Annotated in this window: 113 protein-coding genes and 2 pseudogenes (2 of these 115 cut by a window edge); 36 read left to right on the top strand and 79 right to left on the bottom strand. The window is 54.9% G+C overall.

The genetic code is table 11. The annotated features are described in order from the left end of the window. The 3 genes in view from rimM to ffh are tightly spaced (at most 34 nt apart) and all read right to left on the bottom strand, a layout consistent with a single transcriptional unit that may run on beyond the window. Positions 1 to 407: the 5' portion of a 16S rRNA processing protein RimM gene (gene rimM / locus IPM58_18135; GenBank protein MBK9308960.1), read on the bottom strand. Its footprint begins 112 nt before the window's first position; 407 of the gene's 519 nt are visible here — the first part of the coding sequence; the start codon lies at positions 405 to 407; its stop codon lies beyond the left edge, outside the window. A gap of 9 nt (positions 408 to 416) precedes the next feature. Further along, the gene (rpsP, locus tag IPM58_18140; GenBank protein MBK9308961.1) at positions 417 to 710 is read right to left on the bottom strand and encodes a 30S ribosomal protein S16; all 294 of its coding nucleotides are present in this window, start codon (positions 708 to 710) and stop codon (positions 417 to 419) included. A 34-nt stretch (positions 711 to 744) separates the two neighbouring features. Continuing rightward, positions 745 to 2,091 carry a signal recognition particle protein gene (ffh, locus tag IPM58_18145; GenBank protein MBK9308962.1) on the bottom strand — a complete coding sequence of 449 codons (1,347 nt, stop codon included), beginning with the start codon at positions 2,089 to 2,091 and terminating at the stop codon, positions 745 to 747. A gap of 228 nt (positions 2,092 to 2,319) precedes the next feature. Here ffh and IPM58_18150 point away from each other — a divergent pair, with 228 nt between their 5' ends. Further along, positions 2,320 to 2,580, top strand: a complete 261-nt coding sequence (locus IPM58_18150) for a DUF4321 domain-containing protein (GenBank protein ID MBK9308963.1) — start codon at positions 2,320 to 2,322, stop codon at positions 2,578 to 2,580. Here IPM58_18150 and uvrB read toward each other — a convergent pair. From uvrB to IPM58_18165, 3 genes are all read right to left on the bottom strand, one after another. Beyond that, positions 2,577 to 4,574: an excinuclease ABC subunit UvrB gene (uvrB, locus tag IPM58_18155; GenBank protein ID MBK9308964.1), complete on the bottom strand. Its 1,998-nt coding sequence runs from the start codon at positions 4,572 to 4,574 to the stop codon at positions 2,577 to 2,579. The two genes, IPM58_18150 and uvrB, sit on opposite strands and share 4 nt — an antisense overlap. 31 nt (positions 4,575 to 4,605) lie before the next feature. Then, the gene (locus tag IPM58_18160) at positions 4,606 to 4,917 is read right to left on the bottom strand and encodes a hypothetical protein (protein MBK9308965.1); all 312 of its coding nucleotides are present in this window, start codon (positions 4,915 to 4,917) and stop codon (positions 4,606 to 4,608) included. Positions 4,918 to 5,112: 195 nt separating this feature from the next. Next, on the bottom strand, positions 5,113 to 6,126 hold the full coding sequence (locus IPM58_18165) for a hypothetical protein (GenBank protein MBK9308966.1): 1,014 nt from the start codon (positions 6,124 to 6,126) through the stop codon (positions 5,113 to 5,115). 362 nt (positions 6,127 to 6,488) lie between these two features. On the opposite strand from IPM58_18165, the gene IPM58_18170 reads away from it, so the two are divergent. Continuing rightward, positions 6,489 to 6,707 (top strand): DUF433 domain-containing protein, encoded by a 219-nt coding sequence (locus IPM58_18170; protein ID MBK9308967.1) that lies wholly within the window; start codon positions 6,489 to 6,491, stop codon positions 6,705 to 6,707. A 188-nt stretch (positions 6,708 to 6,895) separates the two neighbouring features. On the opposite strand, the gene IPM58_18175 is transcribed toward IPM58_18170, so the two are convergent. Continuing rightward, positions 6,896 to 7,192 carry an RNA-binding protein gene (locus IPM58_18175; GenBank protein ID MBK9308968.1) on the bottom strand — a complete coding sequence of 99 codons (297 nt, stop codon included), beginning with the start codon at positions 7,190 to 7,192 and terminating at the stop codon, positions 6,896 to 6,898. 59 nt (positions 7,193 to 7,251) lie between these two features. Between IPM58_18175 and IPM58_18180 the strand changes: the two genes are divergently transcribed. Continuing rightward, positions 7,252 to 7,425, top strand: a complete 174-nt coding sequence (locus tag IPM58_18180) for a hypothetical protein (GenBank protein ID MBK9308969.1) — start codon at positions 7,252 to 7,254, stop codon at positions 7,423 to 7,425. Between the two features lie 18 nt (positions 7,426 to 7,443). On the opposite strand, the gene IPM58_18185 is transcribed toward IPM58_18180, so the two are convergent. Both IPM58_18185 and IPM58_18190 read right to left on the bottom strand, forming a co-directional pair. Beyond that, on the bottom strand, positions 7,444 to 8,199 hold the full coding sequence (locus IPM58_18185) for a hypothetical protein (protein MBK9308970.1): 756 nt from the start codon (positions 8,197 to 8,199) through the stop codon (positions 7,444 to 7,446). A gap of 38 nt (positions 8,200 to 8,237) precedes the next feature. Beyond that, on the bottom strand, positions 8,238 to 8,492 hold the full coding sequence (locus tag IPM58_18190; protein ID MBK9308971.1) for a hypothetical protein: 255 nt from the start codon (positions 8,490 to 8,492) through the stop codon (positions 8,238 to 8,240). 55 nt (positions 8,493 to 8,547) lie between these two features. Here IPM58_18190 and IPM58_18195 point away from each other — a divergent pair, with 55 nt between their 5' ends. Beyond that, positions 8,548 to 10,185 (top strand): M28 family peptidase, encoded by a 1,638-nt coding sequence (locus IPM58_18195; protein MBK9308972.1) that lies wholly within the window; start codon positions 8,548 to 8,550, stop codon positions 10,183 to 10,185. Between the two features lie 48 nt (positions 10,186 to 10,233). On the opposite strand, the gene IPM58_18200 is transcribed toward IPM58_18195, so the two are convergent. Next, a complete protein-coding gene (locus IPM58_18200) occupies positions 10,234 to 10,689 on the bottom strand; it encodes a hypothetical protein (GenBank protein ID MBK9308973.1) in 456 nt (151 codons plus the stop codon). Positions 10,690 to 10,753: 64 nt separating this feature from the next. Between IPM58_18200 and IPM58_18205 the strand changes: the two genes are divergently transcribed. From IPM58_18205 to IPM58_18215, 3 genes are read left to right on the top strand one after another with little or no spacing between them, the layout of a single operon-like run. Continuing rightward, positions 10,754 to 12,313, top strand: a complete 1,560-nt coding sequence (locus IPM58_18205; protein MBK9308974.1) for a TolC family protein — start codon at positions 10,754 to 10,756, stop codon at positions 12,311 to 12,313. A gap of 7 nt (positions 12,314 to 12,320) precedes the next feature. After that, on the top strand, positions 12,321 to 13,028 hold the full coding sequence (locus IPM58_18210) for a hypothetical protein (GenBank protein MBK9308975.1): 708 nt from the start codon (positions 12,321 to 12,323) through the stop codon (positions 13,026 to 13,028). Positions 13,029 to 13,044: 16 nt separating this feature from the next. Further along, positions 13,045 to 13,383 (top strand): DUF3147 domain-containing protein, encoded by a 339-nt coding sequence (locus IPM58_18215; GenBank protein ID MBK9308976.1) that lies wholly within the window; start codon positions 13,045 to 13,047, stop codon positions 13,381 to 13,383. Between the two features lie 6 nt (positions 13,384 to 13,389). Here IPM58_18215 and IPM58_18220 read toward each other — a convergent pair whose 3' ends face one another. The 3 genes from IPM58_18220 to IPM58_18230 form a co-directional block, all read right to left on the bottom strand. Next, positions 13,390 to 13,965: a hypothetical protein gene (locus IPM58_18220; GenBank protein MBK9308977.1), complete on the bottom strand. Its 576-nt coding sequence runs from the start codon at positions 13,963 to 13,965 to the stop codon at positions 13,390 to 13,392. Positions 13,966 to 13,974: 9 nt separating this feature from the next. Beyond that, positions 13,975 to 14,295, bottom strand: a complete 321-nt coding sequence (locus IPM58_18225) for a heavy metal-binding domain-containing protein (GenBank protein ID MBK9308978.1) — start codon at positions 14,293 to 14,295, stop codon at positions 13,975 to 13,977. Between the two features lie 89 nt (positions 14,296 to 14,384). Then, positions 14,385 to 15,476 carry a DUF4325 domain-containing protein gene (locus tag IPM58_18230; protein ID MBK9308979.1) on the bottom strand — a complete coding sequence of 364 codons (1,092 nt, stop codon included), beginning with the start codon at positions 15,474 to 15,476 and terminating at the stop codon, positions 14,385 to 14,387. 307 nt (positions 15,477 to 15,783) lie between these two features. On the opposite strand from IPM58_18230, the gene IPM58_18235 reads away from it, so the two are divergent. Further along, on the top strand, positions 15,784 to 16,071 hold the full coding sequence (locus IPM58_18235) for a DUF4258 domain-containing protein (GenBank protein MBK9308980.1): 288 nt from the start codon (positions 15,784 to 15,786) through the stop codon (positions 16,069 to 16,071). Continuing rightward, positions 16,068 to 16,349, top strand: a complete 282-nt coding sequence (locus IPM58_18240) for an antitoxin (GenBank protein MBK9308981.1) — start codon at positions 16,068 to 16,070, stop codon at positions 16,347 to 16,349. Before IPM58_18235 ends, IPM58_18240 begins: the two co-directional genes overlap by 4 nt. Before the next feature lie 154 nt (positions 16,350 to 16,503). Here the strand turns inward: IPM58_18240 and IPM58_18245 are convergent, their stop codons facing one another. The 4 genes from IPM58_18245 to IPM58_18260 are packed head-to-tail and all read right to left on the bottom strand — an operon-like array spanning position 16,504 to position 20,981. Then, positions 16,504 to 16,755, bottom strand: coding sequence for a hypothetical protein (locus IPM58_18245; protein MBK9308982.1), 252 nt, complete (start codon positions 16,753 to 16,755; stop codon positions 16,504 to 16,506). Further along, on the bottom strand, positions 16,752 to 17,834 hold the full coding sequence (locus tag IPM58_18250; protein MBK9308983.1) for a group II intron reverse transcriptase domain-containing protein: 1,083 nt from the start codon (positions 17,832 to 17,834) through the stop codon (positions 16,752 to 16,754). The genes IPM58_18245 and IPM58_18250 overlap by 4 nt, the downstream gene beginning before the upstream one ends. Then, complete coding sequence (gene avd, locus IPM58_18255) at positions 17,831 to 18,190, bottom strand: diversity-generating retroelement protein Avd (protein ID MBK9308984.1); 360 nt, start codon at positions 18,188 to 18,190, stop codon at positions 17,831 to 17,833. The genes IPM58_18250 and avd overlap by 4 nt, the downstream gene beginning before the upstream one ends. Continuing rightward, positions 18,114 to 20,981, bottom strand: a complete 2,868-nt coding sequence (locus IPM58_18260) for an SUMF1/EgtB/PvdO family nonheme iron enzyme (protein ID MBK9308985.1) — start codon at positions 20,979 to 20,981, stop codon at positions 18,114 to 18,116. The genes avd and IPM58_18260 overlap by 77 nt, the downstream gene beginning before the upstream one ends. 259 nt (positions 20,982 to 21,240) lie before the next feature. On the opposite strand from IPM58_18260, the gene uvrA reads away from it, so the two are divergent. The 4 genes from uvrA (at position 21,241) to IPM58_18280 (ending at position 24,976) form a co-directional block, all read left to right on the top strand. After that, on the top strand, positions 21,241 to 24,012 hold the full coding sequence (gene uvrA / locus IPM58_18265; protein MBK9308986.1) for an excinuclease ABC subunit UvrA: 2,772 nt from the start codon (positions 21,241 to 21,243) through the stop codon (positions 24,010 to 24,012). A gap of 103 nt (positions 24,013 to 24,115) precedes the next feature. Continuing rightward, complete coding sequence (locus IPM58_18270; protein ID MBK9308987.1) at positions 24,116 to 24,319, top strand: type II toxin-antitoxin system VapB family antitoxin; 204 nt, start codon at positions 24,116 to 24,118, stop codon at positions 24,317 to 24,319. Continuing rightward, positions 24,304 to 24,738 carry a PIN domain-containing protein gene (locus IPM58_18275; GenBank protein MBK9308988.1) on the top strand — a complete coding sequence of 145 codons (435 nt, stop codon included), beginning with the start codon at positions 24,304 to 24,306 and terminating at the stop codon, positions 24,736 to 24,738. Before IPM58_18270 ends, IPM58_18275 begins: the two co-directional genes overlap by 16 nt. Further along, entirely contained in the window at positions 24,728 to 24,976 is a 249-nt protein-coding gene (locus tag IPM58_18280; protein ID MBK9308989.1) for a hypothetical protein, read from the top strand. The genes IPM58_18275 and IPM58_18280 overlap by 11 nt, the downstream gene beginning before the upstream one ends. A gap of 399 nt (positions 24,977 to 25,375) precedes the next feature. Here the strand turns inward: IPM58_18280 and IPM58_18285 are convergent, their stop codons facing one another. The 8 genes from IPM58_18285 to IPM58_18320 form a co-directional block, all read right to left on the bottom strand. Then, a complete protein-coding gene (locus IPM58_18285; protein ID MBK9308990.1) occupies positions 25,376 to 25,570 on the bottom strand; it encodes a hypothetical protein in 195 nt (64 codons plus the stop codon). A 75-nt stretch (positions 25,571 to 25,645) separates the two neighbouring features. After that, entirely contained in the window at positions 25,646 to 26,974 is a 1,329-nt protein-coding gene (locus IPM58_18290) for a DUF3422 family protein (GenBank protein MBK9308991.1), read from the bottom strand. Positions 26,975 to 27,122: 148 nt separating this feature from the next. Beyond that, a complete protein-coding gene (locus tag IPM58_18295) occupies positions 27,123 to 27,683 on the bottom strand; it encodes a YqgE/AlgH family protein (protein ID MBK9308992.1) in 561 nt (186 codons plus the stop codon). A 74-nt stretch (positions 27,684 to 27,757) separates the two neighbouring features. Beyond that, positions 27,758 to 28,549 (bottom strand): acyltransferase, encoded by a 792-nt coding sequence (locus tag IPM58_18300; GenBank protein ID MBK9308993.1) that lies wholly within the window; start codon positions 28,547 to 28,549, stop codon positions 27,758 to 27,760. Positions 28,550 to 28,645: 96 nt separating this feature from the next. After that, positions 28,646 to 28,993: a metal-binding protein SmbP gene (locus IPM58_18305; GenBank protein ID MBK9308994.1), complete on the bottom strand. Its 348-nt coding sequence runs from the start codon at positions 28,991 to 28,993 to the stop codon at positions 28,646 to 28,648. Positions 28,994 to 29,077: 84 nt separating this feature from the next. Then, complete coding sequence (locus IPM58_18310; protein ID MBK9308995.1) at positions 29,078 to 29,956, bottom strand: sulfurtransferase; 879 nt, start codon at positions 29,954 to 29,956, stop codon at positions 29,078 to 29,080. 43 nt (positions 29,957 to 29,999) lie between these two features. Beyond that, on the bottom strand, positions 30,000 to 31,283 hold the full coding sequence (locus tag IPM58_18315; GenBank protein MBK9308996.1) for a hypothetical protein: 1,284 nt from the start codon (positions 31,281 to 31,283) through the stop codon (positions 30,000 to 30,002). Continuing rightward, positions 31,280 to 32,224 (bottom strand): histone deacetylase, encoded by a 945-nt coding sequence (locus IPM58_18320; GenBank protein ID MBK9308997.1) that lies wholly within the window; start codon positions 32,222 to 32,224, stop codon positions 31,280 to 31,282. The genes IPM58_18315 and IPM58_18320 overlap by 4 nt, the downstream gene beginning before the upstream one ends. A gap of 226 nt (positions 32,225 to 32,450) precedes the next feature. Here IPM58_18320 and IPM58_18325 point away from each other — a divergent pair, with 226 nt between their 5' ends. Both IPM58_18325 and IPM58_18330 read left to right on the top strand, forming a co-directional pair. Then, positions 32,451 to 32,768: a tetratricopeptide repeat protein gene (locus tag IPM58_18325; GenBank protein MBK9308998.1), complete on the top strand. Its 318-nt coding sequence runs from the start codon at positions 32,451 to 32,453 to the stop codon at positions 32,766 to 32,768. A 170-nt stretch (positions 32,769 to 32,938) separates the two neighbouring features. Continuing rightward, positions 32,939 to 34,040 (top strand): annotated as a pseudogene (locus IPM58_18330) (IS30 family transposase). Here the strand turns inward: IPM58_18330 and IPM58_18335 are convergent. From IPM58_18335 to IPM58_18355, 5 genes are all read right to left on the bottom strand, one after another. Next, positions 33,988 to 34,314 carry a DDE-type integrase/transposase/recombinase gene (locus IPM58_18335; protein MBK9308999.1) on the bottom strand — a complete coding sequence of 109 codons (327 nt, stop codon included), beginning with the start codon at positions 34,312 to 34,314 and terminating at the stop codon, positions 33,988 to 33,990. The pseudogene IPM58_18330 and the gene IPM58_18335 sit on opposite strands and share 53 nt — an antisense overlap. A 63-nt stretch (positions 34,315 to 34,377) precedes the next feature. Then, the gene (locus IPM58_18340; protein MBK9309000.1) at positions 34,378 to 34,635 is read right to left on the bottom strand and encodes a transposase; all 258 of its coding nucleotides are present in this window, start codon (positions 34,633 to 34,635) and stop codon (positions 34,378 to 34,380) included. 55 nt (positions 34,636 to 34,690) lie between these two features. Beyond that, positions 34,691 to 34,945: a transposase gene (locus IPM58_18345; protein MBK9309001.1), complete on the bottom strand. Its 255-nt coding sequence runs from the start codon at positions 34,943 to 34,945 to the stop codon at positions 34,691 to 34,693. Between the two features lie 54 nt (positions 34,946 to 34,999). Then, positions 35,000 to 35,845 carry a hypothetical protein gene (locus IPM58_18350; protein MBK9309002.1) on the bottom strand — a complete coding sequence of 282 codons (846 nt, stop codon included), beginning with the start codon at positions 35,843 to 35,845 and terminating at the stop codon, positions 35,000 to 35,002. A gap of 3 nt (positions 35,846 to 35,848) precedes the next feature. Next, complete coding sequence (locus IPM58_18355; GenBank protein MBK9309003.1) at positions 35,849 to 36,202, bottom strand: hypothetical protein; 354 nt, start codon at positions 36,200 to 36,202, stop codon at positions 35,849 to 35,851. Positions 36,203 to 36,336: 134 nt separating this feature from the next. Here IPM58_18355 and IPM58_18360 point away from each other — a divergent pair, with 134 nt between their 5' ends. Continuing rightward, the gene (locus IPM58_18360; protein ID MBK9309004.1) at positions 36,337 to 38,145 is read left to right on the top strand and encodes a M3 family oligoendopeptidase; all 1,809 of its coding nucleotides are present in this window, start codon (positions 36,337 to 36,339) and stop codon (positions 38,143 to 38,145) included. 128 nt (positions 38,146 to 38,273) lie between these two features. Further along, on the top strand, positions 38,274 to 38,471 hold the full coding sequence (locus IPM58_18365) for a (2Fe-2S)-binding protein (protein MBK9309005.1): 198 nt from the start codon (positions 38,274 to 38,276) through the stop codon (positions 38,469 to 38,471). Between the two features lie 77 nt (positions 38,472 to 38,548). Here the strand turns inward: IPM58_18365 and IPM58_18370 are convergent, their stop codons facing one another. Then, on the bottom strand, positions 38,549 to 39,202 hold the full coding sequence (locus tag IPM58_18370; protein MBK9309006.1) for an NAD(P)H-dependent oxidoreductase: 654 nt from the start codon (positions 39,200 to 39,202) through the stop codon (positions 38,549 to 38,551). A gap of 24 nt (positions 39,203 to 39,226) precedes the next feature. After that, positions 39,227 to 39,412, bottom strand: a complete 186-nt coding sequence (locus IPM58_18375; GenBank protein MBK9309007.1) for a hypothetical protein — start codon at positions 39,410 to 39,412, stop codon at positions 39,227 to 39,229. Positions 39,413 to 39,556: 144 nt separating this feature from the next. Here IPM58_18375 and IPM58_18380 point away from each other — a divergent pair, with 144 nt between their 5' ends. Further along, positions 39,557 to 40,033 carry a DUF192 domain-containing protein gene (locus IPM58_18380; GenBank protein ID MBK9309008.1) on the top strand — a complete coding sequence of 159 codons (477 nt, stop codon included), beginning with the start codon at positions 39,557 to 39,559 and terminating at the stop codon, positions 40,031 to 40,033. 24 nt (positions 40,034 to 40,057) lie between these two features. Here IPM58_18380 and IPM58_18385 read toward each other — a convergent pair whose 3' ends face one another. From IPM58_18385 to IPM58_18400, 4 genes are all read right to left on the bottom strand, one after another. Next, positions 40,058 to 42,238 carry a bifunctional (p)ppGpp synthetase/guanosine-3',5'-bis(diphosphate) 3'-pyrophosphohydrolase gene (locus tag IPM58_18385; GenBank protein MBK9309009.1) on the bottom strand — a complete coding sequence of 727 codons (2,181 nt, stop codon included), beginning with the start codon at positions 42,236 to 42,238 and terminating at the stop codon, positions 40,058 to 40,060. 3 nt (positions 42,239 to 42,241) lie between these two features. Then, on the bottom strand, positions 42,242 to 43,939 hold the full coding sequence (recJ, locus tag IPM58_18390) for a single-stranded-DNA-specific exonuclease RecJ (protein MBK9309010.1): 1,698 nt from the start codon (positions 43,937 to 43,939) through the stop codon (positions 42,242 to 42,244). A gap of 156 nt (positions 43,940 to 44,095) precedes the next feature. Next, a complete protein-coding gene (locus IPM58_18395; protein ID MBK9309011.1) occupies positions 44,096 to 44,293 on the bottom strand; it encodes a ubiquitin-like protein Pup in 198 nt (65 codons plus the stop codon). A 167-nt stretch (positions 44,294 to 44,460) separates the two neighbouring features. Continuing rightward, on the bottom strand, positions 44,461 to 46,515 hold the full coding sequence (locus tag IPM58_18400; protein MBK9309012.1) for a sodium-translocating pyrophosphatase: 2,055 nt from the start codon (positions 46,513 to 46,515) through the stop codon (positions 44,461 to 44,463). A gap of 363 nt (positions 46,516 to 46,878) precedes the next feature. On the opposite strand from IPM58_18400, the gene IPM58_18405 reads away from it, so the two are divergent. The 3 genes from IPM58_18405 (at position 46,879) to IPM58_18415 (ending at position 49,084) form a co-directional block, all read left to right on the top strand. After that, positions 46,879 to 48,036 (top strand): PQQ-dependent sugar dehydrogenase, encoded by a 1,158-nt coding sequence (locus IPM58_18405; protein MBK9309013.1) that lies wholly within the window; start codon positions 46,879 to 46,881, stop codon positions 48,034 to 48,036. A 95-nt stretch (positions 48,037 to 48,131) separates the two neighbouring features. Beyond that, positions 48,132 to 48,386, top strand: a complete 255-nt coding sequence (locus tag IPM58_18410) for a hypothetical protein (GenBank protein ID MBK9309014.1) — start codon at positions 48,132 to 48,134, stop codon at positions 48,384 to 48,386. An 11-nt stretch (positions 48,387 to 48,397) separates the two neighbouring features. Then, on the top strand, positions 48,398 to 49,084 hold the full coding sequence (locus IPM58_18415) for a hypothetical protein (GenBank protein ID MBK9309015.1): 687 nt from the start codon (positions 48,398 to 48,400) through the stop codon (positions 49,082 to 49,084). Positions 49,085 to 49,375: 291 nt separating this feature from the next. On the opposite strand, the gene IPM58_18420 is transcribed toward IPM58_18415, so the two are convergent. From IPM58_18420 to IPM58_18495, 16 genes and pseudogenes are all read right to left on the bottom strand, one after another. Further along, the gene (locus IPM58_18420; protein MBK9309016.1) at positions 49,376 to 49,726 is read right to left on the bottom strand and encodes a hypothetical protein; all 351 of its coding nucleotides are present in this window, start codon (positions 49,724 to 49,726) and stop codon (positions 49,376 to 49,378) included. A gap of 397 nt (positions 49,727 to 50,123) precedes the next feature. Next, positions 50,124 to 50,876, bottom strand: coding sequence for a trypsin-like serine protease (locus tag IPM58_18425; protein MBK9309017.1), 753 nt, complete (start codon positions 50,874 to 50,876; stop codon positions 50,124 to 50,126). A gap of 621 nt (positions 50,877 to 51,497) precedes the next feature. Beyond that, a complete protein-coding gene (locus tag IPM58_18430) occupies positions 51,498 to 51,902 on the bottom strand; it encodes a hypothetical protein (GenBank protein ID MBK9309018.1) in 405 nt (134 codons plus the stop codon). A 1,262-nt stretch (positions 51,903 to 53,164) separates the two neighbouring features. Continuing rightward, positions 53,165 to 54,457: a hypothetical protein gene (locus tag IPM58_18435; protein MBK9309019.1), complete on the bottom strand. Its 1,293-nt coding sequence runs from the start codon at positions 54,455 to 54,457 to the stop codon at positions 53,165 to 53,167. Between the two features lie 135 nt (positions 54,458 to 54,592). Further along, entirely contained in the window at positions 54,593 to 55,906 is a 1,314-nt protein-coding gene (locus IPM58_18440; protein MBK9309020.1) for a hypothetical protein, read from the bottom strand. Positions 55,907 to 55,925: 19 nt separating this feature from the next. Next, positions 55,926 to 56,360, bottom strand: coding sequence for a PDZ domain-containing protein (locus IPM58_18445; GenBank protein ID MBK9309021.1), 435 nt, complete (start codon positions 56,358 to 56,360; stop codon positions 55,926 to 55,928). Positions 56,361 to 56,427: 67 nt separating this feature from the next. Continuing rightward, positions 56,428 to 57,246 (bottom strand): hypothetical protein, encoded by an 819-nt coding sequence (locus IPM58_18450; protein MBK9309022.1) that lies wholly within the window; start codon positions 57,244 to 57,246, stop codon positions 56,428 to 56,430. A gap of 87 nt (positions 57,247 to 57,333) precedes the next feature. Next, a complete protein-coding gene (locus IPM58_18455; protein ID MBK9309023.1) occupies positions 57,334 to 58,587 on the bottom strand; it encodes a hypothetical protein in 1,254 nt (417 codons plus the stop codon). A 125-nt stretch (positions 58,588 to 58,712) separates the two neighbouring features. Beyond that, positions 58,713 to 58,865: pseudogene (gene tatA / locus IPM58_18460) on the bottom strand (twin-arginine translocase TatA/TatE family subunit). A gap of 24 nt (positions 58,866 to 58,889) precedes the next feature. Then, positions 58,890 to 59,678 (bottom strand): tetratricopeptide repeat protein, encoded by a 789-nt coding sequence (locus tag IPM58_18465; protein MBK9309024.1) that lies wholly within the window; start codon positions 59,676 to 59,678, stop codon positions 58,890 to 58,892. 38 nt (positions 59,679 to 59,716) lie between these two features. Beyond that, positions 59,717 to 60,838, bottom strand: coding sequence for a hypothetical protein (locus tag IPM58_18470; protein ID MBK9309025.1), 1,122 nt, complete (start codon positions 60,836 to 60,838; stop codon positions 59,717 to 59,719). Positions 60,839 to 60,888: 50 nt separating this feature from the next. Next, entirely contained in the window at positions 60,889 to 62,667 is a 1,779-nt protein-coding gene (locus IPM58_18475) for a radical SAM protein (protein MBK9309026.1), read from the bottom strand. A gap of 227 nt (positions 62,668 to 62,894) precedes the next feature. Continuing rightward, on the bottom strand, positions 62,895 to 63,845 hold the full coding sequence (locus tag IPM58_18480) for a nitrite oxidoreductase, gamma subunit (GenBank protein MBK9309027.1): 951 nt from the start codon (positions 63,843 to 63,845) through the stop codon (positions 62,895 to 62,897). 67 nt (positions 63,846 to 63,912) lie between these two features. Next, positions 63,913 to 64,896: a molecular chaperone TorD family protein gene (locus IPM58_18485; protein MBK9309028.1), complete on the bottom strand. Its 984-nt coding sequence runs from the start codon at positions 64,894 to 64,896 to the stop codon at positions 63,913 to 63,915. 161 nt (positions 64,897 to 65,057) lie between these two features. Next, on the bottom strand, positions 65,058 to 65,660 hold the full coding sequence (locus IPM58_18490) for a 4Fe-4S dicluster domain-containing protein (protein MBK9309029.1): 603 nt from the start codon (positions 65,658 to 65,660) through the stop codon (positions 65,058 to 65,060). Positions 65,661 to 65,756: 96 nt separating this feature from the next. Then, a complete protein-coding gene (locus IPM58_18495) occupies positions 65,757 to 66,755 on the bottom strand; it encodes a hypothetical protein (protein MBK9309030.1) in 999 nt (332 codons plus the stop codon). 284 nt (positions 66,756 to 67,039) lie between these two features. Here IPM58_18495 and IPM58_18500 point away from each other — a divergent pair, with 284 nt between their 5' ends. Next, on the top strand, positions 67,040 to 68,122 hold the full coding sequence (locus IPM58_18500) for a WD40 repeat domain-containing protein (protein MBK9309031.1): 1,083 nt from the start codon (positions 67,040 to 67,042) through the stop codon (positions 68,120 to 68,122). A 19-nt stretch (positions 68,123 to 68,141) separates the two neighbouring features. Here the strand turns inward: IPM58_18500 and IPM58_18505 are convergent, their stop codons facing one another. Further along, positions 68,142 to 68,864: an SIMPL domain-containing protein gene (locus IPM58_18505; protein ID MBK9309032.1), complete on the bottom strand. Its 723-nt coding sequence runs from the start codon at positions 68,862 to 68,864 to the stop codon at positions 68,142 to 68,144. Positions 68,865 to 69,031: 167 nt separating this feature from the next. Between IPM58_18505 and IPM58_18510 the strand changes: the two genes are divergently transcribed. The 5 genes from IPM58_18510 (at position 69,032) to IPM58_18530 (ending at position 74,651) form a co-directional block, all read left to right on the top strand. Beyond that, positions 69,032 to 69,607 carry a thioredoxin family protein gene (locus IPM58_18510; protein ID MBK9309033.1) on the top strand — a complete coding sequence of 192 codons (576 nt, stop codon included), beginning with the start codon at positions 69,032 to 69,034 and terminating at the stop codon, positions 69,605 to 69,607. A 677-nt stretch (positions 69,608 to 70,284) separates the two neighbouring features. Further along, positions 70,285 to 70,470, top strand: coding sequence for a hypothetical protein (locus IPM58_18515; protein MBK9309034.1), 186 nt, complete (start codon positions 70,285 to 70,287; stop codon positions 70,468 to 70,470). A gap of 167 nt (positions 70,471 to 70,637) precedes the next feature. Beyond that, on the top strand, positions 70,638 to 71,042 hold the full coding sequence (locus IPM58_18520) for a hypothetical protein (GenBank protein MBK9309035.1): 405 nt from the start codon (positions 70,638 to 70,640) through the stop codon (positions 71,040 to 71,042). 576 nt (positions 71,043 to 71,618) lie between these two features. Then, positions 71,619 to 71,855, top strand: a complete 237-nt coding sequence (locus tag IPM58_18525; GenBank protein ID MBK9309036.1) for a thioredoxin family protein — start codon at positions 71,619 to 71,621, stop codon at positions 71,853 to 71,855. A 1,131-nt stretch (positions 71,856 to 72,986) separates the two neighbouring features. After that, positions 72,987 to 74,651: a vanadium-dependent haloperoxidase gene (locus IPM58_18530; protein ID MBK9309037.1), complete on the top strand. Its 1,665-nt coding sequence runs from the start codon at positions 72,987 to 72,989 to the stop codon at positions 74,649 to 74,651. Positions 74,652 to 74,976: 325 nt separating this feature from the next. Here IPM58_18530 and IPM58_18535 read toward each other — a convergent pair whose 3' ends face one another. Then, the gene (locus IPM58_18535; protein ID MBK9309038.1) at positions 74,977 to 75,648 is read right to left on the bottom strand and encodes a hypothetical protein; all 672 of its coding nucleotides are present in this window, start codon (positions 75,646 to 75,648) and stop codon (positions 74,977 to 74,979) included. Between the two features lie 805 nt (positions 75,649 to 76,453). On the opposite strand from IPM58_18535, the gene IPM58_18540 reads away from it, so the two are divergent. Then, on the top strand, positions 76,454 to 77,557 hold the full coding sequence (locus IPM58_18540; protein MBK9309039.1) for an agmatine deiminase family protein: 1,104 nt from the start codon (positions 76,454 to 76,456) through the stop codon (positions 77,555 to 77,557). Positions 77,558 to 77,707: 150 nt separating this feature from the next. On the opposite strand, the gene IPM58_18545 is transcribed toward IPM58_18540, so the two are convergent. Next, a complete protein-coding gene (locus IPM58_18545; protein MBK9309040.1) occupies positions 77,708 to 78,709 on the bottom strand; it encodes a hypothetical protein in 1,002 nt (333 codons plus the stop codon). A gap of 167 nt (positions 78,710 to 78,876) precedes the next feature. Next, a complete protein-coding gene (locus IPM58_18550) occupies positions 78,877 to 79,059 on the bottom strand; it encodes a hypothetical protein (GenBank protein MBK9309041.1) in 183 nt (60 codons plus the stop codon). Positions 79,060 to 79,105: 46 nt separating this feature from the next. On the opposite strand from IPM58_18550, the gene IPM58_18555 reads away from it, so the two are divergent. Next, entirely contained in the window at positions 79,106 to 79,258 is a 153-nt protein-coding gene (locus IPM58_18555) for a BrnT family toxin (GenBank protein MBK9309042.1), read from the top strand. Next, positions 79,233 to 79,481: a hypothetical protein gene (locus tag IPM58_18560; GenBank protein ID MBK9309043.1), complete on the top strand. Its 249-nt coding sequence runs from the start codon at positions 79,233 to 79,235 to the stop codon at positions 79,479 to 79,481. The genes IPM58_18555 and IPM58_18560 overlap by 26 nt, the downstream gene beginning before the upstream one ends. A 748-nt stretch (positions 79,482 to 80,229) precedes the next feature. Here IPM58_18560 and IPM58_18565 read toward each other — a convergent pair. After that, entirely contained in the window at positions 80,230 to 80,679 is a 450-nt protein-coding gene (locus IPM58_18565; protein MBK9309044.1) for a cupin domain-containing protein, read from the bottom strand. 1,437 nt (positions 80,680 to 82,116) lie between these two features. Between IPM58_18565 and IPM58_18570 the strand changes: the two genes are divergently transcribed. The 6 genes from IPM58_18570 to IPM58_18595 all read left to right on the top strand — a co-directional run bounded on the left by IPM58_18570 (position 82,117) and on the right by IPM58_18595 (position 87,441). Further along, entirely contained in the window at positions 82,117 to 82,848 is a 732-nt protein-coding gene (locus tag IPM58_18570) for a hypothetical protein (GenBank protein ID MBK9309045.1), read from the top strand. A 365-nt stretch (positions 82,849 to 83,213) separates the two neighbouring features. Next, entirely contained in the window at positions 83,214 to 83,684 is a 471-nt protein-coding gene (locus IPM58_18575) for a hypothetical protein (protein ID MBK9309046.1), read from the top strand. 647 nt (positions 83,685 to 84,331) lie between these two features. Next, the gene (gene erpA / locus IPM58_18580; GenBank protein ID MBK9309047.1) at positions 84,332 to 84,652 is read left to right on the top strand and encodes an iron-sulfur cluster insertion protein ErpA; all 321 of its coding nucleotides are present in this window, start codon (positions 84,332 to 84,334) and stop codon (positions 84,650 to 84,652) included. Positions 84,653 to 84,710: 58 nt separating this feature from the next. Then, complete coding sequence (locus tag IPM58_18585) at positions 84,711 to 85,919, top strand: ferredoxin oxidoreductase (GenBank protein ID MBK9309048.1); 1,209 nt, start codon at positions 84,711 to 84,713, stop codon at positions 85,917 to 85,919. A 96-nt stretch (positions 85,920 to 86,015) separates the two neighbouring features. Beyond that, a complete protein-coding gene (locus IPM58_18590) occupies positions 86,016 to 86,906 on the top strand; it encodes a ferredoxin oxidoreductase (protein ID MBK9309049.1) in 891 nt (296 codons plus the stop codon). Between the two features lie 115 nt (positions 86,907 to 87,021). Beyond that, on the top strand, positions 87,022 to 87,441 hold the full coding sequence (locus tag IPM58_18595; protein ID MBK9309050.1) for a hypothetical protein: 420 nt from the start codon (positions 87,022 to 87,024) through the stop codon (positions 87,439 to 87,441). A 798-nt stretch (positions 87,442 to 88,239) separates the two neighbouring features. Here IPM58_18595 and IPM58_18600 read toward each other — a convergent pair. The 22 genes from IPM58_18600 to IPM58_18705 all read right to left on the bottom strand — a co-directional run. Then, positions 88,240 to 89,211: an aldo/keto reductase gene (locus tag IPM58_18600; GenBank protein ID MBK9309051.1), complete on the bottom strand. Its 972-nt coding sequence runs from the start codon at positions 89,209 to 89,211 to the stop codon at positions 88,240 to 88,242. A 158-nt stretch (positions 89,212 to 89,369) separates the two neighbouring features. Continuing rightward, the gene (locus tag IPM58_18605) at positions 89,370 to 89,780 is read right to left on the bottom strand and encodes a hypothetical protein (protein MBK9309052.1); all 411 of its coding nucleotides are present in this window, start codon (positions 89,778 to 89,780) and stop codon (positions 89,370 to 89,372) included. 74 nt (positions 89,781 to 89,854) lie between these two features. Beyond that, a complete protein-coding gene (locus IPM58_18610; protein MBK9309053.1) occupies positions 89,855 to 91,300 on the bottom strand; it encodes a sigma-54-dependent Fis family transcriptional regulator in 1,446 nt (481 codons plus the stop codon). Further along, positions 91,297 to 94,476 (bottom strand): PAS domain S-box protein, encoded by a 3,180-nt coding sequence (locus tag IPM58_18615; protein ID MBK9309054.1) that lies wholly within the window; start codon positions 94,474 to 94,476, stop codon positions 91,297 to 91,299. Before IPM58_18615 ends, IPM58_18610 begins: the two co-directional genes overlap by 4 nt. Positions 94,477 to 94,635: 159 nt before the next feature. Next, the gene (secF, locus tag IPM58_18620; protein MBK9309055.1) at positions 94,636 to 95,553 is read right to left on the bottom strand and encodes a protein translocase subunit SecF; all 918 of its coding nucleotides are present in this window, start codon (positions 95,551 to 95,553) and stop codon (positions 94,636 to 94,638) included. 62 nt (positions 95,554 to 95,615) lie between these two features. Next, a complete protein-coding gene (secD, locus tag IPM58_18625; protein MBK9309056.1) occupies positions 95,616 to 97,253 on the bottom strand; it encodes a protein translocase subunit SecD in 1,638 nt (545 codons plus the stop codon). A 39-nt stretch (positions 97,254 to 97,292) separates the two neighbouring features. Continuing rightward, complete coding sequence (yajC, locus tag IPM58_18630; GenBank protein MBK9309057.1) at positions 97,293 to 97,628, bottom strand: preprotein translocase subunit YajC; 336 nt, start codon at positions 97,626 to 97,628, stop codon at positions 97,293 to 97,295. A 21-nt stretch (positions 97,629 to 97,649) separates the two neighbouring features. After that, positions 97,650 to 98,828 (bottom strand): tRNA guanosine(34) transglycosylase Tgt, encoded by a 1,179-nt coding sequence (gene tgt, locus IPM58_18635; GenBank protein MBK9309058.1) that lies wholly within the window; start codon positions 98,826 to 98,828, stop codon positions 97,650 to 97,652. Between the two features lie 20 nt (positions 98,829 to 98,848). Beyond that, on the bottom strand, positions 98,849 to 100,573 hold the full coding sequence (locus tag IPM58_18640) for an arginine--tRNA ligase (protein ID MBK9309059.1): 1,725 nt from the start codon (positions 100,571 to 100,573) through the stop codon (positions 98,849 to 98,851). A 110-nt stretch (positions 100,574 to 100,683) separates the two neighbouring features. Next, positions 100,684 to 101,670, bottom strand: coding sequence for a glycosyltransferase family 9 protein (locus IPM58_18645; GenBank protein MBK9309060.1), 987 nt, complete (start codon positions 101,668 to 101,670; stop codon positions 100,684 to 100,686). Positions 101,671 to 101,694: 24 nt separating this feature from the next. Then, the gene (locus IPM58_18650) at positions 101,695 to 102,309 is read right to left on the bottom strand and encodes a molybdenum cofactor guanylyltransferase (protein MBK9309061.1); all 615 of its coding nucleotides are present in this window, start codon (positions 102,307 to 102,309) and stop codon (positions 101,695 to 101,697) included. Between the two features lie 88 nt (positions 102,310 to 102,397). Beyond that, complete coding sequence (locus IPM58_18655; GenBank protein ID MBK9309062.1) at positions 102,398 to 104,170, bottom strand: c-type cytochrome; 1,773 nt, start codon at positions 104,168 to 104,170, stop codon at positions 102,398 to 102,400. Between the two features lie 59 nt (positions 104,171 to 104,229). Further along, positions 104,230 to 105,267: a cytochrome c gene (locus IPM58_18660; GenBank protein ID MBK9309063.1), complete on the bottom strand. Its 1,038-nt coding sequence runs from the start codon at positions 105,265 to 105,267 to the stop codon at positions 104,230 to 104,232. Between the two features lie 45 nt (positions 105,268 to 105,312). Beyond that, the gene (locus IPM58_18665; GenBank protein ID MBK9309064.1) at positions 105,313 to 106,614 is read right to left on the bottom strand and encodes a c-type cytochrome; all 1,302 of its coding nucleotides are present in this window, start codon (positions 106,612 to 106,614) and stop codon (positions 105,313 to 105,315) included. Positions 106,615 to 106,693: 79 nt separating this feature from the next. Continuing rightward, positions 106,694 to 108,613 (bottom strand): cytochrome ubiquinol oxidase subunit I, encoded by a 1,920-nt coding sequence (locus tag IPM58_18670; protein ID MBK9309065.1) that lies wholly within the window; start codon positions 108,611 to 108,613, stop codon positions 106,694 to 106,696. A 647-nt stretch (positions 108,614 to 109,260) separates the two neighbouring features. Continuing rightward, positions 109,261 to 110,172 (bottom strand): SUMF1/EgtB/PvdO family nonheme iron enzyme, encoded by a 912-nt coding sequence (locus IPM58_18675; GenBank protein ID MBK9309066.1) that lies wholly within the window; start codon positions 110,170 to 110,172, stop codon positions 109,261 to 109,263. A gap of 29 nt (positions 110,173 to 110,201) precedes the next feature. Then, positions 110,202 to 111,095, bottom strand: coding sequence for an SUMF1/EgtB/PvdO family nonheme iron enzyme (locus tag IPM58_18680; GenBank protein ID MBK9309067.1), 894 nt, complete (start codon positions 111,093 to 111,095; stop codon positions 110,202 to 110,204). 29 nt (positions 111,096 to 111,124) lie between these two features. Beyond that, positions 111,125 to 111,487 carry a hypothetical protein gene (locus IPM58_18685; protein ID MBK9309068.1) on the bottom strand — a complete coding sequence of 121 codons (363 nt, stop codon included), beginning with the start codon at positions 111,485 to 111,487 and terminating at the stop codon, positions 111,125 to 111,127. Positions 111,488 to 111,523: 36 nt separating this feature from the next. Further along, positions 111,524 to 112,177 carry a DUF3047 domain-containing protein gene (locus IPM58_18690; protein MBK9309069.1) on the bottom strand — a complete coding sequence of 218 codons (654 nt, stop codon included), beginning with the start codon at positions 112,175 to 112,177 and terminating at the stop codon, positions 111,524 to 111,526. 17 nt (positions 112,178 to 112,194) lie between these two features. After that, positions 112,195 to 114,048, bottom strand: a complete 1,854-nt coding sequence (locus IPM58_18695; protein ID MBK9309070.1) for a cytochrome ubiquinol oxidase subunit I — start codon at positions 114,046 to 114,048, stop codon at positions 112,195 to 112,197. Between the two features lie 26 nt (positions 114,049 to 114,074). Then, a complete protein-coding gene (locus IPM58_18700; protein ID MBK9309071.1) occupies positions 114,075 to 115,133 on the bottom strand; it encodes a hypothetical protein in 1,059 nt (352 codons plus the stop codon). Between the two features lie 102 nt (positions 115,134 to 115,235). Beyond that, positions 115,236 to 115,343 carry the 3' portion of a PCP reductase family protein gene (locus IPM58_18705; protein ID MBK9309072.1) on the bottom strand. 366 nt of this gene lie beyond the right edge of the window, so only the last 108 of its 474 coding nucleotides appear in the window; its start codon lies off the right edge, out of view; its stop codon occupies positions 115,236 to 115,238.

Raw genomic sequence — 115,343 nt, forward strand, 5'->3', positions numbered from 1 at the left:
ACAACAAATACCGGATTTCCCGGAAAATTCCAAACTTCTTCCAATCTTCCGATTGTCCGCCCTTCTTCGGTATCAACGGTCAACCCGACCAAATCACATTCGTAGTACTGCCCATCCGGAAGATCAGGGACTACCCCGCGAATCGTCTGGATATACCCTCCACGCCAGAGCGATGCTTCCTCCGGTGTCGTGAGGCCGGTCAGTCCAAGGATAAACCGGTCACCAGCCCGTCTCACACGCGTGACGTTGGTCTCAAGAGTCCGGCCATCCCTTCCCATCAGGCTCACTTGTTTCAAGCCTTCAAATCGGCCAGGCACATCGGAGAGCGATCGAACCTTGACTTCCCCGCGCACGCCAAACGGGCGCTCGATCTGTCCTACCGTGACGGTCTCGAGCTCTTCCGCCATACAACGACGCTACGATTTGGCCGGCGCCTTTTTCTGCGCGGCCTTTTCAGCTTCGAATTGCTTCCAGACTCCAGCCCTACGCAGCAATGTCCGGACCGTCACTGTGGGCTGAGCACCATGGTGCAACCATCGGAGCACACGCTCCTGCTTCAGTTCCGGCAAACCGGCCTCTTTTAGGGGGTCGAAGATCCCCAGGATCTCGAGGAAACGCCCGTCGCGGGCCTTCCGCGAATCCGCCGCTACCACTCGATACATCGGTCGTTTATGTCTTCCCGTTCGAGCCAGCCTCAAATGTACAGCCACAACTGTCCTCCTTCTCCCGCCATGTGAAGACCGCCTACCGAGACCGTAGGAGCTGGGCGAGTTGCCGACGCCCCCCCGAACCGGTCATCGCTTTCGCCAACTTCTTTGCGGACAAGAATTGCTTGATCAGGCGATTCACGTCCTGCACCGTCGTCCCGCTCCCGCGGGCAATTCGTTTTTTTCGGCTCCCATTGATGATCGTATGGTCGCGCCGTTCCCGGGCAGTCATCGAATCGATCACGGCCACAACCCGACCGATCTCCCTTTCCGGCTTATCGCCTTCTATCGCTTGCTTTAACTTCTGGCCGCCTGGGAGCATACCTAAAATCTGCTCTAAGGACCCCATTCGATTCACTTGTCCCAACTGAGTCCGAAAATCTTCGAGCGTAAAGGTGTTGCTGCTGAGCCGCTTCTGCGCTTCATCCGCCTGTTCCCGCGTAATCGTTTCTTGCGCTTTTTCAATGAGCGACAGGACGTCGCCCATTCCCAATATGCGGGAGGCCATCCGATCAGGATGAAACGGTTCAAGAGCATCCAGTTTTTCGCCGACCCCCAGAAACTTGATCGGCTTCCCTGTGGCAGCTCGAATGGAGAGCACCGCTCCACCACGCGCGTCACCTTCGACCTTTGTCAGGATCACGCCGGTGAGCCCGACTTTCTGATCGAACTGGCTGGCCATCGTGACGGCATCTTGACCGGTCATCGCATCAGCGACCAGCAGCACTTCATGCGGAGACACCGCGGATTTGACCGCAATCAGCTCACCCATCAACTCATCATCGATATGCAACCGACCGCCTGTATCCAAAATAATGAGGTCGAAGCCCTGCTCTTGTCCTCGCTCCACCCCTGCTCGACAGATACGCACGACATCGGCTTGGGAAGCCTGGGCATGGTCGGTCCGATGCACCTCCACCCCAAGGTCCCGTCCAAGAGCCGACAATTGCTCGCCGGCTGCAGGTCGGCGAGGATCGGCCGCAACGAGGAGCACTCGCTTGCCTTGATTTTTGAATAGACGAGCAAGCTTGCCGCTTGCCGTCGTCTTTCCGGCACCTTGTAGACCGACCATCATTAGGATCGTCGGTGGTCTGGAGCTCAGGGCAAGGCCTGCCCGTTCATGCCCCATCATCGCACGCAGTTCATCCCACACGACCTTGACCACCTGGTGCCCAGGGGTCAAACTCTGGAGGACTTCCTGCCCGATCGCTTTTTCACGGACCCGATCGATAAACTCTTTGACAATCTTAAAGTTGACGTCCGCTTCGAGCAGTGCAAATCGCACCTCTTTCAGCGCATCGGTGATATTTTGCTCCGTGAGCACACCCTGCCCCCGAAGCTTCCGCAGGACCCTCTCAAATTTCTCACTCAGGGCATCAAGCATAACGTCCGACCGCCACACAGAACGAGGCCATCGAGGCCTTGAACCAGGCCTTCGATCGCCTCGAAAATCCTAGAAAAAGAGCATCGGGGAGTCTATAGGACCGGTCACGACAAGTCAAGGTCACCACAATTCAGTAGTTTTATTGACATGCCGTAAGCCTTCGGATATGGTGCATTTCAAGCACAACGAATCTCATGTGACAACCCTGTAAGGAGAACGAGCGAGCTCGTGCGAAAATCGCCCTGGGTGCTTTTCATGTTTGTGCTGATCGGTGGCCTGCTTGGCGGAATCCTCGGAGAGATTCTCCACGTCATGGCACCCCAAGGAACCATCCAGAGCATCTTCGCGACTCATTTTACACCGGGTATTGACCCACCCCTCACGATTGACCTCGTGTTGCTCAAGCTCGTACTCGGGTTCAGCGTAAAGGTGAACATTCTGAGCATGCTCGGGATGTTTATCGGTATCTACCTCTACAAACACGTCTAAGAGTTCGCATTCAACGCCTGAAGCCGCAACGCCCGGATCTGATTCCTTAATTCAGCGGCCCGTTCAAAAGCCAGCTCCTTGGCTGCGGCTTTCATCTCCGTCTCCAATCGTTCGATCCGTTGATCGATTGATTCAACAACTCCATACGGAACCGTCGATTCCGCCGCAAGCTCCAGTTGGACTTCATCCATGTCACCGACGGCATACTCGAGGGGAGGAATGCTCTTCTTAATTCCAACAGGGGTAATGCCATGCACTCGGTTATACTCCGCCTGGATGCCCCGGCGTCGGCTCGTTTCCTCAATCGCCTGCTTCATCGAAGCCGTCACAAAATCGCCGTAAAAAATCACTCGTCCGTCGAGGTTGCGTGCCGCCCGACCTGCTGTTTGGATCAAGGCACGATAGGAACGGAGATACCCTTCCTTGTCCGCATCTAGAATGGCAACCAGACTGACCTCGGGGATATCGAGCCCTTCCCGCAGCAAATTGATCCCAACCAGGACATCGAAGATCCCACACCGAAGATCGCGGACGATCTCGGCCCGTTCGAGCGTCTTGATATCCGAATGCAAATAGCGGACTTTGACTCTGAGATCGTGAAAGTACTCCGTCAAATCTTCGGCCATCCGTTTCGTGAGCGTCGTGACCAGCACCCTGCCACCCTTGGCAACTTCCAACCGAACCTGACCAAGCAAATGATCGACTTGTCCCTTGGCCGGCACCACCTCGATCGGCGGATCCATGAGACCCGTCGGCCGTACGATCTGTTCGATCACATCAGGACCGGCATGCTTGAGTTCAAACGTGCCTGGAGTGGCGGACACATACACCACCTGATTGAGACACTGTTCGAATTCGGCAAACTTCAGGGGACGGTTGTCCACCGCCGACGGCAACCTGAATCCATACTCCACCAACGTCCGCTTTCTGGAATAATCGCCTTCATACATGCCCCCGACCTGGGGAACGGTCGCGTGCGACTCGTCGACGATCAATAGAAAGCCCTTTGGGAAATAGTCGAGCAACGTAGGCGGCGGCTCACCCGGCATGCGGCCACTGAGATGGCGTGAGTAGTTTTCGATGCCATGGCAATAGCCCATCGCCCGAATCATTTCGAGATCGAACTTCGTGCGCTGCTGGATTCGTTGGGCCTCCACCAGTCGTCCGGCTTTCTGGAGTTCCATCACACGCGCATCGAGTTCCTCCTCGATGCCGGTAATCGCCCGCTCATACCGGTCGGGCGCAATGAGGTAGTGGGTATTCGGATAGATAGCCACCTTTGGTAACTTGCCCAACGATTTCCCCGTGAGCGGATCGATTTCATGGATGGCATCGACGACATCGCCGAACAACTCGATGCGCACCGACTTCGCGTCGGACGACGCAGGGAAAATCTCGATCACATCGCCGCGCGCTCGGAACGTACCGCGATGAAAGTCCACATCGTTCCGCTCGTACTGGATCTCCACTAACTTCGACAAGATCTTTTCCCGCCTCGTCTCCGTCCCCTCCTCCAGATAAATGAGCATGTCGTGGTAGACCTCCGGAGACCCAAGGCCGTAAATGCAGGACACGGAGGACACAATCAGAACATCGTTCCGCTGCAATAGTTCGGTCGTGGCGGAATGGCGCATCTGATCGATGGCATCATTGATCGACGCATCTTTGGCAATATAGGTATCGCTCTGAGGAATGTACGCTTCCGGCTGATAGTAATCGTAATAACTAACGAAATATTCGACCGCGTTATGCGGGAAGAACTGCTTGAATTCTTGGTAGAGCTGCCCGGCGAGCGTCTTATTGTGCACGAGCACCAGCGTCGGTTTTTGGACGCGTTCGATCAGATTCGCCATCGTGAAGGTCTTGCCTGATCCGGTCACGCCCAGCAAGACCTGATGCTTTTTCCCAGCCAAGACTCCGGTCGAGAGTGTCTCGATGGCAGCAGGCTGATCCCCGCAGGGTTTGAACGGAGCTTCAAGCTTAAACGGCGGCACGACAACCTCCAGCCGCCCATCTTAACAGATCTCACGAAACCAGTGTGCTGAGCACCATCGAATGGCCGACAGCGTCCGCCACAGTGCCCATAGGCCCACCTTTCGCCAGTGACGCGCCGGTCAGATTTGTGCCGTTCAGCCTTATAGTGTCGGGGGCACCCGCGTCGCCGGTATTCGGCATTAACGTCGTTGGGGGATTGGGCGCTGCAACGTCAAGCAATGACCCTGTATTCGGCCACGTTCGGAAAATGTTCCGTGAGAGAATCGGGGGTAGAACCGATTGCCCACACCAGGTAAGTCGTGGCAGTTTGACCAGAGAGGGCGTAAGAAGAACGGGTGACATCGATGCCCCTCATGAGGATAGCCTCAATCGTGCAGTCTCGTGGCACAGGTGACGGGAAGAGGGTTACTGCCGATCAATCGCCGGAATAGGACACACGGGAGCTGCTTGCGGCTTCACTTTTCGCCAGAGCCTTCGAGATGGGCGATCCCTTTCAAAAAACCCCTTAAATTCCTTTCGATCCTAACTTCCTTGAACTCACTTGTGGTTCATCACATTCGTTCTAATCTCATCAACGACGAATACCGGCTCGAGACTATCAGGATCGTTCTCATGTTGAAGAGTGACCGTAGCCGTCGTCCGAAACCACACGCTCAGAACACCACCTTGTGGAGTCGTTTCTCGATGTTCTTCCACAGTCCAGTTCTCTAATTTAAAGACTTCGAATCCCTCGTGCTCAGCCAGTACCACACATTGCCTGAGTACCTGAAGAGGAAAAGTCGAGCTAGAATTATCATCCCAAATTGCAATCTCGAATCCACCGGTTGGTTTCTTTGTCACATTTGTTTCTGGCCGAAACGGAGACAGAATAGGTAAAGCAGGATCGAATATTTGGTTGTACTTTTCGCGATGATCGAGAACAGGCCTGAAGCCGTACCCGCCCACCGAGCGCCAACGAGTCAGTACCTTCCCTGTCTTTTCCATTGACTCAACTTGAGCAGGTTTTTTCTGATGGTCAGCTAGCCCGATATTCCGTTCTTGTAGATCCTGCAGAAGCTGTTCCGCATCATAAACACGATCGTCGTGTGGCTGAATTGAGACGGGAGCACCACGCAATATTCGCATTATGATTCCGGCACCAGGGTGAAAGAATGAACCTCGTGCACTCTTTCCAGGAGCAAGTCTAGTGACTAGATTCCAATCGTCCTTGTGCAGAATCACGAAATAGAGAGCCCCTTTGGATTTTGCCAACTCTCCAGCACGATACAGCACATACTCGTGAGCGCCTTGCACCCATTTTTCATCCCCTGGATCAAAAACCGGTCCATACCAAGACTCACGATAGTAGTTTCTATAGAGAATGAAATACGTCCGTTCGTCAATTTGAATATCTTGGTATCCCTGCCACGGAGCGGATAATATGCTGCTCTCAGAAATCGGCTGATACCGGGGTTGAACAGGAAACGAACACGCACTCAGCGTGAAAAGTAGCGAACACAATGCGACGCCATAAATTTTGATTGCCTGGAATCGAACCGTGTACTTTCTCATATATGACACAGCCCTCCCTATCCTGCCTGCCTGAGCATAAATAGGGTCATTGCTTGACTTTACATCTTTCAGAATTCCATGCCCAAGTTTGAGGATCAGGTTTTGTCATCACGCACCCTTCGACCTGCCTGGGTCCAGACCATCTCAACGCCGCTTGTTTCGATTGTAGGAGATGAAAACAAGAAGGCAAGCAAGGACCGCCTGTTAGCACTGATCCTTCGCGCATCCCACAGGGTCTATGCTTATATTATTCATCCCTGAAGCAGGCGGCTACAGGTCCGATATCGACATCAAGATACGACCTCAATTCCGGTCCGCACAATTGAATTGAATCGATTCCATGCTCGGTCTACAATTATCGCATGATTGATTGGTCTGCTTGCCCAGCCGTGGAGCGTGATCCCGAGCGTGTGAGTGGCGCGTGGGTGTTTCGCGGCACTCGTGTTCCTGTGACTGCTCTCTTCCTAAATCTCGAGGATGGGGCACACGTCTCAGACTTTATTGACTGGTTTCCTGGCGTGACCCTCGCGCAAGTCCGCGCCGTGCTTGAGCACGCCGCCCGCTCTCTCGAAGCGGCGTAAGTGCGTGTTCTTTTCGACCAGGGTACTCCTGTCCCACTTCACAAGTACCTTCCAGCCTCGTGCCACAGATGGGGATGCAGGATGTCCGGGCATTACGCCACTGGCTGACCCTGATACCGCTGTAGCCCAACGAAAAAGGGCTGCCGGAAATTCCGACAGCCCTTCTCTCACACAAGGTCGATTCCAGGTTAGCGACCGCCGCCGAATCCTCCCCGCCCTCCCCCGCCGGAACGGGGCTCCTGAGGACGAGCTTCATTCACCGTCAACGTCCGCCCGCCGAACTGCGTGCCGTTCAACGCCGTAATCGCAGCCTCGGCTTCATTGTCTGCCGACATTTCAACAAAGCCAAACCCCCGGGACTGTCCGGTAAACTTGTCCGTGATGATCCGCGCCGAGGCCACAGTCCCGTGCGCCGCGAACAAGTCGCTCAGCTCTTGCTCGGTCGTGGAATAGGGTAATCCGCCAACATAGATCTTCGCACCCATCAGGTTCCTCCTTTGACACAATGATGTTGTCTTGGACGCGAGAAAGCAACGAGGAAGGGATGGGCCGAAGACGTCAACACAACGGCGACTTAGCTCTGTCTTCCGATCAGATTCCCGGGCGAGCCAAAAACAACATTCGTCCAGGCCTTGTCACTCTCGACGCCGGTCTTGCCAGGCCTTTCGCAAACCGGCAGTGGGATGCTACTCCAGACCGCAAGAAAAGGCAAGCGTAGCACGAAGCACGCGTGAATTTAGTAGGCCGGTGGAGAAGAGAGCGGGCGATGAGAAAAGAGTGGAACCGCATGGAAGCTATCAAAAAGCATTGAGGATGTCCCGACTACGACCAATCCAACCCGGCCTAATCCCAGCGTTTGGTCCTCAACCGAGAGCACGAGCGCCCCATCGACATAGACTTCGAGAAAATCCTTACTGATGATGGTATTGCGTTGCACTCTGAGGGAGTGCCACTCAACCGGTTTGAGGTGGACAGGCGCGTCAGCGAGGGACACCCTGCGGCCATTGGAGATGCGCAGCAGGTGGGCTTTCCGTTGGACCGAATCGACCACTGCGGCGTAGAAATTCTTGCCGTCGTGTGCGCCCAAGACCACCCCCCCAGCTCCCACGCCATCCGGCACATGAAAGCGAACCGTGAGGTCCGGATATTCATACTCCAGCTCCTTGGCCAGCAACACCTGGAAACACTGCGCTCCACAACCGGAAGAGGCGGCCACAACATTCGGCAGGGACGGGGCCGTTGTGCTCGCCTGTACAACCCACGTGGCCGGAGGTTCATTGGCAATATCTTGCTCAAACCCCTCAGGTAGGTGATCGATCTGATCGTGATCGAACGTCCATCTCTGAAACAGCCCACCGGTCGCTTGCTGTTTGAGATTGGCGGCTTTTTCTTCATGCGTTTCTAGCTGAACGCCATAGCTCGAACCGCTCCCTACCAGCCAACCAAGGCTGACGAAGAAAAGAGCAGAGCACATGATTGTGAGTTGTCTCATGAAAGACTGCTGAGTGTTATCCAACAACCACACACTGTTTACTTTGGGTTGGGGGGGTGCTTGATCTGGAGAATTTCGCGTTGTAACCGGTCACGTTCCTCGAGAAGTTTCTTTCTCCGCTCCCACCGATCCCACGTCCACCACCGTAGCTTCTGCTTGAACGTCACCGTCGGCGGCCTAGCGCTGCCCCCCGGAGCCTCCTGGAATGAATAGCCTTCGTGACTATCACGCTGTTCAAAAAAACGCCGGTACAGATGGTCGTATAGTCCTTTACCTAAGTCTTCGCCTGCCATACACACTCCATTACCATCGCACTATTCATGCTCTCAGCTTGGGAACCAAAACCACATGTCACTGAATACTACCTGGGCACAATGTGGCTCTGCAACCTGCCTAACCGGCTATGCTATGATCTGCACGGTGAAAGGGGTTCCCGCTATTCACCATGAATTCCAACGGACCAATATGAGCGCATGGATCCCCCGAATATTCGTCTTTCTCGTAGTAGCGCTCCTAACGAACTCGCCATTCATTCGAGCCCAATCGTCTGAATCGACCCTTCAATCCGCCATCGCATCGCTTTCTCCAGACCGGATGCTTGCCGATATCCGAACGCTCAGTGGGCCTACCTTTAATGGCCGCCAAACCGGCACGAACGACGACCTGAAATCCGCGAAGTGGGTGGCACAGGAGTTTCTGTCGGCTGGGTTACAGCTCCCACACATTCCTCCTGGCTCGCTCAACCTCCCTCTTCCAAGAGGAAAGGGCAGTGTCTCACTAGGTGCAATGGCGACCTACGTACCCACGGCCACGATGGGGCCGAACCCGACGCTCAGGATCGGAAAGGTAAACGGACTCACGGCCAAACAAGCCGGCACCGATTACCTTCCGATCTTCGACTCTCCATCCGCCGACATCCAAGGCCGGATCGTCTTCGTCGGATACGGCATCGTCGACAGAGATCGAGGCATCGACGACTACGCGGGCGTGGAGATGAACAACTGCATGGTGCTGTTTCTGCGCGGCAAGCCGGAGCACTACCCCCACCACGTCAGCCACGCCGACAAGGTGCGCATTGCGCGGGAACGCGGCGCCGTCGGCTACCTCACGGCAACCGGTCCGATCCTCCAGCCCTACGAAATCCGACGAGGCGTGACTGGAAGTCCCAGCGCCTTCTACGGGCAGCTACCCCTTGATCTGGCTATTCCAGGAGCCTGGATCAGCACAGCGCTCGCCCAAGAAATTCTCACAGAGCCGAAGGGGGACGTACTGGATCGCCTTCGCACCCTTCAAGAACGATTGAACCAATCACCCACCTCACAAGTCGTTGTGACCGATCAATTTGCCTCGCTTCAATGGAAGACGACCGAGGAGGAAGGGCTCTTGGTGAATGTGATTGGGATGATTCCCGGCACGGGAACGGACACCGTGATCATCGGCGCGCACCGTGACCACTTCGGTCGCCCGGGAGGAATACTCTTTCCTGGTGCGGATGACAATGCGTCAGGAACAGCCGTCCTCCTGGAAATCGCGCGGGCATTGGCAAAGATCGACCGGCGGCCGTCACGAACAATTCTGTTTATCTCGTTCAGTGGCGAAGAGCGCGACCTCCTCGGTTCGCGACTCTATGTATCCCGACCGATCGTCCCGTTGAACGCCACGAAGTCTCTGATCAACGTCGACCATGCCGGCGTTGGGAATGGACGCCTCACCGTCGGTGTCACAGGGTTAGAGAAAGACGTGCTGCTGGAGGCAGGGAAAACCGTCGGCGTTGACGACAACGTCGATCTCTATGGATTCTTCCCTGGTGGCGACCATGTGCCGTTCAAGGAAGCCGGTGTGCCGACAGTCACCGTGGTGAGCGGAGGGGTGCATCCACACTTTCATCAGCCGACGGATACCGCTGAGACCATCAACTCAGACATCCTCCACACAGTGGCTCGTTATGTGCTGGCGGTCGTCTGGCAGCAAGCCTATCAACCGTAACCTGTCACCTCTCGTTCTGGAAGCGGGAGTGTACGCCGAGTGCTTTCCTTACGGAAGCTCGTCAACGAGCGTAGATTCAATCGGGGGCAGCGGCGAGGTTTGACGTGGCGGACCGGGAAGAATCGTCGAAGTTCCGACTTGGTTCGCGCCTTGGATAAGTCCGATGGAAAGTTGCGGCCCCATGGTCATGACGGCGCCGCTCCAGGCTTGCCCCGTCGACGGATTTCTGAAGTTGTAGGATTCAAAATTCTGCCCAGGCGTGTAGAGGAAACCCTGAGTGCCCTGATTGTCGATGTAGAGCGTGCCTCCCACAAATTTGAACTGCGGCGACACTCCGCCCGCCAGCGACTGACCGCTTGAGGCCCCGGACAAGCCCTGCGCCAATGCACCGATGTCGGGAAGCAACACTCCTCCCGCCAGCACACACAAGAAACCGCCGATGGCACCAACGTGACGCAGAAAGATGTTCGGATCTCTCCGGCACACACGCATAGAAATCTTCATGACACATTCCATCGAACACATTATAGTATGAGCTTGGTTGGACTGTCGATCATACGGAGGCACCATGACTGTCAGCTCCTCAACTCCCCAATATCTGGCAATGATACTTGCTGTCTTGTGGAGCAGTGCATCTCCATCCAAGGGGTGGAGCTTGGACATCACGGAACCTCCACCAACGGAACGGCGGGAAACCGTCTCCCTGGCCGATGCCGCGGTACGTGCGCTGCAGCACAACCTAGACATCACGGTGAGCCGATATACCAAAGAAAGCCGCCTGTTCGACATTACGGTTGAACAAGCCAAGTTCGATCCGACCCTGAGCGTGAACGGTCAATATAACAGGACCGTGAACCCCCTCAATCGACCGGTCTTCGGTGGAACGTTGGGCGTCTTAAATGAGATCACGACGTTCGATCAGCGCAGCAACTCGTTCACCGTTGACGCCTCCACCAATCTCATGACCGGCGGTAATTTCGACATCAATTACAGCCCGGCTCGAAGCAGCATCAATCAAAATGTCGCCAGGGGATTTCTATTCAACCCATCGTGGACTGGTGGCCTGGCCTTCACGTTCACCCAACCCCTCCTTCGCAACGCGGGAATCGCGATCAACAAGACTTTTATCAAGGTCGCGCAAAATAATGCCGAGGTCGAGCAGCACGTGTTCCGAGACCGTGTGATGACGGTCGTCGCCACGGTGGAACAAACGTACTGGGAACTGGTCTTCGCGAACGAAAATTTAAAAGTCGCACAGGCCGCCATGAAGGCCGCGGAAGAACTGTTGGCGACGAATCGCGCGAAGGCCAAGGCCGGCATCATGTCGATCGTCGATGTACTCCAAGCTGAAGCCGCGGTGGCATCGCGGGTCGAGCAGGTCCTGGTGGCTGAGAAAGCCATTCATGATCAAGAGGATCAGCTGCGACGCCTCTTGAACCCGGGAGAGGAGGAACTGCGGCAAGATTTGCGGCTGACGCCGGCTGATTCTCCTGTGACGGTCCTTGAGCCCATCAGCCTTCAGGAGGCCATCGATACGGCGATCGACCAACGCCCGGAAATCGCACAGGCCAAAAAAAACATCGAATCCGGCGAGCTGAACAAGCAGTTCGCTAGGAACCAAATGCTCCCGACCCTGTCGTTCCAAGGCACCATGGGTCTCGCCGGGCTGGGTGCCGACTACGGAGACTCATTCACCAAAAATTTCAGCGGGGATTTCTACAATTACGGAGCCGGGCTCGTCTTCAGCTATCCGCTCGGCAACCGATCCGCCATCAGCACCTACAACAAAAGGAAACTCGAGGCTCAGAACGCCGAGGTCGCGCTGACCAATGTACGGCAGCAGGTCATCGTCGGTATCCGTGAAGCGGTGCGGCGTGTCCAGACCGACTTCAAGCGCATCGAGACCACCAAATCAGCGCGCATCATGGCCGAGAAACAGTTGCAAGCCGAGCAGGAACGATTAAAAGTCGGGCTCAGCACGACGCGTTTCGTACTCGATTTCCAACGGGATCTCGCCACGGCTCAGGGCAACGAGCTACGGGCCATTGTCGATTACAACAAATCCTTGTCGAACCTCGCGCGCCACAAAGCAACGACATTGGACCGTTATCAGCTCGAGCTCTCGTAGCACTCCAATGGCGTCAGAGCCGGACCAGCTGGCTCCACATCACGTTCCTACTGTGGGGACAGCACTCGTGCTGCTTCCCATCGGAGCCACGTTCGGTTACTACGGCCTTCCACTATCCCTCCAAGAACAGCTCCCGGTCCAATTGGCCCCGCAACTCCTTGCTTACATGGGGCTTGGTTTCTGGATGATGGGTGCCTCGCACGTTCTGGCTCAACTCGGCCTAGAGAGAGAACAGCTATGGAAGGGATTCCGTTGGGGAGTCGCGACAGGGCTCTTGCTGGGGGCGCTGAACACCGTCATCATTCTCGTGCTCTACCCCTCGTTCGGCTATGACATCACGTTCCTCAAGCAGACACCCCACGGTCGGCTTCCCATCTTCCTTATGATGCCCTGGATGATCTGCGGGATCGCGCTGTTCGTTGAACTGAACTTCCGGGGCTTTCTCTTAGGGCGTTTAGCTGAACTGGAATCGCACTGGCGCGGTGCGGCTTCACGCCGACGCTTCGCACCGCTGGCTCTTGTAGTCAGTGCCGTCACCTTTGCATTCGATCCTTTCTTGGTGAATACATTTCAACATCTTCACTGGATCGCCCTGTGGGACGGGCTCATCTGGGGAAGCATCTGGCTACGCACTCGCAACCTCTCCATCACCGTCGTTGCGCATGCGAGTGAAGTCATGGTGATGTACGGTGCCGTGAGAATCGCGATCGGATAACACAGGAGGACACATCGTGAATGGCTTCGCGAAATATGCGCTCTACTTTTTGCTGGGCGGCTCCATCGTGAGTTTTTCCACCTATCTCGGCTCACAGGGTAAATCGTTCCTGGCTGCCCTGGTCAGCACCTTTCCCGCGATTACCGGCGTGACCTTTATCCTGCTCTATGCCAACGGCGGTGGCGCCACGACAGTGGACTATGCCAAGAATTTACTCTGGTTCGTTCCGCCCTGGATGGTCTACGTCGTCGTCATGATTCTAGGCATTCCTCGCCTTGGCTTCTGGCCGGCCATGGCTGGATCGCTCATTCTGTATATGGGATGTATCGGATTGCTGAAGATGATGGTGCGATAGGGCTGCCTATGCAGCCTCGCCAAACTCCAGCCGATTCATCTCGCCTAGTGCGAGTACTATCTGATCAAGTGCTGCGGTAACAGATTGGCTTGCGAGATGAGATGGGCCGTTGCTCCCGGCCCAGATATCTGGTGGATCGGTCGTCTCCTGCACGTTCCGGCAAAACCGGCCGATCGTCTGCTTCCAGTGAACCGGTCCTGACTTTTCCTCAAGCAGCTGCACACGGTCTTGCGAAAACGGCCCATCGAATTGCCCTGCCCGCAGTCGCCACATCTCCTCCATCGCCTGTTGCCGTTCCTGGCCGAGATCCAATCCGCTGGCCCGCTCGTTGAGCGCCGCAAAGAGCCCCCCGACAATGTGGTCAATGTGCGGTTCAGGAAACACACCCACACAAGCCTGCATCAACAGATATTTGTGGAAGAGAAAGACTTCAGCGCCGATACGAGCATCGTCCGCGGATGGATCATAGGCTCGGGCAAGTTCGCGAAGCGCCTCAGCCGAGGGCCCAGCCAATGCGGTGCCAAGTAAGGGCACGATGCGGCGGCCTAGATCGAGGTAGTCGGCATTTGTGAGGAGTGCCATGCAAATTGGTTATTCCAACACAACCGCTGTTCCGTTCGCACTGACCATGAGCATGCTACTGTTGGCGCCGATCGTTTCATAGTCGATATCGATGCCGAGAATCGCATTGGCACCCAGATGCTTGGCCTGCTCTCGCATTTCTCCGAGGGCGATATCCTTGGCCTTGCGGAGCTCCTTTTCATACCCTGCTGATCGTCCGCCGACAATGTCCCGCACCGACGCAAAAAAGTCTCGAAAGATATTCGCACCGAGAATCGCGTCCCCGGACACCAATCCCAAATACTTCACTACCTTTTTCCCTTCAATAGTGTTCGTCGTCGACAGAATCATGTGTCCTCCTAGTTCAGTGCCCACATCCTCTCATTCAGTTGATGAATCGACAAGCCTTTCCTACGAGCAGGCGCTCATGAGTTGTGTATTCACATGACTCTTTGCTTATCCATTTCTCTTCGAAAATATTCATGCAACGGATCATCTGGGTTTTCTGCAATGCTCCGTTGGATCATACCCTGGACCTCGGGAACCACGTTGACAGGGGAGATATTCACGCTCGGGTGCTCACGCCGATAGATGCGGAACACTTCATCGGCAAAGGCTTGCCCGATAGAGGTGATGCCTTTGAAATCCAGAATCACTTCTCGAAATTGATCGACTCGAGTCATCAACCGCTTAGCTTGGGAACGTGAAATGAGCTGCTCTCCCTCGTATCTGAGCAGCACAAGGGGAATGTGGGTCTTGGAAAAACCAAATTGATCAAATTCTGCGCGGTACTGATCAAAGATCTCCTTCGCCGTGTGACTGGCGTTCGTAGCTATTTTCATCAGGACTTCTGTGCCATCCTTTGGTACTTCGTCCGATTCAAGCAGCCAATCATCCGTTCCGCGAAATCTCAGAAAGACAAGAGTGCCCGAAGAAATTACGAACTTATCAAACATCCTAGAAGTAAAGAAAATGCCTTCGCCAGTATGCTTCGTGGCATCAGTCGTCAACTTACCTTTAGCCAGCTCCAGAATGGCATGTTGCGGGTCGCTGAGGTTGAGAGCTTGCTGAATCTTGCGGAAGATCCCGACTCCGTAATCGCGGATCCTGATGGTAATATTTGCGGCATCACGAGACACAAGAATCTCAGCTGTCTTTGACGCAGCGTGGTCAATGACGTTGTTGAACATTTCCGTCACCCCATGGGCACAGATATCCATCACATTATTGCGTACACCAAGCAAGTACGGCTTCACTTCGCGTAACCAGATCTGGTCCTCCGTAAGCTCAGGACCGAGCTGGATAACCTTCTTATTGCCAGTCAACACCTTGAGGGTATAGCGTCTGGCCTTGGTCTTTCCTTCTGCTACCAGGAGGCCCGCTTTTATGAGGGCTACTAGACGATTGACGATTGCCACCCGAGACAGGCCAAATTTTTCAGTTGTTAGCCGGCCGATGTCGGTTGGATGGTCCTCGACATGGCGGATGATAAATTCTTGAATTTCTTGAGATGTTTTATTATCGACAGACACAGGACATGCTCCACCTATTCATTTATAACAACATGCTAGTTTATTGTAAACATGAACATGGTTATTGTTAACTTAAGCTCATATTCGAGAAGCGTCGGAGAAAAACCAGGACGAATCGCGAGCTAATAAGGGGAAAATATTCAGCTCGTGGCATAATTGGACCACCTGGGGCACAGGCAACAACCAGAGTCCTAGATCGATCACCCTCGACAGGCAGCGCCCCTGGCCCTCTATCCGGCACCGTCACGCATGCTGTGAGAAGACCTTCCTGTTGACAGGAGGCACACATCGTCATACCATTCCCAATGTGGAGAAATGGGCCTATGCGTTCGATCCAGACAAGAACACCCGGCTCATCCGGGAGCGCGGAATCAGCTTCGAACAGATCATCGCGCTGATTGAAAGCGGCTATCTCGTTCAGGTACTGGAACATCACGACCGCGAGCGCTATCCCAACCAGCTTCTCTACGAAGTCGATGTAGATGGATATATTTACGTCGTCCCAGTCGTCAGAGACCACCAGATACTGTTTTTAAAGACGATCTATCCCAGCCGGAAGGCCACGAGAAGCCGCGCGAAAGGACGTCCATCATGAAGAAGAAGCTCGTGTTGGATCAAGACGAAGAACAGCTAATCGCTGAATACGAACGCGGTGCCTTCAGGCCGGTGAAGAATCAGGCGATGGCCAGAAAGACCGCCATGGAAACCGCCCATCGCTACATGCGTAAGGACGCCCGAATCAATATCCGATTATCGACTGCCGACCTTGAGCTCCTCAAGCAGCGCGCCGCCGAAGAAGGCCTGCCCTATCAAAGCCTGATCGCCAGCATCCTGCATAAATACGTCAGCCGCTCTGCACCACAGACCAACTAATCGGGAAACCTATTGAACTGGTGAATCAGCCCCAGCAGCAGCTCATGCCACGATTGCACGGCTTGGGGCACAGGCAACAACCAGATTCCTCAATCGATCATCCTCGACAGAGCAGCGGCGGGGCCGTCGGCTTCGCCGACAGCCCTAATCCGCCTCACCCCAGGCCCTCTATTCGGCATTCCCGCCTGCGCGGGAAACCGGGAAACAGGCGCATGGACACCCGCTGCCACGCCCGACCTATCCATGAACAGATCGGCTCTGAGCCGGCACCATAAATAGGCACCGTGCGGGCGGACTGAACGAGACGGAAGCCCAGGTTGTTGTTCCGGTTGTCGGTGGTGTTCCTGTTCCGGTTGGATGCACGCAGGTTCTCCGGTGTGTTGTTCCAGGAGCCACCACGGATCACGCGCTGGCCGTCTCTTGGCCCATTCCCCTGGTAAACCCAGCCTGGGAGAAGATCGCTCGTCGCAGACCCTCTGTGTCAGCATGTTGCGCATGGCCGATCCAGCTTTGAGTCGAAGCCACCACAGCGGCCCATTCCAGACGCCACTCCCGATAAGCCTTCGCCATATGACGAAACTTTCGCGCGAACCGGTACCCATTATCACTCCGCAACCGGCGCCGCGTGGGAGAGACAACATATCCAAGCAGGTTCAGCCCATCGGCTACTGGTGAAATATGGGCCTTGCGTGGATGCATGCGAAGCCGATCAACCGCAAGCCGCTCACAGACCGCTGCACGAATCTCGGCCAGTCGATGTTTGTCATGATCCAGCACCACCATGTCGTCCACGTAGCGCAAGTACGGCCGGACCTTCAATCCTTGTTTGACGTACTGATCACAGTCGTCCAGATAGAGATTGGCGAAAAACTGACTCGTGAGATTGCCGATGGGAATACCGGTCCGCCGGTCGAGCGGCGTCAAGAGATCATCACCTGGGAAGTAATGAGGCTCGGCAGTGTTTAGCGGCGAACTCTCAATAATGCGGTCGAGTAAGTCCAAGACTCGCACATCCTTCATGCGTCGCCGGAGTTTGTCCTTCAGCAACTCATGATCAACGGAGGGAAAATACTGTTGGATATCCATCTTCAGCACATACCGATAGGTCTGTGCCCACGCTTGATAGCGATCGACCGCCGCATGCACCCCTTTGCCCGTTCGGCAGGCATAGCTGTCGAACATGAACGTGCGATCCAGTTGTGGCTCGATCACCTGCATTACCGCATGGTGCACGACTCGATCACGAAACGGGGCCGCCGCGATGATGCGAGGCTTGCGTTCGTAAATCGTGAACAGGCGGTACTCGCCCGGCTGATACGTTCCGTCCTGAAGCGAGCGTTGCAGCGGCAGCAACTCATGTTCCAGATTGAGTCCAAACTCCGCAACGCCCCGTTTGCTGCGCTTCCCACGCCGGGCCTTGCGATACGCGGACAGCAGATTCTCAAAGCTTGTCACAGCGTTCCAGATCCCGTCGAGCCGCTTCATGAATGTGGCTCACTCGGCGGTTGACTGCGGAGCCAGCCGCCGATTTGTCGACCGACGTCATCAATAAGCCTGGCCCCATGCTCGTACTGGCGCGTGGCCATAACTTTCAGCTCATGTGCCAGCCGCCAGAGGTGGCGCACGACTTCGAGTTTCAGATTGGCACGCCGCAACGAGGCGTCCTTGTTCCGGGTATAGGCCGCTTCCACTAACAATTCCAGAACCTCAAGCAATCCGTCTTCGATCCTCTCTCCTAACGTGAAGCGACGTGAGCGCGGAAACTTATCGAGCTGGGGAATGAGCCAGAACAGCAGCTCGTGGCACGATTGCACCGCCTGTGGAATGGCAGGAGCTGTCACGCACCACCTCCTCGGTAAGACGGTTGCTCAGAAGAACTCGCCCCGGACCAGGATAAAAAGACGAGATTCTCGAAGATGCAAAGGGTAAAAGAACAAAGCGCAAAGGGTTAGGGAATGTCCTGAACGAGACGGAAGCCCAGGAGGTTGCCCCGGGTGTCGGAGGTGCCCCAGAACCGGGAGGAGGCACGCAGGAGCCCGGTGTGTTGCCCCAGGAGCCACCACGGATCACGCGCTGGCCGCACTGGCCACCACTTTCATCGAACCAAGCCAAGCCATTAGTGGGAGCCTCCTTATAACCGTCGTGCCAGCAATCCTCAACCCATTCCCAGACATTGCCACTCAAATCATGGAGCTTGAAATCGTTTGCTTTTTTGGCGCCTATTTCTGACGTACGGTTTTCTGAATTTCTACTAAATACCGCGTACTCATCGATCTCAGATTCCTTGAAGGTCCCTGCCCAGATCTCCTGCTTGGTGCCGCTGCGCGCGGCATATTCCCATTCCGATTCGGTCGGCAACCGATAGTGTTGACCGGTTTGCTTGGAGAGCCATTCCGCATAGTCCTTCGCATCTTGCCACGAGACATAAATCACCGGCCGTCGGCCACGGCCCCAACCCTGATCATTGGGGAAGGCCCTTCCCTCGGCAATCGCGAACCGATCATACTCCTCGAACGTCACTTCATACTTGCCCATCGCAAATGACTTGATCGTGACCTCACGCACCGGACGCTCATCTGACTGCTCATTATCACCTTGCCGAAACGTGCCGGCAGGCACAGTTTCCATCACCGGTGTGATATGGATACTCATGAACTGGGATTGGGCTCTCAGAAATGCCTGTTCCACCGTTAAGCCGGTGCTCCAGAGCCAGGCAGCTGTCCCTGTCACGACCAGCATCGCCATCCCAATCGCACCAGTTTGGATCCACCTCGCACGAGCACTGGCCTCGAGATAGGCTTTCATCAATGGCGTGGCGGCAGTCATCGAACGCCGAAAGTCCTGATACTCGCGCCCCGACGCGAGCCCATCGAACCAGGGCTTGCCTAACTCTTCCCACTTCTGCGCGCGACTCTCCAGCAGCCGTTGATTGATCAGTTGTTTCTTATTCGCTTCAACATAGCCTTTGAGTGAAGGCCAGGCCTCGAACAGCTTTTCATGGCTGATGGACACCGTCACCCCTTCATCATGGCCCTCCGTGTGCAACAGTCTGGCATCGATCAGGACGGTGAGGAGTCTGTTCATCTCCGACGGAAACGCCGAACGCAACGGGCGGCGGCGTGTCGGGACCCCTTCCGCATTGACGGTGACCAACGACTGAAACAGCTGTGGCAAGAGCGCCAATATTTTGCTCCCCTCTGTCTTCTCGAGATCAGCCTCCACCTGTTCCGCATGCTGTTTCACCGCTCCGGCGACCCTGCCCAGCGCAAGATACCCCTCCGTCGTCAGTTCATGATCTCGACGCTTCTCGAACAATTGGTTGAGCAGAAACGCAAGAATCGGCAAATTACCGGCATCCACCCCTGCCTCGTGCACAATGCGACGCGCGAGGTCATGACTCAGGCGCAGGCCCGCGCAACGCGCCGGGTGCGTGATCAAATCTTCCACCATATACGGCTCGATCGGACCCAGTGGATAATGGCCCTTGCTGCCTAAGACCGTACGCATCTCCGTATGGCCATGACAGTGATGGAGATGATCACTTCGAATGGTGGCCACAACCCAGACGGCCTTTTCTTGGGCGGCACGATACAGCTCGGTGAGGAACTGTCTGGTCTTTCCTCCATCCTGAGCGGTAAACAGCTCTTCCATCTGATCGAGGAACAACACCAGAGCCCGCCCATCCATGCTGTCCTTGCGGATCTTCCTGAGCACATCAGGCAGCGTGTCCGGGCTCGCATTCAGTTGTGTGACAATCGTCTCCGGTTTCAATCCAGCACGAGTCACCGCACTTCCCAGCGCAACAAGGAGCGAACTCCAAGGATCCTGGCGTTGACTGGGGACGATTCGCAGACACTCGCACGGCTCGCCACCGGGCAGTCCCCCGTCTGCTAGCTCAGGGAGAATCCCGGCATCCACGAGTGAGGATTTCCCCACCCCTGAGTTGCCGCTCACAATGATGAAGCGGCCTTCCGGCCCATGCATGCGGTCGAGTACCGCCTGCACGTCGGCGCCTCGACCGAAAAACACGGGCGCATATTTCTGGGTGAAGTGCATGAGGCCAGGATAGGGCGAGCCCTGTTTCTCGATATCCCACGTGATACCTGCTTCGCTTGGCTCCTGATTCGTTATCAATTTCGACTGTATATGTTCATCCAGATATTTCGCGACCGCTGCGAGCACGAGCGTGCTCAATTCATGTGGCGATGCAAACTGGCTGGCCAACTTTTCCGTCAGTAAATATTGCCGCAGGGCATTGATGCGCTCGCCTTTATCCGCCTCGCTACGAGCATCATCAAACACACGGGGCCATGCCGTCGTATCGTTGACCACAAACGTCAGGCAGGGCTTCTTGTTGGTTTCGGCACAGCGATACTCCAGCTCCGTGATTGAAAGACCGTCGGGATTGTTGTGCTGCGAGGGCGGAACGTAACCATAGCGAAAGGCAAAGAACCCGACGTAGATGTCCGCCTTCTCGACATCTTTGAGACATTGCTCGACCGGCCGCTGGTCCGTCGCGACGTAGTCTTCCATCGCAACAACCTGATGCCCCGCCTTGCGCAGCGCCTCATAGACCACACGACGATGGTCTTTCAGGTCTTCATATGTCGAGGAGAGATAAATCGTAGCCATAGCGCGAACACGGCATCCAGGATCGATACGTACGGGGCGCATTGTACCGGTTCGCCCAACAAAGGCAACCCTTCGACAAGCTCAGGGTGATCGGATTTTGGCAAGAACTTCTGTGGCTCACCACAAGCCCGGTATCTCCGCCTCTGTTCCGTCATTGAACCAATTCGCCACTGTTGCTACCATACTCGGTCATTCTTTGGCTGGAGCGATCACCGTGCCGAACCCTCTGCCCTCTAAACCCTCACCCAATCACCTCATCATCGAAGGGGCTCGACAGAACAACCTCAAGAACGTCTCGCTGCAGATTCCCCACAACAAAGTCACGGCCATTACCGGCGTCTCCGGATCTGGAAAATCTTCGCTCGCGTTCGACACGATCTTTGCGGAAGGGCAATGGCGCTATGTCGAGTCGCTCTCGACCTACGCCCGCATGTTTCTCGACAAGGTGGCTCGCCCGGATGTGGACCGCATTCTCAACGTGCGCCCGGCCATTGCCATTGAACAGAAGAATCAAGTGCGCACATCCCGCTCGACGGTTGGGACGACAACGGAAATCGCCGACCTGCTCCGCCTGCTCTTCGCCAAGATCGGCAAACCGACCTGCCCGGATTGCAAGCAAGAAGCCCGCTCCTTTCAGCCCGACACCGTCGCCGATGAGCTGCTGACACGCTGGTCCGATACCCGAGCGATGGTGCTCGTTCCGATTGCGACACCATCGCGCAAAGAAGAAGCGGCCCTGATTCAATCGCTGCTGACTCGCGGGTTTGCCCGCATCAAGGCCGGCGATGAGGTCATCGATTTGCATGATGTCGTCGCACCCTCACTCCACACGTATCCCTCGCTCTTCATCGTCCTCGATCGCCTGGTGATCCGGGAAGACAACCGCACTCGGCTGGTGGAAGCCATCGAAACGGCATTCCGTGAAGGAGAAGGCCGCTGTTCGATCGATATCATCGACCATGGGCGGCAATCCTACGGTACGAGATTTCTTTGCCAGGGTTGCGGCCGTACCTTTGAACCCCTACGACCGATCCTGTTTTCGTTCAATCATCCGCTCGGGGCCTGCCCGGAATGTAATGGTTTCGGGAATGTGCTGCGCTATGATCCAGAACTCGTCATCCCCGACTCCGTCAAATCACTGACAGAAGGTGCGGTCGAACCTTGGAGCAAACCCAGCTCTGCTTGGTGGCAGAAGCAGATGCTGGCTGCGATGAAGACACAGGGCATCGATGTCGACGCCCCATTCAAGTCGCTGTCGGCAGATCAGCAGCGATTGCTCTGGGAGGGCAACAAGTCTTTTGATGGCATCAACGATTTCTTCGAATACCTGGAAGGCAAGCGCTACAAGCTCCATGTCCGCGTCTTTCTCAGCCGTTACCGGACCCCCTTCGATTGCCCCAGTTGCCATGGGAGCCGCCTCAGGCCGGAGGCGCTGTTCGTCAAGATTGCCGGATACGATATCCATCAGGCAACGGAGCGAACGGTCGAGAGTCTTGCCGGATGGGTGGAGTCTTTACCCCTCAGGCCGTTCGAACAAGACATCGCAACGGATATTCTCCGACAACTCTCAGCGAAACTTGGGTTTCTCCAACGCATCGGCCTGGGATACCTGACACTGAATCGACAGACGAAGACGTTGTCAGGAGGAGAGGCTCAACGTGTCGCGCTCGCCAACCAGCTAGGCTCTCGGCTCGTCGGCACCCTCTATGTCCTCGACGAACCCACGATCGGCCTTCATGCGAGAGATACGGATCTGTTGGCCGGTATCCTCCACGACCTGGCCGGAGCCGGGAATACCGTCGTCGTGGTGGAACACGACCGCCGCATGATCGAATCGGCCGACTACCTGGTTGAATTGGGCCCCCAATCCGGCGAACAAGGCGGTGAGATCGTCTGTGCCGCGCCCACGCAGGCATTCCTCCGCGACCGTCGAGCAATCACCGCTCGATACCTACGTGGCGAAGACGCCATTCCCCTCCCGACCAAGCGGCGCAGGGGCAACGGCAAGATGCTCGTGCTCGCCGGTGCAGCCGAACATAATCTCAAAGACCTCCTCGTCCGCATTCCCCTCGGCATGTTGGTCTGTGTGACTGGTGTCTCCGGATCGGGTAAGAGCACCTTGGTGGAAGATACCGTGTATCGGGCCATCGCCCGTGCCTTTCGTGTGGAATCCCTGCCGATGGGGCGATTCACAGCCATCAAAGGTCTCGAACACCTCAAGGGTGTTTGTTTGATCGATCAACAGCCGATCGGGCGCACGCCGCGATCCAATCCCATTACTTACCTGAAAGCGTTCGATGAGATCCGTCAACTCTTCGCCTCGGAACGTGACGCGCAACGGCAAGGATTTACACCCGGCCACTTTTCGTTCAACGCCGCCGGTGGCCGCTGTGAACGCTGCGAAGGGAGCGGGGTTGAAAAACTGGAGATGTATTTTTTTGAAGACATCTATGCTCCTTGCGAGATCTGCGAGGGCACGCGCTTCAAGCCTCAGATTTTGAAGATTCGATACCGAGGAAAGACTATCTCAGAAGTACTGAACCTGACGGTGGAGGAAGCCCTCTCTTTTTTTTCCGGGACGCTGAAGCTCCAAGAGCGGCTCCATCTCTTGACCTCTATCGGCCTCGGCTACTTGCGACTCGGACAATCCGCTACGACGCTCTCCGGTGGCGAAGCCCAACGGCTGAAAATTGCCGCGGAGCTGACGGCTGGGAAAAGGGACCGGCAGCAGCGTAGCCGCAGCCAGTCCCCCAACGGCATGCTCTACATCATGGATGAGCCGACCACCGGTCTGCACTTTGAAGACATCAAGAAGCTGCTTGGCGTCCTCCACAAACTCGTGAACGCCGGTAATACGCTGGTCGTCGTCGAGCACAATCTCGATGTCATCAAATCCGCCGACTGGATCATCGACCTCGGTCCCGAAGGGGGTGCTGCCGGTGGGGAGATCGTGGCAGAAGGGAGGCCGGAGCAAGTGGCGAAGGTGGCCGCGTCACATACAGGACGATTCTTGGCAAAAGCGTTAAGTTAAATAGAGAACCTGCTATGGGCTGAGAACTTCCTATGATCTTGCTGTTTCACAAGATGCTCGCATATACTGGGTATGTACATCATCTGTACATTTTGGAGGATTCATGGGCGCTGCGCTGAAGCACAAACATCTCGTACTGGATCAGCGAAAGATTAATGCTGCGAAGCGCTATTTCGGAGTTACTTCCGAGCAGGAAGCGATCGACAAAGCGCTCTCCTTGCTGGTTGAGGAACAACGACTGAGTAAGGCTCTTCGCCCACTGAAAGGGATTTTGAAAGGCGACGACCGCCCATGGCCTTACCAATAGGTGGCAAGGTTCTCCTCGACACAAATGTCTTCATCGATTTCTTACGAGTTGGCACGCACGCAGAATGGGTTTGCGGTGGCCATGGAAATGTCACGCGATTCATCTCGGCTATTGTTCTGCTCGAACTTCGGCTAGGAGCCGATACACCCAAACGGAAGAAAGCCGTTGACCGGCTTCAACAAGCATTTCTAACCAGCCGCACGCTTGGCCTCCCACCGACAATTCTTGATCGAGCAGGACAGCTCTTTCGAACCATGTACGGGAATGCTTCTGGGTTGCGCGACCGCCTGGGTCCTATGAATGATATTCTCATCGCGCTTACAGCACGAGAAATCGGCGCGACTGTTGTGACTAGCAATGTGCTGGAATTTCGGCGGATCGCAACGAAAGTCTCAGGCCTTAAGATTATTGAGCCCTAGCTCCTCTCGCCAGGAACCCAGCCAGGCCCGCAACACACTTGTCGTCGTCGAGCACAATCTCGATGCCATCAAGTCCGCTGACTGGGTCATCGCCCTCGGCCACGAAGGCCGCGCAGCCGGGAAGCAGATTATTGCCAATGTACGACGGGAACAAGCAGTAAATATTGAAGCCTCACACGCCAGACATTTTCTGGCCAAGGTGCCACCGCATCACGGTAAGCACAGAAGTGGGACGTAGAGGGCTAAATAGCAATCGATTCTTGTCGCAATGGGATTACTTCGAGTCGACAGATACGATGAGTGCCGGGATGCCTAGGATCATGAATAAAGAGAAGAGACGTGCGGAGAGCATAGAGGATTCTTGTAGCCAATCCTTAAAGCTAGCCGCTCTAACGAGTTCTGTGCCCTTCAGTAGTCGAACAACTCCATAGGCAATCGTTACGATTACAAGTAAAGTGCCAGTCAGAACTAAGACTCGTGGTACTAGGTCCATGGTAGGCTTCCTCCCCGATCGCCTTCTGTACCAGTTACACCTCTACTGGTTCCTAGTCGAGGGCGCTGAATGCCCACCCACCGGCCAATGCATACTGCACATTTCGTCGGTCGAACTCGTTGAGAAGCTCAGTCAATATGTGGGCTAGGTCTGATTCGCCAGCCATGCCCGTTCTTTCGCCAAACGGATTTCGTGCATGACGTCGGCCATGCTACAAGCAGCATTCTGCTGCTGCAACGCGGCAAAACGTAGGGCCAACGCCAATTCTGTGAGTTCGATCCCTTGGCATAGATTGGCCGCCATTCGCTTCTCTTCTTGCTGTTCATCTTGAACACTCACTGGGAACCTCGTGACCTCATCAGGCTCACGTGTACTCGACTAACCAGGCTTCGACAACTGAAACAGGCCTCGTGATTAGTCCTCTGGCTTGTTGCCTTTCCTGCTGGCTTGTTCCTCTCCGAGCTTCCGATGCAGATACTTTTTGCTGAATGCCGTGATGGCAAAGGCAAGCCCAATGGCGATAGGGACAAAGACCGCCGAGGCAATGTTCGCATTGCCAAGCCAACCGAGTTCCTGCAATCCTTTGAAGACATAGCCCGCCAGTCCCGCCAGATAATAGGCGATGACGATGACCGACAGTCCCTCGACCGTATGCTGGAGGATCACTTGGCTCTTGGTCGTTTTGTCGACACTTTGAAGCAGTGCGAGGTTCTGCGCTTCGACAATCAAATCGATGCGGGTACGAATGATGGCGATGATGCCTTCGAAGCCACCACGAAGCGTGTCGACGCGTCGCAAGAGCTGCTGGTATCCTTCCGCGACGCCGGTAATGCCGCTCACGACATAATCTGAGATCGGACGATGGGCCTCCATCCGTTGCTCCCCGATGGAGGACAAGGTCGTGTGTACGATCTTGTCGTACGGAATCGATGCCGACAGTTCGAAATGTAATTGTCCGGCCATGCGATTCGTTTTCAACAAGTCTTGCGTCAGACTGTTCAACCACCGCTGCAACGTCTCCGAGTTCGCGTGCCCGATATGAGCGGTAATGATTTCTCGTTGTTCCAGATGTACCTTCTCAAATTTATAGACATGATCGATGGCCGCCGAGAACAACGGCTTCTGCATCAACAGCAAATGATAGTAGGTTTCGATCCGCACAATGGCATCGACAATATCTTTCAACCGCGACGCCTGTGCCTGCGGCCCGAGACTGACCCAATACCGTTCACGCCCCAGTTCGTCCGGAGTAAAGCTGGTGATCAAGCTGGTCGATTCGTCGAACACACGGCTGCCGTAGATAACCGGCCCTGGAAATAACGGCTGCATCCGTTCGTGTGTCGGCAACGGCTCCTCCGTGAGCAGCAGGTCGAGGCGGCACACGAGATTCCCGATCGGCGACACCGCAAAGGTGTATTCCGGAAAGGTCAGCGGCCCAAACGACACCTCCGGCTTGGCCGGGAGATGCCAGATCTGATAGTTGTAGTATTCCGTATGGGCTTGCCAGACCAGGATGAGTCGGTCGCCGCCCGCCGATTCCTTGATCCCGTATCCAAACGTTTCCTTGAGCACCGTCGACTCCGCCGTTACCTTGAGCGCCGCCAGCAGCGACTGGAATTCTTCCCGACTAGCCGGTCGCTGCGCCGGAGGATCGGACATGCGAAATGCTTTGAAATGCACGTGAGCCGGCGCACGGAGCCATCGCCCGATCGGTTGGTGCGGGCGTTCATGCAATTTTTTCAAGAATGATCCAGTGTCTAGTCCCAATTGACTCACCTGTTTCCCCCCCCCCCTTGTCCAGAGAATAAGGTATGCCCCTAGCACCCGGTACAGCAAGCTTCAACGAGAACGATGATGTGGCAGATCCTCGGAAAGAAGCAAGGGACAAGAATCAGTTGCAGGATGGATCGAACGGCATCTCGGCATACGGGCGATAGGCCTCACCCAGCGTGCACAGAATATCTCCCCAAACACGGGTAGGGTCTTTCTCGAACACCACGTGAGGATCTGCCGGTAAGGTAATCCACGAACCGGTCTTCATCTCATTCTCGAGCTGGCCCGATCCCCAACCCGAATACCCGATGTAGGCACGAAACACTTCCGTGGTTCCCGTCTCGGTGAGAATTCGCTCGACCATGCCGACGTCACCCCCAAGACACACGCCATCGAACACATGGTGCGCATTGTCCGGAAACGTATCGCCACGATAGAGCAGCATGACTTGATTCGTCTGCACAGGACCTCCGGCATAGAGGACATGACCGGCCCCCTCAATCACCGGCACCTGCGGGAGAGCCTCTGAAATCGACATGGCCGTCGGACGGTTCACGATGACACCAAGCGCCCCCTCCGGTCCATGCTCACAGAGCAACACGACGGTCTGTCGGAAGTTGGGGTCACGGAGGCTCGGGGCCGCGATGAGAAAAATACCTTTCCGAAGGTCGGTGCTCATGAAACAAATCCTACCGTGCTCCTGCCACTTGCGCAAGCGCAGCCCTCATCTTGGCAGGGTTATGCCAGTCTGGATTACAGTTTGTACAGCGACGTACGGCGATCGCCAAACAAATCGTTGTAGCGATTCAATGCCTTGTTACGAGCTTCGGCAGGGTCGATATCGATGATGGTCAGTTCTTCCCTGTCACGGGATGCTCGGTGTCTGATGACCCCCTTCGGAGTCACAATTTCACTCTGGCCGATGTAGGTCAACCGCTCTTTTCCACCACGGGCTTCGCTCCCGATCCGGTTACAGGTTACGGCAAAGACTCGATTCTCAAGGCATCGTACCGGCATAGAATCCGGGCAATTCGGCAACACCAGGTTGGAGGGATGACACAGAATATCCGCACCCTGCAAGGCTAAGGTCCTGGCAGCCTCTGGATAGTACCAATCGAAACAGATCATCACGCCGATCTTCGCCGGCCCAATATCCCAGACGCGAAAACCGGAGTCTCCAGCGCTGAAGAGCTGTGTTTCCTCATAGAAGAGATGGGTCTTTCGATAACAACCAAGAAAACCGGATGGTCCTACGACCACTGCGGAATTGTAATAGCGTACCCCTGATCGTTCCGGAAGTCCTGCCACGAGGTGCATCTTCCGCCGTTTTGCGAGCTCACTCAGACGACGAACCGTCACACCATCAGGAACCGGCTCGGCCAACCGTTGGGCTTCCTCCTGAGAAACAAACTGATAGCCTGATGCAAACAGTTCCGGGAGTACAACGAGGTCGGCATCTGCCCGGTCCAGCTTGGCCGTGACGGCGTCAAGATTTGCAGCCACATCACCGAACTGCGGATCGAACTGGTAAAACCCCACTCTCACAAAACGCTCCCCTCCATACGAGAACGGGCAGGGACGATGTCCCTGCCCGTACACACTCCACACTTACTAAGCCAACCTCGCAACTAGCCGCGCCTTCTACTTAACCTCACTCAGATGCATCGCAGCACCATTGGCGTGTTCGGTACAGGCGTCCGCATGCCCGGCCTTTCCGTGTTTCACGGCCTCCGTCAGATGCTTGACCCCCTCATCCAAATGAGGATTTTTCATTCCCGCTGCTTGCGCATGCTTGAGGGCTTCACTCGCATGCTCAACACAGGCATCCGCATGCCCTTCTTTCCCATGTGATGCGGCGCCTTGCGCATGTTCGACCGCTTCGCTCATGTGCTTATTCCCGGCCCATGCCGAGCTGCTCAGCACCGGTACCGCGACCAATGCGCTCAGACCGAACACCAACATCACACTACGAACGATTCTGCTCATCATGGCTGCCTCCTTGATGGTTGATAATTCGCAGTTTGCATCGACTGAATGTCTTGAAGAGACCTTACACAGCGCTCCTCAGCACTGTCAAGAATGTTTGGCGGATGGATCAAATCCAAGAATTTTCTGGAGCGCGTGCAAATCTTTCTCGACCGGAGCCGCAAAATCCCGACTCCATTCCCACCACGACCCAGGGTAATTGCTGAGCTTCGGATAACCAACCAGCCGGAGAAGGAAATAGAGCCAAGCCGACCGCACACCACCGGTACAGTAGCAAATGATGTCCTGCTCGCTTCGAATACCCTTGGCCTCCAACATTTCCTTGATGACGGACGGATCCTTGACGGTCGCATCCTTATTCAAAAATCCGTTCCACGCGACATGGACGGCGGTGGGAATATGGCCGGGCCGCGGGATGCCGGACACTTCTTTCCCGAGAAATTCTTCGACGCTGCGCGCGTCGAGAATCGCTGTCTGAGGATGCGGCGATTTGACGATCGCCTTAATGTCCTCTTTCAACGCAAGCAACGATTGCACTGGGGAAGCCGTGAAGGTGCCCATCGAGGGAGACACGCGCCCATGTTCGAACGGCCGCTTCTCAGCCGTCCACTTCACCCACCCACCATCTAAAATCCGGAGGCGTGTATGGCCTAAATATTCCAACATCCAAAACATCCGCCCTTCATCGCCCCAGTTGTCAAAGGGGTTGGAGTAGATGACGACGTCGCTATCGTTCTTGATTCCGAGGCGACGGAGCGTCAGCTCGATCTGGGACAGATCAGGATTTAAGAGGCCCTTCGGTACGGCGTTCGGATCACTGTAGTCATGCCACGTTGAATGGACAGCTCCCGGAATATGGCCGCCGAATTCATAGGCAGCCTTGCCACGCACATCGATGATCACGAGGTTTGGCTGTCCTACCTGCTGCTGAAGCGACTCGGTATCGATCAATAAGGAATGAGTCACAGTGTCGTTCCTCTCCATTTTCTTCCTACTCGACTATCAGCTGTCAGCCACGTTCCTGGCACGTGTTCGTCTCGTGTGGCGGTCCATGTCTTAGCAAGGCATCTGCGTCCTTCGCCCAGGCAAAGTTCACATCGCCGGACAACGGGACCTCTCGCTCATACACCACGAAACGATAGGGGTCATCTCCCGTTAAACCATATTTCGTCTGCAACATCTCGTGTTGCGCATCCGTCAAAATATGGTAGCGCACTCGTGCTCTGAGGCGCAGTCCGTCGGTCTTTTCCGGCAACTGGTACGCAAACCGGTACTCTCTGCTGGCCAACGGGAGTAGTCTATTATCATACAATTCCACGATCGCCGGCTGCCACAAAATCCAACGTCCCATCGTCGAGCTCTGCTGCTCAAGCACGTTTCCTTGCTGATCCTCCACGGAGAACTCTACCGTAAAAAATCGGTCGGGATCTCCGGTTGGAATCTTGTGCCCAGCCCCGGCGTTGATGAGCGTGAGCGTCACACCGATTCGCTCACCTGGCTTTGCAGAATCCCTGTCCGCCTTGACCTGCACGGCCACGGCCCGTTTCACCATATCCGGATCATGCCCGCCTCGCCAGAGGTGCTGACGCCCCCTGCGCACTGGACCACCAAGCGCCACAGGACGATCAATCTCGGGCATATGGCACGTCTGGCAGATGAACCCCCGTTCTTGCATGAAGAACTTGCCTTCATACTCGGCATAGGTGCCACAGGGCCCGACGTTGTAGAACTGTGCCGGCCCAGACACGACATTATGACAGCGGTAACAGGGCTGTGCCGTTCTCAAATTGGGGTCGTATTTCGTCGGATGTGGAGCCACCGAGTCTTCGAACGGCCCATAAATCACGCCGTCGCGCACGTGACAGACCGCGCAGGTCACCGATTCCTTTTGATAGTCAGGATCGTATCGAGGATTGGGCTCTTGAACAGCCTGCTCGACTCTGCCGCGTGGGATCTCGTGTATCAGCGTGGGCTGTTGATTCTCGAGTGGGGTGTGGCAGTTAAGGCAGACCCAAATGTTTTTATCCTTCTTCCAGTAGGCCTGGAAGAACGGATCTTCGTAGGCATGAGCGTGGATGCTCGTCTTCCATTCTTCATAAATTTCGCGATGACATTGGCCACAGGCCTCTGCCTTAAGGCTGGCCAACCCTTGGGGCACTTCCTGAAACGGAATGGCATGCGCATAATCCGAGCGTAACCCGAAAATCACGACCGGTTTGATTTCGGTGTAATAGAGGTAAACTGCTCCACCGACCGCGCCAAGGCCAAGCAGAATCTTCACTCCGCGAGTCATGCGTTCAACAACGCCTTGACGTGAGCCTCCACGGAGGCGGCAAGCGCCGGTAAATGATACCCCCCTTCGAGTGAAGAGAGGATGCGGCCATTCGCATGGCGTTTGGCGATCCCCGTCACGATCTCAGTGAGCGCTGTATAACCTGCTTCCGTCAATCCCATACTGGCCAGAGGATCGTCCGTATGCGCATCGAACCCCGCTGAGATGATGACAATCTCAGGCTTAAAGTCATCGGCCGCTGCAACGAGCACGTTCTGAAACACGGCGCGATAGTCGGCATCTCCTTGGCCTGCCTCCATCGGCACATTGATGGTCAATCCTTCCCCCGCTCCCTTCCCTCGCTCGGTTCCTCGACCCGTCCCTGGATAATGAGGATATTGATGGGTGCTAAAGAAGAGAACCGAAGGATCGTCCTCAAAACTATGCTGTGTGCCATTGCCATGATGAACATCCCAATCGACGATCAGCACTCGTGTGAGCCCGTGCTTTTTCTGGATATAGCGAGCGGCAATCGCCACGTTATTCAGGAGACAGAAGCCCATCGCTCGGCTGGCCTCGGCATGGTGACCAGGAGGACGGACCGCACAGAACACATGATCCACCTGCCCCTCCATGATCGCATCGACCGCCGCTAATGCCCCACCTGCTGCAAAATACGCGGCGGTCAGTGAACCGGGCGACATCGACGTGTCCGGATCGAGCGAGACACGTCCCGTAGCGGGAGCCGCCCGCTTCAGCGCGGCAACATAGCCCGGAGTATGCACGTGCGTGATCCACTCATCTTCGGCTGGTCGTGGCTCGATCCTCACCAGTCGGGCAGCGGTTCCGCTCTCCTCCAGGCGCTGCATGATCACACGCAACCGATTGGGAGACTCCGGATGCCCGGTTCCCATATCATGATCAAGATAAGCGGGATGATAGACGAGACCTGTCTTCCCCATAATCAGTTACCGTGAAGTGTGAAACGTCGTTCGTATCTTGCTCCTGAGTGTCAAGTTTCGAGTTTAATGTTTCAAGTTCTTACGGCGGACACCACAAACTTGAAACTGTTGAACGAGATGCGCTTCACGAGATACGAAAGACTCGTTCAGATTAGCACGCAGAAAGTTCATAGACAACGGACCGGCGGCGCTGTTATCGTCGTGACAGCCGCAATGGAGGATGATCATGCCAAACCCAAGGATAGAACCGCTCAAAAAAGTGCTCGCGATGGACCCAAATGACGATGTCGCCTGGTTCGGTCTAGGGAAGGCCTACATGGACGACGGAAACTTTGAAGAGGCCGCCACGTCGTTACGTCAGTGCGTCACAGTCAAGCCGACCTATTCTGCCGCCTACTATGGACTCGCACAGTCGCTCCAGAAACTAGGGCGCATCGACGAATGTCGAACCGTGTGCACCACTGGGATTGAGGTCTCGACCAAGAACGGCGACGCCATGGTGACGAAGAATTTGGAAGCGTTGCAGCTTGCCTTGGGGTCGTGAGGTCGATCGCTCCCCTCATCATCTACCCCACCCGTTAGCGTGGCAACTCGTGCGTCCCTATGATCTTCCCCTGATTTCGTGGACACGTGGTTACGCGACTGCGGCCCTCGCTTCATACTCAGCTGGAGACTTATACCCGAGGGTTGACGAGAGTTGGGTGTCTCGGCGGTGGAACGCGCTGGTTCCGCCATCGTGGCGGCAGCCATTGTCCATGGCGACACCGGGGTCGGAGACGGGCTGCTGCGGGCCAGACGTCAGCGTGCGGGAGATCGCTCGCCGTACTGGGCGCTCCCCTCACGGTCCCGAGCTGACACGCAACGGGCACGGTGGCCAACTGTATCGGGCTTCGGTCGCGCAGTGGAAGGAGATGGTGGCCAGAAGGCCGAAGCCGGCAAAGCTTGATTCCAGCAGCTGCGTCACTATGTGCAAGATCGCCTGGAAGGCAAGATCCGTGACGCGGCTGGACGTAGATGGCTGGCCCTCGACCGGCACCGTTTAAGGGGCGGAACACGCCTCTCGCGGCGACCGTAATGGGTCACGGGCTGGTCGCCAGAGCAGATTGCCCGCCGGCTGCAGGTCGACTTCCCGAACGATGAATCGAGCGAATCTCTCACGAAGCCATTTACCAGGCGTTGTATTCAAGGCAGAGGCGCTCTCAACGGAGTTGGTGAGCTGCCTTCGTACCGGGCGGGCGTTGCGAGTGCCACGGGCCAGAGCACAGCCAAGGCGTGGGCGCAGTAGGGGAGGTCATGATCTCAGCCGTCCTGCAGAGGCGCAAGACCGCGCCGTGCCTGGGCATTGGGAGGGGACCTGATCATCGGCCTGAACCGGTCTGCGATCGGGACGCTGGTGGAGCGATCGCCGCTTCACCATGCTGGTTCACCTGCCTCGCGAGAAGGGCTATGGGCTGATCCCCGCACGAAGAACGGCCCCGCGCTGGCTGGCGGAGCCACACCATGGCCAATGCGCTCAAGCGAACGGTGACAACCCTGCCGCCCAGCTGTGGCAATCATTGACGTGGATCGTGGCAAAGAACTACGATCACGCCCGGTTCACCGTCGAGTCAGGGGTGAATGTCTTCTTTGCTGACCCTCATAGTCCATGGCAGCGCGGCACAAACGAGAACACGAACGGACTTCGCGCCAATTCCAGGCCGTAGCCCACACGCTCAACACCAGACCGCGGAAGACGCTTGGTTGGCAGACACCAGCCGAAGCCCTCAACAAGTACCTACAATTCGCCGGACAACCCAGTGTTGCGTCGACCGGTTGAATCCGCCCTGACTGCCGCGGTCCGAATGGTGCACGAGCCCCGCCCTGGGAGTGCGGTTCATTACGGCCATCGTCAGGGCTTGCTCAGCCAGCTCACCGGTTAATCGCTGGCCCATGGCCCAGCCCACGACCCGACGTGAATACAGATCGAGCAGGACGGCCAGATAGAGCCAGCCTTCTCCCGTCCAGATGTAGGTCAGATCTCCCGCCCACACTCGATTGGGCGCCTCAACGGTGAAGACCGAGCCAGGGTGTTCGCGGCCACGGGAACGCATGCTGGGACTGCGTGGTAGCACGCCACTTCGTCACCGTCTTGGCTCGGATGCCAGCGTGGCACATCAGCCGAGCGAGCGATGCTCTCCAACCCGGTGGCCCTGTGCACGGAGTGCTCGCCAGATTCGTGGACTCCCGTAGGTCTGGCGACTGTCGTGGTGAAGCGCCCGAATTGCAGTCAACAGGCCTCGATTGGCTACTGCCCGGGTGCTCTCGGGACGTGCCCGCCAGGCATAATATCCTGCAGAAGATACGGCTAAGGCTCGGCACATGAGGCGGATGGGATAGCGACGGTCGTGTTCCTGGATCACCCGATATCTCATCGGGACTCCTTCGCGAAGAACGCCGCCGCACGTTTTAAAAAATCTCGCTCCTGCTTTAGGACAGCATTCTCGCGCCGCAGTCGGACCAGTTCGGCCTCTTCAGCTCGGAGGTCCTGCCGCGTCTTTCCACGCTCCTCCGCCTGCTGCTGCTCACCCGCCAGCGGTAGAGCAGATGGTCGGCAATGCCCAGGTCTCTGGCTACTTGCGCAACCGGTCGTGCCGAGTCTCGGACCAACCGCACTGCTTCTGTCTTAAACTCTTCCGTATACTGCCGTCTCGTCTTGGTGCTCATGCTGCCCTCCAATTTCATCAAACTCCTCCTTATACAGGTGTCTGTGAAATCGGGGTAAGGTCACTACCAGCACTACAAGGTTTTCATGATCAAGGATTCATGAGCGTCTGACAGCGACGCTGAGGCACTTGGGTTCAAGACGAACATGCGCACCCGTGGTTGAGTCTTGTGCTGTTTGGACCGCTCGATCAGCTCCACGTTGACTAGCTTGACCGCCGATCGTGACGGAAGAGGTTCCACATCCCATAGCGAAATCAGCACGGCACTCAGGGTCGAGACTCTGGTCAGTAGCACCGTCACCACTCCCGCAAGAAGCTTAAGATCCAGCCAAATCGGTTCAGGCCTGGAGGGTTTGTCACCCTGCAGGTCGGCTCGTGGGATAGAGATGGCAAGGACGACCGGATCACCATAGTCGGCCAATTGCTTCGCCTTCTGTCGGATGCGCGCAAGAATCCGGTGAGTCAGAATCACACCCCGGTCTTCTTCCTCCCCGACGACCTCATCAAGATCGAGCCCCCTGAGCGGCAATCGTTGCCGCTCGGCTGAGCCCACCATGGAGGTGATTTCCACAAAGAACCGCTCGGGTCCAAGACGGCATTCGAGATCGGCCGTCCGGGCTTGAGATTCAGGCAAGAATCTGACGTGGGCCCCGGTCCGAATCAACTGGTTGGCTAATTCCAACTCGGCGCGCGCAGATTCCCTCACCCCATAGTCATAGTGCGCGAGGCGCCGGACGAGCCGATTGAGACGAAGGTGACTCGATGAGTCCGCACAGTGACGATGAAGCGTCGACCACTGGTCGTAGAGGTGGCGTGAAAGGCCTTGTTCCTCCCGCTTCCACGCAGGTACCGGACTGGAACGCTCGCCTCGAAGCGTCGTCGCCAGCCTGAACGTCTTTCGTGGTCGAAATCTCGCCATCTCTCATACCGGTGCCGAGTCGTCGTCATCATCTGCTGACGAGCCTGGGGACTCCGTCTGGGGCTGTGCTGTCTTCTCATACATTTCATCAAGCCATCGACCGGCACAGGCCAAGACTTCACGCACCAATGGCTCTGGTTGTCCCGTGCGTTTGATAGTCCACTGTGACACATATTCGAGCAGGGCATCCCTCTCGAACGAGTAGGTCGAATGAGTCGCGAGCGACGACAGTTCGGTAAACCCCGTTTCGAGAATATCGCACACGGTCTCTCGTGCATGGGACGTACGAGCCGTCACATATTGGACAACCCGCTGCATTTCGTGATCGTTCATATCTTGAAGCTGGCTCGAAGCCATCTTTGCATCCAACTGATTGATAGTCAATGCAATCGAGCTCCGTTGTTGGCTTGACAATTTTCTCCACCGGCGCCAGCCGCTGATGATAAAATCACGTTCCCGTAGACATGAAATCAACCTAAAGGAGATTGTTCATGGCCGCTCAACGTCAACCTCGCCAGCCTCGTCGTAAGACTTCTGCACCCATCGCGCATAACCGATGGGATCTCAGTGACCTGGTGAAGAAGCCACCGATTGATGTGGAACGAAGCCTGGTTGAGCTGGGGAAACTTGTAGGACAAGTAGAATCGGCGCGGCCTCAATTGCAGGCGACCATGTCCAGCCCAGATTTCTTGGCGATCCTCAGACTGACTGAATCAATTGCCGAGATCTCAAACCAGCTGGGAGCGTTCGCCTACCTCTGGTTCTCGGAGAATACGAAGGAGGCGAAGTCCCGCTCGCTCAAATCTCGAGTCGAGGAGCGCCTCACGGCATTGAACAATCGTTTGCTCTTCTTCGATCTCTGGTGGCAAAGCGTCGATTCGTTCAACGCCGAACGATTGATGGCCGATGCGGGCGATCTCCGGTATCACTTAGAAACCATCAGGCGGTACAAATCCCATACGCTCTCGGAGGCGGAGGAGAAAATCGTCAACGTCAAGAATGTCACCGGACGTAGCGCAGTCAACACGCTCTACGATGTCGTGACCAACGGACTGACCTTCACGCTGATGGTCGACGGGAAGAAACGCACGATGAATCGCGAGCAACTTATGACCCACGTACGAAGCCCTCAGGCGTCCGTTCGTCAGGCCGCCTATCAAGAACTCTATCGCGTGTTCTCAGCCCAGCGCGATCTGATTGGAGAAATGTACCGAACGCTCGTGACCGATTGGAAATCGGAGAATGTGGAACTCCGAGCCTTTAGCTCTCCTATGGCCACCCGGAACCTCGGTAATGACGTCCCGAACCAGGCCGTTGATGTCCTCCTTGCAACCTGTGCCAAGAACGCCGATATCTTTCAAACCTACTTCAAACTGAAAGCTAAAATCTGCAAGATCACATCGATGACCCGGTATCATATCTACGCACCTCACAGGAGCGAAACGAAGACCTATCGATACGACGACGCAGTTGCGATGGTGCTTGACGCCTATCGCGGTTTTTCGTCTCATTTGGCCGATCTGGCAGAAGAAGTCTTTCGCGCAAAGCATATTGATGCGCCGACGCGTCCCGGCAAACTCGGCGGAGCCTTTTGTTATAGCGTCGCGCCTGGCTTGACCCCCTACGTCATGCTGAACTTTACGGGTGAAGCTCGCGACGTGGCCACGATGGCGCATGAACTGGGGCATGCCATCCATGGAATGATGGCGAAAGACCATTCGGTCTTCACCTTCCATGCGACACTCCCCTTGGCTGAAACAGCCTCCGTGTTTGGCGAACGCATTCTCTCCGATGCCTTGATGTCACAGGAGCCCGAGAAGAGGGTCCGACAGGGACTGTTGTTGAGCCAATTGGACGACATCTATGCGACGATACTCCGGCAGGCCTATTTTGTCAGGTTCGAAAATCTAGCCCACCAGATGATTGCTGACGGTGCGACGGGGGATCAGCTGGCGCAAGCCTATCTGGCTGAACTCCGGCAGCAGTTCGGCAAGAGCGTGAAAGTGCCGGACGAATTTCAATGGGAATGGTTGTCAATTCCACATCTCTTCGCGAGTCCGTTCTACTGTTACGCCTATAGTTTCGGAAACCTGCTGGTATTGGCCCTCTACCGCATGTACAAAGAACAAGGCGCGTCATTCGTCCCACAGTATCTCGAGCTCCTCTCCGCCGGAGGGTCTCAATCCCCTCAGGATATTTTGAACAAAGTAGGTGTTGATATGACGTCGGAGAACTTCTGGCAGTCGGGCTTCGATACGATCCGAGAGATGGTGAAAGATCTCGAGAGGACCCTCTCGTAGTCAACCTCAGCAAAATAACCCCTGGTGCACAGCATTTTACGAGCTAGATGTGCGCTTGACAGATCCTCATTTCAATGGCATACTGAGAATGCTTCTCATAATCGTCGAACGAGAGGATAAGAAACCAAATGTATGTTTGTTTGTGCAGAGGCATTACGGAATCAGATGTCCGTGAGGCGGGGCGGGCAGGGTTTGTGATGCCTTGTCAGCTCAAGTCCAAGTTCGGCCTCAAACAAAACGGCAATTGTGGCCGTTGCGCGAAAAACATCCATGAATTGGTTGCTCTTGCCGCCCAAGGGACGTCGACCAGCACCGTGGAACGATAGAAAATTTCTACTCCTTTCCTTCCTCATTTACACTCACATATTCCATCGGTATGTACTCAAGTTCTGATTACATATCCTCAATGTGAGGACCCAGCTCGAACGAGTTTCGTTACCTCGGCCACACGCCGACCTAATGCCCTCGCATCAGCCAATTCTCGATCATCAATTCCTGAACTGTCGCCCTCGGTGGTTGCGGACGCGCCGAACGCCCCCCCGTCGCTCACGACAATCATTTGATTGCCCAGCATCGCGGCGAGAATCGTCAACATGGTGACTTCTTTCCCGCTGGAAACCTGCCCCCCTGTGGCAAAGGCGGCTCCCACCTTGTTCTTCATCTTGAATTCTGGAAAGACACCGAACTTGAACTGCCAGTTATCGAAGAACGTCTTCACCTCCCCAGACATGTTGGACCAATACACCGGGGAGCCGACCACCACGGCGTCGGCTGAAAATAGATCGTCGGCCGTTACCTGACCGACACGTTTAAGGACAACCTGGGATTGCGCGACCGATCGAGCTCCAGCCACCACGGCTTCCGCCATACGCTCGGTGTTTCCTGCCAGAGAATGGTATGTGACCAGAATCTTGATCGAAGGCGAAGCGTCACCGGCCCGTGACGACGCCACACAACCAGAGGTCAGACTGGCACAGGTCAGCCCGACGGCCAGCAGTCGGTGCCATCGGCTAACAGACGTGTACGCAGTGGAGGGTGGGACCACGATGTTATGCATCGCCGAACATGAGGAGAGAGGTCACTAGCGTCGAAACGACTCTTCCTCCATATGCTCTTCGACTGATACTTCCGTCAACGTTCCGCGATAGGTACAACGATGACAGCGAATCCGCCATTCTTCGATCCACTTTTCCTGGACATAGGATTGACGACACCCCGGGCACACAAAGACACCTTTTTTATAGAGCACTCGTCGTTTTTCCTGCATACGATCCTCTTCTGTGGACTAGTGGGGAGAATCGCACAGGGTCTGACATGATTGCAACATTCCTTGTCCTATGAATCGGACCAACCACAGGAAGCAGGAACACACAACCTTGACTGTAGGCAATCCGATCATTACGATGCAGTCATGCTTCGAACGCCGTTATCCTTGAGTGTATTTTTCTCCATGGTCCTTGTTGCAATACTCCTCGGCCATATGCCGGTCCATGCGGCGCCGGATCCGGAGCTGATCGCAATCCGCACACCTTCGGGCATCACCATCCAGGCCGAAATTGCCGACACCCCACGAAAACGATCGTACGGCCTCATGTACCGAGAATCCCTCAGGAAGGACCACGGCATGTTGTTTTTTTTCAGCGAACCGCAGGCCTGGACCTTCTGGATGAAAAACACCAAGATTGCACTCGATCTCATCTGGCTGGACGAGAAAAAACGAGTCACCCATATCGAACGAAACGTCCCCATCTGCACGAAGAGTGACGACTCTTGTCCACAGTATCGTCCGAACAGCGCCGATGCAGTCTATGTGCTTGAGATCACCGGAGGGACTGTCGATGGATACAAGATCGACAAAGGCACAACGCTTCGATTCGGCCAGCCCTAGCAGCTTCGCCCCAACATCCGTCCTTTACATTTTCCCTCGCCAAGACCTCAGCCGCCGAGCCGTAATCACGCCGGCCACCCGTTCAATGGCCTTCAGCACTCGATTGAGGTGATTGGTATCGGAAATCTCCACCACGAAATGCAATTCAGCCTTTCGATCTTCTCTCGTCGTAATTTCAGCACGGCTGATATTCGCGTCAGATCCGGCGATCGCCGAAGAAACATTCGCCAACACGCCGGTTCGATCTTGAGCAATGACAGAGATGTTGACCGCATGTTGACCCGGTGTGGCCGTATCCCACTCCACCTCAACGAGGCGATTCCGATCGTAGTCCAACGCACCTAAATTGGGGCACTCGACGGAATGGATGGTGAGCCCTCTCCCACGCGTGATGTATCCCAAAATCTTGTCTCCGGGAACAGGGTTACAACACCGCGAGAGTTGCATCAGAAGATCGCGTCCTCCTTTAACTTGGACACTCGCCTCCACACCTCTCTCGCCGGCAACTTTTGGGACAAGACCAACTTCGGAAGGGGTCGTGCTTCGTTCGGTTGCCGGCGTCATCAACCGTCCGACGATCTGCGCTGTCGCGATATGGCCGAATCCTATGGCTGCAGCAAGCTCGTCAATCGTCGTATAGCCCTCTTGCTTAGCAAGTTCGAGCAGCGCATCCGACTTCGAAACCTGCGAAGGAGCCAATCCATGGCGGCGGAGCTCTGATTCGAGGAGACGGCGGCCGATTTCAAGACTCCGTTTCTGCTCCTCCGATTTGATCCAGTGCTTGATCTTTGTTTTTGCCCGAGAGGTTCGAACGAACTTCAACCAGTCTTTGTGTGGAGTTTGATTCGGCGAGGTCAAGATTTCTATAGTATCGCCGCTGGACACCTCATGCTTCAGTGGAACGATTTTCCCGTTAACCTTCGCCCCTACGCAGTGGTCGCCGACTTCCGTGTGAATGGCATAGGCAAAATCAACCGGCGTCGCCCCTTTCGGGAGTTCCTTCACGATCCCTTTCGGCGTAAAGACATAGACGACGTCGTGGAAGAGCTCAAGTTTGACAGAATCCATAAACTGCCGGTTATCCGGGAGATCTTGCTGCCATTCGATAAACTGCCGCAGCCACCCGAATGCCTTGTTGTCCTTATCCTGCACACGCCCCTGTTCTTTATATTTCCAATGGGCGGCGATCCCGTACTCAGCGACACGATGCATCTCTTCGGTGCGAATCTGAAACTCCACGTGCTCGCCCTTCGGCCCCACAACGGTCGTGTGGAGAGACTGATAGAGATTAGATTTGGGGATGGCGATGTAGTCCTTGAATCGACCGGGTAGAGGACGCCACAACGAATGAATGACACCGAGAAGAGCATAACAGTTCATTTTTGCATCGGTAATGATCCGTAACGCCGTGAGATCGTAGACTTCTTCGAAGGAGATCGATTGTTTCTTCATTTTCTGATAAATGCCGTAGAGGTGTTTTGGCCTCCCATTCACAGCACCGACCAACCCATTCTCGACCAACGCATTCTCAACCAGCCTCCGCACTTCTTGAATGTATTGCTCGCGGTCCTCATCACGTTTTGCCACACGTACTCGCAAGGTTTCATAAACGTCCGGGTTGAGGTGCTTCAAGCATAAGTCTTCCAATTCGTTCTTGACCCACCCAATCCCGATACGATTCGCCAACGGCGCATAAATCTCCAGCGTCTCTTTCGCAATTTCGTGCCGCTTGCTTTCCTGGAGATGTTCAAGTGTTCGCATATTGTGGAGTCGATCGGCCAATTTGATGATGACCACACGGATGTCATCGGCCATCGACAGCACCATTTTTCTGAAATTTTCAGCCTGCCGTTCCTCTGAGCTGCGAAACGTGATTTTCCCGATCTTGGTAACCCCGTCGACAAGATGGACGACCTCTTTCCCAAACTCCTTCTGAAGCTCGTCGGCCGTCGCCACCGTATCTTCGAGCGTATCGTGGAGAAGCCCGGCCACAATTGCCGTGACGTCGGTCTTAAGAGACGTCAGCACACCGGCCACTGCCACTGGATGCTTCACATAGGGTTCCCCAGATCGCCGCGTTTGCCCTTCATGGGCTCTTGCTGAAAACTCGTAGGCTTTTCGCACCATCCCCAGGTCGGCTTCCGGCTGGTAGACCCGCAGCCGAGTCAGCAGTTGATCGATATCCGTTACGGTTTCGTACATCATTCGTTACTCGCACCCTGCGGCACGGATGTCCCGGATACGTAACTGAATCCGGTCATAGCCGTTCCAATGATTCAACTCCGGTGTGCAGGCGACATCAATGGGAGTAGTCGGAGTCAACCCACGATCCTCAAGCGAGTTCATCCCAAACCCTATGCTGTCAAACGGCAAGGACCCATCCTGCCGGACAGTCATCTTTAGATGCTTGTCGCCGACCACTCGAGCATTGATCACGTTCACCCCCTTGACGACAAACATCGGTTCAGGATTCCCTGCGCCGAAGGGATGTAGAGTGCCGATTTCACGAAGCAGAGAGAACGTAAGCTCTTTCAACCGCACTTCGGAATCCACATGAAGGACGGGAGTGCTTTGAGTATCGTGGATCCACTTCTCCGCAATGGTGGAAAACCGCTCGCAAAATGCGGGCAACTGCGATTCTTGGATGGTGACGCCGGCCGCGCTCGGGTGCCCACCAAAAGCTACGAGCAAATCTCGACACCCTGCCAAGGCCTGATATAAGTCGAATCCTGGGATGGTCCGAGCCGATCCCTTTCCAATACCGTCCTTATTGACCGCAATCACGACGGTCGGACGATGGAAACGTTCCATGATGCGGGCAGCCACGATTCCGACCACGCCGAGATGCCACCCTCGCCCATACAAGACAATCCCGCCGGACAACGCTCGAGACTTCACCTGCGCGAGTGCCTCTTCCAAAATCGTCCCTTCGAGCTCACGGCGAGCCTGATTCAACCGGTCAAGCTCTTCAGCCAATGCGTTGGCTTCTTGTTCAGATTCCGTGGTGAGTAACTGGACGCCCTTGATAGCCTCATCCAACCGACCTGCTGCATTGAGTCGAGGGCCGAGTTTAAACGCAATGGTTTCCGCCGTGCACTCACGACTGATACCAGCCACCTGTTTCAAGGCCCGTATGCCACAGCGTGCGCCTCGTGAAATATGAGTCAGTCCTTCTCGAACAAACAGCCGGTTTTCGTCCTGCAGCGGCACAACATCGGCAATCGTGGCAAGTGCGACGAGATCCAAGAGCGACTCCAACGGCACTGAGCCGGATCCGTATTTCGCTTCATAGGCCTGCGCGACTTTATAGGCCAAGCCACCGGAACACAGCCCTTGAAAGGGATACCGGGCCTCTTGCCGGTGCGGATTCATGACGGCTAACGCCGGCGGCATGTCCGTATCCGTTTGATGGTGGTCCGTGACGATCACATCAAGACCCAGCTGATTGGCAAGGCTGATTTCGTGGTGCGAGGTGGTGCCACAGTCTGAGGTGACCAAGAGAGACACCCCTTCGTTCGCCAAAGTCCGAACCACAGACTCGTTGAGCCCATAGCCCTCGCGTAGGCGATGGGGAACATACGCCCTGACATTGGCCCCAAGTGTGCGGAAGAAGGACAGGTAAATGCTGGTGGCGGACATGCCATCTACATCATAATCACCATAAAAACAGACCTGCTCACGCCGTTGCATTGCATGATGCAGACGGTCGACCGCGCGCTCCATATCGGGAATCAGGAACGGATCATGGGTGTGGATAGGAGACATCCAGGCGGTGGCCTGATCCAGGGTCGTGACCCCACGATTGAGCAGCAGTGCGGCCGTGGCCGAAGAGATGGATAAGGCCTGTGATAACCGGCTGCGTTGGATGGGATCGACTTGACGAAAGACCCAGAGCTTGGGCTGCATATCCGCCTCCTTCAGGGCCTGGGCCGTGTTTACGTTGAACCGATGGATTGCCGGGAAACGAGGCAAACTGTAATAACTCGCTGCTTCTTTGTCAAACCAAGGCGGGGGGAGAGGACGGTGAGTGAATCGAGTGAGCGAAGAGAGTGGGAAGCGGCGCTATTCCCCTCCTTTTTGCACGTAATTCTTTACGAATTCTTCGGCGTTTTTTTCAAGAACATCGTCGATTTCATCGACCAGCTTGTCGATGTCTTCCTTCATTTTCTTGCCCGCCTCGACGACCTTGGGATTGGCCTTGACCTCTTCCTTCCCTTGCGGTTCGCGTCGCGGCTCTTGCTTACGTTCCTGCTTTTCCATTCGAGCACCTCCCGCACATCCAGGGAAACTCTCGCGGTCAGTCAGCAACTTAGGACGATACGTTCACCATACTCCACGGCAAGGAAACCCGTCAAGGCAAGGCCATAAATGACAAGCGCCGTTTCCAGAAAGGGAAACGGCGCCATCATTCGATCTCCAATCGTCTATTAGACGATCAACGAAACAATAAGCAGGGCAACAATATTGATCACTTTGATCATTGGGTTCACCGCCGGTCCCGCCGTATCCTTGTACGGATCACCGACCGTATCACCGGTGACCGCTGCCTTGTGTGTGTCGGTGCCCTTCAACCCCTGCTCTTCAATAAACTTTTTCGCATTGTCCCAGGCCCCACCGCCGCTCGTCATCGAAATCGCGACGAATAGGCCGGTCACGATGCTGCCGACCAACACACCACCAAGCGCTTGCGGGCCAAGAATCACACCCACAAGAATCGGCGATGCCACAGGAATCAAGCCGGGGATCATCATCTTTTGGATGGCCGCTTGAGTTACGATGTCGACACAGGTGCCATACTCCGGCTTCCCCGTGCCTTCCATAATGCCCTTGATCGTCCGGAACTGCCGCCGCACTTCTTCCACGATCAAGCCACCGGCTTCACCCACGGCTCTCATACAGAGCGCGCCAAAGATAAACGGCAACATACCGCCCAGGAACAGACCGACCAACACTTTTGGGTTGGACAGGTCGAATGCCGCCAGCGCAGGATTGTGTGCCGCCACCTCCCGGGAATATTCCGCGAACAGCACCACCGCCGCCAATGCGGCTGAGCCAATCGCATAGCCTTTCGTCACCGCCTTGGTTGTATTGCCGACCGCATCCAACGGATCGGTGATGTCACGCACTTCCTTACCTAAGTGCGACATCTCGGCAATACCGCCGGCGTTGTCCGTGATCGGACCAAACGCATCGATCGCCACGACAATTCCGGCCATGGACAACATTGAGACCGCCGCAACGGCTACGCCGTACAACCCACCAGACTCCGCGCCGCCGCACACCCAATAACTGCCGAGAATAGCCATCGCAATCACCACCACCGGCGCCGCAGTCGCCTGCATGCCGACCGCCAGCCCCGCGATGATGTTCGTCGCATGGCCGGTTTCGCTCGCTTTGGCGATATATTGCACCGGTTCATAATTCTTCGACGTGTAATAATCGGTAATGAAGACAAGCGCCAGCGTCACCGCCAATCCCATCAACGCGGCAATGTAGTAACTGAATCCGCTGACGCCCCCGACCCCGCCCATAATCATGAGGGTGATTGGTAAAAACGCTACGGCAGCGATCCCACCGGCCACAAACAATCCTTTGTAGAGCGCTTTCATGACTTCCTCACCCGGGTTCACCTTTACGAACAGAACCCCAATGATCGTCGCGAAAATCGTCAGGCCTCCTAAGACCAACGGATAGAGGATCGGAGCAGTTGCGCCCTTAAACATCGTAAAGGCCAGCACCATGGCCGCGACCGTCGTTACCGCGTAGGTCTCGAACAGGTCCGCCGCCATGCCGGCACAGTCACCGACGTTGTCACCGACGTTATCGGCGATGACCGCCGGATTCCGCGGATCATCTTCCGGAATTCCTGCTTCGACCTTACCGACAAGATCCGCACCCACATCCGCCGCCTTGGTATAGATACCGCCACCAACGCGGGCAAACACCGAGATCAAGCTGCCGCCAAATCCAAGGCTCAGCAAGGCATGAATGGCCTTTTCTTGCCCGGCGATTGATTGCGCAATCATGTAGAAAGTGGTAATCGCCAACAGTCCAAGACCGATCAACAACAGACCCGTCACTGCACCCCCTCGAAACGCGACGGTCAAGGCGGCATTCATGCCATTGTGTGCGGCTTGCGCGGTCCGCACGTTGGCGCGCACGGCAATGATCATCCCCACATAGCCGGCAATCGACGAGGCTCCTGCACCGACCAAAAATCCGACCGCCGTCAGCAAACCGAACTTATCGGAGACGGCCCCTGCGCCCCAGAGAACGACGAAGAGCACCGCGGCCACGTACCCGACGGTCTTATACTGTCGGTTCATGTAGGCGCTGGCGCCTTCTTGAATGGCCTTCGCAATTTCCTGCATCTTCGCATTGCCGGCATCAAGTCTGAACACCCACATCGCGAGATACACCCCATATCCAATGCCAGCCACGGCAGCTATCAAGGCAAACGTGATAATCACTGAGTCACTCACGGGACATCCTCCTGCTGATTAGACGAACTCCATATGTCACACGGCTCTCCGTGGCTTCAACCCATCTAAACTACATTCGCAAGTGGGTAAATCCAAGGCGGGCGGAGTCGAACTCGCAGCTGACCACCCGGAAAAGCTGTGCCATTTTATAGAGTCACACGGAGCGGATCAAGACAAAATACTACCGATCAGAGCGTAGTTTTCCGGTCTTGTTCCTAAACAGGGGGATGCGCGAGAATGTGACTTTGCCCAGCCTTGAGCGGAGCCTCCCATGGTCAGCCGGACAAGAATGTTGTTACCAGTCGGCTACTAGGCCATGAAGGATCTCTCAAACAGAACAAGAGGTTACATATGACAACGGCAATCTTGAGGGCGCTGTTCCTCCTATGTCTCACCGGGCTTCTTGCTGCCTGTGGGGACGACGGTGATACGCAGAATACCGCCTCGACCTCAACCAGCCTGACACTCCAACCTATTGCAAGCAGTCTAAATTCACCGGTCTTCCTGACCGCTCCCCGCGGGGATGTGGATCGCCTGTTTGTTGTGGAGCAGGGCGGCACCATTCAAGTTCTCGATCGGACAACGGGAAGCCAGCTCTCGACATTTCTGACATTGACCGGCATCACCAGCGGTGGAGAACGAGGATTGTTAGGTCTGGCCTTTGATCCCAACTACAATGCCAATGGCCGCTTCTACCTCTTTTATACAGACGCCAATGGCGCGATCACGATCAGCCGACTTGTGGTGTCGGCATCGGACGCCAATGTTGCTGATCCAACGTCGCAGGTGATCTTAACTACCATTCCCCATCCGAACTTTGCCAACCACAATGGAGGCATGTTGGCGGTCGGACCGGATGGATGCCTGTACGCGGGAGTCGGCGACGGAGGAAGTTCGGGTGATCCCAACAACAATGGGCAAAGTCTCGGGAGTGGACTGGGGAAAATTCTCCGAATTGATCCGGGTACCCCAGGAGCAGCCTGCACCAGCGGAGGTGTGAATCCATTTGTCCTCACAGGGGGGAATCAGCTGGTGTGGAGCTATGGGCTACGGAATCCCTGGCGCTTTGCCTTTGATGGGGACGATCTGTACATCGCCGATGTCGGACAAGCGGCGAGCGAAGAAATCAACGTATCGCCGGGCCCCAATGCCGGAAAAGGACTCAACTACGGCTGGCGACTGATGGAAGGATCCGCCTGTTTTAATCCCTCAACCAATTGTAACAATGGTGGACTGACCGTACCGGTTCTTGAGTATCCACACGAGGACGGCGCCTGTTCCGTCACAGGAGGCTATGTCTATCGCGGCCAAGTCGCACCGGCCATCCAAGGCACCTATTTCTACGCCGATTTCTGCACCGGTTTTGTCCGCAGTTTCCGCTTCAACAACGGTTCCGCCATCGAGCGAACCGAATGGCCATTGCTTGCGGCCTCTTCGATCACCAGCTTCGGCCAAGATGGTCTGGGAGAGCTCTATATCCTGACTCAGGGGGGAACGGTGTCTCGGATCGTCCCGAACTAGAATGTCTTTCAATCTGCGAGGTGGTTTGGCCTCGCTCCTCTTCACTGGTTTACGGCTGCCATTTACTTTGCTATAGTTCGCCAGGCAAAGGACCTATGGGACTCGAACCGAACTACATTATTATCGACGGGCAAACGTTCTCCAAGGCCAAACTTGCGCTGGACAATCATGTCTACAAGAACTGTCAGATCGACGACTGCGATCTGTACTACAGCGGCGGGCAATACGAACTGCTCGATACCCACATCACCAATTCCCGCCTGATCCTCAACCATCCTGCCAAAGGGATTTATAACGCCTTGCAGATCTTCAAGATGAAGTCGCCGGGGTCTCGCATCATCTTCGAGTAACCAGTTTCTTCATGCCCTATACCTACGACTACACCAGCGCCGAGGCCGGCGACGAGAGTGCGTCCAGACGCTACTGGCGCTTCGCCAAAATGACGCTGACCCGCTGGACAAGAGCCAAGACCTTTGCCTTCAACGGCCACACCTACCTCTACCTCTATCACTTCTGCAACAAGACATGGAAAAACGAGCGCGGCGTCGAGATTCCGATCTTCCGAGAGCTCCTGCTTCGCCATCAGAACGCACGCATTCTTGAAGTCGGCAATGTGCTCTCGCACTATGTCCCGATCCACCACGACGTGGTCGATAAGTACGAGGTCGCGCCGGGAGTCATCAATCAGGATATCGTCGAGTTTGCACCGACAGCGCGATACGATTTGATCCTCAGCATTTCGACACTGGAACACGTGGGTTGGGATGAGGTGCCGCGCGAGCCAGCCAAGCTCCTACGGGCCATCGAGCACCTCCGGAACCGATGCCTCGCCCCAGGTGGGAAAATCGTAGCCAGTTTACCGATAGGCTATAACGAGTTTTTCGACGGATTGCTCCGCAACGGGAAAAGCCCCTTTACACACCAGCACTTTCTCAAGCGGATCTCACCACGAAACTATTGGGAGGAGTCGGATTGGAACAGGTGCAAGGACGCGACTTACGGCCGATTCGTCGCCCATGCGATCGTGATCGGAACGATTCGAGGCTAACCCTACTAGTTGGAGTACCTTTTCAGGCTGCGCCAACTATGGTTGTATCGGTGCAAGCGATCTTGGCTGCAACATTGTAGGTGTTCCTTCAAGGCGCGGCACAAGGGAGAGAAGGGCTTGTACCTGATCAGAGGGAGCGACAAGGGCAATACCCGCACATACCCCCCGATGGAGACCGGTCGATACAGAACACATCACCTGACACTACTGTCAGGTGAGTCTGCTGGCAAGTTTGAGCAGGATTCAAGACACACCAAAGCGAGGGCTTGGTCTTCCCAGAGTCGTCTCACATTATTTAGGCCCCTTGGCGTCATTCCTTCTAGGAACCACTGAGCCTGGTGTGTCTGACTGAGTAGGACCGCTCATCCCCTCGCCTTCGGAACCAGCCTCTTGACCCGCAGGCCCTGCGTCGGTGGATCGCTTCCCTTTGATGAGATTGTCGATGAGATCTTTCCTAGCCTGTTTCGCAACACTATCCGGAGCAGCTGGGAGCGGCAAGGCTTCAGCATTCTCATAATCGCTTTTGTTGTGCTGCTCACCCAAAGGAGCCTTCCTTCCTGTGGTTGTTCCCCCCGTGATGATTTCTTGAGCTTCAGCTGACAGCGCTAGTCCAACCAGCGTGATCCCCAAGAGTGTTGTCATTCGTATGGAACCCCTGATCCCTATGCCCATAGCACCCCCTTTGGTACCCATCACATTTTAACAACTGGGAGACTTGAAATTCCGTCCCCTGACCACCACAGATACCTTCTGTGGTAGGGCCTCACAAATAGTGCTTCAAGAATGCCCACTTTCATGGTCGCGCACCCAACTAAATCCAGCCACTATCCATACCATGGCTGTCTTGCTCAGGGGACATTGACCACCGAAGTCTCGTGTCCCCGAGAAGAGAAACGTAGCCTCCACGAGCTCTTGAGAAAAACCAAGAAGAGAGATCCTCACATCGCAATATGAGGACCCCTCTTCTGCAAGAACCGCTCAATCCTGCAGCAGTGTGGAGCTGACAAGACTCTTTTCCCTATTATCGTTCAGCCATCGCTCATGAACAACGAGGATCTGAGCCAGCACAGGCGGCATTGACCAACGACACAATATTCGTGCTGGTAAAGGGGCTGGCTCCCTGTTCCTTGATCACCGTATTTGTGTAGCCCCAGCTGGTCACTCCCACGACCATGTTTGGAGTTGAATAAGACCCAAATGAGGTCCCGCTCAGCGATGGTTGGTACCCAAAGTTATTGAGCCATGCTCCACCGCTGGAACCGCCCGTCATCAAGGAGCCAATGATGGTATTGTTCACGAGCGTCGAAGAGGCGATGAAGCCCTGTGAGTCATTTCGCATCATGTACAAGCCACTATTGTGCGAGCTAGGATATCCGATTTGGGTGATATGGGTGAGGCCGTTAGACGTAAAGCCCCACTTGTTCCATGCATAGCCATACCATCCGGTCTTGGTACCGGGATAGGCGCCGGACTGAGGAGTTAGTTCGAGCACCGCTACGTCATCCTTGCAGACGACCCCGGGAGCGCTGGCGGCACATTGTCCTGCAGCTCCATTGAAATAGGCAGACATGACCCAGGCTGTTGATACATTCCAGGTGCCATAGGGGCGCGAAGAACTCCGAAGCCCAGGAACAAATTGGAAGTTCGTATAAAACTTCTTGGATGCATACTTGGTGACGCAGTGCGCCGCCGTCACCACCACACCCCGCTTGATCAATGAGGCAGAGCACACAAAGTTACCTTGGCCGGGGATCGTAAAGTACAGCTTGCCGGACGGGCGATATGGGTACATCTTATTCGTCGCACTGCTGAGATCTGCTTTTGCTGTGCTAAATGGATGGTTTGAGGTACCGAACTGCTGCGGTTCAACCTCCAACCCCGCTTGGGAATCGAACCCATCCACAGAAGTCCCGTCTTCCGCTGGATCGGTCGTACCATCACCCATGCTCCCTTCGACTTGGCCTGAGTCGTCAACCGCAGCTGATTGGAATTGATTGACTAAATTACTGATCAAATCCTGTTGGGCCTGTGCCACAACCGCCTCCGTAGCTTGAGGCAATTCGAGCGCTCTGGCACTAGCAAAGTCCAACATTTGGGAATTGTTTTTTTCATGCACCACCTTGACTCCGGTCACCGCTCCTTTCCGTATGATTTGCTCGGCTTGGGCCGACGGAACCAAGACGGCCAGGGTCACCCCCATTGCCGTGACTACTCGTAGAATATGCGAGACACTCGTACTCATACATTCCTCCCTGTTTGGTTGATTCGTCATCTACTCGCTTCTATTCTCTCTCTGCACACAACACACCGGTTCACACCCTCTTCACCTCCTCTCAACGCCAGAATCTCGGATCCATGACGACACGAGGTACGAACGGCAACATTGCGTCCCCCCCAGCTTCATATCACCCACTCATCGGTCGTTCTGCATGTCATCTCCGTCATCTTCTTCCGTATACTCGTCTACCTGGTCCGTCACTTGTGCGATGTCCCAGTCGTGCTCAAACTCCGCGATCTCATCTCTCCCCGGCTCCTCGTTCTGATCTTCCGAAGTATCGAGCTCCGATGGAGTTCCGTCCGAGACCCGTCCATTCCTGTGTGGGATGAAGTCTGTGGTCTCTAAGATCTCACCCGATGACGTGGTCCTATCGGACAGCTGAGACCGTCCTGACTCTCGCACAAATTCATCTGGCTGCCCGGGAACCGGCCCGCAGGCTGGCACACTGATAAGACACACCCCCCAGAGCAACCACGCGACAGGCCGTGAGCACCGCTGCGAGTTCCGTTGTTCCACCGATATACCGTTAGATTGCATCACGGGTTCTCCTGAGACGGTGTTAGAGCCCTTCATCGCCTCCCTCGCAAACGCACCACCCCGAGCTGTCGGAGTGCTTGTCGTATAAGTCATGAGTCGACATAGCATCTCCCCGTTCACCTGGTCAGACACGAGGTTAGGATGTCGATTCATCGCACCGCATATAGATTCTCCATTCTCACGTTTTATTAGGTATCCAATATGCAGGCCATGCCATCACTGCCGAAACTATTCTTACTACTTTGCTTTCCATATCATTTGACGTTATGCCAAAGCAAAAACGATACCATGGCTGCGCACGACAGACACACCCATCACTTTTACGTAATTTCCACATAAAAGGCTCCAACTGAAACGAGGTCCATCAATGAACGCAGATTACGTCGATCCATCGTGTATCGAAACAGATACTGTGTATTATCGAATCGGATACACTTCGTGATGAAGCTCTGCCCCATTCCTCTGGAGATCTATACGGTAAATGAACCGCTTGGGTGAACAGGGGCTGGAGATCAGCCGGAGACCATTCTCAATGCCAGTATTATCATCACACCCAGTTCAACCACGAATCATCAAGAGATGCATGATCCGAATATGCATCAGACACGAAATGGAATAGGGGTATTCGGCATGAAGGCAAAGATCGGAGCGGATGGCCGGACGAACTGATTTGATCGGTTTCGGCTGCCGGAGCAAGCGTGTATGATCGCCATGCATTACTGCATCTCCTCCCCCAATAGACGGAGGTTTAAAGCGATGTGGCGTACAGCAGCCCACACGCATTGGTACCGGTCTCTAGGCAAGGTGAGCGGGGCTGAATCGAACCAACCCTAATTCTGGTCAAAGTCGACCATGTCTTCGTGGTAATGACGCAGATCCTTGAGTGGGACAACGTGGGTGACTGCGGACTCGCGAAGTACACCACCTGCCTCTGAATCACGTGGGGCTTACCCAATCTCGAGTCTGTCAGGCAACGCCTTCTTCGCAGCAGATAAAGAACCCACGTTCCGGCACCACTGGAGATGCATTGACAATCCAGGATGGGATGGAAACAACTCTCGGCATGAATGAGGACGCAGGTAGCCCACTACTACAGAAGCGATGGCCCCTCCACTATCAAGCAGAGTTCGTCAAATACGGCTTTTTCGCCGAGACCCTGATATCTATCGGAGATGAAGCTCGGCGAACTGCCGACATAGCACTGGTCCTTCCCAGACCACTCAACGATCTTTGCGTAAGGCACACTTTCTTTCACGCCTCATCAGCTACCTCCCAACCGGAACATTCTCCGTCCGTTTCACGATCTCGATGGGCTGGAAGACTGGATCTTGTGAGCCTTGGGATGATTCGGCTTCGACTAACTGAAGGAATGAGGCAGGGCCGGTCAGTGGACCATAATTGAGAACGACTTCAACGTCGAATGTTTTGGTGTCTTTCGGCGTTGGAAACGTGAAGGTTTCCTCTCTGGTTTCCTCTGGTTTCAAAACCGTGTCCTCAGTTACCTTCGCCGCCTCAAAGTCAAAGATGGTGGGCTGTCCATTGGTATCCAGATACGTCCGTCCATAGACCCGCTTATCCGAGAACACCGTTTTAAGATTCTTTCCCCTGATGCCTAGATTCAACGCCACCGTAGCCCAGGCCGGATGGGTCGCAGGCAAATTATGCGGCACCAGGCTTTTGACCTTGACCGTCACCGTTGTTTTCTCACCGTCCACCTTGGTCTGCACGTCCAACTTCGCCGCTTCTTGACGAAGCTTGCCGATGCGTCCTGGGAAACTATGGTTGGCGATCGTGCGCTTCTTTTCCCCGTTGGCTGATTCGCCGACTTGTTGCGGCATATGGCACGTCTGGCATTCTTTGCCTGACTTGATCGCGCGGCTTTGATCCCAGTTGCCAAGCAAATCATTGGCCTTTCCCAAATTCGTTGCTGAGGGTACTGACTGGTGGCAATTCAGACAGAGATCCGACTTCTGAAATAGGTTCGATTCCATCGATTGATGAGCGAGGTTCTGAACAAAATCTTTGTATGGTCCATAGAGTGTCTTGCTGCCGATCTCATACTTCGGCTCCGGGGGATGCTTGGCCCGGTCCACCTGCTTGATCAAGTGGCATTGGCTGCAGGCAACGCCATCCAACGACGGGTCGCCCGCTTTTGCTTGATCCACAAAGAGCTGCACATGGTCTGAGAATTCTCGCACATGCGGAGCATGACAGCGGAAACACAGCGCCTGGTCCTTTCCACCGGACGACTTTAGGTAGGCATCCAGCGATGCACGAAACGCGGGAGAATGGATGGACGTTGCCAAGGGCGAGGTCTCCCATTCTTCATACACCCGTTCATGACACCGTTTACATTTATTGGAATGGGGAAAGGCTTTTTCGATCACCGACTGATTCGGGACAGTCTGAGCTAGAACGGACGTGAACATGCCACTGAAAAATACAGCCGCACACATCGCGACAACACAGCTAACCCTGACCATCATCATGCTAGGCACCGGTTTTACGATGACTGGCGCTTCCGCAGGATGTTTAAAATGGCCGTTATTCTTTCTCACCGGCCACCCCTGCGCGCTAAGGCGCGCACTTCACCGACCAAGGCCGCAGCGAGCCAAGAGGCGAGGCGTACGCTTCGGTACGTTGAGCTTCTGAGCGACGCGAGAACGCCACTGGAGAGCTTTTTTAACATCCTGCTAGGAGAGTGGTTTGACACGATACGTCAGAAAGTGCCGCTGTGAATATTCCCGAATGATCTTCTTCGCCTCTTCTCGTTCGCTGTCTGTCCTTAGAGTTGCAAGATACTTTTCTTGCAACTCCGGTGTCGGCGTCGGAATCAGTGAGTAAGTCAGCACCGCCTCAACAGATGAGGCGACGGCCCCAGGCGGCGGTGCGAGCGCAAAGGGAACCTTCCTCGTCGTACCCCCCTTCACAAATGGATCGGGAATTGGGCCACGAAGCATCTCCTCATATGACAATCCAAACTGTTTTGTTTCTTCAGCCAATGTCCGGCCGTCCGCATCCTTCACCGTCAGAGTCAAAAAGAATTGCTTCAGAACGGGATCGCCGTCCGGAAAACTGTGAGGAAGACTCCCGACCTTCACCGCCCCAACTCCTTCCACGACCGAATCGTGTTTCGTTACTCCAATATCGATACGAGGCATCCATTCAGCTTGAACGTTCCGGTTTCTTAACAACGTGCCGGAACCGACGACCCCACGAAACCAGTGACGCCCGATCGGTCTGGTCATCGCCCCGCGCCGGGAGGTGGAACTGCCGGTCGACGGCTCCATGTGACAGTCTTGGCACACGGTCCCCTGAAGAATTTCCCCGGGCAGGTCCTTTTGCCCCACATCTTTCACCTTATCGAAATGGCAGGAGGCACAAAAGCTGACTTCGCGAAACTGATCAGATTGCGCGGCCTGGTGCACCAAGTTCTCTTCGGGATTCGAATAGGGCCCATAGAGGGTCTTGCCTGGGTGTATTTGGAAACGCGGGTGTGTGCTCGCATTTGGATCGATTCCGTTCATCAAATGGCACGACGCACAACCGATCCCCTCGACCTTCGGGTTCCCAGCCAGAACGTCCGCGACAATCTTCTCGGCATGTTGGGGGAATATCGTCACGGAGGGCACATGGCACGACAGGCATGCTTGCTGCTCATCGGGTGTTGGATTCGTCTGCTTCCAGAGGCCTAAGACGGTCCGAAACACGGGAGATTCCAGCGCCGTGCCATGCAGAAGTGCGGCATCCACACGGCCAAACGTCTTCAGGTCAGGGGTCTGCTCTCTCGCCCCCTTCCACTCTTCGTAGTGACGAACATGACACTGCTTACAATCCTCCGACCGTATAAAGACCTGTTCGATCTCTGCGACCCAACTAGACGACGCTGGATGAGAAGCTGCCGGATCATCTGGCCCTTGAGCCACCGCGGGCTCGTCAGACAAACCAGTGAGGCCACTCAACACGACCAGCGCTCCAACCGCCCCTATGAATCGCGCTGTGGTCATGTCGATCGACCTTCGCCTCCTAATCCCGCTTGCAGCCGACGAAATGAAAATTGACACCCCAGCTCACTGGCTCGCCCGGTTCTGCCGGCTCATAGGTCCCGACGGTAAAGTTACAGCCTGTCATGGCTTTCTTCAAAGCTCGCCCAAAATCTGCCATATCGCGGATCTCTTGCTTGTCGATTTCCTTGATGACGGAGCGAACCTTGATCCCCGCATTGTCCGCTCGAGAATTCCCGATGACCTCGAACACCGCCACACCCTGTGGTCGTTGCAACTTCAGCTCCTTCTGGATTTCTTCATCCACCGGCCCCACCACGATGCCGAACTCCTCTCCAAGACTCGACGCTTCTTTCTCCGTCATGGAACCATTGTCAGTGGTTCCTAGTGCCGGCTCTGGTCCAAGGCAATTCAGCACGCACAACAGCAGGATTCCCACTCGCATCGGCACGGTCACAATTCTTGTGCTCCAACTCAGGAAACGGTCTCGCATCAAAAAGCCACGGATTGCCGACATTCTGTGATTACGTCACGGGGTCGAGGCGAAGATGAAACCATGGGGCGACGGCTTTTTGTCCGTTTCGTTCCTTATTTTCCCCGTTCCAGACGGAGAACGAAATGGCTTGCACACGCCCCGGGACCAGTTTCGCTTCGTTCTCTTGTTCTTCGCTCTGCAGTGGCCGACGCATCACGACATGCCAGACCCCATCTTTCCAGAACGCGTGCCCCTGCACACGCCCTTGTTTCTCTTTGGTGGTGAGGGTGCTAAATCCTCCGCCGATGAGATCTTCCACGGAAGACACCCGTCGCGGAATGACCTCAAAGGTCCGCACACCACCCTCTTTCCGTTCTGACGGTCGAGCCGCACGCCGATCGATATCGCTCTGCCAATCCGCCTTCCAATGCCAGATATTAATGTAGTGATCCAACTGTCCCATACAGAAAAAGGCCGGTGCATCGCCGAGCGGAAGGCCGATCGCCACGCCATCTCGGAAGGTCCCTGGAGTCAGTTGGTCATTCTTCGTGTTGTCTTGCCACTCGAGGAGAAAGACAAGATCCGTCCCGTTGTGGATGGAGCGCACGGTCAACGCGCGTACCGTCGGCTCTGGCCACACCGGTCTCGTAATAACCTGTCCACTGAGAGGAATGGTGATCGGTGCAACGGATTGCCACGCGGCATCGTCGGCAGTCTTCGGCAAGTCTCCTTGGACGAAATAGGATCTGATGCTCATCCCCTCAGAACTGACCAGGGGGATTCCGAATGCCCCGAGGACACTGGCGAGGATGATCAGCCCAGACAAGAAACCAATGAGGTGAGAACGGGAGTTGCTGATCCAAGCCATAGACAGAACCTGATACTCCGATAACGAATCGGGTTCAGATTACCACAAAACTGCGGCGAGACAAACGTAGCGAGGAGGAGCCATTGACTACGGGAGCCTGAGTCGGCGGATCTTGTTTTCTCCGCGTTCACAAATGTAGAGATGGCCTTGGGAGTCCAGCGCCAAGCCCACAGGAGAATTGACTACGGCTTCAACCCCGAGCAGACCATCGCCGTGCTTCACCATTCCGGCTGATTCCTTGGCGACGAATCGAGCGGCGCCGCAACCGCCGATATTCTTGTCTTCGTATCCGCTATCCCCGTTTCCTGCCACCGTCGTGATGACACCGGTTTTCCCATCGACCTTCCGAACCCGATGATTCATCGTGTCCGAAACATAGAGATTGTTCTCTCGATCAATGACCACGGCTTCAGGAGCGTGGAGCATGGCCTTGACCGCCAGCTTGTCGTCGCCGTCATACCCGTACCGGCACACCCCCGCGACGGTCGAGATAATGCCCGTCCGCGCATCGATCTTACGAACACGATTGCTGCCCTTGTCGACCACATGCAGATCGCCCTTGCTATCGACGGCGAGGCCGACGATGTCGTAGAGACGCGCATCCATTGCGGACGTTCCATCATCCAGATACATCGACATGTCCAACCCATCGGAACAGACCGGCATGAGCCAGCCCTGATCATCGCTGAAATCGATGCCGATCGCATCACCGGACAGCACGACTAAGTTTCTCGCCACTAACGGTTGTTCGCGTGCTTCATCTTCCGCCGTCCAAGCCCCTGCGATGGTTGTCACCATGCCGGTCGTGAGATCGACCCGTCGCATTTTGTGCGCTTGCGTATCAGCGATATAGAGGATATCGTCTTCTCCGAACGCAATCGCAGCCGGCCAAGTCAGGTTGACCTCTAATGCCGGTCCATCTCCGTTAAACCCGTGTTGTCCGGTCCCAACTACCGTCGTAATGACGCCGGTCTCATGATCGATCCTACGAATCCGGTTGCTCCCGGAATCACAGATATACAGATTGTTCAGCGAATCAAACGCGACACCAAGCGGAAGATAGAGACCGGCTTCACCGCAGAGCCCCTCATCGCCGCTGTAGCAGGTCTCTCCGATGCCGGCGAAGTTGTGAAGCGTGCCCTCCTGCAGATGAATGCGGCGGACACGATCGGATCCCGATTCGGCAAAGTATAGCCACTGCTCATCCTGATCGAGAGCCACATGGTGGGGAAGAGGAATCCCAGCCTTCACGGCGCGTTTGCCGTCACCAGTGCTTCTCGCCTTGCCGTTTCCGGCAAAGGTCTCGATATATCCTGTGGCCAGCTGGAGTTCAGTATCCATCGTGATGACTACGACTGTTGGGCAGACTGGGCGGGCGATCCAGTCGGCTGAGTCAACGATGCATTCTGCGTCGACGTGACAGCTTGAGGCGACGTGGCCTCTTGAGCGGCTGCCTGGGCTTCGGCCTCAATCGCGTCCGCTTCATGTACAGACTTCTTGAACCCTTTAATAGCCTTGCCGAGCCCTTCCCCTAACTGTGGAAGTTTCCCAGCACCGAAAATGATCAGGACGATCATGAGGATGAGGATAAGTTCTGTGAACCCTAAGCTACCAAACATAGTGCCCCCCTTCCCATAAAAGAATCAGGACCGAGGATTGTCTTTTGCCTTCTTGGCAAACCGTTCTTTCAACCGCTTGCGAGCCGCTTCTGCTTGTTCGAACATCTTGCACTTATCGTAGACGCTGATGAGGTTGTAATAGGCCAGCGGCTCGTCAGGGTTGTGCTCGACGGCGCTCTCCATGACCTGAATCGCCAAATCGGTCTTCTTGTGGCTAAGGGCGATTTCCATCAGTTTAAAACTAGCCTCGAGATGCTTCGGATCAAGCTCCAAGGTACGAAGGTAACACTGAATTCCCATATCAATCGTGTTGTAATCGGATACCTGCGGGTTATCCAATTCGACATAGACCCCTGCGAGGTTGTACCAGGCGATAGGATCATCCGGAGTGATTTCCACGAGACGTTCGTAGTAATTCTTCGCCTCCAAATATTTCTTCTTATCCGCGTACAGCCTCCCTAGGTTGAACAGGGCCAGGACATCATGCGGGAAGATTTCCAACGCATGCCGGAATTCAGCTTCGGCCTCGTCGCTCATACTTTTCGTCGCATAGATCGTCCCAAGATTGGCATAGTACATGGCCAACGAGCGATTCATTTCCGCACGAAGACCCTCAGCCATCTCGATCGCTTTCTTGACTTCGGCTAAGGCATCATCCAGACGCCCCTTACTGAAGTACAATTCACCGAGTCGACAGCGCGCCTGGAAGTCATCCGGCTCACTGGCCAACAACTGTTCAATCCCGGCAATTTCCTCATCGGGAGAGAGGGGGAGATCTCCAGGATCAGCGGGAGTATCTACGTGTGATGTCATCTGTCCAGGTGTATCCATAACAACGCTCGTTCTTTGGTTTATACGTGCCCCGTGACCAGCCTCTCCGATGCCGGCATCACAGAGCCTTCCCTTGTCGACACTTCCGCCGTGGCCGCCTTCGCTCGATCAGCTGCGAGCAACATCACTCCAAGAACAACCATCAGGGTCAGATTCGAGAACAATAATGCGTAGCCGGCGATGAACATGAGGCCAATGCCATACCCTGCTATTCGACCCGTCATCAGCAACTTCACGACCGTGTACGACCAACAGAGCAATCCCCCGACATAGATCGCAAAAGGCAAATAGAACGTGTAGCCCATCCCAAATTGGAAGATCCAACCGATACCCTGCGAGGCCTGCCGAAAGGCAGCGGCAAATGCCGGGCTGTACAGATCTAACAGATAATCGGCCACAATCAACGTCGCAAACACGATCGTCGTGACTCCCCAAAACCACAGGGCTCGGCTCAGTTGCTGTCGATTCTTCGTGCGAAGTGATAGACTTCTGCTCTTCCCGTACGCCACAAACACCAGATAACTGGCCAGCAGCATGAACGCCTCACCCGCACGGTGCGACTCATACGCCAATGGTGGGGCGGCCAGCACCCCCATCCAGCTATAGAAGCTCGACACAATCTGATAGTACAACCATCCCGAAACGCCTAGATAGTAGACAGCAGCCAGTACTCGTTGTGCCGATTCACGATGCGTGATCCAGTACTCTGATACAAAGGCCGTAAGCACGACGAGCGTCAATCCGTTGTAGAGGACGGCCCCCAGCATCCCGGGCTCGATAACCAGGAAGAGGATGGTCAACAGCAACAGCAGGACCGTGCCTGCGATTCCTCCCCTGACCAGCCGACTCGTGTCATAGCCTTTCCATCGGTTGATGATGGCCAATGCCAGAGCCAGGAACAACAACACGGCGACGATGTTGATGAGCCAGGTCCCTACTTCGGTCAATGCGGTGAACGTCGGCGTAATCCATGGATGGTCAGCCGCCATCTTACTCAAATGCATCCCGAGACGGGAAAGCAGACGATACAAGATCAGCTCAAGGAAGGAGGTCAGCAGAACCAGCTTGACGGCGTACTCGAACAACGGGCCAAAGTCCGAAATCCTACCCGTCAACCGCTCACTTCCTGCCGCTGCGTTCATGCCCCCACCCACGCCAATCCGGTTGTTAGTGTGGTCGGAAACAAGGAGGTTCACCGTGCGGCCACCGGGAGCTGCTTCGCCGCTTCTTTTGCTCTCGAGATATACAGCAGTCCATCCGCCATGGCATAGTTGAACGGGAGTTCGCACACGACCTCGCTGATCCGCTCATACACGTATTGATAGAGCCGTTCCGCTTCATCGGGTGTCATCCCCTCTTGCACTTCGTAAAAGAAACCAAGGCTGAGGTCCTCCGCAGACGGTCGCATAATGCGACGAATCCCATAGCTGCCCGGATCGCTCATGATCGGCGCTTCTTTTTCCAAATCGAACAGGCACGGCTGACAAGAAAATCCGTACGACTGATGCAATTTCTTGTTTTCCACGATGAAGTTCATCGTTTCGAGCGCTTCTTCCTCTTTTTCCGTAGGGAACCCGACGATGATATAACAATGCATCGCTATACCGAGATCGACGCAATCGTCCGCGATCCGCCGGACCCACTCCTGCTTGATTCCCTTCTTCATGAAATCCATGATGCGCTGATTGAAGGATTCCAGCCCGAAGACGATCTTCAAGCACCCGGCCTCCCGCATAGATGCCAGTAGCTCACGCGAGAGGTTTTTCTCGAACCGCATCTCGCACGTCCACTTCACATCAAGCCGTTTCTCAACCATCTGTTGACACAACCGCCTCGTCGGCGCCAGCGCAAAACATTCGTCTGTAAAAAAGAAATGTCTCGCGCCATAGCGTTGCTTGAGCCACTGCAACTCTTCGACGGTTCGCGCTGGATCCTTCTGGCGGAAATTCTGGTGGTCGAGCGTCAAGGCACAGAACGCACAATCTTTATAGTAACACCCCCGAGAAAACTGAACCGGAAGGACCGGTTCCGGCGACAGATAGAGATCCAACGGAAACCCGTCATAATTGGGCGCCGGAAGTTGATCGACATTTTCTGAATAGAACGGCTGATTGACCGTAATTTTCCCGTTGTTGCGATAAATCAGGTTCGGAACTTTGCTGTAATCTTTCTTGCCTGCCAGCTGATTCACCAATTCCAGCAAGGCCGTTTCCCCTTCAAACACGACGATATCGTCGGTTAATTCGAACAAACTCGGGCAGCGTCGAATGTTGTCGACGAGACGAGTAAAGATACTGCCTCCGATGGTCACGTGCAGATCGGGAGCAGCCTCCTTGATCAAACGACAGAGCGTCAGGCCGGGAATGATTTGCGATGTCGCGGTAATCGACACCCCGATAAGATCAGGACGGCTGTCGACAATTGACGGAATGAACCGGTTTCGGAAGAGGCTCAGAAACGGATTCTGCTGCTCATCACGAACGACCTGCATCAAATCTTTCGAGGAATAAATCGAATAGTTCCCGAACTGATTGTCGACCACAGTCAGTCGCGTGGGGAAGTAGACTGCAGAAACCACTTCCAACCATTTGTCGATCATGAATAAGCTGGCGCGATAGGCATCGGGGTCATAAAACTCTTCGCTGCGCAAGGTCTCCTTCGCCAGCTCAATGCGCTCAACCAGATAGGTAAAGCGATCGAGAGAATCGGTGACCTTGGCATAGTGCTCTCGGCTCCCGGCACCGGTCTCTCCGGTGTGAGTTCTCTCCAGGTCGCGCTGTTTGGCGATCAACAGTTGATAGACCTCATCCGCATAACTTCTGGTCAAGATCGTATCCAGCAACTCGATGCCCAGATCGCGCTGCGATACGTCTGAAATCCCACCTTGATGCAAAAATCCCGTGAGGGAAGGCAGGCTGAGATACGGTTGAGATGGATGCCAGGTTGGTGGGAAAAGCAGGGAGACTTTCACGGAGAAATGAATCCTTTTACTCTTGAAAATCAGCCATTTCGATGGATATACCTTTATACCCCCCGCCGTTTGTGAAATGCAATCCCACCGTCTCTTCGCTGTGCGCGGACTCACAATAAAAAGAGCCCCGGGTAGCTCTCGCACAGCTCACGAGCCAACCCGAGGCTTCTCTTGATCTTCTTTTCGCATGCGCATCGTTGCCAATGCCCATGCAGATACGGCACTGACTACAGCTTCAACGTAAACCAGGTCGACAACGACTTCATGCCGTTTCGTTCGATATTGGCGCCATCCCAGACTGCAAACGCGATTGGCACCGACATGCCGGCCTTAAACTGCACATCGTTGGCGTCTCCGTTTTCCAAAGTCCGCTTGACGACGACCCGCCACGTCGGACCGGTGTAGCCTCCACCCTTCACGGACCCAGACGGTTCCCACACACCGTTTCCAATCACGTCCTGGTGTGCTTGCGTCGTAAGAGTGCTGAAGCCGTTTGCGCTCAGATCTTCCACTGAGCTCACACGAAGCGTCGGATCGGACATGATATTGCCCGACCAGATGCCGGAATTAAATGGCCCAAGGCTCCGACCGATACGATCCGGATATGTGACGCCACCGGCAGGCTCTTCAAAGTAAAAGTCCCAAAAAATTCCAGGGTATTGATCGTCGACATCCCAAATACCGGCACTATCCTTGCCGATATCCTTCTGCCACTCGGCATTCCATCGCCAGATATTGGTCGTTCCACCGGATTGTCCCATGCACTGGAATGGCGGAGCTCCGGCCGTGTTGAGGGGGAACATCACGGCCACCTGGTCACGAAAGTCCTGTGGGCCGATTGCGGTGTCATTCTTCGTCTGGTCGACCCACTCTAAGCGCAACCCAACATCCTTCCCATTGGTCATGGCCTTGACGAACACCGACTTCACGGAAATATTGGGATGCATCGGTGTTGTGATCAACTGCCCACTCAACGGAATAACGACACCTGGAACACTTTCCCAAACGGGATTGGCGCCGTCCATGGGAATCGGGCCCTTAACCGTCTTCGCCGGGATCGTCACCGGTTGACTGACGGCTAGTGGTACTCGCCCCATCGTCAGCAAGAATCCGACGGTCAGGGCAGAGAGAAGAATAGCAAACACCAATTTCTTGTTGGTCGTCTGCGCTACTCTCATAGTGCTCATTCCTCCTCTCGATGATGGTAAAGGTAAGGTTTCGCTCAATTCTCTGTCGTCAAGCCTGTCACGCATTCCCCGCAGGTCCACCCTGCTCTACATCCGTGTCTTTCTCTTTTTCTTTCACATCCATGTAGGATTGCGCACCGACCTCATTCAGCAACATGCTCAATTCATTCCCTTGATCTTGCGCACCACACTCGTAGGTCTGTCCCTCCGGAGAGCTGAATGTCGCCGGACGATAATCGGTCTCCGTATAGGGTTGAGGTACCACCCCAAGAAATGCGGTCTCAAAATCCATCCAGTCGGCGGTCAGATCGGCGATCAACTTAAAAGGACCGGAATCCGCCTTTTTCGTCAACATGCGACAGAAGAGCGGCACCCATCGGCCGATATGGTTCTTGACGAACTTCTTCTGGGCCTCGACCACGATGTGTGTTTTTTCGGGCCCATCATGACAGCGGGAGTAGGATTCTTTGTAGGCGAGAAAGTGCATGAACTCGAATTCGACGCTCAGATGGTCCAGCCGCTCGTGAATATCTTTTGATAACTCAACGCCGAAGGCCTTATAAAATCCTGAAATATCCCCCATTACATGGGATTGAGCAAATACGTGATCATTCCCGAACAGCGTTTCGTACGGGGGACAATCGAGCGTGATGACATTACTAAACACTCGCCGATGTTCAGCCTGGAGATCACTGAGCTGCCAACTGGAACATTCTGACGAAACCAAGTTTTCAATCAAGGCTATCTGCGTCCTCAACGCACTCAATTTCCCCTTCGCTCGCTCATTTCCGTCCGAGCCGATGGCAACGTCCAGCGCATCCAGTGCGGCCCTGCCGTCCTCCACGAACTCTCCGCACCGGAGGTAATCCAGAAATTCTTCATCTTCCGGGTACAGCAGACTCCAGGAGATCAACAGATAGATCTTACTGCGTCCAAGCGCACGTTCGACGGCGGGAGAATCTTTGAGCGCAGAAGGATTTGGCCGCGTGGCGGTTGCTATGGGGGACAAACCTGTTGTTGGGTGTTGGCTCGTCACAGACATCGCCTCCTAACCACTTCGCTTACAGCGCACTTCCTCACGGATGGACGAAAAACAAAGCCCTGTATGTATATGAAACGGCTTGCACGAAGTCAAGGGCGAATTGGCGCCTCTCCGATCGGCGAAGATTTCTCTCGACCGGTTGCATCGTTGGAATAGCGGCGTCATCGGTCGTCCTCGGTGAGATGCCTCGCAGGCACCACTCTGATCGCCACATGATCGTTGACGGTATGGCAAACCATCTCGCACATCCCGCATCCCACACAGGCGTCTGTCTCCACCGACAGACTTAACGACTCGACATCCATCGCAAGGGCGTCGGTTGGACATCGCGACACACAGGCGTGGCATCCCTGGCCTGCCGTACAGAGCCGCTGGGAGATCACCGCCAGTCCCATGCTGACCCGGCGGCTGTGCTCAACCGGCACGAGTGCATCGGCTCCGCAGGCTCTCACGCAGGGAAAGTCTTCACACAACAGACAGGGTGATTGATCGGCATAGAGAACCGGCGTGCCGTCGGTCTGATGGATGGTGATGGCGTGAGGGGGACAGGCCGTCAGGCAGTCAGCGCACTTCGTACATCGCTCAAGAAACAGTGATTCCTCCACCGCACCGGGAGGACGCAACCAATCCAGCCGAACCTGAACCGGAGCGTGCTCCGTCCGGCGGCCATCCACCTCCTTGACAAACTCTTGCGCGGCTTTGACCGTAGAGAAAACGGAATCTTTCAGAAAGTCTCGTCGGCCATATGAAGGATTGGTGGCCATGGTAAAGATCACGTACTCTGTTCCGGGTCTCGAGTTGCGTGTTTCTTGTTGGAGAACCCGACACTCGAAACACGCAACGGGAAACGACGCCCAACGTTACATCACGCCGTCGGCTCGTAACTTATACACCTCCACACAGCGATCGCAGGCCCCGAATTCAATATCCCACCCCGGATGATTCTCCCGGATGAAGTCGAGCACATAGGGCTCTAGTTTTGTGCCCATGTCCTCGACCCATGAATAGGTTGGAAACCGACAGAGCGGGCACGGGAAACCCGGCATCAGCATGATCTTGTTTTCAGTCTCCGGCACCTCGCCGCCTTCCACATCCACGGCTCGATCCATGACGCGCAGCGTATCGGAGGCCATTTCGATCAACTCTGAATGGGTGAAGTAAGAAGTTTGCCACAAACCTTCGAACACCGACTTCAGTTGAGGCGGTGGAATTTTTCGGTACCACGACCGAAACTCCTTGAACCGATCATCCTTGCTCAACATGGGTTCCTTGCCCGTTGCCACCAACCGGCTGTCCACGCTCAGGCTCCAGAGCACGCGATACCGCTGTAAGATCAACGTCTCTTCACCGGGGTTGAGTCCCATCTTGGTATCTGGATCGTAGCCGAACTGCGCATCGATCATATCCGAAATATGCATCAGCTCATGGCGGCAATAGCGAGTCAACGCGGGATCGTAAAATCGACGGGGAATTAATTTAATCCCGACGCCTTTCAGGCCTTTCTCCTCGAACTCTTTGGCCAGATCTTTCTCGACCGACCCCCATTTCCTGAGGATGTCGACACCCTCCTGACTTTCCTTCAGCACACCTTTCACCAGCACGATGCCAACCGTTTGCTTTAAGAGCGGGTATTCGTTGAACGAGTCGCGGACGATATCCGAAAACCCCCAGATGCCGAAGAGATACTGATAGAGTTTCTTAAACTCTGCCTCCCGGTCTTCGAGGATAAACTTCTCGTAGATCGGATCGGCGTGTTCATGAAATTCCTTGTAGTAGGTCGGATCGCCCTCCCGCTCGGTCTTCTCGACGAACGAGTCGATCACTTCCTGAAGCAAGGCTGGTTGGAATCTGATTTCCATTGGAAGAACGCTCCGCGGCTAGAGAAATGACTTTGAACGATCATGCGGGCTCTCCTGGCCGCTATGGCAACTAGAGCCACCTTGACGCTTCGACACTGTCTTGAACGCCGAACAGGCTCAGCGTCAACCCTAAACCGGCGTCTCTCACCCTATTATGGAGGTCGAAGGGTTGACTTGTCTGCGAGGCATCTCTTACGATCCGTCACGAACACCAGGATTATACTGGCCGGGCCGGTGACCAATCAAGCAAGCAGGAACCAGACCGCTGAGGAAACACACGACACATGACGTCCCATTCGTTACCGACCGCATCTCTAGAACCAACCCCGGCCTCAACGTCTCCTCTCGACTTTTTGGAGTATTGGAGTGCCGACTGCCGTGAGGCAACAACGTTTCGTGGCCATTCTCATGGCATCTGGGCCGTTGCGTTTTCACCGGACGGCACCACCCTCGCGAGTGGTGGGGCGGAACGTCTCGTCCGCATGTGGGACATCGAAACCGGTCGGTTGCTGCGCTCCCTTCGGGGCCACACCCATGACATTCGCGCCATCGTCTTCACTCCGGACGGACAGACCTTAGCGACCGCGAGTGAAGACCGCACGATCCGCCTCTGGAACGGAAAAACCGGCGAGCCGATGAAGTTGTTGTTCACCCGGTACGATCACAGTGTCTGCAGTCTTTCGCTCTCGCCGGACGGTCTCATGCTCGCGCGCGGCAGCCACAATAAAGACATCAAGATTTGGGAAGTCACCACCGGTACTGAGCTGATGACTCTCCTCGGAAAGGATGAGTACGACCACCATTGGTCGGTCTGCGTGGCCTTTTCGCCGGATGGCATTCATCTCGCCACCGGAACCGACATCGGAAAGATCAAAATCTGGGAAGTGCTCCCGAGCGGTGAAGAAAAGGTGCTCCACGATGGGCATTGGCGACGAGACCAGGAAGATTCCACAGAAACTCGTGGCTACTTCATCGAAGATGATGGTGGATTCCAAAAACCGATGGACTACTGGATCGGCGCGATGACCTTCACCCCCGATGCCAAGCTCTTGATTACCGGCAGCCGAGACTCCACGATCAAGCTCTTCGAGATGCCGACCGTCGTGGAGAAAAAATCCCTCACCGGCCACAAAGGCTGGGTCCGCAGTCTCGCAGTCTCGCCGGACGGCACCGTCTTAGTCAGTGCGAGTGATGACCAGACGATCAAGTTTTGGGATCTCTCCACCGGACGAAACTTCCGAACGCTCAAAGGCCATACCGGTGGCGTCCGTTGCATCTCCTTTTCTCCGGACGGCAAACGCCTCGCCAGCGCCTCCTGGGATCGGACGGTGAAGCTGTGGGAGGGGGGAGCGCCCTCGGGGGACTAGCGCAAGTCGGCGGGCCTTTTCAGTTCGTCGCGATCTCGTACACCAGCGTCACTGTTGCCTCGAACTTCAGCTCCCCGGGTGAGACCGGCACATCACCGGCACTTCCCTCCATAGCCATACGCGCCATCGGAGCAGCGGGCCTCATCATCTGGCCACCTTCAGTTGCCGACAACACCCGCACGAGCTTCACGTGCAACGACTCACTCAGCACGGTCGCTTTCTCACGCGCCCTGACCGCCGCCTGTTTCAATGCATTCAGTCGCACCGCTTGTTCATCGCGCAACCCCCAATGCAACCCCTGAAAGCTATTTGCGCCGGCCTTCAACACTTCTTCGATCACCGTCGCGACTCGGTCGAGGGCACGGATTTCTACCATCACCATATTGCTGATGACGTACCCGACAATTTCCGGAGAAGCAGTCGGTGCATCGGCTTGGCGGTGAGACCCCGGTCGATAGTGCGGGGAGACCGTGTAGGAGGAGGTTTGGATGCGCTCCTTGTCGATCTGCAAGGTCCGTAGTCGATCCATCACTGTACTCATGACGGCGCTGTTCCGCTTCTGCGCCTCAGCGGGTGATTTACCGGCTGTCTCCATGCCGAATGTCACAAACGCGGTATCCGGCTCGTGCGTCACCGTCCCGGTTTCGCTGACGGTAAGGGTCGGCATCTCAGGCTTCATTTCATCATGGGCGAATGCCATGATCGGAAATCCCAGTAGTACCAGCAATCCAAACGCCACCATGCGCCACCCTCCTTTTTTCAACCACCCGCCGCATCTAAGAAACGCGAAGGCAGCTTATCCTTCCTTTTATCTGCAAGGCAAGAAACGTCCCGACCCGTCTGCCACTTGACGTGGCCGGCGACATGCGGCATCTTCGTTGCCACAGATCTGAATAAGGACCGACCATCATGGCTATGGAATCCGTCATGCTCCCTCTCGGCACCCCGGCTCCTACGTTCGAGCTGCGCGACGTGGTGAGCGGACAGACCTATTCGCCCAGCTCATTTTCAGACAAGGCCGCACTTCTGATCATGTTTATCTGCCGACACTGTCCGTACGTGGTGCATGTGGAGCAGGAGTTGGCAAAGATTGGGCGAGACTATCTGAACACAGGCTTGGGGATTCTCGCGATCAGCAGCAATGACCCGATCGGCTATCCCGATGATGCGCCGCCAAAGTTGAAAGACATGGCCCAACGTCTGGGATTCACCTTTCCCCTCTGTCACGATGAGACACAGGACGTTGCGAAAGCCTATCGCGCCGCTTGCACACCGGACTTTTATCTCTTCGATCGTGGCCGTCGGCTCGCGTACCACGGGCAACTGGACGACAGTCGCCCCAGCAATGGTAAACCGGTCACCGGTCGCGATCTTCGCGCCGCCATCCAGGCAGTGCTCACGGGTAAGGCAGTCGATGGCGCTCAGCGACCGAGCATCGGCTGCAGTATCAAGTGGAAGCCGGGTCATGCTCCGTCTTATGCATGAGAGGGTATTGAAGAACTCTCCTCCGCATCATTCTCACATTCTGCAAATCCGTTCCGCTCGCAACGCCTAGAACAGATCCATCCACCCGGCATCACAACGGTCAGACACTACGACCGGCCCATGAGCGCTTAAGGAATCGAAGAATTCCGGACGGTTGCCAAAAATTCTGCGTTCAGGATGGGAATGGCATGGGAATTTTCATTCCACATCTTCTGTGGATAACCATGTGCGTAAGTGCTTAAATTCCATAAAAGCCGGTGCGTATGGCGTGTATATTTATCAAAATGCCTATTTTTTAATCATCCGCTCCATCGCAATAGCACCACAACTAATAGTGGTAGGCGTCTACGTTCTTTGCTTTCTTGCATATTCCTAGAAATAGAGCTTGACACAATTCAGACGAACCACACGAAATTCATGCCCTCCACTATTAATCCAATGGTTATCCACAGGCTCAACAGATTTCTGGGGATTGGAACTCTCTGCGACAGGAGCGACGTTTCATATCTGTCAAGGGGCAGGAGGACGAAAAGATACTTCAATCGAGCAAAAAAAGAGACCTAGGAACCAATTTCCCAAAGCCAGAGCCAAATGGCCGGCGTGATACTCAATTGGGAATCGCCACATAAGATCCACTGTACCCATTCACACTGTGACTACGCTGACTACCCAATGTTGTGATCGCCCGATTCTTTCCGCCGTCGCTCGAGCAGCACATCGACAATGGGGAGGTCTTGAGAACGGTATTACCCATTGAAAACGCCGACATGATCGGAAAGATGCTGTTGGAAGAGCGACCGGCAGGTCTCGACCCAATGCAGAAGTACACGACCGACGGCTATCAGATGGGTGGGCTGCGATGATCCGCCTAAGAACCCGTGATATATGGTCCCACTGCCGTAACTCATTGAAACGACAACGGCCATGGCGTATTCTTCACGAACAGTAATAGCGTGTTATGTGAACACAAATTGGCAGATCCGGTTCGGATGCGGATCGGCCTAAACATAGTTAGGCTGCTCCAGTTCACATGATCGACTTAGTCGCAGCGAATCATACAAATCGAGAACTCGAGCTAATGCTTGAGGGGCGCAAACCGCTCGCCATGTTTTATGCCGAGCTTGCCGAACTGCCGGACGAAGAGCTGATTCCAGAAGAGCGATTTGCCCCCTATGTTTCGAAAGGGCAATTCATTCGTGGAGAGACAACCGTTTCCGGTTCATTTAGTGAAAAGCTGGGACGCAAAACACAGATTAGGTTTGTGTTTTTTGCGTTGCGAGAGGAAGCGTGGCGCGTTGCTGCAATGAAGCTTCTCAAGGAACAACACCACAAGACTAATGCGTGGAATGAAACCTGCGAACGTGCTGAGTGCGTACTGCTAGGGTATACCGATGAAGAGACAGACGCTTGGTGTAAGAAGGCGTTCGCTAAATAAGCAGCCTAACCTCTCGATTCAGCCGAACTTCCGCACAGTGGCCGATAGCGGGCATCCAAGACGGTCGATCTTGCCATTCCTCAATCGAAACTTTCGCCCAATCCGACGCCGAACGTCAGGTCGAGTTTGAGCTATACCGGGAATAGGGGTCAGAGAACAGTTCAGAGAATGAAAGGAATTGGACCTGGTGATTCGTTCTAGACGGTAGGTGGATCAATATCTGAAAGGCGGTTTGCTCGTAGGCACAGGAAGCCGCGAGACATGGTCCCGTCCTTACGATTCATTGAGGGTACGGCGTGCCCCATTGTTCACGAGCCGCGTTCAGAAAATCGACTCTGTCCCCAAGATAATTTCTCGTGACACCGCTTGCCTATCCAGGTCTTGTGCCACGAAAGCCGGGAGGTCTTCACGAACCCAGATCATTTTCGTATTGCTTTCGTCGTGAGACCGTCAGTATGTTATTCATAAGTGGCCAGGGAACCCAACGTGCCTGCGACCTTGAGCCTGGCGCTGTTTCTACCCTGTCGCAGATAAGACAATCTCATCACAACCCATTTCAGTTGAAAGGAGACCATGATGAAAAGCAAAGCGATTTTCTATCACGCAGGATGCCCCGTGTGCGTGGCAGCCGAGCAGAGCGTGGCCAACGCTCTGGATCCGTCGAAATATGAGGTGGAACACGTCCATCTCGGCACGAGCAAGGCGCGGGTGACTGAGGCGGAAGCAGCCGGAGTCAAGTCAGTACCGGCTCTGGTGATGAATGGCGCCGCGTTTCACATTAACTTCGGTGCCGGTATTGAAGCGTTAAAGTAGCCGATTCAGTCTACTGATTGCATCATGATCAGGGGGGCGTGCCGAACGGCACGCCCCATTTTTTTGAGGCCGACACGGCGTCGTGCCTGTCGGCGAAGCGCGAGCGCTAGGACAGGCTTCACACCTGACAACATCACCCTGGGCGCAATGGGCGCAGGAGTGAAGGGATATAAAGTTATCGAGAAGCCTAGCCTTGTTCAGGCAGATGCTATCGGAGGCACCGGCAGCTATCGACCCAAAGCAGAAGCATCTGACCGACCACTACAGTATGGTCCAATCGAATAACGGTATCGAAACCAACGTAACACTCCCATCGAGACCGAACCATACATCTGTTATCGATTGCTCACTGGCTACCGCTCATCCTCGAGCATCTACCCTGTGTAATGGGTAACTGGAATATATTCATCGCATCCTTCCTCCTAAATCCCATCGCCTGAGCTCATCACGACGATAGAAGTCTGAAATCGGTGGCAACAGTGGTGATATGGCTACGCCTCCCCCGGATTACGGATGGGCCACCTTCTGAAACGATCATTCCAAATGAAGTCAGCATCCCGAACACACATCTTTGGAGCGTTCGAGTGAATCAGATTTGATTCACCCTACGTATCGCTTTCGATACAGGCGACTGTGATCAGAAGATGGACTGATAGATAGCTACTTGCTCGCTCGGCAATACGTCCAACGCTGAAATTGCAGGAGATTGAGGATGACATCCGATGTGTCAACAGTCCCATTGCATGCTGGCATCTAGCTTGCGATAGACCAATGCAGCATCGCACAAGCGCAAGCTCTAGCAGGTGAACACGTCCTGGTGATCTCTGGGTCATGGAAAGGAGTTTGCGGGAGGACGATCCGCATGCGAGGTAGTGCGGAGAACCCAAGCACTGCAATGGGCTAAAGTGGCTGAGTTTGTCGGGTGTACTTCTGGAGAACCGACAACGGGTTATACGCGCAGAAAATGGCAGATCCGGCTCGTATGCGGACGGCCTAAACAGTGTTAGTCATCAAGGGCGAGAATGGAAGGTGCCAGCGTAGGGGCAGTTGTGTTTTTTGTCGCACCAGCAGAAAGACGTAGCAAGCAACACAGGTTGGAGTTTGGCCATCAATGCAAATAGGAGAAGAACCATGGCAGTTTTCACAGTCGATCCGAATCGTTTTCAGGCGGCAGGTAGCACGCAAGAGAACGCTGAGAAGCATAGGCGCTCAGTGTCAAATCAGGTGGTGGCAAATGTTCGGCCGCCACAGCCAGACAACGGAGATTTCGCGCAGGCGGACAAGCGGGGCAGCTTCAGTAAGGGCTTGAAGCATGACCCAGCTACAGGGTTGGTCGATCCGGCCGCGTTCACGGAGTTCGCGAATGCACTCTCCAGCAATCGTCTGGCGGTGTTTGCCGCCATCGAGGCCATGAATAATGTTCATCTCGGCTTCGGCGCCAATACGCGCAAATGGGTCAATCCGGTCGCGGGCCGCGCATTTGCGGTGGTCGGCGGTGATCCTCAGCAGTTCGCCATGCCTGCCGCGCCAGCGTTCGGCAGCGACGAGCTGACGTTCGAGATGGCTGAGAACTACTGGATGGCTGCGCTTCGCGATGTCCCCTTCGGCGAATATGGGTCAAGTCCAATCGCACAGCAGGCTGCGCTTGAGCTCACACAGATGCGTAACGCTGCCGTCGCCGAGCGAGCAGCGAATGGCAAGCCCGCCGAAGAACTGGCGCCGACTGCGGCCGGCGCAATCACACCTGAACTGTTGTTTCGTGGGTTGACACCTGGCGACCGCGTTGGCCCGTACCTATCTCAGTTTCTGATTCATCCAGTGCCCTTCGGCGTGCAGGGGTTCCACCAGCGCAACAAGACCCTGCGAGCCGGTCAGGACTTCATGACCGTCTGGAATGAGTGGCACGCTGTACAGAACGGGGCGAAGCGCGATTTCGTGCCCAGCCATTTCGACGATGAGTTGCATTACGTGCGCAATGGTCGCGATCTGTCGCAATGGGTGCACATCGACGTGCTGTTTCAGGGCTACTTCAATGCGTGCCTGATGTTGCTTCAGGGTGCTGGCGCTGCCTCCTCGGTGGGGGGAGCCATTGGCGCCGGGCCGTCCATGGTCAACCCATACCACCCTAGTGGGTTGAAGCAGGAGGGGTTCGGTACGCTCGGCGCCCCGGGCCACATCGGCATGATGTGCGAAGTAGCGGCGCTGGCACTCAAGGCCGTATGGTTCCAGAAATGGTACGTGCATCTGCGTCTGCGCCCTGAGGTTTACGCCGGACGCATCGATGTGGAGCGCCGTATGTCCGGCACCTTCAATCTTCCCGCGAGCCTGATGAACTCAATCGCTGTGCAAGGCAACTTGTTGCGTTATGGCTCGGCGCTGCTGCCTATGGCATTTCCAGAGGGTTCGCCGATGCACCCCGCCTACGGCGCGGGCCATGCCACGGTGGCCGGCGCTTGCGTAACCATCTTAAAGGCACTCTTCGATGTAAGCAGCGCATTCCCGAACCCGGTGGACATGACGGTGGACAAGACCGGTCATGAGACCCTCATGGCCTATACCGGGGGGGCGCTGACGATCGAAGGCGAATTGAACAAACTCGCCTCGAATATCGCAATCGGACGTAACATCGCTGGCGTGCACTGGCGATCCGACGGGACCTACTCGCTGCAGCTCGGCGAGCAGGTGGCCATCAAGCTGCTCGAAGCCTATGCGCGCAGCTATGCAGAACTGTCACCCGGCACCTTAGCATTCCGGTTCACCAAGTTTGATGGAACCCAACAGGACGTCAATGCGTAACCACAAGACTTGATGGCTAACAACAGCATGCAGCGGATGGCGCTGCGCGCCGCCGCCGCATGCTGAGCGTTAATGCAACAGAGCTGAGGACCGCTTGATAGCGGAGCGATCTCGGTGCCGAACTTCTACGCTTGGCCGTTCTTCGACCATCGGTCTCCGACCCAAAGCGGAAGTACAGGGCGTCATGTGCCCTCATCTGATCGAATATTCCGTTATCCCAGCTTCTCCCCAATCCGCTGCAGCTGCCGGTCTCACTGTCTTCAGTGACATCCGGCATTGATAGGGCAGGCATGGGCGGAGGTTCGAGCAGACCCAAGTGTAGGGGTTAGGACAGGCCTTGTTCGACCAACTCATTCTCGATCGTGACGCCCGTTCGTTCTATCAGCCGCGTGAGTAATGTGAAATGGGCACGGGAGTCAGTCGCCACGGCCAGCTGTTCAGCCGTCGCCAGTTGTAGTGTGTACACCAGTGAGGCGGAGGTCTTCAGGAGGGCAAGGCCATAGTCGAAGAGATCCGCTTCTCTGCCGATGAGCCGTCGCCGGCTGAGCTGCCGGATCCCGGCCACCGTAAAGGGAGTCGTCTCGAACGACACATCCTTCAGACGAACCATCAAGGGCTGCTCGGCATGGCCATCGTTGTGACGCCCAGTGATGTCTGTGCCGTCGAACAGACCGCGTTGGAATCGGCGATTCTCCACCAGCGCGCGATGAAAGAGCCCACGCCACGTTGAATCAGTGAGATCACGATCCACAGCGATGCAGGTGTCCGGCGTGAGCGGTCCGCTGACGTTGTACCCCTGCACCAGTCGTTTGCTGGCCAGGAGGTCGGGGAAGGCATCGCCCATCCGTTCGGGAAAGGCCGTGGTCCCGCAGAACGGACTGACTTGTATGGCCATATAGTCCCGGAAATGCACCTGCTGATACCGCTCCAGCAGCCACTGCACGGTGCGCTCGTGGCACAGATGGAACGGATAAAATATGACGCCGGATCGTGTCATGTCAGTGATTCAGCATAGCTGCTTTGCAACCGTATCGGCAAGCTGTCGTCCCAGGGGCAATGGAACGGACGCGGTTATCTTGCGCCACAGCGATTCTAACCGTTTGAACATACTGCGCTGACGATCTCTGGAGACAAACCGTACGTTGCGTAGCGAAGCATGCTCAGTGACGGACTGATAGCCCGTGGGCACGTTGGCATGCGTCATGATTGTTGGGTGGGTTCAGCATGTCCGGCGCCGTTCGTTCCTGATCACCATTGAACATCTGGCGGTGTCTCGCATCGTCCGTTCCATTGCCCCTCGGCGGAAGGACTCCTCTATGCTGAGGCAAACATGAACGCGGCAGGATCACAGGTTGATGTGGCAGGCACGACGCCGATGCTATTCAGCGCTGAGGCTGACATCTGAGAGGCATGGTTCCAGATCTGGTCACTAGGAGGAGAGGCGTGTGGCGGGATATGACCGCTTCCGTTCTATTGGCCCAGTTATGGCGAACGTTCATGTGACAGGGCTGGGGACCGCTTTACGTCGGTGCGATCTTGGCACCGAACTTCCGTTTCTGGCCGATGTCAGTCCTCGACCCAAAGCAGAAGTACTGGATTGACCGCTACCAGAAGGGGGTCTTACGCCGATCCGCATAAGAACTCGTGATACATGGTCGATGGGCCGTAACTCATTGCACCACCATCGATGATGGGATACTGTTTACGATCATTGAAGGTGTGTGACACGGATAGAACATGACAGATCCGGTTCTTATAGGGATCGGCCTAAACATTGTTAGACCTTCGACGAGCGATGCTCCATGATTACTCGGCGCACCATCCTTCAATCACTTGGTCTTCTTACAGCAGCCACTCTGCTTGGCAGCACAAAAGAAGTTGTTGCGATGGCGAATCGTCAAGACGTGTGGTTCATGCCGGACGAGAGTGACCCTCACGAACGCACCTGGATGGCGTTTGGTGCCAGCCAAAAAATATGGGGCAGGAAGCTCTTGCCGGATGTTCAGCGCAATATCGCGACGATTGCCCTCACCATCGCCAAGTACGAACCAGTCTCAATGCTGGTTCGGCAGTCTGACCTACCACGAGCCCAACAACTGATGGAAGACAAGGTTGATCTGATTGTCTGCCCGCTTGATGATGTGTGGATGCGTGATACCGGTCCGGTTTTTGTCGTGACGGAGCATGGTGGCAAAGCTGGAGTTGATTTCAACTTCAACGGCTGGGGAGAGAAGCAGCACTGTGACAACGATGCTGAGGTCGCCGTGTTCGTCGCTCAGCATGTGGGTGTGCGCCGCATGCAAACCGACTTGGTACTTGAGGGTGGCGGGATTGAGGTCGACGGACACGGCACCGCGATCATCACCGAGAGTTGCGTGCTCAACGAAAACCGCAATCCTGGTGTCAGCAAAGCCCAGTGCGAGCAGGAGCTGAAGCGATTACTTGGCGTGGAGAAGATCATCTGGTTGCCCGGCATCAAGAGCAACGACATCACCGACGGACACACCGATTTCTATGCGCGCTTCGCGCGCCCAGGGGTGGTGATTGCTGGCTATGATCCTGATCCGAAGTCCTTCGATCATGCGGTGACAAAACGGCATCTGGACATGCTGCGCAAGGCAACGGATGTCAAAGGCCGAACACTGGATGTGGTGGTGCTGGAGGCACCTTCAAGGATTCGAGAGACGTTTGCCAACGACGACTTCGCCGCCGGCTACATCAATTTCTATGTCTGTAATGGCGCAGTGATTGCCCCTGAGTTTGGTGATCCGCGAACCGATGGGGCGGCTCAACGCGAACTGCAACGAGCGTTTCCTGGGCGTGACGTGGTCCAGATCAACGTTGACGCAATCGCAGCTGGCGGCGGAGGTATTCATTGCACGACACAGCAAGAGCCGAAGGTCTAACACGTCAATCCAGCGGACTGCCTACGGCAGCCGCTGATTTCCAACGTTAATGAGACGGGGCTGAGGACCGAGCCAATTCAAGCGACAACGGAGGTGCCGGTGCTAGTGGACTCGAAATAGGGGTGATTCGAAAATCGATCGAGCCGCGACCTATTCGAGGATCAATGAATTGATTGCCTGGTTTGCCGTCAGTCCCGACAACGGGGTCAGCACCTCGACCTCGAGGCTGGGGCAGAACACGGCACTTCCGCGCTCCGAGAAGTCCACATCGATATTGTTCTCGAGGTCGAGGCCGTCCTCCGGATCATAGAGAAGTTCGAGGGATACCTGGAACACCACGGAGGCACGGTTGGGAACGACCAGCTGGCGGTGACTGAGGGCGAACTGCTCGAACGAAAACGACTGTGACTTGAAGCTGGCTCCTTGGAAGATATGGCCACCTTCCGCGCGCAAGGAAGTGATGGTCTGCCGGTGCGTCGGTTGGAAGTCCGGGTGCCTGGTCTGATCGTTTGAAGTGCCGGTGACTGGATCCGTTCCCCACCCGAACCAGCGGATGATCGCAAGAGACGCATTGACATTCAATGTCTGGACAGCGCCGGAGAAAATCCCAGACTTGGCCTGGACCGAACAGCCGCCGTTGACGATGAGCGATGACCGGACGTTCACCACCGCAAACGAATCCGTCTCGTTGGACCAGAGAAAGAAGAAGACGAAACGCGTGGAATTGGACTCTGTCGGGTCACCAACGCGCACCCTGACGAAACTGTTCATCGATTCCACGTGGGAGTCGATAAAGATGTTGAGCTGTGGGTTCGGGAGTTGCCAGATGAGAAACGGCTTGTCCAGTGAGACGATGGCCGGAATGAAAGGCGCGCCAAGCAGCTTGGCCGCTTGGCGGCGCGCCGTCATGGCACTCCGAAACGTGGCAGTCGACGCTCGCATATTCTTCGCCGCGACAGCTCGCTCCTTCGCGAAATCCGCGCGGAGCGCGCTCTGATCCTGGGCGACCAGCTTCCTAAACTTCGACCCGTCGAGCCCGGCTTTCTCGAGCACCGAATCGACCATGGCCGCGGCGGCGCGGCGTCTGTGGGAGGTTATCTGGCGGCGAGAGTTGGCGCTGCTCTGGTCGGTCGGAATCTTGCCGCTCTTCATGATCGTGATGATGTGTTTCAGCTCTGATTTGTCGACGGCCATATGAACCCTCGGTATCGATAGGATTTTTAAACGGATTTTCCCATGACGGAAGCTATAGCGGAGCATCCGCAGAATTGTCAATCCATTTTCCAGTTGATAAAAAACTCCTCTCTTCCACCGTCGGCTCAGCCGGAGAGCGGTCGGTAAGCGCGCGAAAGGTTCTGAATCCGCGCCGCTCGCTCGCGAGCGGCTGCGTCGGCTTGTGTTTGGCAGGCGGTTTTTGACTGCCAGATTGTCTGGAATAGATCGACTCGACGATCCGGGGCGCGGGTCGGCAGACCCAGATGTGTGAGGATCTTGTCAATCACGGCAACTCTTCGATAGCCGTGATGATCTTCAACGTTTCGGCCCGGTATAACAAAGGGGTCTGACCCCTTTTATTCACCAGAAGGGCGGATTTTGCACGTGGTGTTCACCCTCAGAGAGGGAAAAGTACGGCCGATCAGCGCCCGACCCGCGCACAAGAAGGAGAGAGAGCTCTATGAAGCATACCTACGCGAAATCTGAAAAAGCTTACGCACGCACGTCCGTGTTCGAGCGGAAGAAGATCCTCGCGGCCGCCAAGCGGCTGAAGAAGAGCCGCAAGCTGCCGACGAGCATTGCGCTTGAGGAACACACCATCAACGAGTTGAAAGCGCTCGCGGAGTGGCGTGGCGTACCCTACCAGGTTCTTATGCGCATGTTCATTCTGGAGGGCCTTCACAAGTCGCAAGCGGCAGTCGCACGCTGACATTCGATCCTACCCACGCGCACTGGTGAAGCGCTGATGGCGCACACCGCAAAATAGAGAAATGAGTAGGGGAATGCGGCTCAGAGAACTATTTCGTTGCAGGAGGGCATCGGCGAGAACGTTGGACGGCTATTCATCGGAGAAACACGGGGGCAACCAAAACCAGCTATGGCCCGCAAAGAAATAGCACACTGACCCCCATTCTTCTCTTGGGGATGATGTGACGTTCGCTGATCTATTATGCCCGATCTCCACGAAGCAAAAGCGCGGTCACCGAACAATCGGTTCAACCGGAGCCGCGGGCTGCGCGGTTTCTGAAGTCAACGTTGGTTGGCCGCGGCCCGGCTAACCGAGGCGCTAATGCAACAGGACTGAGGACCGCTTTAAGGCGATGCGACCTCGTTGCTGAACGTCCGCTCCTGCCGATGGCAGTCCTCGACCCAAACCGGTCGATCGCCGAATTGAGAAGCGGTCGTTCAACGTCTGCGTTCTTATGGTAGGCGGTTGAGATTATTACCAGAGTAGTGCTCTGCTGCATCTCCCTGTCGTAGGCTTGTCTTCGCTCTGCGTGCATGCTCCTGCCCCTGACAATCAACCAGACCTGTATACCGAGAGGACTTCAATGATGTTACGGCCTATGCTGAATTGGGGATGCAGGAAACACCCTCCGACTCATTTACGAGCCGACCTCGCGCCTTACCCAGCCTTGGAAGCGGTCAAAACATGGTTCAGACACATCTGTTGTGAATCATGGTGTCGCATCTGATGCCTGATGTTTTTCGGGTCGGATCAGATTTGGCTTTCCCTCTTCACCGACGAAGACCACCAATAATCTCAACGGGACCTCGCCTAAGTTCTTTGCGCTATGCACGGTGTTCACCGCCTCCAGAAACCCACTCCCAGCGTGAAATGTCTGTCGAGCGCCATCCTCAAATTCCACCGTCATGGTTCCCTCAAGGACATGGACGTAGGTGGGCACGGCATGCATGTGGCGACCGTTCTCCTTCCCCGGTTGGATTTCAACCAGGACCGAGGCCATTTCCGCCTTATCGGTTTTGGGATATTCGATCTTCTGGCCACTGATCGTCGTTGAACCTTTCATCACCGCTGTCACGGTGAAATCTTGTGGCTCTGCACGCACTGCCACGGTCGTCTGGATCAAGACCAGAATCAAGAAGACTGAGAACAGTATTCTCATCGTCGTACCCCCATTCGCATCTGTTGTTGAACTAGAGAACGCGCATGCCTCGCGCCCTTGAAAGCGGCAGGAAGACATCGCGCACCATCACCTTCCCATTAAGCCGGGCATCCCCTTCAGCAACGGAAATGGTACCACAGTGATGGTTCATCATTTTTATCATGACCAGCCGAACCGGCGCGGGCTCTATTTGTCCTCTTGGCCGTCAAGGTGTGCCGAGCCGGCTGGCCAGGGGATCCGGGGACGGATCGCCACCGAGAACAAGAGGCCACACCCTCACTCATGGATGTGGATCGGAGTAAGCCAGCACTCCTCTTCGCATCGCGTGGCGGTCCGCCCTGCGGACAGTGCTTGAAGCGCATGCTAACCCCTCAAGTTGGCCGATGGCAGTCCTCGACCCGGAACTACCTGTCTCGTTTCCGCGAAGTGGTCGTAACAATGAGGTGAAGCAGGACTATGCGGTTCTAATCGTGACCGGCATGGGGAAATAACACGGTGTCAGGAGCCATATCCCCTGACGTCTAGCGGCCCGCGCCACCTGCGCACCCTTGACACTTTCGCGCAGCAAGCTTAGCGTACTTGGCATCCCATGACCCCACCAACTGCTGCTCCAGCAAAGGTCAATCCTAAAGTTCTTCTCATTTCATTCCTCGCAGCACCTATCCTTATGGGAATAATTTTTCTGAACCCTTCGTGGGAACCACTTCGCAGTCTAACCCAATCCCCTGGCTGGATCCCTGTTGGTCGAGTCATAGGCTCTGCAGTTGTTCTCTTTATGCTGTGGAGTTCATGGCGCTATGAGCATCATGTGAAACCAAGGACTGCGGACATGCTTAGACAGAAGGGAATGGATCCTGAACAAATAGGTTTCACAATAACAACAGCTGAATGCTCGTCGGGTACAGTTGTAGGAATCATTTTGTATATGCTTGGCACCTCTAGCACCGAGTTTTGGTGCTTTGCAAGCATTTCAATCGTGGCGATTCTGTTCTGGGCTTGGCGCTATAGAACCTTCCTGCTGCAGACACCCACACCGTAAACCTTGGAAGAAGATAGGGGGACAGCAACTGTCTTCTCAGTCAAGCGCTGAAGTGAGCATTGTCGATGCATCCTCGAAAAGTCTCGCATAGGAATCAAGGGGCAGCTCAGTACGATCTCGGCACCGTACTTCCGCTCGTGGCCGACACTTGCCTGATGCCCTGACAGGCAAATCACGACCCAAAGCCGAAGTCCACGACCGACCGCTATCAGAAGGCAGGGGTTTACACCGATCCGCATAAGACGACGATCTCATCGCGGTAGTGGGGTGGAACCTATCCTGCGGCAATGGGTTAAGACTGGCGATCGGTGCGTGCCGCCGTTTTAGGCAGAAGTAGACAATCTGCCGTAACGGGATATTATACAGTCTGTCTAAACATTGTTAGTGTTACTTAAAACATGAAAAGAGCCATCTCCATACTTCTTTTTTTGGCCGCTTGCACGCTTGCGAACGCGGCTGAACCAGACGTTCTCGTGAAATTCTTCGGCCACGCTGGAATCGGCGACAAGCGCTCGGTTTACCACGGGGAAATGCTTAAACACTACACGGACAAACCTACAGTAGGCCAAGGCCTGCCACGCAATGTGCAGGCAACATTCAGGAAACTAGAAGAATCACAATTCCGTTCCGTCTACGCCGTACTTCTGAGCGATGGGCACAAGTCTCAGGATTGGTATGCGTTCCTAGTAAAGGAGAACGACCGCTGGAAGATCAGCGCGGTTCGTAACTTGGCACTCTCCGGAGTGTTCCATATAGCGTTGCAGCAATTGGAACAAAAAAATCCGAGATCCGAAAAGGAGGAATGGCAGTACCAAAATATGCTGCTCACTATCAAGAGCGACCGTGAATTGAAAGAGTACTTGAAGAGCAACCTAGCTGACTTTAGAAATGTGGTTACGTTGTATTCAAAGGGCGATAAAGAACAGTCTGATAAAATGGCAAAGCGCCTTTTAATCGACTTTATAAAAGATATCAACGGAGCTATCGAATTCAATATTGGCGGTATTATTGATAACACGGTTGGCTATCTATATGTACCGCCTGGATCGAAACCGCCAACAATGGATCCAAGCGAGTTCATCTACGTCGAAGAAATAGCCGATGGCTGGTACATCTATAAGACAACGTAACTCTAACAACCGGTTCGAGCTGACCTCGAGGTCGCTGCGCTTCCCCACGGCAGCTTAACCGTAATGTTCGACAGGGCTGAGGACCGCTTTATGGCGGTGCGATCTCGGCGCCGAACTTCCGCGCCTGGCCGATGGCAGTCCTCGACCCGAAGCAGAAGTCCACGACCGACGGCTATCAGAGGGAATTTGACTTACGCTGAGGCTGGTCCAAAAACACATCTTCTAGGCCGCGCCTGCCCATTGCGGTATCTACCAATTGGTTTGCCAATTTCTCATCTTTGAAATACCTGTAGATAAATTAGAACACCTCCGTTTCATCGTATTAGGGTTGAATATACTCGTGCTGCTAAAGGGGATACATTAAGATGAAAATGGTTTCCTCGCGTCTGACGTTGTTGATGAAGTTCGTTTTCCCTTTCGTCTTCATCTTCGGTTTCGGTGCTGGGACGCTGAGCATATGGCTTGACCAGACGCACGACGAGAATGGGGATATTCTGCCTCTAGAAGAAAAATGGAAGTTCCTAGCCGGTTGGATTTTTGGCACAACATACCTGCTCTGGAGTGGTGTTGGCCTGAAGAAAGTTCGGATGGATTCAACGCATCTGTATGTCTCTAACTTTCGCAAGGAAATTGCCCTGCCATTTAAAGACGTTGTGGATATTACCGAACATCACTGGCTTAACTGGTCCAGCACAATTCATTTCCGTGCTCCAACCGAGTTTGGGCAATCGATCAAGTTCTTACATCCCGATAGTTTTATCCCTTTTTATTATTTCTGGGGTTCACATTCGGCTGTTGAGGACCTTAAAGAACGCGTAGGCCTCAAAGACGGATAACGACTGTTGTTTAGCCGACCGGCTATGTCCACATTCGTGTCCACTGAAACTTCTCCTTCCCCTTTGGTATGCCTTCAAACCCAAGTGCCTTCTCGTTCAATGCCACCAGGCCTCCCAAGATCATCCATAATTGTGCTCATCTTGTACTCAAGCCCACCGTATTCCAGCTCACTCAGGCCTATTCCAGCCGAGCGTAGCGCGAAGCGAGCGCCATCTCTCATGAACGGCAGCTTTCAGGCGTGGAGCTTGCTGTAGCGACTGTCGCAAAGTGGCCGATAGCAGCCATCGCAGATGGGCAATCCTGCCGTTTCCCATGCACAACCTCGCCTCACCAACATCGTTCTTTTCAGCTCCCTTTCCCTTAATAACGCTTGACTCTGAAGCTGAATGCGCCCAGGGTGATGCTATGACGTATTGAGCCACGCCGACCGTCCTATCCTCGCGCGTCACCGTCTCTCCCTCCCATGTCTTGCGCGACCGATTCCCTGGTCTCCGCCGCTTTTGCGCCGCATGTTCCTCGAAAAACCTGTGTCGACGACCTTTGTCCAAGAGCCTTCATCGCTTGGGTTAGCAGAGGTGCCTCCGCACAGGAGTAGAGCTGAGGTTTATCGACCATATCACTTCATGCAGATAGAAGGAGCCACGCTATGATTACCATTACACCGACGGCAGAAGGAAAGATCCGAGAACTCATGCAGGAAGAGAAAGACACGGTCGGCCTACGCGTCTACGTGAAGGGTGGTGGGTGCCATGGCTACCAGTACGGGATGAGTTTCGAGTCCACCATGAGCGAAGACGACACAGTGATCGAGAAAGGTGACGTCAAGGTCATCATGGACTCCCAGAGCGCCCCGCTGCTGGCCGGCTGCGAAGTCGACTACATGGACAGCGTGCAAGGCTCCGGCTTTGCCATCAAGAACCCACAAGCCAAAACGACCTGTGGGTGCGGCAGTTCATTCAGCGCATAACGGCATGCACGGTACGCCGGATCGCCGGCCACCGCCGTTCGATAGAAAGGGAGTCGCCATGGAAACTACAGCCATTATTGGAACCGCAAATAAAAAGGGGCAAGTCATCACCGATCCACGCGTGATGATGAACGAGGCACCTCGCACGCCGTCGTTTTTTACCGGCAGTGAGGTCATTAAGGAGGCCGTCAGGCGCGCCAACGTCGATGTGATGGTGGCCTACCCCATTACGCCTCAGAGCGAGGCCGCCGCCCTATGCGGCGAGCTCTTTGCTGAGGGGTATATCGGCGATTATTTCCGTGGGGAGAGCGAATTTGCGGTCATGTCACAGTGCGCCGGCGCCGCCTTCGGCGGGGCCCGTGTCTTCACCACCACTGCCGGGCCGGGTACCATGCGGGCCATGGAAAACTTTCCGATGTGGTCGGGAGCCCGATTGCCCATCCAATGTATCGTCACCTGCCGCGGCATCAATTCTCCCCTGTCGATCCAACCGGATACCATCGAGATCGCCTACCTCATGAACACGGGCATGCTCGTCTGGCATGCGGAAACCGCACAGGATTTTTACGACTGGATTCTCAAGGGCTACATGGTGTCGGAAGAGCCGGACGTGCATTTACCCTTGGCTCTTTGTTGCGACGGCTTCTTCGTGACCCACACGAAAGATGTCGTCGACTTGACGCCTGTCGACATGTGCCTGCCGCCCTATGATCCCTATCGCTCACCCGTCCCCTGCATGGATATGGAATGTCCACCGGTCCGGATGATGCGCGATCCCTTCGTGATGAAGAGCAACTACATCAGCTACGCCACGCACGCGAGCTGGCAACAGGAAATCTGGGCGGCTGCGGAACGGTCGCGCAAGCACACGATCGCCTGGCTGGACGGCTTGATCGAGGTTGAAGACGGCGACGCCTCCGTCCTTATTATCTCCTCGGGGACCGCCGTCTCCCAAGGACGGGAAGCCATCCGCCTGCTGGCCGATGAGGGGGTGCGCGTGGGACTCGTCAAGATCAAGACCTTGCGACCATGGCCGGAAGACGAGCTTCGCGAGGCGACCAAACATGCGTCGCACATCATCGTGCCTGAGTTCAATGTCATCGGATGGATGGCCAAAGAAATCAAAGCGACCATCCCCAACCACGAGCGGGTCGTCGCCGGACCGCGCGTCTGCGGCGGCATGACCTTGCCGCCGGAAGTGATCGTCGAGGAAGTCAAAAAAGCGATCGGCATGCGATCCGGGGTGCTGGCGGGACGCGGAGGATGAACCGGACACACGGACTACACAGCAGCAACGCAGTGAGCGGCGAGCGAGATGCACACACCACCGTCATGACGGATAACAGAAAGAGTGAGGTCTCCAATGAGTCTTGATTATGTGAAGTTCACCCCGGGATTCGACACATTCATGCCGAAAGAATATCGGGATATGGTAGAGCACGGGCCCTTCGGGAAGAAGACGACCGTGTCGCAGATGGGCAATTTCAAAGAAATCCTCGAAGAGCATCCCATGTGTGCCGGCTGTGCGATGACCCTGTTCATCCGGCTCGCCATCGTCGCATTCCCGAACCCCGAAGACACAATTACCGTCGGGACGGCTGGATGCGGCCGGCTGGCCATTTCACAAGCGGCTATTCCGTTTGTGTACGGTAACTATGGAGACCAGAACGGCGTCGCCAGTGGACTATCGCGCGGATTGCGGATTCGTTTCGGCGACAAGCCCAAGGATGTCGTGGTGATGGCCGGTGACGGCGGCACCGCCGACATCGGATTCCAGCAGGTCCTCCATTCCTGGTTCAGGAAGGAACGGTTTACGACCATCATGCTGGACAACGAAGTCTACGGGAATACCGGCGGACAAGAAAGCGGCATGACGACCAGAGGAGCGGTGCTGAAGATGGCCCCGCTCGGCAAGAAGTTCGAGAAAATGGATATGGTCGCCATGGCCAAGATTGCCGGCTGCGCCTACATCGCCACCGTCGTGCCGAATAATCCGCGCCGGGTGGAAAGCTGCATCAAGAAAGCCGTGCTGATCGCTCGCGAGGTCGGCCCGACCTATATTCAGGCCTATACGTCCTGCAATATCGAGTATGCAATCCCGACCGACCAGGTCATGGCAGACGCCAAAACCGTCGAAGATGACCGGTACAAGTTTGCCGAGTATGTCAGCGAGGACGCCAAGGCCTATTTAGCCGAGCGATATGGGTACAAGGAATTCGCCCAGAAGCCGGTCGCGGCCATCACGAACGTGTGATCATCTGGCCAGGGGTGGAAGATTCCCAGGGAGACTCAGAGAACCTGCTCGAATCTTCCCACCCCTCAGCCGATCGGCTCTGTTGTAGATCTGAGAGGAGAGAGCTGAAGAAGACATGCACACGCTCGACATCCATCGCCCCGACATGCCTGACCTTCAGTTCGTCCTATTTGTAACGGCACTCTGCACATCTCGTTTAACTACGCTGAATGTCTCTCAATCTCTCCGCGCTACGATTTTCAACCGCTGTTGGACGCTCATTCATGAAACTCCTCCGCCCCGCAGACAGGAAGATCGGGTCCTGGACCTCGGACCTTGGACCGAGCTTACGGTCGAGGCGATGGTCGAAACGATACGTACAGGGCTGACCGAAGCAGGGATTCAGATCTTGACTTGGGACCATGCCCCCAGCGAACCAACACGTGCCAGTACCCCCGAAGCCAAACCTCTCATCGAACGACTCGCGAAACTCTATCCTCAGCCACCCGAGGAACCCGCCGGTGGCGATGCAGCCTTGTCACAGACTTGTGACTGATCCGCTGTTACCAGGTGCAGGCTTCCGGTGCGGTACCACCAAGACCGAGGAACAGTCCCAAGCAGTTCCTGTTACGCGCTGCCATTCAGTCTGTGCCCAAGAGGAGACCGAACGCCGACAATCCACCTACCGGGTCACTGGCTGAAGTATCAAGTAGAAGCTGGGAAATGCCCCCTTCCGATGCATGACAACGCCTTCCTCAATCTGAGGCATCACATCAAGAAGAAAGGATAACGGGTTGGCATAGAAATTCTTGCTCCACATCTTCTGTGGATAACCTTGTGAACAGGTCACCATTTTCAGGCAATCCTGCACCAATGACATGTTTATTTACCAAACTGCCTATTTTTCAGGCATCCGCTCCATGAGATATTGACCACAACTAATAGTGGTACTGATCAACGCAACAGTCATTTTTGCATATTCCTAGCAATATCCATTGGCACCACAGGATCTTTGTTTTGAGCATTTTCCATAAACCCATCATTCGGTTCACTATCCACAAGCATGATCGTTTCCTGTGGATGAAGTTTCCCAGCAATAGGAGCGGAGTTTCGAAACTGTCAAGAGCTCTGACCTAAAAAGAAGACTCCATGAGCCATGAAAAATCTCCCGAGACTAACGTCTCGACTGCAGGGCCAAATGGCAAGTCGCACGCGGCACATGGGATTGCCTGAGCAAGACAAACGGCCATTGGGATTCGAGTAACCTCGTACGAGCCTGTATTCCAGCTAATGTTTGTGGGGGGAGTCCCAAACAGAAGGGCGGTGAAAAAGGAGTCGAGAATCAAAAAACGGACTACCAGGCGTAGGCCTCCGGTGCCGTTCCACCAGGCCCAGGAAAGATGTCGTCCAACTGTTTCAGTATGTCGTGATCAAGAGACAGACTCAGGGCCCGCATGGCGCCATCCAGTTGCTCCATGGTACGTGGACCGATGATCGGCGAGGTGACCACTGGTTGATGCAGCAGCCAGGCCAGTGCCACATCGGCCGGTTGTTCGCCCATCCGTTCACACAGCGCTGCATAGGCTTCGAGTTTGGGACGAAATTTGATGACCTCTTGTTTCAACTCGGCATCAGCTCGACGCCCTTTACCTGCAGAGCCCACTCCCCCGGCCAGTAACCCGCGCCCCAGTGGACTCCACGGGATGAGACCAAGACCGTAGGTCTCACAGGCAGGAATGACTTCCAGCTCGATACTCCGCTCGGTCAGATTGTACAGACTCTGCTCCGATACCAAGCCCAAGAAGTGCCGATTACGCGCAGTCTCCTGCGCTTGAGCCAGATGCCAACCAGCAAAATTGCTGCTGCCCACGTACACCACTTTTCCTTCTCGGACCAATTGTTCCATCGCCTGCCAGACTTCTTCCCACGGCGTTTCTCGGTCGACATGATGCATTTGATAGACATCAATCCAGTCGGTCTGGAGCCGACGAAGACTCTCCTCGCAGGCACGTTTGATATGGCGGGCCGACAGGCGAGACTGATTGGGCCACTCACCCATCCGGCCGTAGACCTTGGTGGCCAACACCACCTTGTCTCGGCGACCCCCACCTTGGGCGAACCACCGACCGATGATCTGTTCTGTCCATCCCTCACCGAGTTTCCAGCCATACACATTGGCGGTATCAAAAAAGTTGAGCCCGAGCTCCAAGGCACGGTCCATCATGGCAAAGCTATCAGGTTCAGTCGTGTACGGCCCAAAATTCATCGTGCCGAGGCAGAGCCGACTGACTTTTACGCCCGATCGACCAAGATGTCTGTATTCCATCGGCGTAGGCTCTCGCTAGTGTAGGGCTTCAATAGGAATACGTTGACATTGACCATTCGCCCTGGACTTGTCGAAGGGCACGCGTTTTCACCTGGTTTCGTTCATGGTTCGACAGGCTCACCACGAACGGAAGGTGATGGAACTCATAGACCACTACGCTAGTAACCACGTCCGGTGCTGCCGCCCCCACGTCCCATCCGATCGAGCGGCAGGGCTTCATAGCGTTGTTTGAGGTCCGGATGTTCACTGAGATACTGCTTGACCGCCGCATCATCCGCAAAAACATCCGGACTACGTTGGCGATATTGATCGAGCGTCAGATCGTGTTTTGCCAAGAGCGTGGTGAGCTTGGCATTGATATCTGCACCCATTTGGCGCATCTGTTCCTGAGATGGGCGCTGGCCGTCACCATACCCTGATCCACCGGTGAAATAATTCGTCATCATTTCACCGATCTCGATTCGTGCTTTAACAAACTGTTCCACTTCAGCCGGTTCGGCGGCATCGACCACGCCGGCACAAAGAACGACTCCCAATGAAATAGTGATGATTCGGCTTCGCATAGTCATCGTCAAGACCCTCCTACAAATCATACATAGACTCGCATACTGCCCAGCATGAACGCTTCCTCATCCTGCCGCCGCTAGGTCTCCTCGTCACCATCGTGGTGCGCCGATGGAATCCCATAACGTTTACACTTCTCCCAGAGCGCTTTTCTGGACAACCCCAAGACCTTCGATGCCGTCGTGCGACTCCCCTCCACCCGCTCCAGCACCGAGATGATATAGTCCTTCTCGAATCCTTCTCGCGCCGCGGCCAGCGAGGTGAGAGCCGTCTCCCTTTTCTTTGGCCCTCCGGTTAAGCCTTCGCTGCAAAAACCGCAGGACTCCTGTGGCGTTCCACCCAGATAGGGACAGGATTGGAAGCCACACAGATCTGCCGGTTGTACGGTCGCTCGGTCCCGGCTCAGCGCCACGGCTCGTTCGACCATGTTCTCGAGCTCCCGCACATTTCCAGGGTAGGAATAGCGGAGCAACAATTCACGCGCCGGCTGAGAGAATCCACGCAACGGTTTGTTCAGCTTCTCCGAGCACGTTTCCAAGACGTACTGGGCGATGACCATAATGTCTTCCTGCCGTTGCCGGAGAGGGGGAACCACGATCGGCACGACGTTGAGGCGATAAAAGAGGTCTTCTCGGAACCGACCCTGCGCGACCTCTTTGCGCAGGTCCTTTTGCGTGGCGCACACAAGTCGGACATCCGCTTCCATCGTCTCATTGCTCCCGACGCGTTCAAACGTCCGTTCCTGAAGGACGCGCAAGAGTTTCACTTGCACAACCGGCGAGATTTCGCCGATCTCATCAAGGAACAGAGTGCCTCGATTGGCCATTTCAAAACGGCCTTGTCGTTGACGTAGTGCGCCGGTGAACGCACCCTTCTCATGGCCGAACAGTTCGGCCTCCAGCAGCGTCTCCGGCAAAGCCGCACAGCTCACTTTGATCAATGGAGCCCCTCGCCGAAAGCTGTTCTGATGCACCGCGTTCGCCACAAGTTCCTTACCCGTTCCGCTCTCACCGACGATCAGTACGGTCGAGTCGGTCTCAGCAACCAACTTAATCTTTTCGAGGACGGCCCGCATGTGGCTGTTGGCCCCTAAGATGCCATTGAAGCAAAATTTATCTTCGAGTTGACGCTTGAGATCCTGATTCTCTCGGCGCAAGGTGATCACCGCACCGACCCGTTCGACGATCAACAGCAATTCATCCATCTGAAAGGGTTTCGTAACGTAATCGAAGGCACCCAGCTTCATGGCTCCTACGGCTGTTTCCACGGAGCCATGGGCGGTAATGACGAGCACCTCCGTGAGCGGATCCTTTTCTTTAGCCGTCTTGAGGACCGCCAACCCATCTGCGCCCGGCAACCGAAGGTCGGTAATGACTACATCAAACGCTTTCGCGCGAAGCGCTTCAATCCCTTCAGTACCTGTTGATACCGCTTGGACGTTGCAGCCGACGTCTTCCAACGCATCCAGCATTGAGAGACGCATCAACGGCTCATCGTCCACCAACAAAAGATTCAGCCCCTTCATACTTCCCTCTCCGCAAGGGAGCGCACTCGCGACACCGGCAAGCAGAGTGTGAACGTCGTTCCTTTGCCGACCTCACTCTCCACCAGGATGTTTCCACCATGGCGCTCGGCAATACCGAGATTGACCGATAACCCCAGCCCCGTCCCCTCCCCCTCTCCTTTGGTCGTAAAAAACGGATCAAAGATACGCGGGAGGACAGACGCGGGAATCCCCGATCCGGTGTCCGTCACATCTACACGGCATACGCCCTCAACCACGGAGGTTCTGATCGTCAAGGTTCCCCCATTTTTCATCGCCTGTACGGCGTTCAAAATAAGGTTCATCAAAACCTGTTCGATCATATGCCGATCAACGATGACACTCGGTAACTCGTGACCGGGCAACACGTCCAAGCGAATGTGATTGGGGCCAAAGAGATGGGTAGTCAGCACCAACACTTGCTCCACGATGCGATTCATATCGGCCGGGCTGAACTCCGGCTCGTGCTGCTGTGAAAAATCGAGCAACTGCCGAACGATCTTCTGAACGCGTCGGACTCCATATTCCATGGAGGCCCAATACTCCTCTTGACGCGCCGCCGTCAGCGTTCCCTTCCGAAGGTTATAGAGACAATTCAAGATCCCTCCGAGGGGATTATTGATTTCATGCGCCACACCCGCAGCGAGCTTCCCGATGGACGCCAGTTTTTCCGCGTTTCTGATTTGTCGCTCCAGCTTTTTCGTCTCCGTCATATCCCGTGCGATGCCAAGCACCCCGAGCATCTCACCGTCGACCCCGTGCAGGGGAGACACGCTGACCATCACGGTACGCGGTTCTCCCAGTCGTGTCACGACTTCGACTTCATAGACCTGCTTCGCACCGATGTCCAAGGTGTTCTTCAGTCGGCGTCCCCGATGGCGCCGAGACAGGAGGGAGAGATACGGGCGTCCGATCAAGTCATCTTTGCGATAGCCCCACGCATTGACCTTACTATTGACGTAAGTAAAGTGTTGGTCCAGATCGAGGATATAGATGACGTCATTGGCATTCTCAAGCAGATTTTCCAGGTACTGCTTGGTCTCTTCGATTTCTCTCGTGCGTTCTCTCACTTTCACTTCGAGATCTTCGCGGTACGATTGCAACTGATACTGAAGCTTTTTCCGATCAGTAATATCTCGCAGTTGCACCATGACGAGCAATGGATCGGTCTCACTCACTCGAATTAAGTCCATTTCTACCGTCATCTCGTGCCGATCCTGGTGATACACCGTGATTTCCTGCGTAGGAACCCGCCCCTCCTGCGAAATGACATCAGATAACCACCCGGTAAAGATCTGATGGTACGCCTTGGGAATGATCTCAAGGATAGTGCTCCCGATAATATCCGATTCCACATAGCCCAGCACTTGCGCTTCCCGCTGATTCACGGCGACCACGGTCCCGGTAGGCTTCACCATGAACACGGAATCGGCCACAAAATCGAACAAGGCCTTGTAGCGCGCCTGTGACGTCGTCAGCTCCTTGGTCCGTTCACAAATCGCCTGCTCCAACCCTTCGGTGTATCGTTGCAGTTCCTGCTCCAAACGACGCCGTTCGGTCACGTCACGGACGAACGCACGCGAATGCACCAACCCGCCTCGATCATGGTCGATCAGTGCCGTCGCATGAATCTCGACATCGATCTGACGGCCATCCTTCGCCCGCAACACCGTTTCAATCGAACTGTGTCCGCGTCTCACAAGCTGCTCAAGATAGTGCAGGACCTTGGATTCTTGGCCGTCGGGAACGAGGTTCAAGAGTTGCATGCCCAAGATTTCATCATGCGTATATCCAAGTTTGTCGAGACCGGTTTTATTGACATGAACAAGCCGACCGCCTCGATCCAGTTGGCAAATCATGATAGGAGCATGTTCGATGAGATCCCGATATTTCTCCTCCAGCTGCCGAACCTCCATCACCCGCTGTTCCAACTGGCCGAATGAACGTTGAAGGTTGGCCGCCATGTGGTTGAAGGCACCGGCCAGCCGTTCGATCTCATCCCCGGTTCGTAAGTCGAGTCGCTGTTCCAAACGACCGCTTCCGATCTGCTGTACCCCATCCTGGAGTAACTGAATGGGTTTGGCGATCCGGCGAGCAACGAGGATTCCGACGGCTCCAAGCCCGATCAGCACCGCCACACCAAACACCACGATCTTGATCATCAACTCATCCAGCGGGGCAAAGGTTTCCGTTGGATCCTGACGCACGACCGTGATCCACCGTTTTTCGCCCAGGCTGCCGTTCGCAAGACGATCAGCGAACCGCACCGGAGCATGCCCGATCAGCGCTTGCTTGTGACCGTGTGAATCGTCGTCCACGACCATCCACCCCGGCTTTCCCGCCTCCAGTGCAGTGAGTAGCTTGGCATCGACGGAATGGGCTTCAGATCCTAGGACTGGACAAATCACCACGCCGCCATCCGAAGCGAATAGAATGGCATGACCCGTGGTCCCGAATGACCCCTCCGTAATGGACTGAAACAGCGTGTCGCGCCGAAGCAGAATGGTCACAGCCCCGATCACGCCGTGACGTTGCTCATCGAGAATCGGCGCCGCTACAACGACGACGTGAGTCCCAAAGGCCGGATCGAATGCGATGTCCGTCACATACGGTTGCTGACTGCCCGCCTTCACCACCGCTTGCCACCACGCAGTTTTTGCATAGGAATATTCTACCTGCGGGATGGAACTGACGACCAAGGCTCCCTGTGCGTCAGTGATCAAGATCCCCACATAATCCGACTTTCGAATCTCGTGCCACCGAATCAAGTAATTCGTGACGATTTGGTTGACGAAGAGCGGAAACTCGCTGCGCTTATCACGTTGTTTCCAGCGCTGCTGCCAGTCGTGGATCATCTCCGAAATGCCCCGCTCATCTTTCCCTTCATAGGTGCGGTTGGATTCCGAAACGGCGGTGCGGAGAAAGGGGGTGGTGGCGAGCTGCTGGGCCTCATTGATACTCCGGCTCACATGCGATTCGATCCGACGAGCCGCTTCGACAGCCGCCTCCTTGAAATTCGCCCCCGTGGACTCACGCAAGGCGCGGCGTTCTTCGACATAGATCAGAACCAAGAGGAGGACGAGCGGCAGGAGACCGACCATCACAATTGCTGCGATGATCTTCTGCTGGAGACTGTAAGACCGGCTCCAGAGTGTCATAAGAATGCTCCGCAACGGATGCGGAAATCTGTGAAGCGTGAAGCGTACTGATTCAAGGTTTCACGTTTTCGGAGTTGTTCTCGGACAACCTGAAACCAGTGACTATACTCCCGAACAAACGAGGCTTCACGAGCGACGCCGTTCTATTCCACCATTCGCTCAGCGACGTTTCAAGAGTCGGCCCTGCGTGCCTGGCCACAACAATAGGAGAGGGCTGGCGACGAAGACGGAGGAATAGGTGCCGAAGATGACGCCCCAGAGCAGCGCCAATGAGAAATCGTGCAGCACTTCCCCCCCCGTCAGGGTCAGTGGAATAAGGACAAGCACCACCGTCAAGCTTGTCACGATCGTACGACTCAGGACCTGATTAACGGCCGTATTGATTGTGGCTTCTTCGCTCTCGCGTCGGCGGGACTTGAGATTCTCTCGGATCCGGTCAAAGACGACGACGGTGTCCGTCAACGAGTAGCCCGCAAGCGTCAAGAGCGCCGTGACGATCAGGAGCGTGATTTCCTTATCCAGGATGTAGAAGGCCCCGACCACAGCCAAGACGTCATGAAATGTGGCCAATGCGGCAGCTACGCCGAACCGGAGTTCGAATCGCGCGGCAATGTACATAATGATGCCCGCAAAAGAGATGACGATGGCCACAAGCGCGTCTTCTTGAAGTTTCTTGCCGATGGTCGGACCGATCTCGGTGGTGGAGTCCACCACGAACTTCTGACTCGGGAACTCCTTACCGAAGATCTCCACCACGCGTTCCGCGACTTTCTCCTCGATCGTCGTTGAAGCCTTCACACGAATGAGCAATTTATTGTCCTGTCCGAATTCCTGTAACTCCGCGTTGCCCAACCCATTAGCTTCCAAGGCCTTACGAGCTTCATCGATTCTGATCGGTTCCTCAAACTTCAGTTGAACAGCCGTCCCACCGGCGAAGTCGATGCCCAGATTTGCAGACCCCCATCCAATCTGAACGAGAGCAATGAGGCCGAGCAAGACCATCATTCCTGAAAAGATAAATGCGAACTTGCGTTTGCCCATGAAGTCAATGTTGGTCTTCCCGAGTATCTCTAACATACGCGCTCCCTTTGGCTGGCCCTTCGTCTCCCCCTGCATCCCTATCGTCGAGGACGTCATCACTAAATGCTCAACGCTTCAACTTTCTGCTTCTTATGCAACAGATCAAAGATGACTTTCGTACCGACCAACGCGGTGAACAGATTGATCGCAATGCCGAGACACAACGTCACCGCAAATCCTTTGATCGGGCCGGTCCCGAATAGAAACAGGGCGACCCCCGTGATCAACGTCGTCACGTGTGAGTCAATGATCGTCAGTAACGCCTTGTCGTACCCCGCATCAATCGCTGATCGTGCGGCTTTTCCCCCTCGAAGTTCTTCACGGATACGCTCAAAAATCAGCACATTCGAATCCACACCCATCCCAATGGTCAACACGATGCCCGCGATGCCAGGGAGGGTCAACGTCGCAGTCAACGCAGACAAGGCCCCCATCAGGCACACGAGATTCAGGATCAACGCAAAGTCCGCGATCAGGCCGGACAAGCGGTAGTAGACCACCATAAACACGACCACGAGGATCCCTGCGATCAATGTTGCCCGGACGCCCTTATCGATGGAATCCTGCCCAAGGGATGGACCAACCGTAAGATCTTGCACGATCTTGAGAGGCGCCGGCAACGCACCGGCCCGGAGCACAATCGCCAAATCGTTGGCCTCCTGTGTGGTGAACGTCCCGGTAATCTGGGCCCGCCCTCCAGCAATACGCTCCTGGATGACCGGTGCTGAATAGATCGTACTGTCAAGGACGACGGCCATGCGCTTCTTGACGTTCTCTCCGGTAATCCGTTCGAATTCCTGTCCGCCCTTTGAATCAAACGTGATGGATACATAGGGATCGTTGAACTGGCCGATAGCCACCCGTGCATCGCTCAACACGTCGCCCGTCAGCATCACCCGCTTTTTCACGACATACGGCATGCGAAACTCGACGCCGGTATCCTTATCGACCACCCGCTCGAACAGGATTTGGTCTTCCTCAGGTAGTTTGCTCGCAAACTCCTGAAGCACCTCAGCCTCCTTGTCCTTCATCACGCGCGCAGGCAAATCGAGTCGGATATCTTCGTCCAGCATTTTGAATTCAAGCAACGCCGTTTCCTTAATGAGATCTTTGGCACGCTTTGGGTCTTTCACACCCGGTAGCTGGACGACGATCTGCTTCAATCCCTGTCGCTGTACGATAGGCTCGGTGACGCCGAATTGATCGATCCGGTTACGAATGGTTTCTAATGCTTGGTTGATCGCCGAATCTTTGATCCGTTTTGTTTCCGAATCGTGCAACTCCCAGATCGTAGTCGTAGCCGACCCCGCTGAGTCCTTGTCAACAAAGATGGGGAAGTTATCCACCAACTTCTTGACCGCCGTATTCGCATCGGCATCCTTCGCCAGAATAGTGATTTGGTCGTGAGCCGTTCTCTTCGTCGCTTCAATGGCAAGGCCTTTTTCAGCGATCAGGTCCTGGAGAGCCGTCACAGAACGGTCGACCGCAATCTCCACGGCACGGTCCTCATCCACCTCCAACACCATATGGATGCCGCCCTGCAAATCAAGCCCCAGCGTGATGCCCTTATTCGGCAACAGCTCCCTCAACCAACTCGGCATCGCGTGATAGGCCGGTTGATAGGACGGCAGAAAAGAAACCACCGATGCAACAATCACCAACGCCAACAACCACAAACGCCCGCCTACTTTTTTCATCTCGTCTGCAACCTCTTGTCCCGTGTGGCCGACAGATCCTTAATCTTTCTCGTCGTCTTCTCCGCGCAGTCGCGAGATATTGTCGCGCTGCATCTTGACCTTGGTGTTGTCAGCGATTTGAAGGGTGACCGTCTCCTTCCCAAGATTCGTGATCGTACCCCAGATCCCCGACGTCGTGATGACTTTGTCGCCCTTCTTCAACCCATCCAGCAAGGCCCGTTGTTGCTTTTGTTTTTGCTGCTGCGGCCGAATCAGCAGAAAATAGAAAATGATAAAGATTAAAAGAAACGGAAGCAGCGACAGGACTCCCCCTGCCCCTCCAGCGGCAGCTGAGCCACCTCCACCCGTCCCTTGTGCCCATGCAATTGATTCCATCAACATCGAACAAGTCCCCTTCTATGTGTGAAAGCTGCCATGACATTCTTCATGCCGATCCGGCTCGCCGTTTGAGGCAGCGGGCCGATTCGCCTGTCGGTCACGATTGCAGTAGAACGCCTCACGGAATGCCGCAAACCGTCTCTCCGCTAAGGCTTCCCGTATCTGGCGCATCAAGTCCGAAAAATACCAAAGATTGTGGATCGTATTCAGCCGAACTCCCAGCATTTCTTTGACCAGGAACAAGTGGTGTAAATAGGCTCGTGAGTACCGACGACAGACAGGACAGCCACACTCAGCGTCGATCGGTCGTTCATCATGGGCGTACTGTGCCTGCTTGATGACCACTCGACCCGATGCCGTGAACAACGAGCCGGTTCTTCCGTGACGGGACGGGACGACACAATCGAACAGGTCGATCCCACGGGCGACCCCTTCGACCAAATCTTCAGGAAGCCCGACGCCCATGAGGTATCGAGGCTTCTTCTCGGGCAACTCAGGAACCGTGATATCCAGCATCTCGTACATGTCGGCTTTCCCTTCCCCAACCGACAGTCCTCCAATTGCGTAGCCCTCGAACCCTAATGCCACGAGCTCCCTTGCTGAGGCAACACGAAAATCGGCTTCCAATCCTCCTTGGACGATGCCGAACAGTGCCTGATCGGTCCTGCGTCGCACTGATTGACAACGCTCAGCCCAGAGCTTGGTGCGCCGCACGCTGTCTTGAATCACGGCTCGGTCAGCCGGCAATGCGACGCATTGATCCAGCACCATGATGATATCGGCCCCCAACGACTCCTGAATCTCCATCGCTCGTTCAGGTGAAATGACATGGGTCGACCCGTCGATGTGTGATTGAAAGGTGACGCCGTCATCCGTAATCTCGCACAATTTTGCCAAGCTGAAGATTTGGAACCCCCCACTATCCGTCAGGATGGCCCCCGGCCACCCGGTAAAGGCATGGAGCCCTCCCATTTCGGCCACGACCTTGTGCCCCGGTCGCAAGAACAGATGATACGCATTGTTGAGGATGAGATGAAACCCCAATTCCTGGAGCTCATCCGACTCGAGTCCCTTCACAGGCCCCAAGGATCCTACCGGCATGAAGGTTGGAGTGTCGATCTCTGCATGACCGGTCGTCAGCAACCCGACACGGCCCTTGCAAGACGGATCCGGCTGGTCGACGTGATAACGTGTCATCTCGCGTAGCATCTCATTGACTACATGTGCTCAGGCGCTGAAATACCAAGTACATCAAGCCCATTCCTCAGGACTTGCTGAACAGATCCCATCAGCACGAGCCTGGCTGCAGTCCGTTGAGGCGAGAGGATTTCCAAAGCTGTTGTGTCGTCACGCTCTTGATCAGTCACAGGGGGCAACACCCGATGCTTGTTATAAAACGTATGCAGCTGCGCCGCCAATTGTTGGAGATAGTAGGTCACACGATGCGGCTCAAACGCCAACGCACTGGCTCGGATGACTTCAGGGTAAGCGGCCAGTTTTTTGATCAGCCCCAATTCATCGGGATCCGTTAAGACCGTGAGGTCCGTCGCATTCGCAGTTGGGCGAGCGAGACCCCGTTCGGAAGCCACACGCCAGAGGCTACATATTCTGGCATGCGCATACTGAACATAGTACACGGGATTATCTGCGGACCGCTGCTTGGCTAACTCTAGGTCGAATTCTAAATGGGTCTTGGAATCGCGCATGAGAAAATAGAACTTCGCGGCATCCGCCCCAACTTCGTCGATGACTTCCCGCATCGTAATGAATTCGCCGGTCCGCTTAGACATCTTCACTTCAGCGCCACCCCTCAAGAGCTTGACCAACTGGACCAGTACCACTTGGAGGCGCTCTTTCGGATGTCCATAGGCTTGCATCACGGCTTCCATGCGATGAATGTACCCATGATGATCGGCACCTAACACGTCGATCAATAGATCGTATCCGCGTCGCAGCTTGTCATGGTGATACGCAATATCGGACGCCAAATACGTCAATTGCCCGTCCTGTTTCCTGACAACTCGGTCTTTTTCGTCACCATACTTCGACGACCGAAACCACCAGGCGCCGTCCTGTTCGAACAAGAGGTCGCGAGCCTTGAGTTCATCCAGAGCCCGTTCAACGGCCTTCGACTCCAGGAGCGAGGTCTCGCTGAACCAGGATTGAAGCTCAATCCCAAATGCGGTGAGATCATCGCGAATGCGTCCGATGAGCTCTTGATATGCCAGCGTCCGGCAGCGGGTTTCGAGAGCATCAGGAGTCATGTCAGCTTCAACTTGACCCAGCTGTTCCTTGATCCGTCGAGCGACCTCGGTGATATAGGTCCCGTGATAGCCATCCTCTGGAAACTGGAGGCTCTCTCCGGACAACTCGCGGTAACGAGCATAGACGGACGCGCCCAACAGTTTCATCTGCCGTCCGGCATCATTGATGTAATACTCGCCCACAACGTCATAGCCGATCGCCCGCAGCAATCGGATCACTGCCTGTCCGACCGCCGCACCTCTCCCGTGGCCGACATGCAACGGGCCGGTCGGGTTGGCGCTGACATATTCAATCAACACTCGGCGCCCGGTTCCGATATCAGCGTGCCCATACCGAATTCCCTGCTGTTCGACTTCACGAAGCACTTCCTGCCACAGAGCAGGCTTGATGGTGAGGTTCAGGAAACCAGGTCGGACGACTTCTACCCGATCAAACAGCTGATCCCGTTGTAAAAGATTTTCTACGATGATCTGCGCGATATCGTGGGGCGCCTTCTGTTCGGACGATGCCAATGACATGGCTACCGTCGACGCCAAGTCACCCCATTCCGGCCGTTTGGGCGCATCGAGGGTGAGCGCCGGCCAAGCGGTGGCTTTCAACTGTCCCTTTTGCTTCGCGCCGTCGAGCGCGTCAAGCAAGGCGGTCGCGACCTTCTCATGTACAACACCTTGCGACACAAGGCTTCTCCTACACCCTTCCTAAGAAAAGGAAATGAACGCGGCACTCTAACACATGAGGTATGGAGAGACAAGGCTGTTTATCGTTGTATTACAGTCACTTGCGAGACTCATGCATATATTCCAACCCCTAACACGGTCAGAATCTCCTCGACAGCAAGATCAAGGCAAGGCTTCCCATGGCAATTCTTCACCGCATCCCACGTGGGACACACACAGGATGCCCCGCGTAATATCGTCACGTGGCGACCGGAAGGTGCCCATCGATCGGGTTCGGTCGGGCCAAATACCGCAATAGTGCGCACGCCCACCATGGCAGCAAGATGGGTTACGCCTGAATCATTGCCGACATACCGGTCCGTCTGCGCCAGGACTCCGACCAACAACGAGAGGCTCAGGTCTCGCAAAACCGGTGGTTGCGTGCTGAGGACGCTCAGCACACTCTCCACCACATCTTGATCAGCAGGTCCCTCCAACACAACCGGAGACATCCCTCGCTGCTGGAGCTGTTGAATGATGGAGGCCCACTTCTCATGCCCTAGACACTTGTGGCTACTTCCACTTCCCGGATGGACGAGTACCAGAGCGTGATCCTTCGGAACTCCCTTCCTTGCGATACAGATTCTCCCTTCCTCGATGAGATGGTCAGGCACGTCGAGGACATCCTCCCCAAGACCAGTTGGGCTGCTTGCAGCGATGGTTTCGAGGAAACGGTCACGCTGATGAGTCCTCTGCAATGCCGGAGAAAATGGTGATTGAATCCATATCTGCCGTACGCCGTATTCACGCAGTAGGTTAGCGAGCGAACGATCGGCATCTTCGGTCCAGGCCACGGCGACATCACATCGCTCAAGATACGATCGTAATTCAGTGGACTGCTCGCCAAACCCCGCAAACAATCCCGAACATACCTGCGACTCTGTCGCTATCCATTCATGGACCACACGACACTCCTCCAGCAAACGACTGACGGATGCACGAGCGATGAGCAAGAGGTGATGGTGAGGGTACTGTGACGCCACTTTCCTGATCGCCGAGACAGCTAAGAGGACATCCCCCAGAGTACCAGGGTGTATCACCACAACATTCCGTTTCATCTGGCTGCCTTCACGGTTTGTAGGTCATGAGCCTATCGAGTCGTCATGTAGTACGCGAGCGGCCTCAAGATCGGCGGGGCTATTGATATTGAAAAATGAACGGCCTTCTGGATCGATTTGCCTCACTTCACTGTCCGTCATGCATCGCACAGTGAGGGAGGGATGCTGAAATGCATCTTGAATTTTCACGTGATGTCTACGAATCATGTCCTCCAGAATCGGTACACAGCGTTTGGAATATATGGCATGCGTTGGTTGGATCCGGTTGTCCCAAGATGCGACGATCATATCGGCCTCTTCCTTCAACCCGATCATATAGCTGATCAGATTCACGTTGAGAAAGGGCATATCACATGCCGCAACAAACACATGCGGAGTGGACGCTTCTCGCAGGCCTGTATACAGCCCGCCAAGACTGCCGCAATGGGCAACAACATCTCGGAGAACCGGCACGTTTGCCGAGAGGACCGGGCTGTCCTGTGCAATCACGATCGACACATGCTGTAACAGCGAACGTAACGTCCAGAGCCCGCGTTCAAAGAGCCTACGATCCCCGAATGACAGGAAGCGCTTATCCTGCCCCATCCGTCTACTCTTTCCGCCGGCCAGTAGGACACCCGTCACATCTGTAATCTTCACAGAACCCATATATCCCATAAAAAAGAGGGGGTAGATTCCTCTACCCCCTCTTCCTACTACTGCTTACCGGTTTCCTGCTGCAGAAAGACTAAAGTGTCTTCCCCTTCTTCTTATTCGCCCGACGGGTCAACACCCAACCCTCCAGAAGTACGACACCCACGGCAATGACCACGGGATAGATATAGGTCTCCTGAGGAACTGGGGGATTCATAAAGGTATAGTAGAAGGCCGATACTGCCATCTTCCTTCCGGCATCACCATTATGTCCATCCCATGCAAAGAAGATGGTTGGAATATATTGACCTACTTCAAAGAACGTATCCTCATCGTAGTCCTGATCTTCCTTATTCCCAACCGGCCGTTGAATCATGACATACCACCGGCCATTCTTCCACTCGGCCTTCAAAACCTTCATGTTCTCTTCGTAGTCATAACGCTGCTGGAAATCTTTATCCCAGCCTGTCCCCAGAAACGCGTGAAGAGAACCATCAGCTTCCCACTTGACGATATCAACTGGGAACTGCTCGTTCGTGCCGAACAAATACCGAGGCTTAATGGGAGCTGGTAAATCCTTCCATTTCACCGCTGTCTGGATGGCAATCGCGTCGTTATACACCGTGTAATTATTTTGATGGGCCGCGATGGATCCTTCTTCACCGGTCTTTGGATCCTGCTCCTTGACATCGATATTGACCTCGGTCGGAGCCCATGGAAGCTTCCCCTCGGCCACGCTCTTGGTCCGATCATCCCACTCAACGAGATAGACGATATGCTGGTCATTGTAGAGAGACCGAACCCAAATATCATCAATCCGATTGACGAAATTTCTTGGCTTGTGCGTGATTTGACCACCCATAGCCACATATCGCTTCGGCGCTTTCTGCCACGCTTCATTTTCGAGATCGGTCGGGATCTCGCCCTCAACCGGATCTGATGGAATCACGAAATTGATCTTCGGCTTGTCTGTCAAAGGGTCAATCGGTAAGGGCTTTCCCAGTGTATCTCGCTCACACAAAGAATTCACAAAGTTGGCAATATCCCACCGTTCGTCAACCGACGTGTTATCGGCGAACGACGGCATTGGGGTGCCGTTAACACCGGTTGAAAACGTACGGAAAATATTTCTTACGTTATAGGGATCCTGACGGCTGCCACGAAAATTCCAGCACTTGCGCCAGTCTGCCGGCTGAATAGAAAATCCCCAGTCGTCCTTCAGGTTGAAAGCGTTTCCATCGCCCCGACCTTCCATACCATGACACTCGACACACTTTTTCTCTACAACAAGTTCCGCCCCACGTTTAATGCTCTCTTCAGTTGCTTCTTTAGGCTGAAGTTGACCGAGGTTGAGCACTGTCTGAGTTTCCGTCTCTTTATCTGTAAATTGACGATCCTTCACGAGCTCGGTCGTCACAAAGGAGAGCACTTGCAGACGCTGCTCTTCCGTCAGAATACCTTCCCACGGAGGCATGGCTGAACCTGGCAATCCATGAGTCACTGTTTCAAAGAGGTCATTCTGACCATCGACAGGCTTTTTAGCATCAAACAGTGGGAGTTCTCCGCTTGCAGTATGTCGAATCTTGAATGTGCCTTGATTGAAGTTTCGTGGTCTAGGCCACAACCGATCAGCTCCTGGCCCATCGCCTGCTCCATCGACCCCATGACACCAGACACATTTGGTGAAATACACGCGCTTCCCTGCCTCGATCATTTCCGCAGATGGGGGTGGCGCTAGCTCTCCCTTCTTGAAGCCTTCCGGCATGTCTTCTGCCGAGGCAACCATACTTCCGAAGCCGGTGCCTAGAAGGACTCCGAAGGCAGCAGCCGTCAGGAACCCGGCCTTCTGAGTAGTACGCTCCATCATGTTTACCCTCTTTCCTAATGGATACAAATTTCGAAGTTGGCGATGACTGTTGTTACCGGTTAATCCCATGTACGGGGGTAATAACCAGTATGCCAGTACTCAAATAGGATCACTTTCCAGATCTCATCAACAGTCAAATGTTGTTCCCATGGTGGCATGACTGAGGCCCACGGGAAACCCTCGTTCGGTAACCCGATCCCCCCCTTCGCAACACGCCAGAAGATGAAGGTCTCCTGGAGCTGTGCGATCGTACCTGGATCTGTAAAATTCGCAGGAATTGGATTGAATGCGAAAGCGTGGAGACCGCGGCCATTCAAATTATCGCCATGGCAGAAATGGCAATTTTGGAAAAAGATTTCGCCTCCCTCTCGCACATATTTCAAGTATCCTTGACTATTCTCATCCCATGGATTGGCATTGGGCTTCATCAGACGCCCCATGCCCTGCTCAACGATATTCGAATTTGAATACTCCTGATCGTATTTGCCCTCTGGATTAACACGATAAGGATTTTGCGAAGTCTGTAGCGTGTAGGTCTTACCATGAACTTTCGTGCTTGCCGGTGGCGCCGGATGTACTGTCCGCAACTCGATCGGCTCTTCAGATTTCGGCATCATGGCGTTGAAGGAAAACCCACCGATGAGAATTGGGAGGAGCACAAGATAGGCATAACGCAAGAGCTTGTTCACACCCGTCTGCGCATCAAGCACATTCATGATAGGCTGTTTAAACTTCTTCCAGTCGTCCTCATTAGCGGATATCCACATAAACACAGCAACCAGCCCAACCGTTCCGTACATAGCTCGCACACTAAACGGAATGGGTGGATAGACCCGATACTTGAGGTACAGAAGGAAGAATACCCAAAAGCCAATACCTTGCCAGAACCGCGGAATCCCCATCCCCATGGCGTTCAGGATGTAGCTCAACCCAGCAAAGCCCATAACGTAACAGCTCACCTCGAACAACAACTGCATGGGCATGTAGCCTTCCACCAATCGGATGGTCGTGGATGGGACAATATCAAAGGTCATCCCACCAAGAAGGAGAAGCCCAGCAACTCCAATCAAGGCACCGAGTGACATCAATGCTTTCATCTGGAAACTCCCTTTACTCTCCGCAAAAGAAAACGCCTACAGCTATTAGATCTTTGGTGGCGGCGCTCCTACTTTCACTTGCGATAAATAGTCAACGATTTTTTTCAAAGCTCCCGCACTCAATTTCTGGCCAAAAACTTTCGGCATCGTGTTATCAGGGAATGGCTTCACCACGTACGCGCTAGGATCGACAATGGACTCCATGATGTAATCCGTTGCGGTCTTAGCAGTGCCCTTATAGTCAGGTTCTTTGATCCTCTGAGCTGCCGTTGTACCCTCTTCAAGCTTGGGTCCGACAGTTCCCACCGCTCCTGGGATTCCAGGGATCGTATGGCACGCCACACATTGTGCCTTTGCAAAAATTTGGTCGATCGGTTCGGAGCCATCCGCCATCAGGGAAGTTGCACCCGCAGGCTTGTCGTCTGCCTCCTTTGGCCTGTCAGCCTCAGGAACAAACTTTTCGTATGACTTCACAAGCTCATCAAACGACGGAGGCTCGATCCCTTCCCGAACATACATCCAGGTGTCGACCGCTGCGAGCTCTGGAAGACTAAGAGAAATTGGTGGCTTATGAATCGAGGGCATCGGGCTTTCTTTGTCATTGGTTCCCTTTACACCATAGCCTTCTACGACATAGCAGCTCGGACAAGCATGCGATTCAGCAATATACTCTTGGACGGTTTCAGCAGTTCCGGAACCAGGAAAAGCTTCTTTAACTGAATAGATACGCTTCGACGGATCACCTTTTGAATATTTTGGATCTTCTAACCGTTCCTTACGGGTCGGAAGTCCCAACAAGTTAGGGGCACGCTCTCCGAGCATTCCTGCATGAAATGCGTGGCAGAGTGGGCATTGCCCTTTTCCAATGGCCCCTTGCTCTTTATTCTTCCCAACACCGCCGAAAATAATCTCCTCACCCTTATCAGCCAGCTGCTGCGTGGACATCGTATCCCACGTCACCTTCTCCTCTACCGGAGGGAAACCACCCTCAACTTGGGGCAGCCAGTTCCCATAACCAGAAAGAAAGGCAGCGATGAAGAACATCATGCCACCGATTTTGAACAGAGCGCTGAGATTAGTGAAGTACAAGGCCATGACAAAGGTTGTCACGGTAATCATGACCAGAGAAACAGGGAGCAGTCGGCTTTCGCCATAAAAATTGGTACTATAGTTTGCGATGGCCATGAACAGGAGCAAACAAGAGACGAGTCCGATAAACGCCTTGAACACGGCTTTCTTTTTAGCGACAGGATCGCTGATGGACATCTGAAAATAAACCATTAACCCCGCGATGATGGCGAGTGCCATCCACCCCATAGATATTGCTTCAGTAATCAAGTTACCCAAGGTCCTGACCTCCTACAGCTACAGCGAAGAGCTGGAAGCCTCTTGCACTGTTAAGCCAACCATCAGTACGAGATATCCCCTAATGGCTAGTTGCCGGTTGCGGGACACTTCCAGGAATTCCCGCCTTAGACTCCACAGGAGCTTTTTTTGCCGTCAAGCTACCGAGCCAAAAGACAAACAGAATACTAATCCAGAAAAAGAGCACGTTAGCTGAAATCATATTGGCTGCGAAACCGACCGTGTGGGTATATGCCCATGGGGAATTGTCTCGCATAATTTCGTTCACGTGCCAGAAAAGCCGGACGGACGAGCGTATGTAGCCCATCAGCCCCATCATCCACGTGAACGCTGTCGCCAACATAATGAGGGCATACTGAGATCTTGCGGAGATCTTCCCCCATTCTATCGGCCCCATTTGCTTTGCCCCCCTCATCATCACACTATTGAGTGCGAACATGAAGAACAGGCAAGACAACGTGGTCGCAACTTGCGGAACCGACAATCCCACACGGACGTTTGCCGGAATGTAATACCCATAAATGGCAAGCCAAATAATATTAATGTACGCGCACGTAAAGAATACACCCATAAAGATGTTGCCGAATTTCGCCCATGAGACGGTGGATACCTTATTACCTCGCATATACCAGACGAAACTCAGCACGGTCGTCGTAATAATAACGTTGATGCCGCCGTTTTTGGCCGACATCACTCCATAGTTACCTAACACCGGATGCTGCTGACCGCCCATGGCCTTCAGCTCAGCAGGGGTCATGACCATCGTGTGAGGAGTAATGAACACCATGTAGCCGCACGCAAGCAAGAACACGAGGTATTTGATGTAGCGCTGATACTTTTCAGCCCCACGCATCCGCCCCATGGCCTGCCACAGATAATAGTTGGTACTGAGAAACAGGATACCGATCATGGTGGCCTGGATAATGAATAGCCAGGCAAGCAACCCTCCCATCAACGTAATACCCATCTGTTGCCGATAGGCATAGACCTCCCGCATCAGCCAATAACCAGCAAAAGGCAGAGGGATCAAAAAGGCAACGCCGAGGGCCATTGCGATATAGCCCATCCAGTCATAATGAGCTCGATCCTCATCGGTCTTGGACGCCAGGAACTTGTAGGCCGCATAAGCCGCCACCACACCACCACCAAAGGCCATATTGCCGAGGATTCGATGAAGGTTAAGTGGGTTCCATAAGGCCGTATGGATGACGTGCCAAATATTTCCAAGATACCGCCCTTGCTCATCAACACCAGCCGGCGACATCATGAAACCGATCCATGAGTTCGCCAAGAACATGAGGAGGGTACCGATCACATTCAGGACCACCGACATGCTCAGGTGAATCCACTTCAGGAACCCCTCCCTCATCTTGTCCCAGCCATAATAATAGATGTACAGAGTTCCGCTCTCAGCCACGAACATCAAGGCATAGATATGCATGACTGGTCGGAAAATTCCGGATAAGTATGAGAAAAACGCCGGATAGAGCGTCAGAAATGTAAAAATCAATATCCCGCCTAAGATAGCCGTCAAAGAATACGCTGTCAGACTGATCTTAATGAAGTCATAGGCCAGTTGATCATACCGCTTCGCAAGCGCCTTGTCTTTCGTCACAACCCCCATGAACTCGATGATCATGCAAAAGATCGGGACTGCCAGCACAAAGCTGCCATAATAAAGATGCTGCTGATTGGCAAACCAGATCAACACACGGCTCTCAAAGTTATACCGAGGATAATCCTTAGGCCCGTCCGTGGTCTTAGGAGCAGGAGCGCCAACTACAATACCTTCGGTCTTGTAATAAACATCGCGACCCTTTTCGACTTTGTCCCCTTCCTTCTTCGCCTCCTCGCCCGCGACAGGAGCTTCTTCACCGGTAGCCGGCGAAGGCAGAGCCACGACGATCGGAAGCAGAAGGAGGCCAACCATCATGCAGAGCGCCATGATCGAAAATATGCGCTTGCCGGCTAACAGGCCCATGGAATACCTCCTTAGATACACCGAATTAAATTTAAAAACTCTTCAGAAGCCCTGACCACACGGTTTTTATCTATTGACGGAACAGATACCAGTAGTCCAGCCCCTGCATATCCATCAAGTAATGATCGACAAGAGTAAAATACCCTACACAAATAATAAGAGAGACAATAACTGCAATGACAGGGTTATTCAGCGCGCTCATCTCACCTTTCTCCTCTCCTGCCAGCACTTAAGTTTACGAATAACATTGCGCGGCAGGTCTTCAACGAAGTTAGAGTATGCCCTTCAACTCAACAAGGGCACTGAATGCCGGCAAACCAGTAGAAGAACCATAGACCAACAGCACACGTGATATAGAAAATCATCTTACCAATTTTTACCTTGATCTCGCTGTCAGGGGTAGATGTTGCCATTTCAGTTTTCACTCCCGATCAATATATTTGGTAGGCAGTTCAGAATTATTACGTTTTCTTGACAGGCACCCAGGCCTAATGTTATCTGATTCCGTTGCTTGCGCACGAAAAAACAGGAGAAACTGTGACAAAAAACTCAAAAGTGTTCGACATTATAGTTTTGGCTGGTATGGTTGTCAACATCATTTTGGCCGTGTTTTTGATTCTCTACTACTTTGACTTTCTGTAATTTCTTCACGTGTTTTCCTCTCCGCCGCCGGGAGTTTTTCCTTTCGAACTCGCACATCGAAACCCGATGGTTTCATCTCTAAAATCAGGCATCATCTTACTTCGACTCGTGATCCGGATATCCAGCCCAGTCGTCGTATGGCCTCCACCCCTGAGCACACGATAGGTCCCATGCTCTGGACTCATCGGATTTCGTTCCGGCGATTCCTTGTAGTAGGTCTCGTTGTACCAATCATCCACCCATTCGATAACATTACCAGCCCCGTCCATAACTCCATACGGACTCGTATCCGTCACAAACGTCCCTACTCGCGCTGAGACCTCATGGCCATCTTGCACTCGAGCCCAATTGGCCCCATCTGGCTGCTCACGATTCCCCCATGGCCAAAGCCTGCCGTCAGCCCCTCGCATTGCCTTTTCCCACTCCGCCTCAGTCGGGAGCCGCTTTCCCCTCCAGCGGCAGTATTCCGACGCATCTTCCCACGAGACATAGACGACCGGTTGATTGACACCTCGCACCTTACTCCCACTCTTTGCATAGCGCGAAGGCAGCCCCGGCTTTCGATGACCTGTGGCCGTCACAAATTGTTGATACTGGTGATTCGTTACTTCGTACCGATCGATGGAAAAGGCATCAAGAAAAATGGTGCGCTGCGGTTGTTCGTCGAATCCACCGTCATTCGTTCCTCGAATGAACGGTCCAGCTGAAATGACAACCATCTCTTCCTGAATGGGCTCTTCCTGGAGGGGCTCTTCCCCAGAAGCAGCGTCTATCCCTCGCTCAACCTCACCGGAACTTTCTGACGCTGACTCCTCATATGGGGTCACGGTCGTACCGCGCATGATCGCAACGATCGGCATGGCGGCACATGCCAGCACCACAAAAAGAAATACCAGCTTAAACTTAGATTCTAACATCGCCCCTCGAGCAGAGAATCCCTGCCCACCTATTCCAGATCACTTGCGCATCGAACACCGATCGTCACGTCTGCACGCCAATGCTTCGCAGCAAATCGCTTAGATAACCGCGCATTGTGCTCCGTCTCTCGCCACGAACCGCCGCGTACGACTTTCAGGTCCGCGTTGTCTGGCCCCTTCGGATCACGAAACGGTGATTTCTTATAGTATTGCTCATCGTAGGAATCTTCAACCCACTCGGCAACGTTACCCGTCATATCATAGAGACCATAGGGACTGCGGCCCGCCTCGAAGGACCCAGGTGGCGCCAAATATTTATAGCCGTCTTCGCTACCATCTACGTTGGCCGCATTGGTGACGAACGTGTCTCCCCACGGATAGGTCCTCTTACTTTCTCCACGTCCGGCCTTCTCCCATTCCGCCTCGGTAGGAAGCCGTTTGCCCGCCCACTTACAGTAGGCGACCGCATCATCCCACGAGACGCTCATCGCCGAGAATTCCGGTTTCAACACCTTCGACTGATCGTCTTCAAAGACCTCGATTCTCGGATTTCCTCGCTTCGTCATCTTTGCAAAGCGCATGTATTCTTCTTGCGTGACTTCCTTCCGGTCAAGATAAAACCCCTTCAAGTAGACTTGATGCTCGGGCGCTTCGTCGGGATCGCCATCATTGCTTCCCATCGTAAATGGACCTTCTGGAATCTGGACCATTTCCCGCCCTTCATCTCCTATCCTCGTCTGATACATCGAGAAGTCTTGCGCCGACAGACTGGTTGCCGTCGGTCGATCTTCCGACTTCACCGAGGCCGCGAGCTCTTTCATTTTTTTCGCCTTGTAGGACTCATACCCCAGCAAGCCGATCATCAGAAAAAACGATGCGAACACGAAAATAATAGACCCGACAAGCACACCTTTATTTTCCACAATTACCTCTACAACCCTACCATCATAATCTATGAAGATGTCGAGGGGCCAGCCTGTCCAGCTGCAGCCTTCCTCGCAGCGCGCACATCAAGCAACATGGAAATCTGAACCCCAAGAAAGCCCCCCATTGCAGCTCCCGCCCCTGCACCAACCCAGATACGATCAACCCCCGCCATCAGCCAGGCCAATAGGCCTCCGAGCAAGGTCCCGACAAGGATACTGATCAGAAATCTGCGGCCACCAAGAAAGCCAATCACGCCCCCGAGTAGAACTCCGATAGTGAGAGCCAGAGGCATCAACCCGCTGCCCATCGTCTCACCAATCAGCATACCGACGGTACCCATCACGGCCATCCCGAGCGTAATGTCGATTACCTTTCCTTTCGTCACCATGGTTCAACCCATCAGAGGAAACTGAACGTGCCGCCTTTAGTTAGCCGGAACGGCAATCAGCGGACCAAAATCGATCTCGACACCGGGAGCCGCGACGATCGAAATCCCCCACGCCTTTGCCGCCGGCTCATGCTCGTGGATCCGCTTAAAGTCTTCGTACACATTAATCCGTTCTTCAAACCACTGTCCGATATCTTGAGTTCCGCTTTGCACGACCATCTCCGAACCACTGAACATGCCGCCTTCCGTGAACGTCCCCTCTGGCTTAGACCCGCTCCAGACATACTTCGTAAAGACCGGGATAAAGAGCAGGTCGGTATCCAACGAGGCGTAGACGGCGGCAAGCGGCTCCGCTCCACTCGAAGCCTTATTGAGACGCCATCGCCAAGTCAAGACGGGATAGGCTTTCGGGTCCCAATCGATTTTCTTTTTCTTAATCCGCTGGCCAGCGTCCTTCGCCGACAAGAAGGCACCCCCGTTCTCCGATTGCACCTTATAGGCTTCACGCCCTTTCGATTGACTTCGCTGATTTTCATGATCCCACTGGGAAGGAAATCCATCAGGCTCGGTCGCTTGAAAGTCTTCCAACACCAACACCTGTCCTTCTGCTGCGACAGAGTCCTGCCAGGCCCCCACCGCTATGATCATCCCGAGCGCAATTGCTACGAATACCGATACACGACTCCCCATAGATACCATTCCCTTTCTTACGTTTCGTGCGACGAAGCCGGTTGGAGCAGCGGGACCTGCTCCTCTCGGAATTCCTCGCCCATCGCCGGCCGTTGCCCCCGTTGGCACATCCAGAACAATACGAGCACGGCCGCCCAAAAAACCACCATATTCAAGGTCACCATTTTCGTAGCGTACTGAAGGTCCGGGGTGAACGCCCATGGTGACACATCAGCCATCAGTTCACTGACATGCCAGGACAACCTCCCCGAGGAACGAATATAGCCCATTAAGCCCATCACCCAGCTGAAGGACGCCGCTAGACCGAATAATCCGACCATGCCACGCAGTGGAATCTTCCCCCACTGGATCGGGCCATGGACCACCGCACCTCGAAGCATCAAGCGGTTGACGACCACGCCGACCACAATCACCGTCAAGGTCGTAAATGCTTGCGGAGCCGAGAGACCGACACGGATCTTGGCCGGCAAGTAAAACCCATAGATGGACAGCCAGATCACATTCAACGCGCCGATGACATAAAGCACCGTGATCAACGTGTTTCCGGCCCGGATCCATGAAATAGTCATCGTGCGATTCGCGCGGCGATAGTACAAGAAGCTCAACGCGGTCACGAGAATCATGATATTGACGGCACCGTTCTTGGCCGACATCACGCCGTAGTTGCCGATCACGGGATGCTGCGCGCCCCCCATGGCTTTGACTTCGCTGGCAGACATCAGCATCGTGTGCGGGGTCAACCAAATGAAAAGCGCCAGTACGAGGATGCTCAATAAGAGTTGGTAATAGGGTTGATAGCGCTCGCCTCCTTTGATCCTTGCCATGCTTTGCCAAAGATAGTAGTTGATCCCTAAAAACAGGACCCCGATGAGAAGCGCCTGCACCACAAAAAGCCACGTGAGCAACCCACCCATCATCGTGACACCCATAGTCTGACGAAACACGAACACGGACTTCATCAGCCAATACCCCGCGATCGGCATAGGAAGAAGCGCACACACGGTGACAAACAGGAAGACATAGCCCACCCAATCGAAGTAGGCCCGTTCCTCGTCGGTCTTGCTGGTAAAAAACCGATAGCAGGCGTAGGCCAGCACCACGGCTCCGCCGGACATGATGTCCGCCAGAAAGCGATGCACGTTCAGCGGATTCCAAAGGGCCGAGTGCAAGAGGTGCCAGATATTTCCTAAAAACCGCCCCTGTTCATCCACGCCTGCCGGCGACATCATGAAGGACGACCAGGAATTCGCCAGCATGAGTAGCGCGGTGCCCACGATGTTCGTCAGAATGCCGATCGCCGCGTGGATCCATTTCAACCCTCGCTCAGCCATCCGACTCCAGCTGTAGTAGTAGACGATCAGCAGAATCGTCTCTCCGACAAACACCGCAGCATATAGCGGCATGAACGACTTGAATGTCCCACCCATGTAATTCATGAAACTGGGGTAGAGCATAATGAACAGAGTGAGCATCAGACTGCCGATCAGTGCGGTTACGGATAGTGCCAGCACGGCTACCTTGGCCAGATCCCGAGCCAGCCCGTCGTATCGGAGCGCTAACGCAGGCTTCTTCGTCGTCAATCCAAGGAACTCGATCAGCGCACAAAACAACGGAAGCGCCAGAACAAACCCGCCAAAATATGTATGTTGCTGCGTGATAAACCAGATGAGCTGCCGACTATCCAACGAACTGATCTGTGGATAGACCGTCTCTTGAGGAGCCGGCGCGGGAGGTCCCTGTGGAGTGCCCTCCGTCCCAAAATACACATCCACCGCAGATTCGGCGAAAGACGGATCAGGGCCGTTCCACGCAAACCCCATGGCAATCGACAATAAGGCAACACAGATCGCCGCTCTCAACATGGAACGCATGACTCGAACTGCTCGCCCCATACCTCTCACCCCTTTGTTCCGTTCTTCTCGAACGCCAATTCCACTCCAACGCTTTGGGGGGAACTGACCTGTTTGCCAAGAATCCCCATCACGAACGGGCAGCGCAACAAGCCGCTTGATAGTTGTGGAGCCTGCTCATTTTCCACGTAACGACGATAGCCCAGATAGTACCCGTACCCCGCCATCATCGCCGCCACGAAGGCACCCATCACAACGGCAACACCCGGCGTAATTGCCGGCTCCCTGGCCACAAACAACACGAGTCCCATGGCCACGAGGTAGTAGGTCGACGCAAATGCCATCCCAGGCCACCACCAATATTTGAGCAATTCAGCCGGTCTCGTCTGACGGAATGTCTGGATCCAGGATCCCGAAGGATTGAGCCCACCCAAATAGGCACAGAGCGCAAGCCCTCCCGCCAATACCGTCATGCCCAGGAGCTGTACCAATGCGGCATTGTGCGCATCGTCGATCGCCGCTCCAAGCAGCGTCGCAATCGCGCCAATCCCCATGCCCGCCACAGCCCAGGCCCCCACCCGCGATGCCCGTCGTTGTACCAGCAAACGCAGCTGCTCCCCGTCCGGAAACGTCACAAACGGACGGCCCAACACCGAAAGCCGACGCACATGCCCGATCTCAAACGCATCACGCGCGACGGATGTGCAGGCGATGATGACCGCCATCATCGCCGGCCCGTCAGGATGTTGAAGATAACTGTAGTGCATGATCCACAAGAGGGTGAGGACCAACAGAGACAGCTGAACGCCATACACCGCACCAATCCAACCGACCACCCAGCTGAGGAGACGTAGACCGTCCTGACTGGCGATGGAGGACCAGGTTGCGGCACGTCCGACCCGATAGGCCAAGAACGCCGTCACCATGGCCACGAGACTGCTGACCGCCAGCAAGACTAACGGTTCGGTAATCGGCACAAGGTGTTTCGCCAACCGATACACCCCGAAGGCGACCAGACCAGGCACAAACATCACGATCCGTTTTTTCCGGCGAACGGCATCCTCCGTCACCGCGAGGGTTAAACTCGGAAGTACTCGTAACGCCATTCTGTGCAACATCAGTATCCCGTCGCTCGTGAAACGTCGTTCGTGAAGCGCATAGCGGAACAGCTCCACTTTCTAGGATTAATTCGCATCATCTTGGACGTGTCACGCTTCACGCTTCACGTTGCTCATCCCAAAATACTTTGCCTTCACCTCTTCCATCAGAGAGACTGTGACACGGGAGAGGCTTCGATCCGCCGCTGTCCGTTCAAG

Origin of the sequence: Nitrospira sp. (assembly GCA_016715825.1) — a bacterium.
In the GTDB taxonomy this organism is placed as follows: domain Bacteria; phylum Nitrospirota; class Nitrospiria; order Nitrospirales; family Nitrospiraceae; genus Nitrospira_D.

Coding starts and splice junctions, on each gene's coding strand:
- IPM58_18365 (MBK9309005.1), top strand. CDS start 38,274: ATGTATGTTTGTTTGTGCAGAGGCATTACGGAATCAGATGTCCGTGAG.
- IPM58_18585 (MBK9309048.1), top strand. CDS start 84,711: ATGGAAACTACAGCCATTATTGGAACCGCAAATAAAAAGGGGCAAGTC.
- IPM58_18540 (MBK9309039.1), top strand. CDS start 76,454: ATGATTACTCGGCGCACCATCCTTCAATCACTTGGTCTTCTTACAGCA.
- IPM58_18415 (MBK9309015.1), top strand. CDS start 48,398: ATGCCCTATACCTACGACTACACCAGCGCCGAGGCCGGCGACGAGAGT.
- IPM58_18465 (MBK9309024.1), bottom strand. CDS start 59,678: ATGACATCACACGTAGATACTCCCGCTGATCCTGGAGATCTCCCCCTC.
- IPM58_18345 (MBK9309001.1), bottom strand. CDS start 34,945: ATGAAATTGGAGGGCAGCATGAGCACCAAGACGAGACGGCAGTATACG.
- IPM58_18200 (MBK9308973.1), bottom strand. CDS start 10,689: ATGAAGATTTCTATGCGTGTGTGCCGGAGAGATCCGAACATCTTTCTG.
- IPM58_18360 (MBK9309004.1), top strand. CDS start 36,337: ATGGCCGCTCAACGTCAACCTCGCCAGCCTCGTCGTAAGACTTCTGCA.
- yajC (MBK9309057.1), bottom strand. CDS start 97,628: ATGGAATCAATTGCATGGGCACAAGGGACGGGTGGAGGTGGCTCAGCT.
- IPM58_18645 (MBK9309060.1), bottom strand. CDS start 101,670: ATGAAACGGAATGTTGTGGTGATACACCCTGGTACTCTGGGGGATGTC.
- IPM58_18660 (MBK9309063.1), bottom strand. CDS start 105,267: ATGAAAGCATTGATGTCACTCGGTGCCTTGATTGGAGTTGCTGGGCTT.
- IPM58_18385 (MBK9309009.1), bottom strand. CDS start 42,238: ATGATGTACGAAACCGTAACGGATATCGATCAACTGCTGACTCGGCTG.
- IPM58_18565 (MBK9309044.1), bottom strand. CDS start 80,679: ATGAGAATACTGTTCTCAGTCTTCTTGATTCTGGTCTTGATCCAGACG.
- secF (MBK9309055.1), bottom strand. CDS start 95,553: ATGTTAGAGATACTCGGGAAGACCAACATTGACTTCATGGGCAAACGC.
- IPM58_18225 (MBK9308978.1), bottom strand. CDS start 14,295: ATGATTCTGTCGACGACGAACACTATTGAAGGGAAAAAGGTAGTGAAG.
- IPM58_18305 (MBK9308994.1), bottom strand. CDS start 28,993: ATGATGAGCAGAATCGTTCGTAGTGTGATGTTGGTGTTCGGTCTGAGC.
- IPM58_18170 (MBK9308967.1), top strand. CDS start 6,489: ATGATTGATTGGTCTGCTTGCCCAGCCGTGGAGCGTGATCCCGAGCGT.
- IPM58_18315 (MBK9308996.1), bottom strand. CDS start 31,283: ATGACTCGCGGAGTGAAGATTCTGCTTGGCCTTGGCGCGGTCGGTGGA.
- IPM58_18450 (MBK9309022.1), bottom strand. CDS start 57,246: ATGGCTTGGATCAGCAACTCCCGTTCTCACCTCATTGGTTTCTTGTCT.
- IPM58_18530 (MBK9309037.1), top strand. CDS start 72,987: ATGGCAGTTTTCACAGTCGATCCGAATCGTTTTCAGGCGGCAGGTAGC.
- IPM58_18275 (MBK9308988.1), top strand. CDS start 24,304: ATGGCCTTACCAATAGGTGGCAAGGTTCTCCTCGACACAAATGTCTTC.
- IPM58_18240 (MBK9308981.1), top strand. CDS start 16,068: ATGAAGAAGAAGCTCGTGTTGGATCAAGACGAAGAACAGCTAATCGCT.
- IPM58_18595 (MBK9309050.1), top strand. CDS start 87,022: ATGCACACGCTCGACATCCATCGCCCCGACATGCCTGACCTTCAGTTC.
- IPM58_18670 (MBK9309065.1), bottom strand. CDS start 108,613: ATGGGCCTGTTAGCCGGCAAGCGCATATTTTCGATCATGGCGCTCTGC.
- IPM58_18195 (MBK9308972.1), top strand. CDS start 8,548: ATGTCACTGAATACTACCTGGGCACAATGTGGCTCTGCAACCTGCCTA.
- IPM58_18355 (MBK9309003.1), bottom strand. CDS start 36,202: ATGGCTTCGAGCCAGCTTCAAGATATGAACGATCACGAAATGCAGCGG.
- IPM58_18350 (MBK9309002.1), bottom strand. CDS start 35,845: ATGGCGAGATTTCGACCACGAAAGACGTTCAGGCTGGCGACGACGCTT.
- IPM58_18210 (MBK9308975.1), top strand. CDS start 12,321: ATGGCGTCAGAGCCGGACCAGCTGGCTCCACATCACGTTCCTACTGTG.
- IPM58_18695 (MBK9309070.1), bottom strand. CDS start 114,048: ATGCGTTCCATGTTGAGAGCGGCGATCTGTGTTGCCTTATTGTCGATT.
- ffh (MBK9308962.1), bottom strand. CDS start 2,091: ATGCTTGATGCCCTGAGTGAGAAATTTGAGAGGGTCCTGCGGAAGCTT.
- IPM58_18180 (MBK9308969.1), top strand. CDS start 7,252: ATGGGCCGAAGACGTCAACACAACGGCGACTTAGCTCTGTCTTCCGAT.
- IPM58_18520 (MBK9309035.1), top strand. CDS start 70,638: ATGATCGACTTAGTCGCAGCGAATCATACAAATCGAGAACTCGAGCTA.
- IPM58_18655 (MBK9309062.1), bottom strand. CDS start 104,170: ATGATGGAGCGTACTACTCAGAAGGCCGGGTTCCTGACGGCTGCTGCC.
- IPM58_18295 (MBK9308992.1), bottom strand. CDS start 27,683: ATGAGCACCGACCTTCGGAAAGGTATTTTTCTCATCGCGGCCCCGAGC.
- IPM58_18575 (MBK9309046.1), top strand. CDS start 83,214: ATGAAAATGGTTTCCTCGCGTCTGACGTTGTTGATGAAGTTCGTTTTC.
- recJ (MBK9309010.1), bottom strand. CDS start 43,939: ATGCAGCCCAAGCTCTGGGTCTTTCGTCAAGTCGATCCCATCCAACGC.
- secD (MBK9309056.1), bottom strand. CDS start 97,253: ATGAAAAAAGTAGGCGGGCGTTTGTGGTTGTTGGCGTTGGTGATTGTT.
- IPM58_18160 (MBK9308965.1), bottom strand. CDS start 4,917: ATGTCACCCGTTCTTCTTACGCCCTCTCTGGTCAAACTGCCACGACTT.
- IPM58_18600 (MBK9309051.1), bottom strand. CDS start 89,211: ATGGAATACAGACATCTTGGTCGATCGGGCGTAAAAGTCAGTCGGCTC.
- IPM58_18485 (MBK9309028.1), bottom strand. CDS start 64,896: ATGTCTGTGACGAGCCAACACCCAACAACAGGTTTGTCCCCCATAGCA.
- IPM58_18190 (MBK9308971.1), bottom strand. CDS start 8,492: ATGGCAGGCGAAGACTTAGGTAAAGGACTATACGACCATCTGTACCGG.
- IPM58_18260 (MBK9308985.1), bottom strand. CDS start 20,981: ATGGCTACGATTTATCTCTCCTCGACATATGAAGACCTGAAAGACCAT.
- IPM58_18165 (MBK9308966.1), bottom strand. CDS start 6,126: ATGAGAAAGTACACGGTTCGATTCCAGGCAATCAAAATTTATGGCGTC.
- IPM58_18395 (MBK9309011.1), bottom strand. CDS start 44,293: ATGGAAAAGCAGGAACGTAAGCAAGAGCCGCGACGCGAACCGCAAGGG.
- IPM58_18690 (MBK9309069.1), bottom strand. CDS start 112,177: ATGGGGAGTCGTGTATCGGTATTCGTAGCAATTGCGCTCGGGATGATC.
- IPM58_18380 (MBK9309008.1), top strand. CDS start 39,557: ATGCTTCGAACGCCGTTATCCTTGAGTGTATTTTTCTCCATGGTCCTT.
- erpA (MBK9309047.1), top strand. CDS start 84,332: ATGATTACCATTACACCGACGGCAGAAGGAAAGATCCGAGAACTCATG.
- IPM58_18440 (MBK9309020.1), bottom strand. CDS start 55,906: ATGACCACAGCGCGATTCATAGGGGCGGTTGGAGCGCTGGTCGTGTTG.
- IPM58_18470 (MBK9309025.1), bottom strand. CDS start 60,838: ATGAACGCAGCGGCAGGAAGTGAGCGGTTGACGGGTAGGATTTCGGAC.
- IPM58_18505 (MBK9309032.1), bottom strand. CDS start 68,864: ATGGTGGCGTTTGGATTGCTGGTACTACTGGGATTTCCGATCATGGCA.
- IPM58_18510 (MBK9309033.1), top strand. CDS start 69,032: ATGGCTATGGAATCCGTCATGCTCCCTCTCGGCACCCCGGCTCCTACG.
- IPM58_18205 (MBK9308974.1), top strand. CDS start 10,754: ATGACTGTCAGCTCCTCAACTCCCCAATATCTGGCAATGATACTTGCT.
- IPM58_18250 (MBK9308983.1), bottom strand. CDS start 17,834: ATGAAGCGGCTCGACGGGATCTGGAACGCTGTGACAAGCTTTGAGAAT.
- IPM58_18525 (MBK9309036.1), top strand. CDS start 71,619: ATGAAAAGCAAAGCGATTTTCTATCACGCAGGATGCCCCGTGTGCGTG.
- IPM58_18320 (MBK9308997.1), bottom strand. CDS start 32,224: ATGGGGAAGACAGGTCTCGTCTATCATCCCGCTTATCTTGATCATGAT.
- IPM58_18605 (MBK9309052.1), bottom strand. CDS start 89,780: ATGACTATGCGAAGCCGAATCATCACTATTTCATTGGGAGTCGTTCTT.
- IPM58_18545 (MBK9309040.1), bottom strand. CDS start 78,709: ATGAAGAGCGGCAAGATTCCGACCGACCAGAGCAGCGCCAACTCTCGC.
- IPM58_18455 (MBK9309023.1), bottom strand. CDS start 58,587: ATGGATACTGAACTCCAGCTGGCCACAGGATATATCGAGACCTTTGCC.
- IPM58_18610 (MBK9309053.1), bottom strand. CDS start 91,300: ATGAAGGGGCTGAATCTTTTGTTGGTGGACGATGAGCCGTTGATGCGT.
- IPM58_18185 (MBK9308970.1), bottom strand. CDS start 8,199: ATGAGACAACTCACAATCATGTGCTCTGCTCTTTTCTTCGTCAGCCTT.
- IPM58_18490 (MBK9309029.1), bottom strand. CDS start 65,660: ATGGCCACCAATCCTTCATATGGCCGACGAGACTTTCTGAAAGATTCC.
- IPM58_18615 (MBK9309054.1), bottom strand. CDS start 94,476: ATGACACTCTGGAGCCGGTCTTACAGTCTCCAGCAGAAGATCATCGCA.
- IPM58_18270 (MBK9308987.1), top strand. CDS start 24,116: ATGGGCGCTGCGCTGAAGCACAAACATCTCGTACTGGATCAGCGAAAG.
- IPM58_18375 (MBK9309007.1), bottom strand. CDS start 39,412: ATGCAGGAAAAACGACGAGTGCTCTATAAAAAAGGTGTCTTTGTGTGC.
- IPM58_18535 (MBK9309038.1), bottom strand. CDS start 75,648: ATGACACGATCCGGCGTCATATTTTATCCGTTCCATCTGTGCCACGAG.
- IPM58_18495 (MBK9309030.1), bottom strand. CDS start 66,755: ATGGAAATCAGATTCCAACCAGCCTTGCTTCAGGAAGTGATCGACTCG.
- IPM58_18335 (MBK9308999.1), bottom strand. CDS start 34,314: ATGCGTTCCCGTGGCCGCGAACACCCTGGCTCGGTCTTCACCGTTGAG.
- IPM58_18675 (MBK9309066.1), bottom strand. CDS start 110,172: ATGTTAGAATCTAAGTTTAAGCTGGTATTTCTTTTTGTGGTGCTGGCA.
- IPM58_18560 (MBK9309043.1), top strand. CDS start 79,233: ATGAAGCATACCTACGCGAAATCTGAAAAAGCTTACGCACGCACGTCC.
- IPM58_18685 (MBK9309068.1), bottom strand. CDS start 111,487: ATGGTGACGAAAGGAAAGGTAATCGACATTACGCTCGGGATGGCCGTG.
- IPM58_18410 (MBK9309014.1), top strand. CDS start 48,132: ATGGGACTCGAACCGAACTACATTATTATCGACGGGCAAACGTTCTCC.
- IPM58_18340 (MBK9309000.1), bottom strand. CDS start 34,635: ATGAGATATCGGGTGATCCAGGAACACGACCGTCGCTATCCCATCCGC.
- IPM58_18590 (MBK9309049.1), top strand. CDS start 86,016: ATGAGTCTTGATTATGTGAAGTTCACCCCGGGATTCGACACATTCATG.
- tgt (MBK9309058.1), bottom strand. CDS start 98,828: ATGACACGTTATCACGTCGACCAGCCGGATCCGTCTTGCAAGGGCCGT.
- IPM58_18700 (MBK9309071.1), bottom strand. CDS start 115,133: ATGGCGTTACGAGTACTTCCGAGTTTAACCCTCGCGGTGACGGAGGAT.
- IPM58_18325 (MBK9308998.1), top strand. CDS start 32,451: ATGCCAAACCCAAGGATAGAACCGCTCAAAAAAGTGCTCGCGATGGAC.
- IPM58_18570 (MBK9309045.1), top strand. CDS start 82,117: ATGAAAAGAGCCATCTCCATACTTCTTTTTTTGGCCGCTTGCACGCTT.
- IPM58_18425 (MBK9309017.1), bottom strand. CDS start 50,876: ATGTACCCATATCGCCCGTCCGGCAAGCTGTACTTTACGATCCCCGGC.
- IPM58_18480 (MBK9309027.1), bottom strand. CDS start 63,845: ATGAGAGTAGCGCAGACGACCAACAAGAAATTGGTGTTTGCTATTCTT.
- IPM58_18420 (MBK9309016.1), bottom strand. CDS start 49,726: ATGACAACACTCTTGGGGATCACGCTGGTTGGACTAGCGCTGTCAGCT.
- IPM58_18500 (MBK9309031.1), top strand. CDS start 67,040: ATGACGTCCCATTCGTTACCGACCGCATCTCTAGAACCAACCCCGGCC.
- IPM58_18175 (MBK9308968.1), bottom strand. CDS start 7,192: ATGGGTGCGAAGATCTATGTTGGCGGATTACCCTATTCCACGACCGAG.
- IPM58_18220 (MBK9308977.1), bottom strand. CDS start 13,965: ATGGCACTCCTCACAAATGCCGACTACCTCGATCTAGGCCGCCGCATC.
- IPM58_18370 (MBK9309006.1), bottom strand. CDS start 39,202: ATGCATAACATCGTGGTCCCACCCTCCACTGCGTACACGTCTGTTAGC.